Raw genomic sequence first — 94,876 nt, 5'->3', positions numbered from 1 at the left:
AAAGCGAAACATGCCACAGAGCCAAAAAGGGAGGGGGGGCGCCGGGGGCTGGGAGGAGAATCTTGTTCGCTTTGGCCACGCCCGCGGGGGGGGGGGGGGGGGGGGGGGGGGACCCCCCCCCCCCCCCCCCCCCCCTCCGCAGGCCGATCTCCCGACAGCGAGGGAGACTGGACCGAGGAGGACGGAAGGACCGCTTCGGTGACGGGTCTGCTGTGGGAGTACGACGGCTACGACCCCGCGGAGGAACGCCTGCGGGAGTCCCTGTGCACGCTCGGCAACGGCTACTTCGCCACCCGCGGGGCGCTGCCCGAGTGCGTCGCGGACGCGGTGCACTACCCCGGCACCTACGCGGCCGGCTGCTACAACCGGCTCACCTCGGAGGTCGCCGGGCGCCGCGTCCAGAACGAGGACATCGTCAATCTGCCCAACTGGCTGCCGCTGCGCTTCCGCCCCGCCGGGAGCGACTGGCTCACCCCGGACACCGCCCCGGTCGCCGAACACCAGCTGGTCCTGCACCTGGACCCGGGGGTACTGGAGCGCCGTACCCGCTACCGGCTGGGCGCCGACGGCACGCTCCTCGTCCGGCAGCTGCGCCTCGTCCACATGGCCGACCCGCACCTCGCCGCCCTGCGCACCGACCTCACCGTGGAGGGCCGCACCACCGAGCTGGACGTCGAGGCCGCGCTCGACGGAGGCGTCACCAACTCCGGCGTGGCCCGCTACCGGGACCTCGACGGCCGCCACCTCACCCACGTCGAGACGGGCAGTGCGGCAGCACCCGGCACGATGTGGCTGCGCTGCCACACCCGTACCTCGGACGCCGCCGTCGGGCTCGCCTCGCGGCTGGTGGCCGACGTGCCGGTGTCGGACGCCCATGAGACTCGGCGGGCCGTGCAGCGCCTGTGGCTGTCCCTGGAGCCCGGACGCACGGTCACCGTCGACAAGACCGTCGCCCTGCACACCTCCCACGACCCCGCCATCAGCGACCCGCTGTGCGCGGCCCTCGACCGGGTCGCCGACGCGCCCGGCTTCGACGAACTGCTCACCTCGCACCTCACGGCCTGGGAGCAGTTGTGGCGGCGGTCCGAACTGGACGTGCCGGGGGATCCCGGCCGCATCCTGCGTCTGCACCTCTTCCACGTGCTGCAGACCCTGTCCCCGCACACGGCCGACCTCGACGTCGGCGTGCCCGCACGCGGACTGCACGGCGAGGCGTACCGGGGGCACGTCTTCTGGGACGAGCTGTTCGTCCTGCCCTACCTCAACCTCCATCTGCCCGAGGTCTCCCGCGCCCTGCTGCGCTACCGCCACCGCCGCCTGGACGCGGCCCGGCACGCGGCCCGCGAGGCCGGCCTGCGCGGTGCGCTGTACCCGTGGCAGAGCGGCAGCGACGGCCGCGAGGAGACCCAGGAGCTGCACCTCAACCCCCGCTCCGGGCGCTGGCTGCCCGACCACACCCGGCTGCAGCGGCACGTCGGCTCGGCCGTGGCGTACAACGTGCTGCAGTACTGCGAGGCCAGCGGGGACATGGACTTCCTGCACACCGACGGCGCCGAGACACTCCTCGAGATCGCCCGCTTCTGGGCCGACTCGGCCGGCTACGACGAACACCTCGGCCGGCACCGCATCCGAGGCGTGATCGGCCCCGACGAGTACCACGACGCCTACCCCGGCGCACCCGGGCCCGGTCTGGACGACAACGCCTACACCAACGTCACCGCCGCCTGGGTCCTCACCCGTACCCTGGACCTGCTGCGCACCCTGCCCGAGCCGCGCCGCCGCGAACTCGTCGAGCGCACCGGCCTGGAGGAGGACGAACTCGCCCGCTGGGAGGAGGTCTCCCGCACCCTCCACGTGCCCTTCCACGACGGTGTGATCAGCCAGTTCGAGGGGTACGGCGACCTCGCCGAACTGGACTGGCACGGCTACCGCGAGCGGTACGGCGACATCCGGCGCCTGGACCGGATCCTGGAGGCGGAGGGCGACACCGTCAACCGCTACAAGGCGTCCAAGCAGGCCGACGTCCTGATGCTCGGCTACCTGTTCTCACCGGACGAACTCCGCTCCCTCTTCTCCTGGTTGGGCCACCGCCTCGACGAGGACACCTGGACCGCGACGGTCGACCACTACCTGCACCGCACCACGCACGGCTCCACCCTCAGCGGCCTGGTCCACGGCTGGATCCTGGCCCGCGCCCGCCGCGCCGACGCCTGGTCCTTCGTCCAGGAGACGCTGCGCGGGGACATCGCCGACGTCCAGGGCGGCACCACCGGCGAGGGCATCCACCTCGGTGCCATGGCCGGGACCCTCGACCTCGTCCAGCGCTGTCTCACCGGCCTGGAGACCCGCGACAACGAACTCCGGCTCGACCCCGTCCCGCTCCCGGAACTCTCCTCCTACGGCTTCTCGTTGCGCTACCAGGGCCACTGGGGCGTGCGGCTGCGGCTGCGCTCCGGCCAGCTGGAGGCCGCCATGCCGACGGCCTCGGGGCCCACGCCCATCGACATCAGGCTGCCGGACCGCGTGGTGCGCGTCGGTCCGGGGGAGAGGGTGCGCATGCGGCTGCCGGACTGACACTCTGGGCATTCGCAGGGAAGCGGAGACGAGGGGATGCGGGAGATGCTGCGCGCACTCGCGGTGGACGACGAGGAACCCGCCCTGGAGGAGCTGCTGTACCTGCTGGGCGGCGACCCGCGGATCGGCACCGTCCTGCCTGCCTCGGACGCCACCGATGCCCTGCGGCTGCTCGAACGCGCCAGGGAGGCGGGGCCGGACGGCGCCGAGGCCGTCGACGTCGTCTTCCTCGACATCAACATGCCCGGCCTCAGCGGTCTCGACCTGGCGGACCTGCTCGGCGGCTTCGCCGCACCACCGCCGATCGTCTTCGTCACCGCCCACGAGGACTTCGCGCTCAGGGCGTTCGACCTCAAGGCCGTGGACTATCTCCTCAAGCCCCTGCGCAAGGAGCGCTTCGCGGAGGCAGTACGGCGCGTCGTCGAGCTGACCCGCGCGGTGCAGGGCCCGGCCGGCGCGTTCGGCGACCAGGTGCCCGTGGAGCTGGGCGGGGTGACCCGCTTCGTCCCCATCGCCGACATCACCTACGTCGAGGCGCAGGGCGACTACGCGCGCCTGCACACCGCGCACGGCAGCCACCTGGTGCGGATCCCGCTGTCCGCGCTGGAGGAACAGTGGCGCTCCCGCGGCTTCGTCCGCATCCACCGCAGTCGCCTGGTCGCCCTCGGCCGCATCGAGGAACTGCGCCTGGACGGCGGAAACCTGACCGTCCGCGTCGGTGACCGGATCCTCGCCGTGAGCCGCCGCAACGCGCGGGAACTGCGGGACCTGCTGGCGCGGCAGGCCCAGGGCGCGGTGGGCGGGCCGCGGTGACCGCGGCCCGCCGTGGCGGGCGTGCGCGAACCTCGTCCGGCGTCTACCTCACCGATGGCGCGCTGCGTACACTCACCGCAACAAGGTGATCACCGCGGCGTCGGGAGTGCGTCATGGGTGCGGAGTCCGTCCCGCGCAGGGAAGTGGTCACCGGACGGCCCGGCACCGACCGCGCTGCCCTGCCCCGGCCCCGCACCGCGGCCGCCCAACCCGAAGAAGGCCTGGCAGTAGGGTCGTTGATGCGCCGTCAGCTGCGGGCTGCGCTGACCGTCACCCTCCTGCTCGCGGCCTCGCTGGGCCTGCTGCCCGTACTGCTGCGGATGCTCCCGCTCGCCGACAACCGGCCGGGTGTCTGGCTCGTCCTGGGCGTGGCGCCGTATCCCGCCCTGCTGTGCGCCGGCGCCTGGTACGTCCGCCGTGCCGAGCGCAACGAGGGTGACGTGACCGCCCGTTGAACCAGACGTATTCGATCGCCGGCGTGACGGCCGTGGTCCTGGCCACGGTGCTCGTCGGTGCGCTGGGGCTGCGGATCTCCCGGACCACCTCGGACTTCTACGTCGCCTCGCGCAGCGTCCCGCCGCGGCTCAACGCGTTCGCCGTCAGCGGTGAGTACCTCTCCGCCGCCTCCTTCCTGGGCGTCGCCGGACTGGTCCTCGCCCAGGGCGTCGACATGCTGTGGTTCCCGATCGGCTACACCGCCGGTTTCCTGGTCCTGCTGGCCTTCGTCGCCGCCCCGCTGCGCCGCTCCGGCGCCTACACCCTGCCGGACTTCGCCGAGGCACGGCTGGAGTCCCGGGCCGTCCGGCGGATCGCGAGCGTGCTCGTCGTCGGTGTCGGCTGGCTCTATCTGCTGCCGCAGCTGCGCGGCGCCGGACTGACCCTACGGCTGCTCACCGGCGCGCCCGGCTGGTTCGGCGGCCTGGTCGTCGCCGCCGTGGTCACCGTGGCGGTGGCTGCCGGAGGCATGCGCAGCATCACCTTCGTCCAGGCGTTCCAGTACTGGCTGAAACTCACCGCCCTCCTGGTGCCCGCCGTGTTCCTGCTGCTCGCCTGGCGCGCGGACCACACGCCGGCCCCGTCCTGGGACGAACGGCCCGTCTTCCGGCACTCCACCCCGGTGCGCGTCGACAGCCCGCTGACCCTCACCGTCCACGAGCCGGTACGGATCACCGCGAGCGGAACTGTCGACGGACGGCACCTGGACGGCGGCCCGCTCACCCTCGACGCCGGCACCCACCGGATCGGCACCGACACCACCCTGCGCTTCCCGTCCGGGGCCCGCGTGCCCCTGCCCGACGCGGGCGTCGCCCGGACGGCCCCGTCGAGCTGGGCGAACCCCCTCTCGGCCGGCCGTGAACAGCACGGCCTGTACGCCACCTACGGGCTGATCCTCGCCACTTTCCTCGGCACCATGGGCCTGCCGCACGTCGTCGTGCGGTTCTACACCAACCCCGACGGCCGCGCCGCCCGCCGCACCACCGTCGTCGTGCTCGGTCTGCTCGGCGCCTTCTACCTGCTGATCCCGCTCTACGGCGTGCTCGGCCGCCTCTACGCGCCCGATCTGCTGCTCACCGGTGACACCGACGCGGCCGTCCTCGTGCTGCCGCAGAGGCTGATCGGCGGAGTGGGCGGCGACCTGCTCGGCGCCCTCGTCGCGGGCGGTGCCTGCGCGGCGTTCCTGTCCACCGTCTCCGGACTCACCATGTCCGTCGCCGGCGTCCTCGCCCAGGACGTGCTGCCGACCCTCGGCATCCGGCACTTCCGGCTGGCGACACTGCCGGCGATCGCCGTACCGACCGCCGCCAACACCGTCGTCAGCGACCTGCCCGTGGCCGACGCGGTCGGCCTGGCCTTCGCCGTGTCCGCCTCCTCGTTCTGCCCGCTGCTCCTCCTCGGCATCTGGTGGCGCGGCCTCACACCGCCCGGCGCCGTCGCCGGACTGCTCCTCGGCGGCGGCTCGGCGCTCACCGCGGTGACGGTGACGATCGCGGGCGGCGCCCGCTCGGGCTGGCAGCACACCCTGCTGGCCTGGCCCGCCGTCTGGTCGGTGCCGGTGGGGTTCGCGGCGATGGTGCTGATCTCGCTGGCCACCCGCGACCGCGTCCCCGCCGGCGCCGCCGCCACGATGGCCCGGCTCCATCTGCCCGAGACAGTCACCGGCCGGCCCGCCCTGCTCGGCACCCGGGTGCGCCCGTGAGCGCACTCGGCACCGTCGCCCTGGCCCTCGCCGCGCTAGCCCTGTTCGTGCTGGGCGCCGCCCTCGGCCATGCCGGCGCCCGCCGGCAGCAGGAGAACCCGGCGGGTCCCGGCACCCCCGTCGAACGGGCCACCTTCCACACCCTGCACACCGCCTCGCTCGCCGCACCGCCCCTGCGCGCCGGCCTGACCCCGGACACCGCCCGCAAGGCGGCCCGGCGGCTGCGCCCGCTGCTCGGCACGGTCGCCCTGGCCCTCACCGACGAGGAGTCCGTGCTGGCCTGGGACGGCGTCGGCGACCACCACCGGGGCGAGGCCGAGGCGCACCTCGCCCACGCCCTGCGCACCGGCCGTACCCAGACCTTCGCGCTGTCCTGCGACGACGACACCTGCCCCGTCCGCCGGGGAGTCGTGGCACCGCTCACCGTCGACGGCCGGAACCCCGGCACGCTCGGCGCGTTCGGCGACCAGGAGTCCGCGGCGATCGTCCGGGCCGCCGAGGAAGTGGCCCGCTGGGTCTCCGTCCAGCTCGAACTCGTCGACCTGGACCGGGCCCGCTCCGGCGTGATCGAGGCGGAGATCCGGGCCCTGCGCGCCCAGATCTCCCCGCACTTCATCTACAACTCCCTCGCGAGCATCGCCTCGTTCGTCCGTACCGACCCGGAGAGGGCACGCGAACTCCTCCTGGAGTTCGCCGACTTCACCCGCTACTCCTTCCGCCGGGGCGGCGACTTCACCACCCTCGCGGAGGAGCTGCGCTCCATCGAGCAGTACCTCGAACTCGCCCGCGCCCGCTTCGGCAGACGCCTGGAGGTGACCCTTCGGATCGCCCCCGAGGTGCTGCCGGTCACCCTGCCCTTCCTCTGCCTGCAACCCCTCGTCGAGAACGCGCTCAAACACGGTCTGGAGGAGTCCGTCGAACGCAGCCGCATCACGATCACCGCGGAGGACGAGGGAACCGAGGCCCGGGTCGTCATCGAGGACAACGGCGTCGGCATGGAGCCGCAGCGCCTGCGCGAGATCCTGCGCGGCAGGGGCGGACCGTCCGCCGGCATCGGCCTGAGCAACGTGGACATGCGACTGCGACAGGTGTACGGCGACGCGCACGGCCTGGTCATCGAGACCGGCGTCGGGGCCGGCACGAAGATCACCGTACGCGTCCCGAAGTTCCGGTCCGGCGTCCGCCCGGCCCACCCGTCGGCGTGAGCGCGACGAGCCGTCCTGTCCCCATGAACGCGACAAAACAGCCGGCGACATGACCTCGACGACCTGGGGGAGAAAGAGCGCATGGACGCGAACACCGAGCCCGCCCACCCCGCCGCCGACCGTGCCGCGGCCCTGCTGCGCGAGCTGGGGGCGGAAGGCATGGCCCACCCCGGCGGCACCCTCCTCGCGCACCTGAGGCGTGTCCAGGACCGGCTCGCCCTGTGGCAGGCCCGCCCCGCCCTCCAGCTCGCCGGGCTCTGCCACGCGTTCTACGGCACCGACGGCTTTCCCACCGGACTGCTCCCCGTGGACCGCCGTACGGACCTCGCGGCGGTGATCGGCACCGAGGCCGAGGAGATCGTCTACGTGTATGCCTCCTGCGACCGGAAAGCCACCTACCCGGACCTCGCCAGGCCCGGCGCGCCCTTCCGCGACCGCTTCACCGGCCTCTCCCGGGTTCCGGAGCCGCAGCTGCGCCGGGACTTCGCCGAACTGTCGGCCGCGAACGAACTCGACCTCGCCCGCATCGACCCCGCCTTCCGCGAGCAGTGGGGCCCCGGCCTCCTCGCCCTCTTCACCCGGCTCCAGGACCTGCTCAGTGCCGACGCCTGGCGCGACTGCCGTACGGTCCTGGCCGCGCCCGCGATGTGACCCCTGCTTGCCTGTGCCGGGTGCGCGACGCAGTCTGTTCCTATGGGCGCTCAGGACGGCCCGACACTCATCACGTCCGTGCAGCGTGCCTTCCGGCTGCTGGAGGCGGTGAGCGCGCACGAGAACGGCGCGCCGGCGAAACAGCTGGCACGTGAGACCGGGCTGCCCCTGGCCACCGCCTACCACCTGCTGCGCACCCTGGTCCACGACGGATACCTGCGCAAACTCGACGACGGTGTCTTCGTCCTGGGGGAGAAGCTGACGTCGCTGCACTCGGCGGGCAACACACAGGCGATGCTCAGCCGTGTCCGGCCGACGCTCGCCGCGCTGCGGGACGAGCTGGCCGGGGCCGCCTACCTCACGTTCTACGAGGACGGCGAGATCAGGGTCGCCGAGATCGTCGACGGCCCCCGCGCGCCCAGGGCGGAGCTGTGGGTGGGCTTCGAGGACGCCGCACACGCCACCGCGCTGGGCAAGTCCGTGCTGCGGGAACTGGACGAGGACGGCCGCCAGGAGTACCTGTCCCGGCACCACCTGCCCGATCTCACGCCGCGGACCGTCACCAGCCGTCCGGAACTGCTGCGCAGGCTCGACACCTCCCCCCTGGCACCGGCCGTCACGGACCTCGAGGAGTACGCACTCGGCACGGTCTGCGTCGCCGTGCCCGTCTACTCCGGGGACGTACTCGGCTCGCTCGGCGTCTCCCTGCCGGTGGAGCGGCACGCGCAGCTCCAGGAAATCCGGTCCCGGCTGCTCCTGATCGCGAGCCGCGTGACCAGGACTCTCTCGCTCACTATCTGAAAATCCACACCTTGTGGCAGCCCGCGCTCAACCCGTTTCCTGGACTGACCGGACATTCCGGGCTAACTACCCCGTAAAGACGAGGACTGCGGACGAGACATGAGCCAGGTGCGACACCACTGGCCGATGAGGCTGTCGAGCGAGCGAGCGAGTGCCTGGGCGGACGCCCACCGGCGTGCCACCGGGCCGGTCGCCGCCGTGCTGCCGGTGCTGATCGTCGCCGTCATCGTGGTCGCCGACCTCGCCGGCGGGGCGGGAATGATCTGCCTGCCGCTGCTGGTCGCCGGACCCGCGTTGGCCGCCACCACCAACGGGCCGCGCGGCGTGCTCTGCGTCGGTCTCCTGGCCCTGGTGCTGGGTGCGGTGCTGGGCAGCAAGGGCGGGGTTCCCGTGCGCGAACTGGCGGCCGTCCTGTCCGCCCTGCTGGCCGTCACCGCGGCAAGCGCCCTGGCCAGTGCGCTGCGCGGCCGCCGCGAACGCGTCCTCGCGGCCGTCCGTACGGTCGCGGAGGCCGCCCAGCACGCCCTCCTGCAGCCCGTCCCGGAGACGGTCGGCCCGTTCCGGACGGCCGTCCGCTACAGCGCCGCCGCGGCCGAGGCCCGGATAGGCGGAGATCTCTACGCCCTGGTGGACACCCCGCACGGGGTCAGGCTGATCGTCGGCGACGTGCGCGGCAAGGGGCTGCCCGCGGTGGGGACCGCCGCACTGGTGCTGGGCGTCTTCCGTGAGGCCGCCCACGACGAGCCCGACCTGCTGGCCGTCGTCGACCGGATCGAACGGAGCCTGGCGCGCAATCTCGGCCCCGACGACTTCGTCACCGCCGTGGTCGCCGGCTACCCGGGGACGGGGCAGCTGGAGGTCGTGAACTGCGGACACGCGCCCCCGCTGATGATCTCCGCGTCCGGAGGGGTCGAGGCGGTGGAGGCCAGTGATCCCGCCCCGCCGCTCGGGCTGCGCGCCCTGTCGGGTCAGGCCCCGCGCCTCCAGGTCCTGCCCTTCGCCGACGGAGACCAGCTGCTGCTGTACACCGACGGGGTGACCGAGGCCCGGGATCATGCTCGCGAGTTCTACCCGCTGGCCGAAGGCGTGGCCCGGCATGCGTGCGACGAGCCGGCGCGGACGCTGACCGCGCTCCATGACGAACTGCTGGCCCACGTGGGCGGGCGGCTGCACGACGACGCCGCGCTGCTGCTGCTGCGCAAGGAGACCGTGGCCGAACCCGTCCCCGTGCGGTGCCGGCCGGAGGCCGGGCTTCAGGTCGCGACGAGGTCGGCCCAGCGGGTGACCCCGCCGGCGTGGACGCGTATGCCATGACGCGTCGCGAGGGCGTGCACGATCGTCTCGCCCCGGCCGTGCTCGTCCGGGTCGATCCCGGCGCGGGCCCGGCCGCCCAGCAGTGCCGGACCGGTGTCGGTGACCTCGATGCGCAGGGTGCGGCGCTCCTCGGACCGAATCCACGAGAGCCGCATCCTGGCCGGGGGCAGGGCGTGCACGATCGCGTTCGTGACCAGCTCGCACATCAGCAGCAGAGCATCGTCGACGATCTCCGGGGGCACGTCCCAGTCACCGAGGACGGCGCGCACGCGGCGGCGTACGGCCGGGACGGCGCCGGTGACGGCAGGCAGCGGACACACGTGTTCGCACGCCTCACGCAGCAGCGTGTTGAGCTGAGCCGCCATGTTCACTCCTCGGGTGATCCTGCCGGTCGTGCGCCGTTCCGTGGTCGCTTTTCCGGGCTTTGAAGCACGTTATGGAGACAAACCGAGCGGGTCAATGAACGGTGGTCGGCATTACCGAACGCTCCACGTCCCACCCGAAGCCGGGGCGCTCAATCCGCCCGTGAAGCGAGGCGTCCGTGGCGGTAATACGCTCGCTTCATGGCCGGCCCAGTCCAGTCGATCGAACGGGCGGCGGCGATCCTGCGGCTGCTCGCCGCCGGGCCCCGCCGGCTCGGGCTGGGCGAGGTGGCTGCCTCGCTCGGCCTGGCGAAGGGCACCGCCCACGGCATCCTGCGCACACTCCAGCACGTGGACTTCGTGGAACAGGACGCGGCGACCGGGAAGTACCAGCTCGGGGCCGCCCTGCTGCACCTGGGCACCAGCTACCTGGACGTCAACGAGCTGCGGTCGCGCTCCCTCAACTGGGCCGACGCCCTCGCCGCCCGCAGCGGGGAATCGGTACGCCTCGGAACCCCGCTGGAGGGCCGGGTCCTCGTGGTCCACCACGTCTTCCGGCCGGACGACACCTTCCAGACCCTGGACGTGGGCTCACTGCTGCCCCTGCACGCCTCCTCGCTCGGCAAGGTACTGCTGGCCTACGGGGCGGCGTCCCTGGAGCCGGGACAGGAACTGCAGCTGGAGTCGTACACCCGGCACACCCTGGTCACTCCCGAGCAGCTGACCCGGGCGCTCGCCGAGGTCCGGGAGCTCGGCTGGGCCGCCGAGATCCAGGAGATGAGCATGGGCGAGGCGGGGCTCGCCGCGCCGATCCGGGGCCACGGCGGCCTCGTCGTCGGCGCCATCGGGCTGTCCGGGCCCGTCGAGCGGATCTGCGACAGCCATGGCCACCCCCGCCCGAGTCAGATCACCCTGATCCGCGAGGCCTCGCGGGCGATCTCCAGAGACCTGGGGGCCACTCGCTGGTAGAGCCGACCCGCCGCTCCCCGACCCGTCGGAAGGCAGACCCGATCATGGCTGAACGGTACGTAATGTCCGTCGATCAGGGGACCAACTCCACCCGGTGCATTCTGTTCGACCACCGTGGACGGCTGGTGTCGGTCGCGCAGAGGGAGCACCAGCAGCACTTCCCGCGGCCCGGCTGGGTCGAGCACGACGCCGTCGAGATCTGGCACAACCTGCAGCGCGTCGTGCCCGAGGCCCTGTCCGGCGCCGGCCTCGACGCGGGACAGGTCGCCGCCATCGGCCTGGCCAACCAGCGGGAGACCACCGTGCTCTGGGACCGGCGCACCGGAACCCCGCTGGGCCGGGCGCTCGTCTGGCAGGACACCCGCACGGCGCCGCTCGTCGAGGCCCTGGGACAACAGCCCGGAGAGGAATTCTTCCTGGAGCGGTGCGGTCTGCCGCCCTCCACCTACTTCTCGGCGCTGCGGATCCGCTGGCTGTTCGACCACGTCAAGGGCCTGGAACAGCGCGCGAAGGACGGCGAGGTGCTGTTCGGGACGATCGAGAGCTGGCTGATCTGGAACCTCACCGGCGGCGCCGACGGCGGTCTGCACATCACCGACCCCACCAACGCCAGCCGCACGATGCTGATGAACATCCGCAGCCTCGCCTGGGACGAGGAGCTCCTGGCCTTCTTCGGCGTGCCCCATTCGATGCTGCCCGAGATCAGGTCCTCCGCCGAGACGTACGGCGACGCCCGCTCCCTGCTCCCCGGCGTCTCGATCACGGCCGCCCTCGGCGACCAGCAGGCCGCCCTCTTCGGCCAGACCTGCTTCTCCCCGGGCGAGGCGAAGTGCACCTACGGAACGGGCAGCTTCCTGCTGCTCAACACCGGCAACGACCTCGTGCGGTCCCACAACGGACTCCTCAGCACCGTCGCCTACAAGGTCGGGGACTCGCCGCCCGTCTACGCCCTGGAGGGTTCGATAGCCGTCACCGGGGCACTGGTCCAGTGGTTCCGCGACCGCCTGGGCCTGATCAGCAGCGCCCCGGAGATCGAGACCCTCGCGCGCTCGGTCGAGGACAACGGCGGCTGCTACATCGTCCCCGCCTTCTCGGGTCTGTTCGCACCCCACTGGCGCAGCGACGCGCGCGGGGTCATCGTCGGCCTCACCTCGTACATCACCAAGGGACACCTGGCCCGAGCCGTCCTGGAGGCCACCGGATGGCAGACGCGAGAGGTCGTCGACGCCATGAACGCCGACTCCTCGATCGCCCTCAAGCAGCTCAAGGTCGACGGCGGCATGACGGCCGACAATCTGCTCATGCAGTTCGTGGCCGACGTGCTCGACGTCCCCGTGGTGCGGCCCATGGTCGCCGAGACCGTCTCCCTCGGCGCCGCCTACGCGGCCGGTCTCGCCGCCGGCTACTGGTCTGACCTGGAGGTACTGCGCCGCAACTGGCACCGGGCCGGCCAGTGGCTGCCCGACATGGACCCCGAGGTGCGGCAGTGGGAGTACGAGAACTGGCAGCGGGCCGTGGAGCGGTCCCTGGGGTGGGTGAGACCGCCGCGGTCGCCCTGAGCGGACCGCTCCGTCAGGTCTTCGGCCCGGTCCCGGCGGCCAGGGCTGCCGATTCGGTGAGTGCCGGGGCGAACGCGGTGACCGCCGACCTGTCCAGGCGCGCGACCACCCCGCTCAGCTCCGACCAGCATGCCCGCCACCACCGACAGTCCTGCCACGGTGCCGGTCTTGATCGCCGGGATGGACAATAGGCGTACGGAACAAGGTTCTTGAGAGCGCAGGACGGGGGCATGATGCTGGAGGAACTGATTCTGGCCGGAGGCACGACGGTGGTCGGAGCCATGGCCACCGACTCCTGGACGGTCGCGCGGGGCGGGATCGCCAAGCTGTTCGGTCACCGCGGGGAGGACCGGCAGGCGGCCATCGAGGCGCAGTTGGACAACAACGCGGCCCTGGTCGTCCGGGCGGACGACGCCGAGCGGGTGCGGCAGAGCCTGCTGCCCGTGTGGCAGCTGGAGTTGGAGTCGCTGCTCGGCGAACACCCGGACGCCGCCGGCGAACTGCGGGAGCTGATCGACGAGATCCGCCGGCAGCTGCCCGAGAGGCAGCGCGCATGGGTGCAGAACAACGTCGCGAAGGACGGCGGTCAGGTCTTCGCGGTGCAGGGCGGCAACGTCATCGTGCACCAGGCTCCTCCTGGCCGGGGAGGCGACGGCGGAGAAGCCAGGTGACCGATGCTGTCCCGGGGCCCCGGCAGGTGGTCCGTGTCGAGGGCGGGTTCGGGTACGGCGTCATCGGCGCCGATCTGCACGTCTTCCCCGACCGGGGCCCGGTCTACCTGCTCTCCGAGCACAGGCCGGCCGGCGCCTCCGCGGACCAGGACACTGCCTGGCTCACCGCCCAGCCCAGCCGCCTGCTCAACGCCCGTTTCCAGGCGGTCGACTTCACCGGACGGGACCGGGAGCGGGCCGAGCTGGCCGCGTGGCGCGACGGCGACGGCCCGCGCGCCGCGGCCCTCTGGCTGCACGGCCCCGGCGGCCAGGGCAAGACCCGGCTCGCGGCCCGGTTCGCCGCCGACAGCGCCGCGGTGGGCTGGAAAGTCGTCACGGCCACCCACGGTTCCGGCGCCGTCCAGCCGCACCTGGGCAGCCAGGACCTGCGCCTCGACGGCGCCGCCGGGCTGCTGCTGGTCGTGGACTACGCCGACCGCTGGCCGCTCTCCCATCTGACCTTGCTGTTCAGCAACAAGCTGCTCGACCGGCAGCTGCCGGCCCGGGTGCTGCTGCTCGCCCGGTCGGTCAGCCCCTGGCCGGCCGTGCGCGCCGCGCTGGACGACACCGGGACGGAGACCGGCGACCGCGCGCTGCGGCCGCTGGACGACCGGGCCGCTGGACTCGGCGAGCGGCAGACCATGTTCACCGTCGCCCGGGACTGCTTCGCCGCCCGCTACGGTCTCACCGACCCGTCCGTCATCCCCGTGCCCGACTACCTGGACCGGCCGGAGTTCGGTCTGGTCCTCGCCCTGCACATGGCCGCCCTGGTGGCCGTCGACGCTCACACGCGGGGCAGCAGACCCCCGCGGGACATGGCCGGCCTGTCCGCCTACCTGCTCGACCGGGAACACCGGCACTGGACCCGGCTCCACGAACTCCGGCTGGAGGGACTCGACTTCGAGACCCCGCCCAGCGCCATGAGCCAGGTGGTCTTCACCGCGGCGCTCACCGGCGCCGCCGCGCACGCGGACGGCACCGCGCTGCTTGGTGGTCTCGGTCTGGAGCGCCCCGGGCGGCTGCTCGCCGACCACACCACCTGTTACCCGCCGCAGGAGCCCGGTGCCGTCCTGGAGCCGCTCTACCCCGACCGGCTCGCCGAGGACTTCCTCGCCCTGACCCTGCCCGGGCACCAGGTGACCGGCCGTCCCACCGCTCCCTGGGCGGCGGACTTCGCCGGCGCGCTCGTCGCCCGCGACCCGGACGGATCGCCACCCGCGCACCTCGCCCGTGCCCTGACCTTCCTGGCCTCGGCGGCCGCACCGCACCGCTGGCCGCACGCCGTCCGGCACCTGGAAACCCTGCTGCGCGCGGACCCGGCCCTGGCGGTCGACGCCGGCGGTGCCGCCCTGACCGCGCTCGCCGCCCTCGACCTCGCCCCCGCCGTACTGGAAGCCGTCGACGCGCATCTGCCCGGCCGGGGTCAGCCCGACCTCGACGCCGGCATCGCCGCCTTCACCCGGCGCCTCACCGACCACCGGCTCGCCGCCACCGACGACCCCGCCGAACACGCCAGGCTGTACCAGAACCTCGGCTTCCGTATGCTGCGCGCGGGACACCGGGACGACGCCGTGACCGTCACCGAGCAGGCGGTCGGCATCCTCCGGCGGCTGGCCGCCGCCGACAGCGGCGCGCACGAGCCGGCTCTGGCCACCGCCCTGGCCGAGCTGAGCGAGCGCGCCTTCGCGGCGGACCGTGCGGAGGTGAGCCGCCGGGCCGCCGAGGAGGCCGTCGGCATCTTCCGGCGGCTGACCGCCCTCGACGCCGCGCACGAACCCGGCCTCGCCGTCTCCCTGTCCCGTCTGGGGCAGGGCATGTCGGAGGCACGCAAGCCCGAGGAGGGCCTCGCGGCGACCGAGCGGGCCATGGGAATCTTCCAGCGGCTGGCGGCCACCGACCCCGCGACGTACGAGCCGGGTCTCGCCGTCACGCTGGCGCACGCGGCCATCTTCTCCTGGCGGTTGCGGCGCTGGCCGGACGCCCTGACCGCCGCCGAGCGCGCGGTGACCATCGTCCGGCGGCTGGTGGCCGCCCGACCCGCGGCACACGTGTCCGACCTCACCCGTTCGGTCGCGGTCGACGAGTCCGACCTGGCGGCGGCGGTGGCCAACCTGGGCTTCTTCCTGTGGGGCGCGCGCCGCCGGGACGAGGCGGTGACCGCCGTACGGGAGGCGGTCGCGATCAGCCGGCGGCTGGCCGTGGCCAATCCCACCGCTCACGAGCCCGTACTGGCCAGGGTCCTGTCCACCCTCGGCACCTACCTCTCGCTCAGCGGGCACGGGAAGGAGGCCCTGGCCGTCAGCGAGGAGGCCATGGACCTCTGCCTGCGGCTCACGGCGGAACGTCCCGCCGAGTTCGAGAAGCTGCTGCGCAAGGTGTCCGAGGAGCACGAGGCGGTCGCGAAGCGGCTGAGCGGCGAGGCAGACAGGACCTGGACGCTGGAGGAGCACTACGTGACCCTCCTCAACCAGGACGAGGTCTGGCAGGACGCGCAGGACCGCCGCCACCGTCTCGACGACATGGACCCCGGTCACTGCGGGAACGTGCTGCGCTTCCTGCTCCGCCGGGCCGACGTCGTCTTCGAGACGCTGGCCGACGGGCTCCTCGTCTCCGCCGAGTCCCTCGGCCGCTGGGACGGCGAGGACGCCGCGGCGTGGCTCGCCCGGCAGCCGCTCGCGGTCGCGCTGCGCCGCCGCTCGGAGGGCGAGCCGGCCCGGGCGGAGACCTGCCACTGCGGATACGCGATCCAGCCCGGCTGGAATCATGATCATTGCTATCCCGGCATCATCGTCGACTGAAGCCGAAGCCGAAGCCGAAGCCGGCCGGGCACAAAGGGGGACTCGTGGGGGACACGGCCGAGCTCGGCCAGACGGTGGCGGAGGTCGTGCGCGAGCGCTGGGGCGTCAAGCTGGACGCCGACGGCAGCATCGCCCGCTTCACCGAACCGGGGTGGAGCTACGAGGAGGAGGTGCCGCGCCCCTGCCCCGAGTGCGACGGCAGGATGTACGCACTGCGCAGGCCGTACGAGTCGGGCGGGCGCGTCTACCGCTACGTGGCCGTGGTCTGCCCGGTCTGCCCCGCGGCCTACACCCTCGCCGACCTCGGGGTGAAGACGTACGACAAGCTCGTCCCCCGGCCCGGCGCGCAGCCGAAGTCCACGGAGGCGAAGAAGCCGACGGCCCCACGGCTGCGGGTGTCGCGGCCGACGACGGCGGCGCGGGTGTCGTCCCTGCTCCTCGGGCCGTGTCCCACGGAGCCCGGCGTCACCATCACCCCCATACACGCCTCCACCCGCCCCGCGTGGCCCGCCGACCTGCCCGTGCCGACGGAGAGCGAGGAGCGCCGGCTGCTGTGGTGCAAGGCGACCGACCCGGCCTGGCGGCCGCCCGAGGGCGCGGTGGCGGCGGCCGACGACGTCCGGGTCATCCTCCCCGACGGCCCCGCCTTCGCCGGCCTGCGCGACCACCTCGCCGACCGGGGCGTACCGTTCCGTGTCGTCCGGCACTGGACGGAGCACGAACAGGTCGGCACGGTTTCCGACTTCGGCTCCGCGACCGGGCTGACGGCCCACCCCGCCCGTACGTTCCCCACGGGCTCCGCGATGCCGCCCTCGCCCGTCGCCGGGCCGGGCGCCCATGCGGCCCGGGACGCGTTCGAGGCCCAGTGGGACGCCCTGGAGGACGGTCCGGACGCCGACGGCATCCCGTACGTGCCGGTGACCGACCTCGTCCCCGAGGACTGGGCCCGGCTGCTGCCGCACCCCACCTTCAACCCGGCCCAGGCCGACGCCGTCCCCGCGGTGATGGAGGGCGACGACCATCTGATCGTCGTCGCCCCGACCGGCGCGGGCAAGACGCCCATCGGCATGGTCGCCGCACTGCGGGCCCACGCCGATGGCCGCAAGGCCGCCTGGCTGGTGCCCCAGCGGTCGCTGACCGACGAACTCGACCGCGAACTGGACATCTGGCGGCGGCACGGGCTCACGGTCGTCCGGCTCACGGGGGAGTACGCCGTCGACGCCGACCTCATCCGCGAGGCCGACGTCTGGGTCGCCACCACCGAGAAGTTCGAGGCGATCTGCCGCAACGGCTCGCTGGGCGGCGCCCTCGCCGAGGTCGGCTGTCTGGTCGTCGACGAGATCCACCTGCTCGGTGATCCGGCGCGCGGCGCCGTGCTGGAGGCGGTGCTCACCCGGGTGCGCGAGGACAGCGCCCGGACGCGCATCGTCGGACTGTCGGCGACCGTGGCCAACGCCGACGAGGTCGCCGACTGGCTGGGCGCCCGGCTGATCCGCACCGCCTGGCGGCCCACCCGGCTGACCTGGCAGATCCCCCTGCTCCCGGCGCCGAGGGACGGCGAACGGACCACGCGTGCCGCCGTGGCCCGCACCGCCGCGGCCGTGCGGCTGGCCCGCACCGTCACCGACGAGGGCGGCAGCGTGCTCGTCTTCTGCAGCAGCAAGCGGGGCGTGCGCGCGACTGCCCTCGCCCTCGCCGCGGACCGGGGCGTGCCGACCCACGGCGTCGACGCGGACGACTCGGAACTCGTCGAGCGGTTGTGCGGCAAGGCCGGTGTGGGACTCCACTACCGCGACTGGCCGTTCAAGCGCGAGGCCGAGCGGGCGTTCCGGGCCCGCGAGACCGATGTCCTCGTGGCGACCTCCACCGTGGCCGCCGGGGTGAACCTCCCCGCCCGTGCCGTGATCGTGCGTGACGTCCGGCTCGGCCAGGACCGCATCGAGGTGTCCATGGTGCAGCAGATGTTCGGCCGTGCCGGGCGGGTCGGCGCGGGGGAACGGGAGGGCTGGGCCTTCCTGCTGGCGGACAAGACGGAGCGCCCGGAGTGGCAGGCCCGGCTGACCGCCGGATACACCGTGCGCTCGCGGATCGGCGACCGGCTGCCCAACCACCTGCTCGCCGAGGTGGTGCAGGGCCGGGTGGAGTCGCTGGAGGAGGCCGAGGACTGGTGGACCGGGACGTTCGCCTTCCATCAGGGGCACGACAGCGTGGAACCGCTCCACGACGCCGCGCTCTACCTGACCGAGGCCGGCCTCCTGCGCTCCGGCCGAGGGCCGCAGGGCCAGGAGTTCCTGCAGGCGACCGAACTGGGCATGCTGACCAGCCGGTTCATGGTCGATGCCGAGTCGGCGTACGAACTGGCCCAAGGGGTGGGCCGGCTGCCCGTACCGGCGGACCCGGACCAGGCCGAGCAGCTGCTGACCAGGCTGCTGACCGTGCAGCTCCCCGAACTGGCGGACGCGGCCTTCAGCGACCGGGCGCGCACGACCCTGCGGCGGGTCCTGCGCCACCAGGGCCGGGTGGAGCAGCTGGAGCAGGACCAGAGGCAGCCGGACCAGGACGAGGGGCTGCTCGCCGGGGAACTGGCCTACGCGGTACTGCTGCTGGCGGCCTTCAGCCCGCAGGCGTTCGCCACCCGCGGCGGTTATGTGCTCGGCATCCCGGCCGACAGCCTGACCGGCATCCTGGACGAGGCCCAGCGCTATCTGGCCTGGCTGGGCGCCCAGGGCGAGCTGGGCACCGTCCATCCCTGGGCGGCCGTCGTGGCCGGGGACCTGGCCGAGCGCATCCGCTGGCGCACGCTGGGGCCGGGCCGCGGGGCCGGGCGGCTGCTGTGGATGTGCGGGCGCATGGCCACACCCCAGCTCGCCCCCCGCCTGCTCCCGCGGATGTGGCGGGCGGCGCGCGAGCGCGGGGTCGGCGCCCCGGACTGGACGGGCACCACCCCGCCGCGCGACTGCGCGCTCCCGCCGGGGCGCTACGAGGCGCTGCTGAAGCAGCGGACCACCGGCACCGTCCTCACGCAGAACTCCGGCTCCGTGCAGGTGACGGCCCCGCAGGGCGCGGTGGTCTGCCTCTGGAACGGCGCGACGACGGTCCGCTACGCGTCGGACGGCACCCCGGCCCGGCTGGACCATCCGCGCGCCGCCCCCGACGATCCTTCGGCGGGCCCGCGCGGCGCGGCGGTCTTCACCCGTGGCGACCACCTGGCCGCCGGCTGGCTCGCGGCTTACAACGCGACCGGGGACGCATGATGAAGAGGCCGGCTCATGGGACCGAGCAGGTAGGCACGGGGGAGCTCACTGATCGGTTCGCCACGCCGGGCGAACGTGCGACCGGCCTCCATGCGCCGGCAGGTCCTGGCCGCCGAGAGCGGTCACCAGGCTCGCCACCGTCACGGTGTTGAAGACGAACGCGATGACCGCGTTGGGCGCCACGGTGCGTCGCATCTCCTGCGAGAGCACGTTCACGTCCGTCGTGCCGAACGTCGTCATGACCGACAGGGCGAAGTGGACGTAGTCGGCCCAGGCCGCCGAGTGGTCGCCGGGGAAGTCCAGCGCCCGTTCGTCCTCCACGAGGTTGTCGGCCTGGAAGGTGACGGCGAAGGACGCGACCACGCAGACCCAGGCGACCACGACGAGACCGAGGGCCACCGCCACCCGGGGAACCACGAGAAACACCGAGCCGAGGTGTCCGGGAAGCCACACCACCGCCACCACCAGCGCGGCGGCCGCGATGAAGATCGACACCCCTGGTCCGGGCGCGGTCCCGAACACGTACCGCTGCGCCCACGTGCCACGCGATTCGCGGCGGGCCCACGTACGCACCCGCTCGTCCGGGACGGACGAGAAGGCGACCAGGGTCAGGAGGAGATAGGGGAGGAGATAGGCGAACAGCACCAGCACGCCCAGGTCCGCCGCCGTGCGTGCGTCGAGGACGAGGAGGGCCGCTGTCGTGCAGACCGCGATGAGGGCGCTCGCTGTCGTGCGACGGCGTTCGGAGAGCCAGCGCTGCACGGACGAGCTCCTCTGGATACGACGGTGGCGGACGTGCTCCGGTGCCGATCGCATCGAAGGTACGGCATCCGGTGGTTTTGGCACGGGCGACTCGGTGTGCGGCAACCCGGCTGCTGCCGGATGGTGGGGGGATGCGGACGTCCCAGGTGATGAGCGAGGCCGACTTCCGGTCGCTGTACCGTCGGCTGAGGGACACGGCACCGGGCGGCGACGCGGACCGGGGCGCCCTGGAGACGATCACCGGGGCGCAGGTGCTGGCGGCCGCCCGCGAGGTGCGGTCCGGACGTACGGTGTCGCTCGCGGCCCCCGTGAACAAGCGTGTCGCACCGGACGACGCCGAACCGGCCCAGCACCGGCTCATCGCCCCGGAAGGCGGCCGCCCCAGCGCGAGCGGTCTGGACTTCGCCCGCGACCGTTTCGCCATGAACATCCACGGCGACGGGAACAGCCACCTCGACGCGCTGTGCCACGTCATCTACGACGGCACGCTGCACGGCGGCCTGCCGGCGGCGGAGGTGCTCTCACCGGACGGCGCCGGCGCCCTGTCCGTCGATCTGGTCCGCGACGGCATCGTCGGCCGTGGAGTTCTCCTCGACATCCCCCGGCTGCACGGCGTGCCCTGGCTCGAACCCGGGGCGCACGTGACCGCCGACGACCTTGCCGCCGCCGAGGCCGAGCAGGGGCTTCGAGTGGGCCGGGGCGACATTCTTCTCGTACGGGTCGGGCACCGCCTGCGGCGCGAGGAACTCGGCCCCTGGGACGTGTCCGACGCCCGTGCCGGGTTCCATCCTGCGGCCATGGAGTTCCTGGCGGAGCGCGAGGTGTCCGTGCTCGGGAGCGACGGCAACAACGACACCGGCCCCAGCCCTGTGCAGGGGGTCGGGTACCCGGTGCATGTGCTCGCCGTCCACGCGATGGGACTGCACCTGCTCGACTACCTGCGGCTCGAGGACCTCGCGCCGGTCTGCGCCCAGGAGGGCCGCTGGTCCTTCCTCTGCGTGATCGCCCCGCTCCGGCTGCCCTCGGCCACCGGATCCCCGGTCAATCCGCTCGCGATCCTGTGACGGGCGGCCCGGCCCGCAGAGCCGCCGCGCCCCGGTTCACCCGGACGGCCCAACTCGCCGGGTAGATCACCCGGAGATACGTTGGTGTGCGGGGCGGGATGGCGGCTGGGGTGGATTTCCCGCTCACCCCGGGCAGGACCGGACGAGGCTCCGAGGGCGGTGGCCTGCATGACCGAAGCGCAGCACTACGACGTCATCGTGATCGGCACCGGCGCGGGTGGCGGCACCATCGCCCACCGGCTGGCGGGCACGGGGAAACGGATCCTCCTGCTCGAACGCGGCGGCTATCTGCCCCGCGAGCGCGACAACTGGGACTCGACCGCGGTCTTCGTCAAGGGCAAGTACCGCGCCCCGGAGTTCTGGTTCGACAAGAGCGGCAACAAGTTTCCGCCCGAGGTCAACTACTACGTGGGCGGCAACACCAAGTTCTACGGCGCCGCCCTCTTCCGGCTGCGCCCGGAGGACTTCGGCGAGATCCGCCACCACGACGGCCTCTCGCCCGCCTGGCCGCTGCGCTACGAGGACTTCGAGCCCTACTACTCGCAGGCCGAACACCTCTACCTCGTGCACGGCCGGCACGGCGAGGACCCCACCGAGGGTCCCACCAGCGCCCAGTACGCCTACCCGCCGGTCCAGCACGAGCCGCGCATCGAGCAGCTCAGCCACGACCTGGAGAAGCAGGGGCTGCACCCCTTCCACCTCCCGATCGGCGTGAACCTCACCCAGGACGACCGGGGCCGGGCCGTCCACACCAGCGCCTGCATCCGCTGCGACCGCGTCGACGGCTTCCCCTGCCTGGTCGGCGCGAAGTCCGACGCCCAGGTCATCTGCGTCGATCCCGTCCTGGAACAGGGCAACGTCGAGATGGTCACCCACGCGGACGTACGGCGCCTGGAGACGGACGCGACGGGCCGCAGTGTCACCAAGGTCGTCGCCACCGTGGGGGACGGAGACCCCGCCACCGTGGAGTTCAGCGCCGACATCGTGGTCGTGGCCTGCGGCGCCGTCAACTCCGCCGTCCTGTTGCTGCGTTCGGCCGACGACCGGCATCCGCAGGGCCTGGCCAACAGCTCGGACGTGGTGGGCCGGCACTACATGCGGCACAACAACCTCGCCCTCATGGCCGTGTCCAGGGAACCGAACGACACCAAGTTCCAGAAGACTCTGGCGCTGCACGACTGGTACCTGGGATCCGACGACTGGGACTACCCCCTGGGCGGGATCCAGATGCTCGGCAAGTCCGACTCCGAGCAGATCCACGGCGAAGCGCCCCGCTGGGCCGGGGCGGTCTCCCCGGACATGCCGTTCGAGGTGCTGGCCCACCACGCGGTCGACTTCTGGCTGTGCGGGGAGGACCTGCCGACCGCCGAGAACCGGGTCACCCTGGACCGGGACGACGGGATCCACCTCGCCCTCGACGAGAAGAACAACATCGCCGGGCTGGAGCGCCTGCGGCACAAACTGCAGAGCATGCTCAGCCACTTGGGCATGCACGAACACCATCTCCTGTCGCACAGCATCTACCTGCACAAGGGGATGCCCATCGGCGCCACGGCGCACCAGGCCGGCACGGTCCGCTTCGGCACCGACCCCGCGACCTCGGCCCTGGACGTCAACTGCAAGGCCCACGACCTCGACAACCTCTACGTCGTCGACACGAGCTTCTTCCCGAGCATCGGAGCGGTCAATCCCTCGCTGACCGCCATGGCCAACGCCCTGCGGGTCGGCGACCACATCGCGGAGCGGCTGCAATGACCTCCCCCCGAAGGAGACCTCCATGGATCGCTACCCGCCCATCGCCGAGCACGGGCTCATCGGGGACCTGCAGACCGCGGCTCTGGTGTCGTCGCACGGCGTGATCGACTGGTTCGCGGCGCCGCGCTTCGACTCGCCCAGCGTCTTCGCCGCCCTGCTCGACCACGACGGCGGCGGCTACTTCCTGCTCGCCCCGGAGCACCCCGAGGGGACCTGGAAACAGCTCTACTACCCGGACACCGCCGTCCTGGTGACCCGTTTCATGTCTCCCGACGGAGTCGGCGAGATCGTCGACTACATGCCGGTCCAGCCGGGTTCGAGAGCGACGGACCGGCACCAGCTGGTGCGAGTCGCCCGCGCGGTGCGCGGCACCGTACGGTTCGAGCTCGTCTGCCGGCCGCGGTTCGACTACGGGCGGGCGGACCACCGACTCGACCTCACGCCCGAACGGGCGACGTTCCACGCCCCGGGCGCGACCGCCCACCTGCAGAGCGACATCCCGCTCGAACAGGACGGGAAGGACGTCCGCGGCGCGCGCACGCTCAACGCCGGAGAGGCGGCCGCCGTGGTGTTCACCATGGGCCCGCCCGGCGGAGAGGCGCCGCCACCACCCACCACCGAAGGGATCACCGAGGGCATCTTCGAGAACATCAACTTCTGGCAGCTGTGGGTGCGCACCTCGCGCTACCGCGGCCGCTGGACGGACACGGTGTACCGCTCCGCCATCACGCTCAAGCTCCTGACCTACGCCCCCACGGGCGCTCCGGTCGCCGCCGCCACCATGGGGCTGCCCGAGCAGGTCGGGGGTGAGCGCAACTGGGACTACCGGTACACCTGGGTACGGGACGGGTCCCTGTCGATCCGGGCCCTGCTCGACCTCGGCTTCGTGGACGAGGCGACCCAGTTCATCCACTGGCTCGGCGACCGCCTACGCGCCCACGAGGGATCGGACGGCGAGCCCCTGCAGATCATGTACCGGGTCGACGGTGACCCTCATCTGACGGAGGAGATCCTGGAGCACTTCGAGGGGTACCGCGGCTCCTACCCGGTCCGGGCCGGCAATGCCGCCTCCGACCAGCTGCAGCTCGACATCTACGGCGAGGCCCTGTACGGCCTGGCCGAGGGCCGCGAGGTCGGCGAGCACGCGGGCTACCACGGGTGGAAGGGCCTGGCGGCCACCCTCGACTGGCTCGCCGACTCCTGGGACCGGCCCGACGAGGGGATCTGGGAGACCCGGGGCGGACGCAAGGACTTCACCTACAGCCGGGTGATGTGCTGGACCGCCTTCGACCGTGGTCTGAAGCTGGCGGCCGAGTTCAGCAGGCCGGCCGACACCGCGCGCTGGACCCGCGCCCGGGACGAGATCCTGGAGCAGGTCATGGAACGCGGCTGGAACGAGAAGGAGCAGGCCCTCGTCCAGTACTACGGAGGCGACGTCCTGGACGCGTCCCTCCTGCTCGCTCCCCGGGTCGGATTCATCTCCCCCCGAAGCCCCGGCTGGCTCAGCACACTGGACGCCATGGACCGGGTCCTCGTCTCCGACAGCCTGGTCTACCGCTACGACCCCCAGGCGTCTCCCGACGGACTGCGTGGCAGTGAAGGGACGTTCAGTCTGTGCACGTTCCTGTACGTCGACGCCCTCGTCCGCGCGGGGCGGCTCGCCGAGGCCCGCTACGCCTTCGAGAAGATGCAGACCTACGCGAACCACGTCGGCCTGTTCGCCGAGGAGATAGGCCCGAGCGGAGAACAACTCGGCAATTTCCCGCAGGCGTTCACCCATCTGTCCCTGATCATGGCCGCAACGACGCTCAACGACGCGCTCGACCGGCTCTGGCGCACCCCCGACTGACCCCGGCCCGTGCCTGCCCCTTCGCGGGGCGGGTGAGCCCATGGCGCGGTGGGGTACCCGTGGCCGACGAGTCCGCCTCCGATCGGGCGAAGATCCTCAGTCGGTCAGCCCAACGCGGGCTCACCCGCGCTGCGCCCCCTCGTCCACGGTGTTTGTGTGGCGGCTGAACCTCCGGGCCACGGCCCGGCTGCCCGGGCCACGGAGTGGAGGAGCCAGACATCGTGAGTGCCGCCGAGGGTGCACCGCAGAACGTGATCCCCGCACATCTGCTCAAGGGACAGAAGGCGCTTGTCACCGGCGCCAACTCCGGGATCGGCCGGGCCACGGCCGTCGCCCTGGGCCGGGCCGGCGCCGACGTGGTCGTGAACTACGTGGCCGGGCGTGAGGACGCCGAGCAGGTGGTCGAGGAGATCAAGGCCCTCGGGGTGAAGGCGGCGGCCTACGAGGCGGACGTGTCCGACGAGGCCCAGGTCGTGGCGATGATGGACCGGATGGTCCAGGAGTTCGGCACGATCGACATCCTGGTCGCCAACGCCGGACTGCAACGCGACGCCCCGTTCACCGAGATGACCGTCGCCCAGTGGCAGAAGGTCCTGGACGTCAACCTCACCGGGCAGTTCCTGTGCGCGCGCGAGGCGACGAAGGAGTTCCTGCGGCGCGGTGTCGTGCCCGAGGTCTCGCGTGCCGCCGGGAAGATCATCTGCATGAGTTCGGTGCACCAGATCATTCCGTGGGCGGGGCACGTCAACTACGCCTCCTCCAAGGGCGGCGTCCAGATGATGATGCAGACCCTCGCCCAGGAACTCGCCCCGAAGAAGATCAGGGTGAACGCGGTCGCCCCCGGGGCCATCAAGACCCCCATCAACCGCAGCGCCTGGGAGACCCCGGAGGCCCAGCAGGACCTCCTGCGGCTGATCCCCTACGACCGTGTCGGTGATCCCGAGGACATCGCCTACGCGGTTGTCGGCATCGCCTCCGACCTCATGGACTACGTCGTGGGCGCCACTCTCTACGTGGACGGCGGGATGACCCTCTTCCCCGGCTTCGCCACCGGCGGCTGACCGCTCTCGTACCGGGCTCCCAGGGACACACGCATGCACACGACTCTCACCTGGCTGGCGGACGCGCCGCCGCAGATGCTCCCGGCCAGACTGATGATGGCCTTCACCCTCGTCACCCACATCATCCTGGTGCCGCTGGGAGTGGCACTGCCGCTGATCACACTGATCATGCACGGTTACGGTCTGCGCCGCGACGACGCGACCGCCCTGCTGCTGGCACGGCGGTGGTCGGCCGTCATGGCGGTCCAGTTCGCGATCGGCGTTGTCACGGGCACCGTGCTGTCGTTCGAGTTCGGGCTGCTGTGGCCGGGCATGATGGGCCGGTGGGGTGACGTCTTCGGCCTCGGTTTCGGGGTGGAGGGGTGGGGCTTCTTCCTGGAGGCAGTCCTCATCGCCATCTATCTCTACGGCTGGCGCAGACTTCCCTCGCGCACCCACTTCCTGCTCGCGCTGCCGTTGCCCTTCGCGGCCCTGCTGGGCGCCTTCGGGATTCTGGCTGCCAACTCGTGGATGAACACACCGCGCGGCTTCACCCTCGACGCCGCGGGAAACCCTGTGGACGTGGACGTCCGCAAGGCGATCTTCACACCCATCTTCGGTCCGGAATACTGGCACTTCGTGGTGGCGATGTTCGTCACGGCGGGCTACGTCACTGCGGGCGTCTACGCCATGGGCTGGCTGCGCGGCCGGCGTGACAGGTACCACCGGCTCGGCTTCACGGTCCCCTTCACGCTCGCCGCGGTGCTGACACCGGTGCAGTTCATGCTCGGCGACTCCATCGCCCGCCAGGTGTTCCACAAGCAGCCGGTGAAGTTCGCCGCGATGGAGATCGTCTGGAAGACCGACACCCATGTGCCGGAGTACCTCTACGGCCGACTGCACTCCGACGGCACGGTCTCCGGCGGTATCAAGATCCCCCAGCTCGACTCCATCCTCGCCGGCTTCCGCCCGGACACGAAGGTGACCGGACTGACCTCCGTGCCGGCCGACGACCGCCCGACCGCAGCCCAGGCCACCATCACGCACTTCGCGTTCGACACCATGGTCTTCATCGGCTCGCTGCTGATCCTGCTCGCCCTCTGGTACGGCGTCCTGTGGCTGTGGCGCCGCCGACTGCCCACATCCCCGTGGTTCTACCGCGGGGCGGCGTGCGCGGGCGTGGCCTCCGTCATCGCCGTCGAGTGCGGCTGGATCACCACCGAGGTGGGCCGCCAGCCCTGGATCGTCTACCAGTACATGCGGGTCGCCGAGGCGGTGACCGCGACCCGCTCCACCAGCCTGTGGATCACGTTCGGCGTGGTCATCGTGGTGTACGTCTTCGTCTTCGGATCACTCCTCGCCGTACTGCTCAAGATGCGCGCACGCTGGCGGCTCGCCGACGAGAAGGGCGGACCGCCGTCACCGAGGGAGACGCCGGAAACGGACACACCGTACGGGCCGCGCTCCACCGGGAGCCGGCTGTGATCGCCGGTGTCATCGCCGTCGTCCTGCTGGTGGTGATCGCCGCCTACGCCTGCGGTGGCGGCACCGACTACGGCGCCGGATTCTGGGACCTGACCGCAGGCGGAGCGGAGCGCGGCAAGCGCCCACGATGGCTGATCGACCACGCGATGGAGCCCGTGTGGGAGGTCAACAACGTCTGGCTGATCTTCGTGCTGGTCATCATGTGGACGGGTTTCCCCGTCTTCTTCCAGCAGGTGTTCACCACGATGTGGCTGCCGCTGACGCTTGCCGCCCTGGGAATCGTGCTGCGCGGCGCCGGCTTTGCCCTGCGCAAGCCCGTCCGGCGACTGGTCGGCCGCCGGCTGTACGGAGCGGTCTTCGCCGTTGCCTCGCTGCTGACGCCGTTCTTCTTCGGTGCCGCGATCGGGGGAGTGGCCTCGGGGCGGGTTTCCGCCACGACCACGGCGTCCACGGACGCCTGGGCCAATCCGACGTCTTTGCTGTTCGGCCTGCTCGCCATCGCGGCCACGGCGATGCTGGGCGCAGTCTTCCTCGCGGGGGACGCCCGGCGCTTCGGTGCGCCCGACCTGGACCGGTACTTCCGCAGGCGTGCCCTGGGCGCCCTCGCCGCCGTGGCCGTGCTCGCCGTCATCACATTGATCGTCACCCATGGCGATGCCGCCCACGTGTGGCACGGGCTCACCCACGGCGTAGGACTCGTCTTCGTGATCGTGGCAGTGGTGGCCACCCTCGCGACCGCGTGGCTGCTCACCCGCCCGTCCGCGGAGTGGTCCCGGGTCGCGGCGGTCGGGGTGGTGGCGTCGGCCGTCATCGCCTGGGGCATGGCCCAGCGCCCCTATCTGATCCCGACCTCACTCACCGTCGCCGAGGGCGCGGGCGCGCACACCACACTGCGCTGGCTCGGGCTCGTCACCCTCGTCGCCGTGGTGCTGGTCTTTCCCGCGGTCGCCCTGCTGTACTGGCTGGACACCCACGGTGAGCTGGAGGGGCTCACCGACGCCGAGTTGCAGCGCGGCGGAGCGGGTGACGAGGGGTGACCTCGGGGAGCGTTCTCCCCTGGCGATCGGTGCGACAGGCCCGTACCGCTAGTGCTGCGGCCGCGCGGCGGCACGGCGAGCAGCGCGGCGCCACAGGTGCCGCTGCGCGCGAAGGGTGATGACGCCGACCACCACCAGAACGACCACGTTGAGCAGGAGCTGGAAGAGCGAGCCCCGCGCCTCGTGCCACTCGGAGAAGGCGAGCGAGACGGCCACGTCCGAGGCGGCGGGAATCGTGGTCACGGATATGAAGACACCGAGCAGCGCGTTGGTGCGGGCCTCCGTGAGCGAGACGACTCCGACCACGCCGGCGAGGACGGCGACGACGACCGAGAAGACGTCCGGTGTGTCGATGAGGTGGGAGACGGGTCGCAGGCCCAGGTCGAAGGCCGTGGACTGCAGGTCGGCAGCGCGCGCCAGCAGGGCGAAGACCAGCGTGATCGCGATGGCCAGCAGGAAACCGGTCGTCAGCGCGCGGGTCCCCTCCCAGACCCTGCGACGGCTACGGCGGTCGAACCCGAGCGCGATGCTGGTGATCGCGTTGTACTCGGGACCTACCACCATCGCCGCCACGATGAGGATCTGCGAGTTGGTCATGATGCCCACCGAGCCGATGAGCCCGGCGATGACCAGAAACAGGTAGAAGGACGGCGGGTAGGTCCCACCGGCCCGGATGTGGGCCTCGACCGCGGCCCACAGCGGCGCGTGGACGAGCGCGCTCGGCTGGTCGTCCTCGATCTGCTGCGCACGGTGCGAGAACATCAGGTCCACGTCGTCGACGGCGATCGCGCCCGCACGGTCGATCCCCAGCTTGCGCAAGCTGTCCAGCACGCCGTTCGCGGCACCCTTCACCACGTCGCACTCCAGCACGTCACCGTCCGGAACGTGGGCCGACTTCACGACCACCAGGTTGAGGACGCGGTCGTTCGGGGCCAGCAGGTCGACGGCCCGCTGGGTGAGCGTGGGCGGCATGATCATGCGGAAGTGGATCAAGTCCATCCGAACCTCCTGTGGGGCGCGGACTACCGGTGCGGGCCGGCCACCGCGCGCAGCGCCTCGGCCAGCACCTGCTCCCGGTCGCCGGCCGCGTCGATGGTGACGCCCGGCTCGTCGGCCTCCAGCGGATCCAGAATCTCGTACTGGGAATCGAGCAGCTGCGGAGGCATGAAGTGCCCCTTGCGACGCGCGATCCGCTCCGCGGCCACGTCACGGTTCAGAGCGAGATGGATGAAACACAGGTCCGCCCCGGTGCGCCGGAACCGGTCCCGGTACGTGCGTCTGAGCGCGGAACACGTGGCGACACCTCCGTGTCCAGCTGTCGCGGTCGCGCGGATCCACTCCGTGAGAGCCGCCAGCCAAGGCTCGCGATCGGCGTCGTCGAGAGGATGTCCGGACGCCATCTTGGCGCGGTTGGCCGCGGAATGGAGGCTGTCGCCTTCCAGGAAGGGCACACCCAGCCGCTGCGCCAGCCGGGGTCCCACGGCGGACTTGCCGGAGGACGACACGCCCATCACGATCACCACGCGTGAACCGCCGACCGCGCTGGTCAACGAGCCTCCCTGAGGTCACGGTGGAACACTGGTGCACATCCACTATCACCCGTCGTTCCACGACGTGCTGCACGAGCCCATCCGCTGTCCCCCCGACCGCAGCCGGCCCTCGCGCCAGGAGCCCGCCCGATGACCTCCGCCACGACCTCGGACAGGAAGCGGCTCCTGCTGCCGTTCACGCCGGCCGACCTCGGCGGTCTTCCTCCGGGATGGCCTGCGCTCATCTGGGACGGCACCGGCCGGGCGCCCGGTGGACCGGCACTGGAGGCCGTCGAGCTCTTCGTCATCCCGTACACCTTCACCGGCGCGGCGCTGCCCCTGCTGCCTGAGCTGCCGTCCCTGCGCGTGTTGCAGTCCCTGAACGCGGGCGTCGACGACGTGTTGCCCCACCTGCCCGCCGGCGTCACGCTCTGCAACGCCAGAGACGTCCACTCGACCAGCACGGCCGAACACGCGGTGGCACTGACGCTCGCCGCACTGCGGGGCATCCCCGACTTCGTCCACGCCCAGGACGCGCAGCGCTGGACACCCGGCTTCCGGCCCGCACTGGCCGACCGGACGGTCCTGCTGCTCGGCTACGGCTCCATCGCCGCCGCCGTCGAGGCTCGCCTGACGGCGTTCGAGTGCCACGTGCTGCGCGTGGCCCGCACCGCACGACAGCTGCCCGGGGGGCCGGTGCATTCCATGGACGAGCTGCCGTCCCTGCTCCCGCGGGCCGACGTGGTGGTGCTGACCGTGCCGCTCACGGATGCGACCCGGGGGCTGGTCGGCGCACGCTTCCTGGCGCGGATGAGGGACGGAGCCCTGCTGGTCAACATCGCCCGTGGCCCGGTGGTGGACACCACCGCACTGGTCGGCGCGCTGCGCAGCGGGCGGCTGAGCGCGGCACTCGACGTCACGGACCCCGAGCCGCTGCCGCCGGGTCATCCCCTGTGGACGACTCCGCACACCCTCATCAGCCCCCATGCGGCCGCCACCACCTCGGCGTTCCGCCCCCGGGCACTGGCGCTGGTGCGCGCCCAGCTGGCCCGGTACACGGCCGGAGAACCCCTGGCCAACGTGGTGGCCACGCCCGACTTCAGGAAGTCGCGCCGAGAAACTCGATGAGCGCCGCGTTCACCTCGTCCGGGCGCTCCTGCTGAGTCCAGTGGCCGCAGCCCGCCAGCTTCAGGGGCGCGCGCCGCAGGTTGGGCATCAGGGCGGGCAGGCGCTCGATGAGTTCGGGTGTGCCGGGGAAGGCGGGGACGACGTCCCGGTCGCCGTAGACGTACAGGGCGGGCGGGGTGACGACGGCGCCGTGCCACGCAGCGGTCAGTTCCCAGTTGCGGTCGAGGTTGCGGTACCAGTTGAGCGCCCCGGTGAAGCCCTGGGAGAAGCTCTCGGTGAGCGCGTCGAGGTCGTCCTCGGTGAACCACTCGGGCAGTTCCTCGGGGTCGGTCATGGTCGCGAGCCAGCCGCGCTCGAGGTCCACCAGAGGCTGCCGGCCCTCGCCGGCGCCGGGAGCGTCGCCGGAAGCCCAGTAGAAGATCCTCCGCAGAGCGGTGCGGGTGTCCTTCGCGAGCTCGGCGTCGGCGACGCCGGGCCGGTTGAAATAGTTCCAGTAGAAGCGGCCGCCGAACAGCTGGTCCATGGCGGCCAGCGGAGGCTGGGGCCCGCGGAAGGGCGGCGGCACGCTCAGGCCGGCCACCCCGCGCACCATGTCGGGCCGCAGCAGCGCGGTGTGCCAGGCGACCGGCGCGCCCCAGTCGTGCCCGACGACGTACGCCTCCTCCTCACCCAGGGCCTGGATCAGTCCGACGACATCGCCGACCAGGTGGAGGATGGTGTAGGCCTCCACATCGTGGGGGTGGTCGCTGAGTCCGTATCCGCGCTGGTCTGGGGCGACGACTCGGAACCCCGCGGCGGCCAGGGGGCCGAACTGGTGGTGCCAGGAGTGCCATGACTCGGGGAATCCGTGCAGCAGCACGACCAAGGGGCCGTCGCCCTGCTCGGCGATGTGCAGCCGAACGCCGTTCACGTCAACCATGCGATGCTCAACCATGTACCCGAGCGTAGGCGCCGTGATCATGGGGCGGCGGTACCGGAACCGGGCCTGTCGCGGGCCTGCCCGGTTCGCCCACCCGGGCTCCACAGGGCGCGCCGCCTCGGCCTGTTCCCTCACGCGCCCCAGAGCGTGACGTACACCGGGGGCCGGAACCGGGAGGGCGGGACGCCCGCGCCGGGCGCGCGCATGATGCGGGTCGCCGCGGGCGTGTGCAGGAAGTGCAGGAACGCGTCGGTGGCCGGCGAACGCTGCTCCGGCCGCAGGACGGTGGCGTGCCACGTGGCGTCCGACGGCGTGGCCGGGGTCTCCAGGATGCGCAGCTCGTCCCGGAGGATGCGGGGCGACACCAGATGCGCCAGGGCGGGTGCCACCCCCGCGCCCTCGGCGGCGGCCGCCCAGGTCGCGGCCTGGTTGGGGAACACCCACACATGTCCCTCGGCCACCTGGAGCCGGCGCAGCAGCCGCCCGGAGTCCGCGTCCGGATCGGTCCCGGAGGAGTCGACCAGCCACGACCACTGCGGCGGCGGACCGGGCGGCCGCGGCGACCTGGCTCCGGTCACCACGACCAGCTGGGTGCGGAACAGCGGCTCGCTGACCAGCTCACCCCCGCGGGCGGCGCCGAGATACGGCCCCAGCGCGACGTCGGCCAGCCGGTTCTCCACCAGTACGCGTATCTCGTTGCCGCAGGCCACCCCGAACGACGTCTCGGTCCTGCGCCCCGAGCGGCAGGCGAAGGCCTCCACGAGCGACGGGAGCACGAACTCGGCCAGCGTGCTCGTGGCGACGACCCGCAGTTCGTCGGGCGCACCCCGGGCCGCCCGCACCGCGGCCTCGGCATCAGCGCTCAGCGCGACCATCCGCGACGCGACCGGCAGCAGCCGCGCCCCGGCGGGTGTCAGACGCATCCCACCGCCGCCGGTGCGCCGGATGAGCGGATCGCCGTAGTGCGTCCGCAGCGCGGCGAGTGCCTGCGACACGGCGGACTCGCTCACGGCCAGAGCCCGCGCCGCGGCGCCCACCGAACCGAGCCGGGCAACCAGCACGAAGCTGCTGAGCTGCGTGACGGTCACCATCCGATTTTCCCGCGTCCGGCCGGATAAGTGAATGCTTATCCACCCATTGCATGACCGGTACGGAAGAGCGCAGCATCACTGCAGCAACGGGCACAGCGATCCAGGAGGGCCCGATGCAAGTACCGGCTGCATTCCAGTACGAGAAGGCCACCAGCCTCGAGCAGGCCGTCGAACTGCTCGCACGGTACGGCCCCGAGGCCCGGGTCGTGGCGGGCGGACACAGCCTGCTGCCGATGATGAAGCTGCGGCTGGCCCAGCCCGAAGCCCTGATCGACATCAACGGCCTGGCCGAGCTGGCGCTCATCCGGGTGGACGGGCACGACCTGGCGGTCGGAGCCATGGTCCGCCACGCGGAGCTGCTCGCCTCACCGGTCGTCGGCGAGCACTTCCCCATCCTGCGGGACGCGGAACGGGTCATCGCCGATCCGCTGGTCCGCAACCGCGGCACCGTGGGCGGCTCGCTGTGCCAGGCCGACCCGTCGGAGGACCTGTCCGCGGCGTTCTCGGCACTGCGGGCGACCCTCGTCGCCCAGGGGCCCGGCGGCAGACGCACCATCGCGATCAGGGAGTTCTTCCTCGGTCCGTACGAGACCGCGCTGCACGAGGCAGAGCTGCTGGTGGAGATCCGGGTGCCCATCCGCTCGCACGCCAGCGCCTACCGCAAGGTCGAGCGCCGGGTCGGCGACTGGGCGGTCGTCGCCGCCGGGGCGGTGCTGGAGATCTCCGGCGGGGCCGTCACCGAGGCCGGGATCGGCCTGACCGCGGTGGGGGCCCCACGGTTCGTGGCCGAACAGGCCGAGGACTTCCTGCGCGGCGGACGGCCGGACGACGAGGCCTTCGCCGAGGCGGGCCGGATCGCCGCGCAGGAGTGCAGGCCGACGGCGGACCAGCGCGGCCCGGTCGACTACAAGCGGCATCTGGCCGGGGAGCTCACCACGCGCGCGCTGCGCGCCGCCGCCGCACGTGCCCAGGGGCAGGAGGCGTGACATGCGGATCACCGTGACCGTGAACGGCGAACAGCACACGAGGGACGTGGAGCCCAGGCTGCTGCTCGTGCACTTCCTGCGCGACGAACTCGGACTCACCGGCACCCACTGGGGCTGCGACACCTCCAACTGCGGAGTGTGCACCGTCTGGCTGGACGGGACGCCTGTCAAGTCCTGCACCGTGCTCGCGGTGATGGCCGACGGCCATGAGGTGCGCACCGTCGAGGGCCTGGCGCACGGGGCCGAACTCGACCCGGTGCAACAGGGGTTCATCGCCTGCCACGGGCTGCAGTGCGGCTTCTGCACGCCGGGGATGATGATGACCGCCCGCTGGCTGCTCGACCACGACGCCGATCCGTCCGAGGAGGACATCCGCGAGGCCATCTCCGGACAGGTGTGCCGCTGCACCGGTTACGAGAACATCGTGCGCTCCGTCCGCTGGGCCGCCGAGCACGGCGGCGGGCGGAAGACCGCCGACGCGGGCACCGAGCCGGCACCCGGCCGTGAAGAGCCGGCGCCGGGCCGCGAGGAGGTGCGGGCATGACGACCACCGAGGAACGGCCGGTCGGTTTCGGACGGATGCCCCGCAAGGAGGACGCGCGGTTCGTCCGTGGCCACGGGACCTACGTCGACGACGTACGGCTGCCCGGCATGCTGCACGGCGCCATACTGCGCAGCCCGCTGGCGCACGCCCGGATCGTGTCGATCGACACCAGCGCCGCCGAGTCGCACCCGAAGGTCAGGGCCGTGATCACCGGGGAGACCCTGGCTGGTCTCGGGCTGGCCTGGATGCCCACGATCTCGTACGACACCCAGGCGGTGCTCGCGACCGACAAGGTGCGCTTCCAGGGCCAGGAGGTCGCCTTCGTCGTCGCCGAGGACCGCTACGCCGCGCGGGACGCTCTCGAGCTGATCGACGTGGAGTACGAGCCGCTGCCGCCGGTCGTCGACGCCCTGCGGGCGATGGAGCCGGACGCACCGGTGATCCGCGACGACAAGGAGGGACAGCGGGACAACCACATCTTCGACTGGTCGGCGGGTGACAAGGAGCGCACCGACGAGGTGTTCGCGGGCGCCGAGGTCGTGGTGGCGCAGGACATGCTGTATCCGAGGGTGCACCCGGCGCCGCTGGAGACCTGCGGCACCGTCGCGGACATGGACGCCATCACCGGGAAGCTGACGGTCTGGTCCACCACGCAGGCGCCGCACGCCCACCGCACGCTGTACGCGATGGTGGCCGGTATCCCGGAGCACAAGATACGCATCATCTCCCCGGACATCGGAGGCGGATTCGGCAACAAGGTCGGCATCTACCCGGGTTACGTGTGCGCGGTCGTCGGTTCGATCGTCACCGGCAAGCCCGTCAAGTGGGTGGAGGACCGCTCGGAGAACCTGATGAGCACGTCCTTCGCCCGCGACTACCACATGCACGGGGAGATCGCGGCGACGAAGGACGGGAAGATCCTTGGCCTGCGCGTCCGGGTGATCGCCGACCACGGCGCGTTCAACGCCACCGCGCAGCCGACGCAGTTCCCGGCCGGCTTCTTCGGGGTGTTCACCGGCTCGTACGACCTGGCCGCCGCGCACTGCACCGTGACCGGTGTCTACACCGACAAGGCGCCCGGCGGTGTCGCCTACGCCTGCTCGTTCCGCGTCACCGAGGCCGTGTACCTGGTCGAGCGCATGGTCGATGTGCTCGCCGCCGAACTCGACATGGACCCGGGCGAGTTGCGGATGCGCAACCTGCTGCGGCCCGGGCAGTTCCCGTACCGGACGCAGACGGGGTGGGAGTACGACTCCGGCGACTACCCGCGCGCCCTGCGGCTGGCGATGGACATCGCGCACTACGAGGACCTGCGCCGGGAACAGGCCGAGAAGCGCGAGCGCGGTGAGCTGATGGGCATCGGAGTCAGCTTCTTCACCGAGGCCGTCGGCGCGGGCCCGCGCAGGCAGATGGATATTTTGGGCCTTGGCATGGCCGACGGTGCCGAGCTGCGGGTCCACCCGACCGGCAAGGCCGTCCTGCGGATCTCCGTGCAGACCCAGGGGCAGGGCCACGAGACGACGTTCGCGCAGATCGTCGCCGAGGAACTGGGCATCCCGCCCGAGGACGTCGAGGTGGTGCACGGCGACACCGACCAGACCCCGTTCGGGCTCGGCACCTACGGATCCCGCTCGACGCCGGTGTCCGGAGCGGCGGCCGCGATGGTCGCCCGCAAGGTGCGCGAACGCGCGAAGATCGTCGCCTCCGCGATGCTCGAAGTGAGCCCGGACGACCTGGAATGGGAGAAGGGCCGCTGGTACGTCACGGGCGACCCCGACCAGGGACGGACCATGGCCGAGATCGCACTCGCCGCGCACTCCACCCTGGAACTGCCCGAGGGCGTCGAGGGCCACCTGGACGCCAGCTGCGTCTACAACCCGCCGAACCTCACCTTCCCCTTCGGCGCGTACATCTGCGTCGCCGACGTGGACGCGAACACCGGCCAGGTGAAGGTCCGCCGGTTCGTCGCCGTGGACGACTGCGGCAACCGGATCAACCCCATGATCGTCGAGGGCCAGGTGCACGGCGGACTCGCCGACGGCCTCGGCATGGCGCTGATGCAGGTGATCGCCTTCGACGAGGACGGCAACTGTCTCGGCGGGTCGTTCATGGACTACCTGCTGCCCACCTCGGTCGAATGCCCCTCGTGGGAGCTCGGCGAGACCGTCACACCCTCCCCGCACCACCCCATCGGAGCCAAGGGCGTCGGCGAGTCCGCCACGGTGGGCTCGCCCGCCGCGGTGGTCAACGCCGTGGTCGACGCGCTGAAGCCGCTCGGCGTACGCCATGTCGACATGCCACTGACGCCCGCCGCGGTGTGGCGGGCCGCGCAGGGCCGGCCGCTGCGCACCGACCTGGCGATCACCTGAGGCGCCCGCGATGACCAACCCCGAACTGCTGACCCGGGCGGACGCGCTCCGGCACGGCCGGACCCCGTTCGTGCTGGCCACCGTCGTCCACGCGGAACGGCCCACGAGCGCCAAGCCCGGGGACAGCGCGCTGGTGCTGCCCGACGGCACCGTCGAGGGCTTCGTGGGCGGCAGCTGCGCCGAGACGACGGTGCAACTGCAGGGGCTGCGGGTGCTGCAGACCGGCGAGTCGCTGCTGCTGAGGATCACGCCCGGCGTGGACACCGGCACCGAAGGCGCGCAGGAGCCTGTCGAAGGCCTGGTCACGGTGGCCAATCCCTGTCTGTCGGGCGGAACGCTCGACATCTTCCTGGAGGCCAACCTCCCCCCGGCGCTGGCGTACGTCTACGGACACGCCCCCATCGCCCGCGCCCTGCTCGACGTCGGTCGTGTGCTCGGCCTCGACGCCCGGCCGGCCGCGCCCGGGGAGCCGCTGCCGCCCGACCTGGACGTCGTCGTCATCGCCACGCACGGCCGCGACGAGGAGACCGTGCTGACCGGGGCCGCACGCGCCGGGGTCCCGTACATCGGGCTGGTGGCCAGTCCGAAGCGCGGCGCGGCGGTGCTCGCCGGGCTGGACGTCACCGACGGACAACGCGCGCACGTCCACACCCCGGCCGGTCTGGACATCGGCGCACGGACCCCGGCGGAGATCGCGCTGTCGGTGTACGCCGAGATCATCGCCCTGCGGCCGCAGACGGCCCGGGCGACGCGCCCCGGAACCGGCACCGCCGCGCCGCGGGGCGTGGCCCGGGGCGTGGATCCCGTGTGCGGCATGACCGTGGCGATCAAGCCCGACACCCTCTCGCTGGACCGGGCCGACGGCAGGGTGTACTTCTGCGGGCCCGGGTGCCGGCACGCCTTCGCCGACGACCCCTCCCGTTACGCGCATGCCTGACCTCGGCCCCCTCGTACCCGATGTCCCCGCCCTGCGCTCGGGTCTCGACGCGGTCGGCTACCTGGCCGACGACGCCCTGGCCACGGCGCTGCTGCTGGCCGTGCGCATGCGGCAGCCGATCCTGCTGGAGGGCGAGCCGGGCGTCGGCAAGACCGAGGCGGCCCGCGCGCTCGCCGCCGTGCTGGACACCCCGCTGATCCGGCTGCAGTGCTACGAGGGACTGTCCTCGGCCGAGGCCCTCTACGAGTGGAACTACCCACGGCAGTTGCTGGCCATCCGGCTGGCCGAGTCCCGTGGGGAGTCCCTGCGGGACGCCGATCTGTTCACCGAGGACTACCTGCTGCCACGGCCGCTGCTCGCCGCGATCTGCCACCCGGGACCGCGGCCGGCGGTGCTCCTCATCGACGAGGTGGACCGCGCCGACGACGAGTTCGAGGCGTTCCTGCTGGAACTGCTCGCCGACGCCGCGGTCACCATCCCCGAACTGGGCACGCGGACGGCCGCGGTACCCCCGGTGGCCGTTCTGACCTCCAACCGCACCCGGGATCTGCACGACGCGCTCAAACGCCGCTGCCTCTACCACTGGATCGACTACCCGGACACCGCGCGGGTCGCCGCGATCATCCGCAGACGGGTGCCGGAGTCGGCCGAGTGGCTGGCCCCGCGCGTGGCGCACGCAGTGGCGCGCCTGCGGGACCGGCAGGAGCTGACCAAGCCGCCCGGTATCGCCGAGGCGATCGACTGGGCCGGCGCACTGCAGACGCTGGGCCTGTCCGTCCTCGACACCGACGCCGCCGACCGCACCCTCGGGGCGGTGCTGAAGTACGCCGAGGACCTCGATGCCGTGCGCCGGGCGGGACTGGCGGAACTGATCGACGCGGAGGCGGGCACCGATGCCTGATCTGCCGGCACTGGCCGCCTCGTTCACCGCCGCCCTGCGCGACGCGGGGATCGAGGTGGGCCCCGACCGCACCCGCGGCTTCGCCCGGGCGCTCACCCTGCTGGCGCCGTCGACCACACGCGAACTGCGGCACTGCGCGCTCGCCACCCTGGTGTCCGACCCCGGAGAGATCGAGCCGTTCGACACGGTCTTCCGGGAGGTCTTCGGCGGCCCGGCGGACCGTGCGGTACAGCGCGGACAGCCCGGTGACCCGGACCGCTCCCTCCCGCGTACCCTTCCCGGCCGCGTCCCCGGAGCCCGCGAGGCCACCGCGGACGGACCCGGCCGGGGGGCCGGCGCACAGCAGCGGGACGCTCCGGTCCCCCTCGCCGGCAGTCCGCTCGACCGTCTCGCGAGCCGCGACTTCGCGGACCTGTCCGCCGAGGAACTGGCGCGGCTCTCCGAGGCGATGCGCACCCTGGTGCTCCGCACCCCGACCCGGCCGTCCCGCCGGCACCGCACCGCACACCACGGCCGGCGCATCGACGTGCGCCGCACCCTCTCCGAAAGCCGTAGCACCGGCGGATACCCGCTGCGGCTACGCCGCTTCGTGCCCCGCACCCGCCCCCGCGACCTCGTCGTGCTCTGCGACATCTCCGGCTCGATGGAGCCCTATGCCCGCGCGATGCTGCAACTGCTCTACTGCGCCGCCCGCGCCGCCCACGCCGAGGTCTTCACCTTCGCCACCCGCCTCACCCGCCTCACCCCCGTCCTCCGGCGGGCCGGGCCGGACGACGCCCTGGCACGGGCCGGACGGGCGGCCCCGGACTGGTCCGGGGGCACCCGGATAGCGCAGTGCCTGGCGGAGTTCAACGAGCGGTTCGGACGTCGCGGCATGGCGCACGGCGCCGTGGTCGCCATCGTCTCCGACGGCTGGGACACCGGCCCGCCCGCCGACCTCGCCACCCACATGGCGCGGCTGTCCCGGGTCGCCTACCGCGTCGTCTGGGTCAACCCGCGCACGGCGAGCCCTCGTTACCGTCCGCTCGTGGCCGGCATGGCCGCGGCACTGCCCTACTGCGACGCCGTCGTCAGCGCCCACAACCTCGCGGCCCTGGACGACTTCACCGCCGCGCTGTGCGCCCCGCGCCGCCGCCGGTGACGACCGCTGCGCACAGCCCTGGACCCCGCCGTGTCAGCCGCCCGCGCCGGGCCGGCCGTCCGGCTCCTGGAGGTGGACGTACGGTTGCAGTGCCGCCGCGTCCAGTGGCCCGTGGGCGGGTGTGGGAGCAGCGGCCGGGAACTGCGGCGGGAGCGGTTCGAGGCGTTCCGCCTGTGCCAGTCCGGGTTCGCCGGTGAAGCCGAGCTGTGCCCAGACGAGGCCCGCCAGGTCCGGCAGCAGCGGCCGGCCGAGCAGCGCCACGCCGACGAGCCACTCCGCGTCGGCGTCGACCGGAGTGCGCGCCCAGTCGTCGAACGCCCCCACGGCGGCCGTCAGATCGGGTGAGTAAGGGGTGAGCAGCGCGTACTGGTCGGCCGCGGCCTTGAGCGCCAGGTCCGCCCGCCGCACCGGACCGGACTGCCGGCGCAGCCGGTCGAGGGCCGGGCGCAGCACCTTGGCCTGCCAGTCGCGCAGGGCGTTGACGTGCCCGGTCAGCGCCTGGGTCGACGTCTCGGCGGGGCCGTGGTCGAGCGGCGCGTGGAGCAGGGCGTGGCGCAGCTCGTCGGAGGTCACGGACGTGCCCCCCAGCAGCTCGGAGAGCCAGATGCCGTGCCGCTTGCTGGTGGAGCACTTGCGTCCCTCGAAGTGCAGCATGCCGTTGACGACCGTGGCGTCGAACGGGCTCAGCGTGCCCTGCGAGCCCTGTGCCAGCACGTCGGGGACGAGCAGCCCAGGGGTGGAGTTGTCACTGCCGAACAGGCCGACCGTCGTGACGCCGCTGCCCGGGGCGAACGGGTTCACGGCGGCACCGGTCAGTGTCCGGTGCACCTCACCGCAGTAGACGCTGTAGAGGAAGTAGCCGTTGCTGATGACCTTCCCCGCAGGCAGAGTCCCGCTCCGGATGCCCCAGTCGCCCTGACCGGTCAGCCGGACACGGCCGCCGTGCTTGTCCAGGGCGCGCAGCAGCGGAGCGAGGAACACGGGCCGCAGTCCGGCCGCCCGGTGCCGTTCGGCGACGGCCTGTGGATCTGCGGCCGTCGCGAACCAGTTCTCCTCCGTGCGCCACTCGACCGGGCTGTCCGTGAGCCGGGACCGCGCCCGCAGGATCTGCTCGGGGACGAAGTACTCGCCGCAGTAGGTGCAGGTGCTGCCCCCGCACGGGCGTTCGCAGTGCGGGCAGTCGCCCGCGATCCACGGGCCGACGAGCGGCCGGCCCGTGTCCTGCGCGTAGGGGATCCGCTCCCTCTCCGGGCGGGCGGCGCCGGTCGTCCGCAGCCGGGTCAGGACGTCCTCGTGCAGCCGCCGGTAGGCGTCGCGGTGTTCGGGGCCCGCCGGATCGATCCACACGTCCAGGCCGATGGACAGGCGGGCGAGGTCGCGCGCGATGCCCGCGTGGTGGTCGCGGTAGGTCTCCTCCGGGGAGCGGCCCTCGCTGTGGGCGGCTGCCACCACCCAGTCCTCGTAGGCGTCGCTGCCGGTGATGACCGCGACCTCGTGGCCCTGGGCACGCAGCGCCCGGGCGATGACGTCGGCCCGGAGGTAGGTGCCGCCGCCGTGGCCGATGTGCAGCCGGCCGTTGGGCGTCGGCTGCATGGGAACGAGCAGGACCTTGTGATGGATGTGCATGGGAGCGGGGTCACCCCTTGGCGAGGACGGTCACGAGCAGGTCGGTCAGGTCGGGCAGGGCGGCGATCCCGGGTCCGGTCCACGAGCGCGGCTCGCCGCACTCCACCAGGACGGCGGTCATGCCCGCGGCGGCGGCACCGGCGAGCTCCCCGTCGGTGCCGTCACCGACGAAGACGCAGGCCGACGGCGGAACACCGAGCCGGTCGGCGGCTGTGCGGAACAGCTCCGGATCCGGTTTCATGAGGCCGGCCTCGGCGGAGAGCAGCAGCTCGTCGAAGAGGTCGGCGAAGGCCGACTCGCGCACCATCTCCCGCACGTCGGAGGTGCAGTTGGAGACCAGGGCCGTGCGCAGGCCCAACTGCCTCGCCACCGTCACGGCCTGGACGGCGCCCGGCAGCGGGGTGGCGAAGGCCTCGCCGTGCAGCCGGCGGCGGGTGGCCGCCGCCCGGGCCGCCTGGGCGGGCGACCAGGTGCCCGCCAGATGGTCGCGCAGCCAGTCCAGGTAGTCGGCGAACGGCCTGGTCTCACGCACCTCCCTGGTGCGTTTCCACGCGTCCGCGAGATCCTCGGGCCGCTGCCCGAGCTCCACGGCGGTGGCCTCGAACGTGCGCCGTTTCAGCTCGTCCGGCAGCGGCACCAAGGTCTTCCACAGGTCGAACAGCACGGCGTGCGGCCCGCCCGGCCAGGACAGTACGACCGGCTTCTGCCAGCGGGAGTTGTCGAGCATCACGTCCGCGAGCGTCCGCGGCACGTGCTCGACCAGGTAGGCCCGCTGGGCCGGCAGGTACTTGTCGTGGTACTTCCGCATCACCTCTTCGCCCTGGGCGGGCAGATCACGCGACCGGGCCCGTTCCAGCACCGTGTCCTCGTCCACGTGCAGGTGCACGAAGAGGTCGACATGGGGCCTGGTCTCCGCGCGGTACAGGAAGACGCCCTCCAGGATCACCACACTGCCGGGATCGATGTCGTAGCGGATCGTGGTCCACTCGTCCGTGGGCAGGTCGAGACGCGCCACGGTGCGGTGCAGCCGCCCCTCGGCCCGCAGGGGGGCCAGGACCTCGGCGGCCAGCCGGGTGAAGTCGATGCTGCGCTCGTAGTACTGGCGCGGCTCCGGCAGGGCGGGGTCGTAGCGCTCGGCCCGGGGGCGGTGGAAGTCGTCGACGTGCACGACCGCGGCGGGCACGCCCCCGGCCTGCAGTGCCACCCGCAGCCGTTCGGCCATCCGTGACTTGCCCGCGGTGTCGACTCCGGTGACGCCGACCACGTACGGGCGTGCCGGGACGCCGCTTCGCCGCTCGGCGATCAACGCGGCCAGCGCGTCCGGAACCGGTCCGCCGCTCATGCGCCCACCTCCGCCACCGGTGCCGCCAGTTGGTCCAGGCGGCTCGCCAGCCGCTCGTACAGGTCGCTCGCGTAGGCGGTGTCGTCCCTGCGGTCGAGCGGGGTGGGTTCCACCCGCAGTACGGACAGCAGAGGGTGCGCGGTCCCGCTCAGCAGCAGTGCTCCGTCGTCGTCGGCGAGCAGCCGGGCGGGGGAGTCGCCGGGGCGCGCCTGCACGCCGTCCACGTGGATGTCCGGCGCCCGGCCGTGGTAACCGAGCGCCTGGACGATCAGTGCGGCCCCGTCGAAGACGTCGGCCGCGTCGGCGAGTACGGGCGCGTCCACGAGAGCGGCGCCGGGCACCTCGCCCGCCCAGAGGGCGCAGTACAGGGCGCGTGACTGGTGACGCAGCCCCGAGTCCCGGTAGACGATGCCGGTGGCCGGGCACACGTCGGCGACGGGATCGAACGGGCGCTCCCGGCCGGGCACCTGCCCCAGCCGGGCGAGGTCCGCGCTGTCGTACATGAGCCGGGCCGGACCGCGCCTGACGACCCGGAGGGCGGGCAGCGGCGCGCCGGGGTGCTCGGCGCGCAGTTCCGCCCGCACGTCGAGCAGGGTCTGCAGGGCGGACATCGCGCTGTGCGAGCAGCCGGCGACGACGACCGGGCGGCCGGCGGCCGCGCGGAGCCTGTCCTTGATGTCCTGGCGTCGGCCGACGGAGATCACGGTTCCCGACGCCAGCACCTTCGACCGCCAGCGGGCCAGTTCCGGATGCGGCCGTTCGGTGCGCCCGGTGGCGAGCACCACGTGCCGTGCCGACTCCGTGCTGCCGTCGGAGAGTTGCAGCACCACCCGCCGCTGCCGGCTGTCGGCGTGCACCGCGACGACCGCGCTGCCCAGGCGCACCCCCTCCGGTCCGAGGGCGTCCGCGAGCGTGCCTCCGAGTGCGGTGAGGGCGGTGGCCAGCCGCTCCATGGCCACCGGCTGCTCGGCGCGGACGACGTCGGCCAGCGCGGGGGAGCGGGCCAGGGACGCGAACGGGCCGCTCGGGTCCAGGTGCTTGAAGAAGCGGGAGCCGATGGAGGTGGTGGTGATCCCGTACCGGGCGAAGCCGCCGGGGCCCACGGTGGTGCCGCGCTCGTAGACGCGGATCCGCCGGCGCAGCAGGCCGGGGGCGGAGGAGAGGAACGTGGTGGTGCGGAAGCCGCCTCCGACGAACGCGATGTCGCTGTCCGCGGCGGGCTGTCGCGGCGTCGGACTCGCCGGCCGGTCGGACATCAGATTCCCTCCGCCAGCAGCAGTTCGGTGAACCGGTCGCAGATGACGTCGGCCTCCTCGAGGGTGAGGATCAGGGGCGGGCGGACCTTCAGCACGTTGCCGTGTCCGTAGCGCGAGGTCCGCAGGACCAGGCCGTGGTCCAGGGCACGTTCGGCCAGCCGGTTGGTGAGTTCGGCGCTGGGGCGTCCGGACTCGTCGACGATCTCGACGCCGATCATCAGACCGACCCCCCGCACGTCCGCGATGTGCGGGTGCGTGCGGCGCAGGTCTTCCAGACGGCCGAGGATGTGCGCGCCGGTGGCACGCACGTTGGCGAGGAAGTCCGGGTCGTCGATGACGTCCAGGGTGGCGAGGGCCGCGGCGGCGGCCAGCAGGTTGGCCCCGTAGGTGAAGGAGTGGTCGTTGGTGGGCAGGCCCGCCAGCTCGTCACTGGTGAGGATGGCCGCGACCTGGGTGCCGGAACCGCCGAGTCCCTTGGCCACGGTGATGGCGTCGGGGTCCACGCTGAAGTGCTCGGCGGCGAACATGCGTCCCGTGCGGCCGATGCCGGTCTGCACCTCGTCGAAGATCAGCTTGATGTCGTGGGCGTCGCACAGGTCGCGCAGCGCGGCGAAGTACCCGTCCGGCGGCACGATGTTGCCGCCGTTGCCCGAGATGGGCTCCACGAGCACCGCCGCGACGCTGCCGCTGCTGGCGTACTCCAGGAAGTCGTTGATGCGGTCCACGCACATCAGGCCGCAACTGCGCGGATCCTGGCCGTAGAAGCAGCGCATGCAGTACGGGTCCGGCACCTGGAGTCCGCCGTGGTACAGCTGGGCCAGCGGCTGCTTGCGGAAGGCGTTGCCGGACAGGCTGGCCATCATCACCGTCTGGCCGACGTGGCTGCGGAAGAGGGTGATCACATCCCGGCGTCCGGTCGCACGTTGCGCCATCTTCACCGCGCCCTCGTTCGCGGCCGAACCCCCGTCCACCTTCAGATGGGCCTTGCTGATGGTCTTGGGGGCCAGCTTCACCAGACGGTGGGCCAGAGCGTTGATGGGTGCCGTCTGGAACCCGGACGTGACATGGATGAGCTGGTCGGCCTGTTCCTTGATGGCCCGGACCACCGCGGGGTGGCGGTAGCCGAGACTGAGGTTGAAGGTCGCGGACGCGCAGTCGATGTAGCCGCGGCCTTCGGAGTCGTACAGGTGGATGCCCTCGCCGGCCACCATCCGGGTGTCGGAGACCGGATAGTAGACGGCGCTGGTGTCGTCGACCTGCTGCTCGGGCACGAGGTCCGGGGCTACGAGATGAGGGGGCAGGGGCATACGAAGGCTCTCCAGGCTCATTGACGCTCCTTCGACGGGGAAGGGGGAGGCGGGCGGCGCGCGGGCCGCGCGACGGCAAGGGGGGAGACCGGCGCTGCGGTTCAGTTCCGCCGGGCGGGGGTCACAGCCCGGACCTCGGCGTACAGGCCTTGCGCCGCCAGCAGGCGGGCCAGTTCCCGGGCCTCGGCGCGGGTACCGGACAGAAGACAGGACCAGCCCTCCACCTCGGCCTCCACATAGGCGGAGATCACCTCGCGCACCGTCAGTCCGGGCAGGGCGTCGGCGATCAGGGACATGCCGTGGTCCACGGAGTGCGGATCACCGGGCAGCAGACAGGCACCGAAGCCGCCGGCCGCCGGACGGGGGCGCCAGGCAGCGCGCCAGCCCTCCTTCTGCGCGGTCCCCCAGAAGGCCCGCGCCTCCGCGAGCAGCACGGAACGCGGCAGGGCGGCGAGCCGGCCGCTGATCCCCTCCGTGACGCCGTCGTCGCGGTGCCGTGTGAACGGCTGCCCGGTCGGCAGACTGACCAGGTACTTCTCGACGTTGGGGCCGATCTCCTGGGGCTCGGTCGGGGTGTGCACGCAGTTGGCGAACGCCGAGGTACCGAACCGCGCCCGCACCTCGCCGCGCAGGTGCGCGCAACGGCGCACCACGTCCGGCCCGCGCACCACGATGACCTCGCACGGTCCGCTGGTCAGGTACAGCCTCAGCAACTCCGCGGTGATCGGGTACTTGGGCCCGGCGAACTTGGGCCAGGTGTCCATGACGTCCTCGTCCTCCAGACAGACCTCGTAGCGCAGCTCGACGGTCAGCCGTGAGGCCTCGAGGAGTTCGTCGACGTACTCGCGCACCTGGGGGCAGCGGTAGCCGTCCGGCTTGACGACCAGGACGCTCAGCTCCCCCGGCGCCGCCGGGTGGGACATGGGATGACCTTTCTGTTCGAACGGTTCGACGCTCATGCGGCGAACTCGTAGCCGTCGTGCCGGCGGACCAGCTGCGCCGAGACACGGAACGCGGTCAGCGCGGCGGCCAGCCACAGCGCGCCCGCGAGCGCGGCCCAGGCCGCCGGCCGTGCGACGGCGGCCGGGCCGGCACCGTCGGCGAGCGCGCGCACCGCCGCCACGCCGTGCGTGGCCGGCAGCGCACCGGCCAGCAGACGCACGCCGAGCGGCCAGAAACCGGTCGGCACCTGGACCCCGCTGATCGCCATGGTGACGAGGAAGGCGGTGTTGAACACGATGTTGCGGACGGCCGGCGCGGCGAGCACGAAAGCGCCGAGGAACAGCCCGAAGCAGTACGTGCTGAACGCGGTCAGCAGCACCAGCGCCACCAGTACCGGAAGCTGCGCCGCCGCGAACTGCACGCCGAACAGCGGATCCAGCAGCACCAGCGCGACGAGCGAGGTCGCACAGCCGCTCACCGGCCACTGCAGGCTGCGGCCGAGGAAGACCCACCCCATCTCGCTGGGCGCGGCGGCCAGCAGTGCCAGCGTGCCGTGCCCGCGCTCCCAGCTGGTCGACACCACCACCGTCATGGCCTCGATGACGCAGGTCATCACCGAGTTGCCGAGGACGAGATAGCGGGTCTGCCCGGGCGAGTGCAGATAGGAGCCGAGCAGAGCGAAGAAGGTGACCTGGCACAGCATCCGGCCCAGCCAGCCGAACGTCCAGCTGTACCAGGTGTAGGTCGCGCGGAAGTCGGCGAAGGCATTGGCCGCGGCCGCGCGGACCACCCGGCCGATGCCGGTCACACGGGAGGTGGTGATGTCCATGCGGCCTCACATCCGGGCCAGGGTGCCGGTGACCCGGACCCTGCGCAGAATTCGGTCTATCAGCAGTGTTCCGGCGGCGTAGCCGGCCAGCCCCAGCAGCAGCACGGCCAGCAGGCCGCCCGTGGTGTCCCGAGCCGGACCGGGACTCACGGCGTCCCGCAGGACGTCCGCGCTCCAGGTCAGGAACACGGCCTTGCTGGCCGGGCGCAGCCAGTCCGGGAGGTAGCTCACGGGCACCAGGACCCCGCCGAGCAGGAAGAAGGGAAAGCTCAGTGTGTTCTGCAGGATCCGGGCGGAGGGGGCCAGCACGAACAGGGCCGACACACAGCTCGCGGTGCCCGCCATGGCGGCCGCGGTGAGCAGGACGCCGACCACGAAGAGCAGCGGGTGGGCGATCGTCACCACCAGGCCGAAGCCGGCCCAGGCGACGAGCCAGGCCTCGGCCAGGCTCAGCGTGCTCAGCACCGTCACGGCGGCGATCCGGGCCGTGACCACCGCCGAGTAGCGCGCCGGTGTGGCCACCACGGCCTCCAGCGTGCCCCGCTCGCGCTCATGGCCGATCAGTTCTCCACCCGCCATCAGCGCCATCGACCACAGCGACATCAGCACCGGTGCCAGCACGGCGAATCCGGCCAGGTCGCGCCGGTCGGCGTGTTCGGTGATGGCGAGGAAGACACAGGTGTACAGCGGCGCCGTCACGAAGACGTGGAGGGTGTCCGGTGTCCGCAGGGTCATCAGCACCTGCAGGCGGAACACCTGCCAGAACAGGGCGGGAGTCACCGGCCCACCCGCATTCCGCGGTCCCGCACCAGGTGCCGGTAGACCTCGGCCAGGCCGGGGCTGACGGTGGCCAGCGAGGTGACGCCGGCCGCGACCAGCCTGCGCAGCACCTCGGAGGTGGTCTCGGCGGCCGAGATCTCCACGGTGATGCGCCCGTCGGGCGTCCGGTCGACCGAGGAGACGCCGGTGAGCTGCTTCAGCTCCTCGGCGACGGAGGCGGGCACCCCGGCCGCCGTCACGCACTCGTAGGCGGACATCTGCCGGGCCAGTACCTCCGGCCGGTCGGTCACCAGCACCTGACCGCGGTCGATCAGTGTGACCTGGTCGCAGACGGCTTCGGCCTCCGCCATGTCGTGCGTGGTGATGAGCACGGTACGGCCCTCCGCGCGCAGTTCGTGCACCAGCGTGCGGAAGTCGAAGGCGGCCAGCGGGTCCATACCGGTGGTGGGTTCGTCGAGGATGAGGACCCGGGGGTCGCTGACCAGTCCGCGGGCGAGGTGGAGGCGCTGCTTCATGCCCCGGGAGAACCCGTCGACACGGTCTCCCGCCCGCTCGCTCAGGCCCACCCGTTCCAGCAGTCCGTCGACCCGGCGGGCGAGTTCACGGCCGTGCAGGCCGTAGAGCGCTCCCCACAGGGTGAGGTTCTGGCGGGGGGTGATGCGGCCGTACAGACCCCGGTCGCCGCCGAAGACGATGCCGATCAGCGGCTTGACGGCCCGCGGCGCCGCGGCCACGTCGTGCCCGCACACCCGGGCCGTTCCGCCGCTGGGCAGCAGGACGGTGGTGAGGATCTTGCACAGGGTCGTCTTCCCGGCGCCGTTCGGCCCGAGCAGGCCGTGCACCTCGCCGGTGCGGACCGTCAGGTCGATGCCGCGCAGCGCGGAGACCGTCGCGCCGGACCGGCGTCGGGAGCCGAACTCGCGGGTGAGCGCGGTCACTTCGATCGCGGGTACGTCCGGGCTCGTCACGCGCCGGCCTCCTCGCCCGTCGCCGCGGCGAGGGCCGCGGCATGCACGTCCGGATCCACGACTTCGTCCGCCACCAGCAGGAAGTCACCGACCGGGGTGCGGGCCAGGGACAGCGCGGACCGGTGTTCGAGGAGGCACCGCTGCCCGGGGTGTGCCGTACGGGTCAGGGGCATGCCCCAGACCGGCTGCCCCGCTTCAAGCCGGGCCGCCACCGTTCGCTGCGGTTGCTGTACCGGCCGGGCCGCGGCGGCCCGGCGAGCGGACTCCTCGGCCGCGCCGGCGGCCAGGGCCTGCCGAAGCTCCCCGGCTGCCGGGTGTACGACGGTGGCGCTCAGCAGATCGACCAGTTCCAGCAGCTCGGGCGCCAGCCGGTGGCCGGCCGCCGCCGCTGCCATCGCCGCCGGCGCACCGCTGTCGAGCAGCATCAGCAGGTCGACCACGTCCTTGGCGTGGAACTCCCGCTGGAAGCGCTCTTCCGCCACCGACAGCAGGTCGGCGAGAGACTGCTCGGCGGGCAGGTCCGGACGGACGGGCACGGTGGCGAAGTCGCCGGAGAACGCGGCTGTGCACAGCTCCACCCGGATCTCCTCCTCCAGCAACGCGTCGGGGGAGGGCCACAGCACGGCGAGCATGACGTGCAGTCGTCCGTCGGCGGTGAACAGCGACAACTCCGCCGGCTCGCCGCCCAGCGAGCACAGGATGGCCGCGGCCCGCCACAGCTGCTCCTCGTCCGATGCGACGAGGTCGAGGTCACCGACCGGGCGCCGGACGCCGGGCGGGTAATGGGCGGCGAGGGAGGGCCCCTTGACGGTACGCACCCCGGTGCAGCCGTCCAGCGCCGTACGCAGCTCGGCGTAGCGGGCCGCACGGGAGGCCGCCCTGGCCAGCAGATCCCTGCTGCCGCTGCCGGCCTCGACGCCTTCCGCGACGGCCAGCGAGACGACCAACTGGGAGAGCGTGCCCGAGGTCTGCTGGGCGCGGCGCACCAGACGGTACGCGCCCTCGTGCTCCGGGACCTGCAGCAGCCTGTGCAGCAGTGCGAGGTCGAGTCGTGTGACGGTCATGCCTGCCCCGCTCCCTTCAGTGTCGCGGCCAGTTCCTCGGTACGGGCCCTCCAGTAGCGGTGGTCAACCGTCCAGCCCTGTGCACAAAGGCTTTCGACGACCCGGTCGCCGTCGCCGTCGCGGCCGTGCACCACGTGCCCGACCAACGGCGTCCGTGCCGTCCGGGCGAGATGCGCGACAGCGGCGACCAGGGCCGCGCGGCCCGCGGAGGCGTCCGCGTCGGGTTCGACGAGTACGTCCACCAGTTCCATGTGCGACCGTGCCGAGATCTCGTCCCAGGCCCGGCCGATGACGGTCGCGTGCCCCACGGGCACACCGTGCTCCCACACCAGCAGGGAGTGCCGGGACGGAGTGTCGAGCAGGGCGTCGGCCTCGGCGGCCGCGGCCCCGGGATCAGCCGGCCGGCCCTGCTCGCGCGCGGCGTGCAGGATGGCACGTACCAGCCAGTCCGCGAGCAGCGGCCGGTGTTCCTCCTCGGCCGGCGTGACACGGGGGCCGGCCGGGTCGACCGGGACGTCGGCGTCCGCCGGCAGCCGTACGTAGGTGAGCTCCCGGTGCCACGGTCGCGGCAGCCGGACCTGCGCACCGGCGCGTACGACGACGACCGAGGTGCCGGGGTGGCCGGCGAGCAGGGCCCGCCACAGGGAGGGTGCGGTTGTGGAGTCCGACAGCAGCCCGGGGTCCGCGTACTCCACCAGCAGGCGCCGGGCGTCCGACAGGGGATCGGTGGAGTCGCCCGCCACAACGGGCAGGCCGGACACGGTGCGCAGCAGACCGGCCTCGCGCGCGGCCTCCAGATAGCTTTCGACGGCGTACATCATGCGGCCACCGACCGGACGGTCAGCAGGAGATCCCGCCGGACGTCGGCGGCGGCCCGCCGGACGTCCTCGGCGCTCACCCGGCGCAGCTCGGTGATCTCCTCCTCGAGGCTCCAGGGACGTCCGGCCGAGACGCTGCGCTCGGCGATCAGCTTGGCGTACTCCAGGGGTGTCTCCGACTCGAGGACGAGGCTCATCTCCGCCTGCCGCAACGCGGCGTCGAAGTCGTCGGGTGACGGGCCCTGTTCGGCGACGGCGGCCAGCAACTCGTCCACGACGACCTGTACCCGGCCGGCGGCGGACGCCTCCGCGCCGATCAGCAGCCGCCAGGCACCGGCCTCCCGGTAACCGCGGTCCCACGCGTGGAACGAGTAGGACAGCCCGTGCTCGCTGCGCAGGGTGCGGTACAGCAGGGACGAGGGACTGGAGCCGAGAAGGTGGGCGAGGACACCATGGGCGGCGCGCCCCGGGACTCCGGCCCTGGGGGAGCGTGCGCCGAAGCAGAGCCAGGCGAAGTCGTGGGTGGCGGGATCGGGCAGCGGGTCGCCGGCGCCAACGGGCTCCAGGGGGACGTGCGGCGCCTGGGCCACCGGCCGGCCGGTCGCTCCGGCGGCCCGGGTCAGCACCTGCGGGACGCTCGGTCCCACGACGACCAGGACACCCGGTGCCCGGACGAACCGTTCGCGGTGGACGGTCTCCAGGTCGCTCGTGGTCACCCTGCCCAGCTGGTCCGGCTCGCCGCCGACCGGGCGGCCCAGCGGATGTCCGGGAAAGAGCTGGGCGAGCACCGCGTCCTGGACGGCGTCCGAGGGGTCGGCGGCCGCTGCCGCCAATTCCTGCAGTACCACGGTTCGTTCGCTGTCCAGGGTGCTGTCGCCGAACTCCGGTTCGCGCACGGCGCGCAGGAGAGCGGCGGCGACGTCCTCGGCGTCGTCGGCGTGCACCTGCGCGTAGTACAGCATCACTTCGAGGCCCGTCTGGGCGTTGGCCTGACCGCCGCGGCGCTCCACGTACTCGCTGAACGACAGGTGCGTCCCGCCGGTGTCGAGAGGGCAGGACATCACCAGGTGTTCCAGGAGGTGGGCGATCCCGCCGCGGTCCTCCGGGTCGTCGCGGGAGCCGTGGGCCAGCGCCCAGCAGATGCTGGTGGTTTTCAGCCGTTCGTCGACCACGGTCAGCAGGGGGACGGACGCGGTTGCCGGCCCCGGAGGAAGGGTGGTGAGGTCGTAGTCAGTCAAGGGCCACTCTCTCGGGGCCGTACGCGGCGGCGGGCCGACGCGCTGTGCGGATGAACCAGGGGGGAGGGGCGGCGGCGCACCGGCGGCTGCCGGGGAGACGGAACTCCCCGGCAGCCGCGCATCATGCGGGGCCTCAGGCCTTGGCGGCCTTGACCTTCACCTTGTCCAGACGGGGACGCATGCCGACGGCGTGGTTGCGAGTCATGTCACTCTCCTTCGATTTCTCGGTTCTCTACGTGGCCGGAAGGCCCGACCGATGAGAACGCTAGGCAGCACGTGTCAACAGGCCGTCGACAGCCGGTCGGTGACCGACTTCGATCAATCGTTGATCAGTTGTTGACGTGACCGTGCCACCCTGTGCGCTGACAGGTACACGCGGCGCCGCCGCACGGAGTGAGAGACACGCGACATGATGCGCACGAAGAAGAGGAAGCCGACCCGGTGGCAGTACGCCGCCGCCCTCGGGCTCGTCGGCCTTCTGACCGGCATGATCGGCACCGCCGCGAGCGCGGGGGCCGACGCCGGGGCCCGTACCGGCCACCACGTCGCCGCCTGGAACAGCACGGGCTCCAGCTGCAGCACCTGCACGGTCAAGAGCTGAGGCGTCCGCAAGGGTGTGAGTGAGGGGCCGGCCCCTCACTCACGGCCGGCCGGCCCGTCGCCCGGAGCCGGCCGGCCCTCACCCGCGGGGCCGCCCGGATGTCACGGATTCCCCCAGCGCCGCGAGCGCGTCGGCGGTCTGCCGCGCCTCGGGCAGCCCCAGCCGGGTGAACGTCTCGTGGGCCCCCTCCAGTTGTGACCGGCCCCGGCCGACGTCACCACGGTCGGTCAGCAGTCGGCCGAGCACCAGCCGGGCCGCGGCCAGATCGCGGTCCCCGCCGGCGTCCTGCAACATCGTGACCGCCTCCTCCGCGTGCCGGAGGGCGCCGTCCAGGTCACCCATGCGGCTCAGCGAGTCCGCGAGCCGATAGCCCGCGTACGCGGCGCGATCCCGGATGCCCGCGTCACGGCACACGGCAAGGCACTCCCCGAAACGCCCGGCTGCCGCCTCCCACCGGTGCTGAGCGTGCTGGGCCAGCCCGAGCACATAGAGCGCGTAGGCGGTCATGCCGGCGTCGTCACCCCGGGACCGCAGATCCCTCAGCACCTCCTCGCACGGGGCGACCGCGGCGGCGGCCTGTCCGCTGCGGATCCGGGTGAGCGCTGCGTTCAGAGTGGTCGCCACCTTGCCGGAACGGTGGCCGAGTTCCTCGGCCAGTTCCAGTGACGCCTCTAAGTGGGCGAGCGCGTCCTCGTGACGGCCGAGGAACTGTGCCGCCAGCCCGAGGTCGTTGAGGGCCTGGCGCAGGATGACCTTGTCACCCGTGTCACGGCAGGCCGCCACCGCCTCGGCGGCGAGCCGCTCGGCCCGGGCCGGATCGCCGACCCGCAGCGCGAGGGCGCCGCTGAGCCACCGGGCCCGGCCCAGTGCCCGCCGGTCGCCGTGCGCGGCGGCGGCCTCCGCCAGGGCCTGCGCCCCCGTCTCCAGTCGGCACAAGGGCACTTCCTGGCCGAAGGCGCTGAGCGCGATGAGCAGATCAGCCGCCATGCGCAGCGCGGCCGGATCGTGCACCGTGTGCGCCAGAGCCGTCAGCATTCCGTCGGCCTCCTCGGCCACCCAGGCGCGGGCCGCGGGCGCGTCGGCGAAGCGCAGGCCGGGTGAACGCACCGGCCCGAGGTAGTCACTCACCGGGTCGCCGGGAACGACGTGGCGGAACGCGGAGCAGGCACTGGCCAGCAGGAAGTCGAGCAGGCGACGGACCGCCGCCGCGGCCGGCTCCGAGTCCGGCGGCGCGGGCAGAGCACGGGCGAAGGCCCCCAGCAGCTCGTGATAGCGGTAACGGCCGGGCGCGGGCGACACCACCATGGACCCGTCCACCAGGGACTCCACGACCTCCTCGGCGCTGTCCTGGTCCAGATCGAGTACCGCTGCCACGGCAGGCAGCCCGATGTCGGGCTCCGTCACCGGCGCCAGAAGCCGGAAGGCACGGGCCTGAGCGGCGGACAATTGCCGGTACCCCAGTTCGAAGGCCGCGTCGATGGCGACATCACCGAGACGCAGATGGGCAATGCGACCGCGTTCGTCGGCGAGCTTGCGGACCAGGGACGCGATGGACCAGGCCGGACGCGCCGCCAGCCGCGCCGCGACGATCCGCGTGGCCAGCGGCAGATGACCGCATGCGGCGACCAGTGCCCCGGCGGCGTCCGGCTCGGCGGCGAGACGTGCGGCGCCGACCGCCGCCTCCAGCAGGTCCAGCGCCTCCTGCCGGGTGAGCACGTCCACACTGATGTGGGCTGTGGCGTCCAGCCCGGACAGCCGGGGCAGGCTGGTGGCGATCACCGCGCAGCCGGCGTTGCCGGGCATCAGAGGACGCAACTGCATCTCGTCACGCGCGTTGTCCAGGACGACCAGGATCCGCCGGCGGTCGAGCAGGGACCTGAACAGCCGCCCCCGGTCCTCGACCTCCTCGGGCAGCTCGTCGGCCGGTGCACCGAGCGCGGTGAGGAAACTGCCCAGGACGACGAATGGATCTGCCGGAGAGGCACTGCTGCCGCGCAGATCCGCGTAGAGCTGGCCGTCCGGGTAGTGGTCCCGGACGCGGTGCGCCACGTGCAGGGCGAGGGTCGTCTTGCCCACCCCGCTCATACCGGTGACAGCCACCGTGGTCAACGCGCGTTGATCCCCGGCGGTGAGCAGCTCGCACATCTGCCGGGTGAGCGCCTCGCGGCCGACGAAGGACGGCACGTCGGCGGGCAGTTGGGCCGGCACGGGCAGAAAGGCCGTGCGCGGTCCGTCCGCCGCCGGCCGCGACGCCGGCGTCGGCTCCGGCCCGGTGTCGCGCTCCTGAGGCCGGCCGGACGTGGCGTGCGGAGCGGAACCGGCCTCGGCACGCGGCCGGGTTCCGGTCGCCTCCCCGGGAACGTCGTCGACGGCGGGTACGCCGTTGAGGATCCGTGCGTACTCCACGGCCAGCTCGCGTCCCGGGTCGACGCCGAGTTCCTCGGCGAGGCGGCGGCGCACCCGGTCGTACACGGCGAGCGCCTCCGACTGCCGCCCGGTGGCGCACAGGGCGCGCATCAGCAGCGCGTAGGGCCGTTCGCGCAGCGGATGTTCGGCGGTGAGCTCGGCCAGTTGGGGGAGCGAGAACTGGAAGCGGTGGAGCTGGATGGCAAGCGCGAGGCGCTCCTCCTGCAGTGAGACCTTGAGTTCCTCCAGCCGATCGCGCCTGCGCTCGGCGAAGGGGCCGGGGATGCCCGCCAACGAGGTGCCCGTCCACAGGGCGAGGGCGCGGCCGGCGGCTTCCTCGGCCTCCTTGGTGCGGCCCTCGTTCTTGAGCCGGGCGCTCTGCCGGGCCAGCGACTCTGCCTGCCATGCGTCGACCGCGCCGCCCGCCACGGCGAGCCGGTAGCCGTCGCCCACGGACGTCAGAATCTCCGGAACCGAGGGGTCCGCCTCCAGCACCCGGCGCAGCCGCCACACATAGGTACGGATCGTCGTCGCCGCGGACTTGGGGAGGTCGTTCTCCCACAGAGCGTCGGCGAGTTCGTCGAAGGACGCACAGTGCCCCGCACGCAGCAGCAGGACCGAGAGCACGGCAGCCTGCTGGGGAGGACCGACGGGTATCGGGCTCTCACCGCGATGGGCCCGGACCGTCCCCAGTACCTGGAACGTCAGTTCCTCGGCCACCCATGCGCTCAATGCTCTGTCTCCTCGACTGGAACGGGTGGTCACTGCTCCGACACGTGCAATTCACCGGCACGGCCACGCACGCTGCACACCACCGTCACTTCGTCTCCAAAGATGATCACTCTTCGTCCCAGGTTGCGATCGGTGACACATGGTTATGTAAAGACAGGAGAGTTCACAACGCGGCTCGACCAACAGCACCCGGAGATCGAGGGACTGAGGGCGACGAGCCGCCACCGACGATGGGATGATGATCGCGACATAAGGCGACGGCGGTCCGAGGAAGCCGGTGTGAATCCGGCGCGGTCCCGCCACTGTGACCGGTGAGCGAGTTCCGGCATGCCACCCCCGTGGGCGGGCAGGCGGGGCGAGCGGCGACCCGGGAGCCAGGAGACTCACGCGGTCGCCTCCTCGAGCAACTCCGGGGCGGATCTCCCCGGGAGGGGAGTGGCCACCGTGCCCGAAACGCCGTGGGAAAAGACATCGGCCGAGGCCGTGGAAGCGGGCCGGCCGGCGCCGTGCCGGGTCGTCGTGTGCCGGGACTGCTGCTGCGGCACTCCCAAGGTGACCGGAGTGGATCACGCGGCACAGACCGCGCGACTGCGGGCGGAGGTGCCGGTGCGCATCTCCGACTGCCTGGACGTGTGCGATCAGGCCAACGTCATCGTCGTACAGCCGTCCGCCGCGGGCCGGGCCGCCGGTGCGCGGCCGGTCTGGCTGGGGCTCGTCAACGACCCGGACGCGACCGAGGACATCGTCGCCTGGGTACACGCCGGCGGCCCGGGGGTGGCTCCGCGTCCGGACATCCTCGACCTGTACGCCTTCACCCCGCCGCGGCGCCCGTGAACCCGAGGCCGGGCGCGGGGCCGGGGCGCGCGTGGCGCCCAGGCCCCGGGGAACGTCCGGTCACGTCATGACTCGGACAGCTCCCCGCGGACCGTGCGGGCGGCGGCGACCAGGTTCTCCAGGGAGGACCGGGTCTCGGGCCAGCCGCGGGTCTTCAGACCGCAGTCGGGGTTGACCCAGAGCCGTTCGACGGGGATGGCCTGCAGGCCGGTGCGCAGCAGCTCGGCGGCCTCCTCGGGGCTCGGGACGCGGGGGGAGTGGATGTCGTAGACGCCGGGTCCGGCTTCGCGGGGGTAGCCGTGGGCGGCGAGTTCGCGGGCGACCTGCATGTGTGAGCGGGCGGCTTCCAGGCTGATGACGTCGGCGTCCAGGTCGTCGATGGCCCTGACGATGTCACCGAACTCCGCGTAGCACATGTGCGTGTGGATCTGGGTGTCGGGCCGCACACCGCTGGTGCCGAGGCGGAACGCCGCGGTCGCCCAGGCAAGGTAGGAGGGCCGGTCGGCGGCGCGCAGCGGCAGCGTCTCCCGCAGTGCGGGTTCGTCGACCTGGATCACCGAAGTCCCGGCCGCCTCCAGATCACCGACCTCGTCGCGCAGGGCGAGGGCGACCTGCCGGGCGGTGTCGGCGAGGGGCTGGTCGTCGCGGACGAAGGACCAGGCGAGCATGGTGACCGGGCCCGTGAGCATGCCCTTGACCGGTCGTGAGGTGAGGGACTGGGCGTACGCCGTCCAGCGCACGGTCATCGGCTCGGGGCGGGAGACGTCGCCGGCGAGGATCGGCGGGCGGACGTAGCGGGTGCCGTAGGACTGGACCCAGCCGTGCCGGGTGGCCAGGTATCCGGTGAGCCGTTCGGCGAAGTACTGGACCATGTCGTTGCGTTCGGCCTCGCCGTGCACGAGGACGTCCAGCCCGGTCTTCTCCTGGAAGGAGATGACCTCCTGGATCTCGGCCTGGATGCGCTCCTCGTAGCCCGCCGTGTCGATGCGGCCCGCACGCAGGTCGGCGCGCGCGGCCCGCAGATCGTCGGTCTGCGGAAAGGACCCGATGGTCGTGGTCGGGAGAAGGGGCAGGCGCAGGTGGGCGCGCTGGGCGGCGGTGCGCTCGGCGTAGGCCTGCGACCGGCGGGCGTCGGCCTCGGTGACCGCGGCGGCGCGGGCCCGCACGGCCGGGTCGTGGGTGCTGGGCGAGCCGGCACGAGACGCGAGGTCGGCCCGGTTGGCGGCCAGTTCGGCGGCGATCGTGCCGGTGCCGTGGGCGAGACCCCTGGCGAGCGTGGCGACCTCGCGCGTCTTCTGCTCGGCGAAGGCGAGCCAGCGCAGGATCTGCGGCTCGACGTCCCGCTCCACGGCGGCGTCGAGCGGGACGTGCAGCAGGGAGCAGGACGCGGCCACGTCGACCCGGCCGGCCAGCCCGAGCAGGGTGCCCAGGGTGGACAGCGACTTCTCCAGGTCGTTGACCCAGATGTTACGGCCGTCGACGACCCCCGCGACCAGGCGCCTGCCGGGCAGGCCGCCCGCCGCGGCGAGGGCGTCGAGGTTGGCGGCGGCGGCCGCGGTGAAGTCCAGGGCCAGGCCCTCCACCGGAGCCCTGGTCAGCAGCGGCAGGGCTTCGCCGAGCCGGTCGAAGTAGGAGGCGACCAGCAGCCTGGGCCGGTCGGTGAGCGTGCCGAGGGCGCGGTAGGCGCGGCCGACGGCGTCGAGTTCGGCCGGGGTGCGGTCCTGGACCAGGGCGGGCTCGTCCAGCTGGACCCACTCCGCGCCCGCGGCACGCAGATCGGCGAGGACCTCGGCGTACACCGGCAGCAGGCGGTCCAGCAGGGTGAGCGGCTCGAAGCCCGCGGGTACGCCCGGTGCGGGCTTGGCCAGCAGGAGGTAGGTGACCGGACCGACCAGCACGGGCCGGGCGGTGAGGCCCAGGGCCAGGGCTTCCGCCAGCTCGGCGACCTGCTTGGCCGCATCGGCGGCGAACACCGTGTCCGGGCCGAGTTCGGGGACCAGGTAGTGGTAGTTGGTGTCGAACCACTTGGTCATCTCCAGCGGCGCGACGTCCTGCGTGCCGCGGGCCATGGCGAAGTAGCCGTCGAGCGGGTCGGCCGCGACCGCCTCCCGGTGGCGTGCGGGGATCGCGCCGACCATGACGGTGGTGTCCAGGACGTGGTCGTAGTACGAGAAGTCGCCGGTGGGCACCTCGTCGATGCCGGCCCCGGCGAGCTGCTGCCAGTTCGTACGGCGCAGGTCGGCGGCGGTGGAGCGGAGGGCGTCGGCGGTGACGCGGCCCTTCCAGTAGCCCTCGATCGCCTTCTTCAGTTCCCGGTTCCGTCCCTGGCGGGGGTAGCCGTACACGGTGGCCCGTGCTGCGGCGGCTGCGGGCTTGGTGGTCATGGAGATCTCCTTCGCGAGATGAATCCCTGAGATCCCGGCGACGGGACGAGAGCGCGAAGGGGTGACGGAACCGGACGGGTACGGCCTCGCGCGGTGGGCGCGGTCGTCCGCCTGGTATGTACGCCGACCCGCCCTCGAGGTCACCGGGATGTCCACGCACGAGTGCTTCGGGCGCGGGCAGTTGGCAGGTCTTCGGACTCGCGGGCACGTCTCGTCGTACGAAGTCGTACGAGACACCTACTGGCCGTCGCTTCCCAGGCCCTCCTCGGGCCCAGTGCGTATGACGGCGGTCGTTCCCGCTCACCGCTGCGGGGCAGTCCCGGATTCCCACCGGGTTCCCTCTTGCGACGCATCCCGCCTGGCGGACGGGGCGAACCAGCTGCGTCGGCCAGCCTACGGGGTCGTCGTGCGATACGGGAGCGGGACGTCCGTCATCCGGACGATGAGGCGTGACACGTCGGGCCGGGCGTCCCCGCTCATGCGCCGGCCCCCGTGCGGCGCACGAGGTGGCGGGTGTAGGCGTCCGGAGTGAAGAACAGTGGCAACTCGCCGAGCAGCGCCGTCCGTTCGAAGAGGGCGCGGACCTCTTCGACGGGGCCCAGGGATACTCGGAGCCGAGCGCCACGATCTCGTCGTCGAGCAGCCGCAGGACCGTCTCCCGGTCGATCACCCGGTGGCGCAGCCACTGCCAGATCTGCACGCGGGCGATCTCGGCGGTGGCCGCGTCCGCCATGAGGCCGTACAGGGCGACGGCTCCTCGGCCGCGCAGCCAGGCGGCGAAGTAGCGCACGGCGACGGCGACATCGGTGCGGATGCGCTCGTCGGTCGGAGGGCCGCTGATGCGGCGCACCGTCAGCAGGTCGGCCGCCCGCACGTGCACGTCGTCCCGTGTCCGGTCGATCTGGTGGGGCCGATCGCCGAGAACACCGTCGAACACCTCGCGGCAGACGGGCACGAGTCCGGGGTGGGCGACCCAGGAGCCGTCGAAACCGTCCGCGGCCTCGCGCTCCTTGTCCAGCCGGACCTCGGCGAGTGCGGCCCGGTGGGCGGTCGGGTCCTTGTCCGGCACCTGTGCGGCCATGCCGCCGATGGCGTGGGCACCGCGCCGGTGGCAGGTGCGCACGAGCAGCTCGGTGCAGGCGCGCAGGAAGGGGGCGGTCATCGTGACCTCGGCGCGATCGGGCAGGAGGAAGTCGGTGCGGTGGCCGAATGTCTTGATCAGGCTGAACAGGTAGTCCCAGCGGCCCGCGTTGAGACCGGAGCTGTGCTCGCGCAGCTCGTGGAGGATCTCCTCCATCTCGAACGCGGCAGTGATCGTTTCGATCAGGACCGTGGCGCGGATCGTGCCGCGGGGGATGCCGAGCAGGTCCTGGGCGGTGACGAAGATGTCGTTCCACAGCCGGGCTTCGTAACGGTTCTCCAGCTTGGGGAGGTAGAAGTACGGGCCGTACCCGGCGTCGATCTGCCGCTGGGCGCAGTGGAAGAAGTACAGGCCGAAGTCGACCAGCGCCGCGGGCACGGGACGGCCGTCGTACTCCAGGTGCTCCTCGTCGAGGTGCCAGCCGCGCGGCCGGACCACGATGGTGGCGAGCTGGTCGCCGAGCCGGTACTCCTTGCCTTCGGGTGCGGTGAAGTCGATGCGGCGCTCGATGGCGTCGAGCAGGTTGAGCTGGCCGCCGATCACGTTGTTCCAGGTGGGAGCGGTGGCATCCGCGAAGTCAGCCATCCAGGCACTGGCCCCGGAGTTGAGGGCGTCGACCGTCGTCCGGCGGTCCGGTGGGCCGGTGATCTCGACGCGGCGGTCGGTGAGACCGGGGGCGGGCGGTGCGACGCGCCAGGCCGGGTCGGCGCGGACGGCTGAGGTGACCATCGGGAAGTCGAGCGGGGAGCCGGATGCCAGCCGCAGGAGCTGCCGGCGGCGTTCCCTCATCAGGTCCGTCCGGCGGGTGCCGAAGGCTGCGGCCAGGCGGCCCACGAAGTCCAGGGCGGCGGGCGTGAGGATCTCGTCGTGGCGGTCCCCGAGGGGCGCGAGAACGCGGACGTGGTGGGTCAGGGCGCTGGTGGACATCGCTTCTCCTGCTGGCTGGCTGGCTGGCTGGCGGGTGCGGGGAGCGGGGCCGGACGGGGACGGCCGTACGGACCCCCGCTCGCCCGAGGGCGGACCGGGCAGGTCCCGAAGGGCCGGCCTAGTGGAACTGCTCCTCCTCGGTGGAGCCGGTCAGGGCGGTCGTGGAGGAGGCGGGGTTGACGGCGGTTGAGACCAGGTCGAAGTAGCCGGTGCCCACCTCGCGCTGGTGCCTGACGGCGGTGAAGCCGTGGGCCTGCGCGGCGAACTCCCGTTCCTGCAGGTCGACATAGGCGGTCATGCCGTGCTCCGCATAGCCGCGTGCGAGGTCGAACATGCCGTGGTTGAGGGAGTGGAAGCCGGCCAGCGTGATGAACTGGAACCGGTAGCCCATCGCACCCAGCTCGCGCTGGAACTTGGCGATCCGGTCGTCGTCGAGCGCCGCCTTCCAGTTGAAGGAGGGGGAGCAGTTGTAGGCGAGCATCTGGTCGGGGTAGCGCGCGCGGATCGCCTCGGCGAACTCCCGCGCCTGGGCGAGGTCCGGGGTGCCGGTCTCGACCCAGATCAGGTCGGCGTACGGGGCGTAGGCCAGACCGCGGGCGATCACCGGTGCCATGCCGCCCCGCACCCGGTAGAAGCCCTCGGCCGTGCGCTCCCCGGTGACGAACTCGGCGTCGCGCTCGTCGACGTCGCTGGTCAGCAGGTTGGCCGCGAGGGCGTCGGTGCGGGCGACGACGACGGTCGGCACGTCGGCGATGTCGGCCGCGAGGCGGGCCGCGTTCAGGGTCCGGATGTGCTGCGAGGTCGGCACCAGCACCTTGCCGCCGAGGTGGCCGCACTTCTTCTCCGAGGCGAGCTGGTCCTCGTAGTGGATGCCGGCCGCGCCCGCCGCGATCATCGCCTTGGTCAGCTCGAAGGCGTTGAGCGGACCGCCGAACCCGGCCTCCGCGTCCGCGACGATCGGGGCGAGCCAGTCGGTGGTGTCGCCGGCGTCCTCGGCGGTGGCGATCTGGTCGGCACGCAGCAGCGCGTTGTTGATGCGCCGGACCACCTGGGGGACGGAGTTGACCGGGTAGAGGCTCTGGTCGGGGTAGGTGTGGCCGGCCTGGTTGGCGTCGGCGGCGACCTGCCAGCCGGACAGGTAGATGGCCTGCAGACCCGCCTTGACCTGCTGGACCGCCTGGCCGCCGGTGAGGGCGCCGAGGGCGTGGATGTAGTTTTGCTCGTGCAGCTGCCGCCACAGTCGCTCGGCTCCGCGCCGGGCCAGGGTGTGCTCCTCGCGGACGCTGCCGGACAGCCTGACGACGTCCTCGGCGCTGTAGGTGCGCTCGATGCCCCGCCACCTCGGGTCGGTGGCCCAGCGCCGCGCGAGTTCCTCGGCCGCCTGCGTCCTCGCCTCTGCCATGGTCACGTCTCCTCGATCTGTGGCGTCTGCCAAGCCCGTGCGCTCCAAGCAAGGGATGGCACCGCGTGTCGTGTCATTGAGATGCGGCCCGCCGTCACCTCACAGGGCGAAAGCGAGCAACGCTGCCGGTGCGGAACGCGCCCACTGTCGGGATCTCCGATGTCAGGGCCGTGAATCGGGCCCCGAACGGGGGCGGTTCCTGCCGGGTCCGGCGGGCCGCACTGAAACTCTGGCACTGGCACTGAGTGCCAACAACCGTGGATGTCTGCCAACTTCTGCGAATCTTCGCGCTGCCTTTTGCCAACTTTGCGAAGGGTGCTGTGAGTTCTCGTTGGCCTACACTCGCGGGCACCCGGACACGGAGGAGCCCACGGTGAGCAAGACCTACGCGGGAGCGCGCCTGCGGCGGCTGCGTGAAGAGCGGCGGCTGAGCCAGGCGGAACTCGCCCGCGTCCTGGGCATCTCCCCGAGCTACCTCAACCAGATGGAGCACGACTCCCGCCCGCTCACCGTGCCCGTGCTGCTCCGGCTGACCGAGACGTTCGGCGTCGACCCCGGCTTCTTCTCCGAACGCGACACGACCCGCCTCGTGGCCGACCTGCGCGAGGCGCTGACACGGGAGATCGCCACCGCCCGGATCTCCCCGTCAGACCTGGCCGAACTGGCCTCGCGTCTGCCCGAGGTCGCGCACGTCCTTCTCGAACTGGGCCGCCGCAACCAGCTCCTGACCGAGCGCCTCACCGGAACAACCGGCGGTCGCGACACGGCAGATGAGACGCCCCGCTCACCCCACGAGGAGATCCGGGACTTTTTCTACCGCCGCCAGAACTACCTCCACGACACCGATGTCGCGGCCGAGCGGCTGTCCGAGGAGATCGGCATCCGGCCGGGCGAGGTCGTCCAGGCTCTGACGAACCGCCTGGCCAAGGCCCACGGCATCCGCCTCTCGGCCGACACCGGCGACCATCTGCACCGCTACGACGAGGCAACCCGGACTCTCGGCCTGTCCAGCCGTCTGCGACCTGGTCAGCGAGCGTTCCGCATGGCGACTCACCTCGCCCTGCTCGAGTACGGCGCAGAACTGGACCGTCAGGCCGCCGAGGACTTCGAGCCCGGTTCGCCGGCCCACCGCCTGGCCCGCATCGGCATCGCCAACTACTTCGCAGCGGCCCTCGTCCTGCCGTACCGCGCCTTCCACGCCGCCGCCGAAGAGGTGCGCTACGACATCGAACGCCTCACCGACCGCTACGGCCTCGGCCACGAGACCGTCTGCCACCGGCTGAGCACCCTGCAGCGCCCCCGCCTGCGCGGCGTGCCCTTCTCCTTCGTCCGCGTGGACCGCGCCGGCAACATGTCCAAACGCCAGTCGGCCACCGGCTTCCACTTCTCCCGAGCCGGCGGCACCTGCCCGCTCTGGAACGTCTACGAGGCGTTCGCGGCCCCCGGGCGCATCCACGTCCAGATCGCGGAAATGCCCGACGGACAGCGCTACTTGTGGACCGCGCGAGCCGTCACCCGGAACCGCGGCGGCTGGGGCGAACCCGGCAAGACCTTCGCCATCGGCCTCGGCTGCGAGATCCGCCACGCCCACCGCCTCGTCTACTCCGACGGCCTCGACCTGGCCAACGCCGCTGCCGCCACACCCATCGGCATGGGCTGCCGCGTCTGCGAACGCCTCGACTGCCCCCAGCGCGCCGCGCCGCCGCTCGGCCACCCGCTGCGGATCGACCAGAACACCAGCACCTTCGTCCCGTACCCCGTGTCCGACGGCACGGCGTGACGGCGACGAAGAGGTGGTAGAGATGCGTCGAGACGGTTCGGGAGACAGCAGGAGCCTCTCCCCGATCTGCTTGTTGGTCAGGCCTGTGGCGGCCAGGCGAGCGATCTCCCACTGCTGCGGAGTCAGAGCGGGGCCGTGCACACGGTGGCCTCCACCTGATCGAGGATGGCCCACAGCGCGTGCCCGGCGAGCGGCGCAAGAACCAACGAAGCCGGGTAACGGGCCCGCCCCGTGCCGGTGCCCGGTCGCCGTACAGCTGACGGGCGACGGGGATCATCCCGGTCGGCCGGAGACGGCCTTGGCCCAGCCCCGGGTGACGGTCTCCTTCGCCTTCTCCAGTTGCGCGTCCGTCGGGAACTGCGGCGTTCCCTCGACCGTCGGCAGTCGTTCGGCGGCGGCCTTGTCGAGGGTGCCGTCCTGCCTCATGGCGTCCATGAGGACCGGGCGGGCATAGGCGCGCAGCCGGAGGTTCTGGCCCTCCGGGCTGAAGAGGTACTCGTGCCACAGGCGGGCGGCCGCCGGGTGCGGGGCGTTCTTGTTGATCGCCAGCGCGAAGTACTGGGCGAAGCTGCCGTCGAAGGGGATCGCGACCTGCCAGTTCACGCCCTTGTCACGGAGCGCGTCGGCGTAGTGGAGGTTGATGTAGTCCCAATTGATGCTGATGGGCGTCCGGCCGCTCGCGACCGTCGCCGAGTCGGAATCGACAGGGGTGAAGTTGCCGCGATCCTTGAGTTCGGCGAAGAAGTCGAGACCCGGCTGGACGTCGTCGAACGACCCGTTGTTCGCCAGCGCGGCCGCGTAGACACTGGCGAAGGCGGTGGCCGAGCGGGGCGGGGCGCCTTCCAGTGCGACCTTGCCCCGGTAACCGGGCTTCAGCAGATCGGCGAAGGTCTGCGGACAGGGGTGGACCCGGTTGGCGTCGCAGCCGATGGAGATGTAGCCCCCGTAGTTGTCGGCCCAGCGTGCCTTCGCGTCCTTCTGGTTGCCGGGAATCAGATCGAAATCGGCCACCTTGTACGGCGCGAGAAGATTCTGCGCCGCTGCCTTCCGTGCGAACGTATCGCCCACGTCGATCACGTCGGGTGCCGTCGGCCGGTTCCCCCGCTTGCGCAGGGCGTCGATCTCGTCCTCGCTGTGGCCCAGCGGATTCTCGACCGTGACCTTGATCCCGTACTTCTTCTCGAAGCCGTCGATCAGGCCGCCGTAGTTGGCCCAGTCGTGCGGCAGTGCGATCGCTCTGAGCGTGCCCTCCTGCTTCGCCGCGGCGATCAGTGCGCGCATGCCGCCCATACTCGCGGCGGACGTGGCCGTCGCCGGCTTCGCGAGGCCGGCGGTCGGTGTGTCCTCGCAAGCGCTCAGGCCCAGTGCCACGAGAGCGAAACTGCCGAGGAACGCCGCTGCTCGGGCACACGGTGTAGTCACGGCGACTCCCGGACGTGTGGAATGAGGTGGTCGCCTCGGCCGGCTGCCGGCAGCGCCACTGGGTCCGGAGCGGCGGGCCTCCCGCCGCGCCTCCCGGTCTCCTCGGCTCCTCGGCGCCGACGAAGTGGCCATCGAGGCCAGGGTACCCGGCCGCCTCGATGGCGCACTGCCGCCAGGAAAGCCCGCGATCACCGTCCCCGGCTCACTTCACAGCGCGGTGTCGTCCCATTGGTCGAGCAGGAGTTCGCCGAGTCCTTCCGCCTCCGGCGTGGCGTCGTGATGCAGGGACTGTTCGGCCCAGATGACCTTGCCGGTGGTCGTGTAGCGGGTCCCCCAGCGTTCGGCGACGCGGGCGACCAGGAAGAGTCCGCGGCCGCCTTCGTCGGTGACCTTCGCCCGGCGCAGCCGCGGCGAGGTGCTGCTGCCGTCGGCGACCTCGAAGATCAGGCTGCCCGCGTCGGGGCTGCTGACCGGCTTCGTGCGCAGCAGCCGCACGGAGATCGGCTCGGCTCCGTAGCGGATGGCGTTGGTGATCAACTCGCTGAGGATGAGTTCGGCGGTGAATCCGACCTGCTCCAGCCCCCACTCCGCCAGCCGGCGGGCACAGGCGGTGCGCACGGGGGCCACCGCCGCCGGGTCGCGGGGCACCTCCCACTCGGCGACCTGATCCGGCCCGAGCCGGCGTGTGCGGGCCACCAGCAGCGCGATGTCGTCCCGGGGCCGGTCGGACAGCATGGCCTCCATCACCGCCGCGCAGGTGTCCTCCGGCGTGCGACCGGATCCTGTCAGAGCGTCGCGCAGGGCTGCCAGTCCGGCGTCCAGGTCCCGGGTGCGGTCCTCGATCAGCCCGTCGGTGTAGAGCACCAGCCGCGCATCCTCGGGCACGGTGAACTCGGCGGTCTCGACAGGAAAGCCGGCCCCGAGGCCCAGCGGCGGGGAGATGGGCAGCTCAGGGAAGTCGACGGTCCCGTCGGGCCGGACCACCGCGGGTCCCGGGTGGCCGGCGGTGGCGATGGCCAGATGCCCGGACGTGGGGTCGTAGACGGCGTACTGGCAGGTCGCCCCTGTGATCAGCCCCTGGCCGTCCTCCGTTGCGTCGGCCTCCTCGGCGTCGATCTGCGCCACCAGCTCGTCCAGCCGGCCCAGCAGCTCCTCCACGGGCAGGTCCAGGCTGGCGAAGTTGTGCACGGCGGTGCGCAGCCGGCCCATCGTCGCCGCGGCGTGCAGACCGTGCCCGACGACATCGCCCACGACCAGCGCCACCCGGGTACCGGACAGCGGGATGACATCGAACCAGTCCCCGCTCACGCCGGCCTGGGCCGGCAGATAGCGGTAGGCCACGTCGAGCGCGCCCTGCTCGGGAAGCGCGCGGGGCAGCAGGCTGTGCTGCAGGGTGACGGCCATGGCGTGTTCGCGGGTGTACCGGCGGGCGTTGTCGATGCACACCGCTGCCCGGGCGGCCATCTCCTCGGCGAAGGACACGTCCTCGTCCTCGAACGACGGCGAGCCCTGCGCGCGCCAGAAGTCCACCACGCCCAGCACCACGCCGCGGGCGCGCAGGGGTACCACGAGCACGGAGTGGATGCCGTGATCGAGGACCTGCCGGGCACGTCCCGGCTGCTGGGCCCGCCAGTCGTCGGAGACGCTCAGGTCCCCGACCAGGACCGGGCGGCCCTCGGTCATCGCCGTGGAGACGGGATGGGCGGGAACGAGCCGGTTCAGCTCGCGGACCGGGCGCAGGAGATGGCCCGCGTCGAGACCGGCGACGGCGCTGCGGCGCAGTTCGGTGATCTCGGCGGCTGCACCGGAGGTCTCCTCTCCGTGCAGGACCGGGTCCAGCAGATCGACGGTGACGATGTCCGCGAACCGGGTCGCCCCCACCTCGGCCAGTTCCTCGGCCGTGCGTTTCACATCGAGTGTGGTGCCGATCCGCATTCCGGCGTCGTAGAGCGACTGCAGTCGTTCGCGCGCCACCTCCGCCCGGCCGGACAGGGCCCGCAGCTCGGTGGTGTCCCGGAGCGTGACCACGCTGCCGACCGGTCCGTGGGGTGCGGTGAGCCGCTTGCTGACCGCGAGCAGCCGGTCGGCCGCCAGGTACACCTCGTCGGTGGCGGGGCGGTCGGAGGCCAGCAACCCGGCGAGGTCCTCGTCCAGACCCAGATCGGTGATGTGCCGCCGCTCCGTGTCCGCCGGCAGGTCCAGCAGCCGCCGTGCCTCGTCGTTGGCCAGCAGCAGCCGGCCGTCACCGCCGACGATCAGCACTCCTTCCCGCACCGAGTGCAGCACCGCGTCGTGGTGCTCGTACATCCGGGTCATCTCGGTCGGCCCCAGGCCGTGGGTCTGCCGCCGCAACCGCCGGCTCACCAGGCCCGACCCGCCTGCGGCGACCACCAGGGCCGTGGCGGCGCCGACGAGGAGGAACGGCAGCTGCCGGTTCACCCTGTGCTGCACCGTCTCGACCGTGACGGGCACGGAGACGATCGCGATGACCGAGCCGTCGGGACCCCTGACGGGCACCGCCGAGATCACCGAGAGCCCCAGTGATCCCTTGAACGTACTCGTGAACGGCTTTCCGGTCGCCGCCGCCGCGTAGGGCCCGATGACGCGCCTGCCGATCTGACGCGGGTCGCTGTGGGCAAGGGTGATCCCGTTCAGCCCGTACACGATGACGGCGTCGACGCCTGCGGCCTTCCGGGCCGCCTGGACGTGCGGCTGCAGCGCGGCGGTCGGGTCCGCGCTGTCCAGTGCCGCCACGATGCCCGGGGAGTGCGCGAACGTCTGTGCCGCGGTGAGCGTCCGGTGGCGGGCGTCCGCCATCACGTCGCGTTGAGCCTGCACCAAGAGCGCCACCAGGGCGGCGGCGACGAGCAGCATCACAACCGCCAGCTGGAGCAGGAAGACCTGGCCCGCGACGCTGCGCACACTCAGCAGTGAGCCCGACCGCCACGCCTCGCGCGGCCGACGGGGCCGATGGGGGCGAGCCCTCATGGACGCATCAGGCACATCCTGCCCGGGTTGCCCTGAAACTCCGCTCATATCACCTTTCTATCGTTTCTGGATGGCCGACCGCGCAGCGACCGGGACGGGCCGGTCCGCTCGGAGGCGGCGAGGAGCGCAGCGGCGGGCAGTCCGCGGACGGCGCACTGTGCGCGCAGAGCGCCGCAGAAATACTGGTCCAACCAGTTGACCAGTGGCCCGGTCGCATTCACCCTGATCGCCATGACTGATGGACTCATCCGGCGTGAGGCGGTCTCCGACCAGCTCTTCGCCGTGCTGCGTGACAGGATCCTCGGCGGTGAACTGCCGGCCGGTTCCGCGCTCACCGCCGAACGGGGTTTGGCAGCCGAGTTCGGGGTGAACAGACATGCCGTCCGGGAGGCCGTCAAGCGGCTCCAGCAGGCACGGCTGCTCGAGGTCAGCCACGGCGGCCGCACGCTCGTCCTGGACTGGCGGCAGACCGCCGGCCTCGACCTCGCCATGGGCATCGCGGCGGCCGACGCCGGGCCCTCGGTGGAGGACCTCACCCGCGACGCCCTGGAGATGCGGGCGTGCATCGGCGCCGACGCGGCCCGCCTGTGCACGATCAGGTGCTCCGAGGACACCGCCGGGAAGATCGTCGAGGCCGCGGGCCGGTACGCGCGCACCGGGCCCGACCTGACCGAGCTGGCCGACGCGGACGTCGCCTGGTGGCGGCTGATCGTGGAGGGTTCCGGGAACGTCGCCTACCTGCTGGCCTTCAACAGCCTGGTGGACGGCACGCTCCCGGTCGCCGACGTACCGGACGACCTGCGGACCGCGGAACTCCTCGACGTCGAGGCACACCAGCGGCTGGCCGCGCACATCGCGGCACGCGAGGCCGGGGCGGCCGAACGGCTGGCGCGCGAGCTGCTGTCCCGCAGCGTGCCCGCGACGCCGCGGAAGGCGGTGCGCTGACATGATCCCCGCCGTTGTCTTCGCGATACCCGCGTTCGTCCTGCTGGTCGTCGTCGAGGCACTTTCCTACCGCTTCCTCCCGGACGACGACGAGCGCGGCTACGAGCTGCGCGACACCGCCACCAGCATGTCCATGGGGGCCGGCAGCCAGGTCGTCGCGATGCCCTGGAAGGCGGTGACGATCGTGCTGTACTCGGCTGTCTTCGCCGTCGCCCCGTGGCATCTGCCGCCGTCCTCCGCGTGGACGTGGGTGCTGCTGTTCTTCGGCGACGACCTGGCGTACTACGCCTTCCACCGCGCCCACCACCGGGTGCGGATGCTGTGGGCGAGCCATGTGGTCCACCACTCCAGTCTCCGCTTCAACCTCTCGACCGCCCTGCGCCAGAGCTGGACGCCGATGACGGGCCTGCCCTTCTGGCTGCCGCTGGCACTGCTCGGCATCCCGCCCTGGATGATCCTGCTCCAGCAGGCCTTCAGCCTCGTCTACCAGTTCTTCCTGCACACCGAGCGGGTGGACAAGCTGTGGCGGCCCGTGGAGTGGTTCTTCAACACGCCCTCCCACCACCGCGTCCACCACGGTTCGAACAGCGCCTACCTGGACCGCAACTACGGCGGCATCCTCATCGTCTGGGACCGGTTCTTCGGCACGTTCGAACCGGAGGGCGAGCGGGTGGTGTACGGCCTGACGACGAACATCGGCACCTACAACCCGGTGCGGGTGGCCTTCCACGAGTTCGCGGCCGTCTGGCGCGACGTCCGTGCGGCGCGACGCTGGCGCGACCGTGCCGGGTATCTGGTCGGGCCGCCCGGCTGGGCACCCGGGGCGGATGCGTGACATGCCGCCGCTGATCGTCGCCTTCGCCGCGCTGGCCGCTCTCGACATCGCCGCAGTCGCGGCGGGCCTGCCTCCCCTGGAGTGGGTCGCCAAACCGCTGCTGGCACCCGTGCTCGCCGTACACCTGTGGCGTACGACCGGCACGCGGCACGCTCCGGTCCTGGCCGGCCTCGGGTTCGCCGCCGCCGGGGACGTGGCGCTGATGCTGCCGGGCCGGGTGGCCTTCGCCGTCGGGATCGCCTTCTTCCTGGGCGCGCAGCTGTGCTGGACGGCCGCGTTCCTGCGCGCGGGCGCCCTGCGGTATCTGCGTCCCCGCCGCCGGCTGTGCGCGGTCCACCTCGCCGTGTGGGCCGCCGCGGCCGCCGCTCTCGCTCCTGCCCTCGGGCCGGTACTGGGCACCGCGGTGGCCGTCTACGCATCGGCCCTGGTCACCATGGCACTGACCGCGCGGGTGCTGGGGCGCAGGGCGGCCTGGGGCGGGCTGGTGTTCCTCGGCTCGGACCTGCTCGTCGGACTGGGAGCCGCGGGGGCCGACTTCCCCGGACGTGCGGTGCTCGTCATGGTGACGTACACGGTCGCCCTGGCCCTGATCGCCACCGCCTTCACCACCGCGGAAGCACGACAGGCGGACGGGTGCAGCGGGATGCTGTCGATGACCACCGGGACTGCTGAGCCGTAGTCAGGCGTCCCTCGCCTGTGGGGCGCCGAGTGTGTAGGTGGTTCCGACGCTGGTCTGCACCCATGCGTCCGGGAGGGCCGCGGCGAGGGAGTGCTGCGCGCGCCAGCCGGTGCAGTGACCGGGGACGATCAGCTCGGGTGCGAGTTCGGTGAGCGCGGCCACCGTCGGGCCGATGACCGGCTCGAAGGCGGGGCCGCTCAGGTGGAAGCCGCCGATGAGGGCCAGCAGTCTGCTGACGCCGGTCAGCCTCATGGCGTGCCGGACGATGTTGACCACTCCGGCGTGGCCGCAACCGGTGACGACGACAAGGCCCCGGCCGCGCACGTTGACGACGAGTGCCTGGTCGTCGATGACGGCGGGGTCGTGTCGCCAGCCGCTGCCGTCCCAGGCTTGGTGTGCCTGCGGCATGCCGTGCTCGAACTCGGTGACGCGGTCCACCTCGCCGGTGATCAGGATGCCGCCGGCCAGCAGCGACGGCTGCCGCCGCTCGATCACCTCGAACCCTTCGCGTTCCAGGGCACCCCGTGACAGCGTGGGCATCTCCAGAACCTGGCCGGCGGGCAGTTGCAGGCGGCGGCGGGTCCAGACCGCGGGGTGGACGGTCAGCGGCAGGCCGGAGCGCCCGCGCAGCCGGGCCAGGCCGTCGAAGCCGCCCGTGTGGTCGAAGTGTCCGTGGCTGAGTACGACGCCCCACAGGCCACCGACATCGATGCCAAGGCGCTCGGCGTTCACCGCCAGCCCGTCCGGCGACGCGCCGGTGTCGAACAGCAGCGTGCTGCTCGCGTTCCCGCTGTGGACGGTGACCAGGGCGGAGAAGCCGTGCTCGGCACGCAGCCCGGCCAGGGCCTCGCCGCCGGCGAACTGCCGTGCGGCGGTCCGCCCGGCGCCCATCGACGCCCGGGTGACGCCTTCGGCAGAGGCCAGCAGGGCGTCGAAGGAGTTGTCGACCATCGTCGTGACCCTGACCTCGTCGACCTCGGGCAGCGCCACCGGGTCGACAGCCGGTCCCTGCGCGACGCGAGGCGCCGACCGCGCCGCCTCGGCCGCCGAGTGCCCGTGATCGTCACACATGCTGGAAAGCGCCTCCCCGCCGATGCGACCGGCCACGGAAACAGATCCCGGTACGAGCCGCAGGCCCACGGCGGTCGCGTCGGCCGCAGGCGGCTGGCGGTGTCATGCTTCCACTCGCGCGGGCGGGACGACGACGTCGATGAGCCCGGTGGCCACGTCGTACACGAGCCCTGAGACGAAGGCTCCGGCCGGAAGCTGCTGCTTGAGGATTCCGACGTCGACGCGGACGGCGGCGACCGGGTCGGTGACCGCCTTGGCGTCCAGGCCGTCGGCCGGAACCTCGAAGTAGTCGGCCAGCGACTCGGGGAACGCGGCCAGGTCCGTGATCCCGCAGTCGGTGTGGTGCAGGACCGCATAGTGGACGTCGCCCGGGCGAGGGCCGCCCGTGCGGGCCTGCACGACCTTCGAGAGCATTCCCAGCGTCCGGAGCGTCGCGGGCGTGACCCGCCCTCCGACGTTGCGGATCACCGCAGCCTCGCCGAGCTCGAGCCCGAGCACGTCGGACGGGTCGACACGAGGGTCGACGCATCCGATGACCGTCAGACTGCCACTGGGCATGAGCTTGAGGCCGGCGAACGATCCGCCGTCGGCGAACCCGGCGTTCCGCCTGGCCAGCTCGTTCGTGTCGATCACTGTGCCGGTAACCCATCCTGCTCTGAGCCTGGCCCCCTGGTGGCGCCGACCTGTGGTTGCCGCCGGTCCTGCAGTTGCCGCCATCCTGTCCCGCCGCCGCCTCCCGTGCCACTCGGCCTTGTGTCCGCCCGGAAGGCGTCGCAGTCAACGGGCGTGGTCGCGGTGGTCGTGACCCGGGGAGCGTTGTGCCAGGGCTTGGGCGCGTGTGACGACCTCGTCCGTGGACACGGCGCGGATGCCGGCGAGTACGTCCTCCAGGGCGCCCAGCCACAGTCGGTAGTAGGGGTATGGCCCGCCGTGCTCCCGTGAGGCTGTCCAGTCGGTGATCCGGGCGATCAGCGCGGTCTGGAATTCCGGCCAGCTGAAGAGGCCCGCCTCGTACAGGGTGACGGCCATGCCGAAGGCACGGCTCTCCCACGGCTCGGCGAACACCAGCTCACCGTTGGAGCGGGGAGGTGCTGCCGGGCCCTCGATGTCCAGCGGCATGCTCATGGTGCCGCCACCTCGGCTACGCCGACCATCGCGTCCCTGGTGATCAGTGGCACGAGTTCCTCTTCCGTGAGGTGCTCGGTGCCGGGTGGACGCTCGGGCAGCACGAGCCAGCGCACCTCGCTGGTGGAGTCCCGGACGATGATCTCCACGTCGTCGTCGAGCGTGAGTCCCATCTCGGCCAGCACCGTGCGCGGCTCCCTGACCACGCGCGCGCGGTAGGCGGGGTCCTTGTACCAGCTCGGCGGCAGGCCGAGGACCGGCCAGGGGTAGCAGGAGCACAGCGTGCACACCACGACGTTGTGGGTGGTCGGGGTGTTCTCGACCACGACGATGTGCTCGCCCTGCTGTCCCGAGAAGCCGAGTTCCTTGATGGCGGCGGTGCCGTCCTCGAGCAGACGCCGGCGGTAGTCGGGGTCCGTCCATGCCCTGGCGACGACCTTGGCACCGTTGAGTGGGCCCACGCTCGTCTCGTAGCGGGTGATGATCGCGTCCATGACCTTCGGGTCGATCAGGCCGCGCTCGGTGAGCAGTTGTTCGAGCGCCTCGGTGCGCAGCGCCACGGAAGGGCTCTCGGCAGAGCCGCCGGTGGTGGTCATGCGGTGGTCTCCAGATAGCTCTCGTACATGTCCACGGTGACGGTGAAGGGTTCGGCGTCGGCGCCCCACAGTTCGCGTGAGTCGAACCGCACGGAGTAGACGTGTTGGGGGTTCTCGCCCATGAAGTGCGCATTGGTGTCCGGCAGCACATGGGCGGGCTGGATGATCTCGACGACTCCGCTGTGGCCCCGGACGTAGCGCGGCAGCCGAGTGTGCCCGGGCACGGACATGCTCCTGGCGCGTACACGCTCGCCCACGTGGAAGGCCGGTGAGGTCTCCACGGAGCGCAGCGAGCCCTCGGCGGTGGGTGTGTACCGGGGCACGGAAGGTTCGGGGACCGGTGGCTCGTCCACGTGTTCGCCGTTCAGGTTGCGGGCGCGGGCCTCGACCGCACCGGGCGCCAGGACGGAGTGTTCGGTGAGCATCAGTTCACCGCCGTTGAGCCATCGCCCGTAGTAACCGTCGTCGAGGTAGGCTGCGCGGTCCAGGCGCTCCAACGCATGCCGGAAGGCGTCCGTGTTGACGCCGCCGAAGGCGACGCGGCTGGAGAGAATCGCCAGCGCGAACGCCTTGCGCTGCCAGTCCTCCGCGAAGACGAGCTCCTCGCGGTCCGGTGGATGAACGCGTCCCCAGCCCCGGGTGCCTCCCATGTCGGCAATTCCATCCATGGCACGGCCTCTCATTTGCCGCAGAAGCGGACACGCGATTCCATCGTATTTGCCCGATGTCCTGGCGTCACGCCGTACGCCGTACTGCAATGCGGTGTCGAAGCCTGCGACGTGACCGTGCCGGACGCGCCGATCCAGGCCGAGGGGAACATCGCCACGGCAGGGGGCTGCTCCTCAGGAGACCTGCATGAACGAACTACTCGCCGAGGTGATCGAAGCCCACGGCGGCAACACGCGCTGGCGCCGGCTGACCCGGACGCGAGCCACCCTTGTCAGCGGCGGTCGGCTGTTCGCGATGAAAGGCCTGCCGCAGGATCCCGCGCCGCGCGAGATGACCGTGCTCCTCCACGAGGAGCACGCCTCGGTCAGCCCCTTCGGCGCCCCCGACCAGAAGTCCGACTTCACGCCAGGACGTGTGAGCATCGACAGGATCGACGGGCGAGTGGTGGCCGAACGCGATGACCCACGGTCGTCCTTCAGCGGCCACACTTCGGAGACTCCCTGGGACCCCCTGGACCGCGCCTACTTCAACGGCTACGCCCTGTGGACCTACCTCACCACGCCGTTCCTGCTGGCGATGCCCGGCTTCACGGTCACCGAGATCGAGCCGTGGCGGGAAGGGGGCGAACCGTGGCGGGGACTGCGCGCCACGTTCCCGCCCGAGATCGCCGGCCACAGCACCCACCAGGACTTCTACTTCGGCCCCGACCGGCTGCTGCGCCGACACGACTATCACGTCGATGTGGCAGGCGGGTTCGCCGCCGCGCAGTACGTCCACGACTACGTGGTGGCGGACGGCATCGTGCTGCCGACGAAGCGCCGGGCCTACCGCCGCGACGCCGATGGCTGTCCCATCCTTGATCAGGTCATGGTCTCGATCGACCTCAGCGACATCCACTTCAGCTGACGACACCTGGCCGACGCAGCCCGGGCGGGCCGGCCCGGCTCCGAGGGGTCTTCTCCTCGCGCCGGGCAGGGTGGTCAGCGGGCCGGGACCGGGAAGAGCATGCAGCTGCTGGTGGCGTGGGCCAGGAGCCGGTCGCCGGAGTCGCGGAGCTCCGCCTGGGCGAGCGCGGTGCGGCGGCCGCTGTTGAGGACGGTGCCGACGGCGCGGACCTTGCCGGTCTCGACGGTGATCGGGCGCAGGAACTTCAAGGTCAGGTCGATCGAGGTGTATCCCATGCCCTGCGGCAGCACGGACTGCACCGCGCAGCCGGCCGCCGAGTCGAGGAGCGTGGCGTAGACGCCGCCGTGGACGCTGCCGATCGGGTTGTAGTGCTCCTCGCCCGGCTCCAGTACGAAGACCGCCCGGCCGTGCTCGGCCTCTTCCAGAGCGAAGCCCAGGGCGGCGGCGATCGGCGGGGCGGGCAGGCGCCCGGCCAGGATCTCGCGGAGGAAGCCGAGACCGCTGTGGTGAGGGACGGCGCCTGCCGAGATGGCAGGGTCTTCCCAGCCGAACACGCGTGATCTGTGTATTGCCGTACCCGGTACTGCCGTTCCCGCCGGGTCGGTCGTGTCGGCACACGGGGACTTCTTCGATGTTGCGGACATGCGGCAGCTCCTCGGGGGCGTGTGTCGTCGGTGTGGCGTGCCGGCCGGCGACGGCGGGGGCGGCCCGCTTCTGCGGTGGAACCGTCCTGCCGGATGCTCCGGCCGCCGCTGGGGTCAGGGGCTGTCCGGGCCGACGCGGATGAGGCCCGGGCCGGCGTCGACGAACGAGTCCCCGATCGGAACGTCATGGCCCTCGTCGCAGCGGAGCACCGCGTGCACCGGGGCGCCGCAGTTCTCGTGGCGTACGACCACAGGAGGCCCTTGCTCGTCGGCGGCCCAGGTGTCGCCCCACTGTCGCAGCGCCACGATGACGGCCCGGAAGTCGCGCCCCTTCTGGGTCAGTTGATAGGCGTACCGGGTCCGCTGGCCGGGCTCCTGGTACGGGACGCGCTCCAGGAGACCCGCGGCGGTCAGTTCTTTCAGGCGCGCCGCGGCGGCGGGTTCGCCGATGCCCACACGCCTGGCGAAGTCGTCGAACCGGCGTGTGCCGAAGAACGCCTCGCGCATGATCAGCAGCGCCGTCCTGTTGCCGACGATCTCCAGAGTCCTGGCGACGGAGCAGTTGGCCATGGACCAGGCGTCCCGGTCCTCCAGCAGATCCTTCATCTCTCCACCCTCCACCTGGCTTGCCTCATGCGAAGTCAGCCTATACCGTCATAGCTGACTTCTTCAATCGTAAGTCAGCTGGGGTGGGCACATCCCCACGGAGGAATCATGGACATCAGTACCGCAACCGTCCTGGTCACCGGGGCCAATCGCGGACTCGGCCGGGCACTGGCCCAGGAGCTGCTCGCGCGTGGCGCCACGGTGTACGGGGCGGCCCGCCGGCCGGACCGGATAGATCTGCCCGGAGTGAAAGCGATACGGCTCGACGTCACCGACCCCGCATCCGTCGCCGCGGCTGCCGAGGAAGCCCGTGACATCACGGTGCTGATCAACAACGCGGGCAGTTCCACGGGCGCCGATCTGCTGACCGGCAACTGGGATGCCGTCCGCCTGGAGCTGGAGACCCACTACCTGGGCACCCTCGGCATGATCCGGGCCTTCGCTCCCGTGATCGAGGCCCAGGGCGGAGGCGCCGTCCTCAACATCCTGTCCGCGCTGTCGTGGATCAGTTTTCCCGCCGTCGGCGCCTACGCCGCCGCCAAGGCCGCGGAGTGGAGCCTGACCAACGCGGTTCGCCAGCAGCTCGCACCCCGGGGCATCACCGTCTCCGGACTCCACGTCGGCTACATGGACACCGACATGGCCCGCCATGTCGACGGGCCCAAGACCGACCCGGCGGACGTCGCCCGCGCGGCCGTCGACGGCATTGCCTGCGGGGCTGCCGAGCTCGTCGTCGACGACCGCAGCCGTCAGGTGCAGGCCGACCTCTCCGGTGGCGTCGCCGCCCTTTACCCGCAGCTCGGCTGAGACGAGGACACCGTGACTTCCACTTCTTCTCCCGCCCCGGGCCGGCTCAGGCCGACCGACCGGCAAACCGGTGTCCGGCCCTCGTCGAACCAGCCCTCCCGGCTCGCCGCCGCCGTCACGCTCATCGCGATGTGCCTGGGAGCCATGACGACCTTTCTGCTGGTCACCGCTTCGGTGTCGGCGCTGTCGGCCATCCAGGACGACCTGCACGTCTCCCCGACCGGCCTGGTCTGGATTCCGTCCGCCTACACCCTGCTCGTGGCCAGTCTGGTGCTGTCGGCGGGCACCATCGGCAACCTCTACGGCCGCAAGCGCGCCTTCGTCACCGGCGCCGCGATCATGATCACTGGGTCGCTCATCGTCTACGCGGCGGGTTCGGTGGGAGGCGTCATCGCCGGCCAGCTCGTTTCCGGCGTCGGCGGTGCTCTCATCCTGCCCAACAGCCTGGCCGTCCTCGGGGCCACGTTCCCCGACCCCCACCGGCGCACCGAGGTCGTCACCGTCTGGGCGGCCTCGTCCGGCATCGGGCTCGCCGTCGGCCCTCTGATCGCGGGCTCCCTGCTGGACCACTTCCACTGGAACACGGTCTTCCTGTCGACCGCCGTCCTCGCCGTGGTCACCATGGCCGCCGCCGCCTTCGTCGCCGAATCGCGTGGCCCCGAGGGCAAGCTCGACATCCCCGGACAGGTCCTGGCCGCCCTGGGCATCGCCGCCCTCGTCTACGCCCTCATCGAAGGCGGACACGACGGCTACACCAGCCCCCGCATTCTCACCGCCTGGATCATCGCGGCCGCGGCCCTGACCGGATTCGTCCTCGTCGAGCGCGCCGGCCGTGCACCCATGCTGGACATCAGCCTGTTCCGGTCGGCGTCCTTCAGCGCCGTCATGTTCGTCGCCGCCGTCTCCCTGTTCGGCTTCACCGGCCTGGCCATCCTGTCGGTGCTCTTCTACGAGCGCGTCCAGCATCTGTCCGCCCTGGACGTGGGATGGCGGCTGCTGGCCTTCTTCGGCTTCTACGTCATCGTCAGTTACGCGACCGGACGCGTGATCCGGCGCACCGGCTTCAAGCTCCCGCTGACCCTCGGCTTCCTCGTCGGAGCCGTCGCCGCGGCCGGACTCACCACGCTGGATCCGACCACCCCCTATGCGAGGGTGTGGTGGTTGTACGCGCTCTTCGGCGCCGCCAGCGGAATGGTGGCCGCGCCGAGCACCGCCGCCGCCCTGGTCAGCGTCTCCCATGAACGCGCCGGCATGGCCTCCGGAGCCGTCAACGCCTTCCGGCAGATCGGATCCGTCACCGGGTCCTCCCTCCTCGGCGCACTTCTCGCCGGCCGGCTCCAGTCCCAGCTGCGGGACCGGCTCGACGCCCACCACGTTCCCCGAGCAGCCTGGCCCGCCGTCGAACACGCCGTCTCCACCGGCAGCAGCGGCCACCGGGCGGCCCCGCCGAACGTGACCGCCGCGGTCGGCGACGCCTTCACCTCCGGCGTCCACGCCGGCATGACCGTCATCGCCGCCGTGTTCCTGTGCGCGGCCCTCGCCTCGGCCCTTCTCGTACACAACCGACCGCACCACACCACCGCCACGACGAACTGACGGGCAGCTTCTCGGCTTCGCGCCGCTGCCGACGGTGCCGGGGCGGTCAGGCGGCAGTGGCGGGGCGCGGCTCGCCGTGGAAGACCTGGCGGGCGTGCCAGTCGCGGTGAGCGGCCGCGACAGGGCGTGTGCCGGGCTGCGGGCCGACGAGCGGACGGCCCGCGAGCGTTGTGACTTGCTCGCGGGCCGCGGGGCTGTGGCCGACGAAGCGCTGTGAGACCAGGATGCGGTGATCGTCACCCACGCCGAGGACGCCCTTGTCGAAGAGCTTGTGGTGCAGCGAGCACAGACACAGCCCGTTGTCGACCTCGTCGGGACCGCCGAACGCCCACCAGCGCACGTGGGCGGCCTCCAGCCCGACCGGCACCGCGCCGATCCTGCCGTCGTAACCGCAGAAGGCGCACCGGTACTCGTAGGCGGTCAGCACCAGCTCCCGCATCCGCCGGTCCCGTTGCCTGCGTGCCGCCGAGAGCTGCTCGGTCTGCGCCGGCTCCGGTTCCAGGCCGACGGCTTCGCACAGTTCGCCGTGGAGGGAGGGTGGGAAGTGCAGGTCGAGCAGCAATCGCACGATCCTGCCGAGGAGTTGCGGCTCGCCTCGCAGCGCCGCTCTCAAGTCCGGCGCCAGCCGCCCGGTGGCACCCGCCTCCCGCAGCTCCCGCACTCCGCTTCCCGGGCTGCCGGGCCCCCGATCGGTGCGCACTTCCCATACGCCGTCGCTGACCAGGTGGTGGAAGGGGTAAGCGGGCGTCGTCCTGTTCGCGGGGCCGTACTCGGCCAGCAGCCGCTGGAGGTCCTGCTCCACCGCGCTGTAGCGCAGGGTGCCCTCCGCGTCCTGCTGGAACCGGCCGAGGGCGTACAGGAGCAGCAGCGGTTTGTGCGGAGCGCGCGTCCCGCTCCTGGTCCACTGCCTCAGTCGCGCGGTCCGCTCCAGCCAGTCCATGGCGGCTGATCGTAGACGGGTCGTCGAGACTCGTGCCGTCGTTGTCGGCCGTGAGCAGGTGGCATCGCCGTGCACCGTCGCACCCCGCACGCCGGCACCGGCGATGGGGCTTGGCCGAAAAGGCGCCGCCGGACCGCACCGGGACGGCATGTCCGGCGGGCCGCCGGGAGGGCGATGGCCCGAGGACGGGCCACCCACGCCGAAGCCCTGCGCGGCATCGACAGCCTCTGCCTCGTCACGCCCGTCATGCGGGTCGCGTATGCCGACCAGGTCGCGGCCTTCCTCGACCTCGCCGAAGCCGCCGGCGTACGCCACGTCACCTACCTGAGCACCTACGGCGCCGACGACGCCCCGGCGCAGATCGACATCAAGGACGTCGAAGCCGACCTCGCCGCCCGATCGACCCTCACCCACTCCGTCGTACGCCCCGCCTGGGTGATGCAGAACTTCACCGACACCCACCTGCCCGTCGTCAACGGGGCGATCACGGTCCCCACCGGCAGCGGCACCGAGGCCTTGGTCGACGCGGCCGACATCGCCGCCGTCGCCGGAATCGTGCCCGCCGACTACGCAGTGATGCTCCGATGGCTGACCGGCACCATCGTCAACGGCCAACGCTCCACGCCCAACGACGACATCGAGAAGGTCACCGGCCGGCAGGCGACCACCTTCCGCGAATTCGCGCAGCGCAACGCCCAAGTGGACAGACTCCGGCGGCAGTCGGAGTCTGCCCGCACACTTCGTCTCCGCCGTCGGTCAGGAAGGAGTGACACCATGGCGCACATGTTGAACTACAACCTCGCCGTACCCGATATGGATGACGCCGGTGTCCTGTCCGCGCTGGTGGCTGAGGGCGACGAGCTCGACGTCCTGGTCAGGGCAGTGGAGGACTGGTCCATACCGACACCGGCACCGGGCTGGACGGTCGCCCACCAGATAGCCCACCTCGCGTGGGCGGACGCGAACGCACTCAGCGCCTTACGCACTCCGGACGCGTTCGGCGCCGAGCTCGGGCGGGCGGAAGCCGAAGGCAGCGGGTACGCAGACAAGGCCGCCGCCGCGGGAGCGGCCAAACCGCGGTCGGTACTCCTGGACGAGTGGCGTGCCGGTCGAGCGGAACTGGCGGCGGCACTGCGCGACACGCCATGGGATCACGCATTCCCCTGGTACATGTCGAATGTGACCCCGGCCCTGATGGCGCCCCTTCGTCTGATGGAAACCTGGGCACACGGGCAGGACGTCTTCGATGCTGTGGGCGTGGCACACCGCCCGACGGATCGACTGCAGCATGTGGCGTCGCTGGGGGTGTTGGGACGGGCGCTGTCCTTCGCCGCCGTCGGACTGCCTGAGCCGGCGGACTCCTTCCGTGTCGAGCTGACAGCACCTGACGGCAGGACCTGGGTGTGGGGCCCCGAGGCTGCCGCGCAACGGGTACACGGCGGCGCCATCGACTTCTGCCTGTGTGTCACCCGGCGTCGTCCCTGGTCCGAGACCAACATGACGGCGACCGGCGAGGACGCTCAGAAGTGGCTGGAGGTGGCGCGCGTCTTCCTCTGAAGGCGTGTCGGGGTGCCTGGGTCATGCGAGACGCGTGACGGTCGCGATCTGCCCTCCAGACACGGCGACGGTCCCGGAATGATCACGTGGTGTGTGCCAGTGCGGCAACTCCGAGGCCGGCAGCGGCCGTTCAGCAGTTCTTCGCCCGTTTCGATGACGGCGACCTCCCGGGCATCCTGGAGCTCATCGCTGACCAGGCGGACTGGAACGTCGCCGGTGCCGACATCGCTGATCAGCAACTGGGTCAGCATCAGGCCGGACGGTGTCCGCGAGTCTTCGCCCTCGGGGTCGACAGGGCACTCGCGCTGTTGCCCTGACCACTGCACAGGGTGGGCTCGCTCTGTGCCGCTCGATCTTCGACCGGCTGCCGGCGGAGAGAGGCAGGCAGACGGTTCTGCTGATCGACGGCGATATCGGCATCGGTGGTGATCCTGGCAGCCTGCCGCACCGCTGTCGCGGGTCCAGCGCCCCGACCGGGCGGCTCGTCATCGAGGCCGATGCCCATGACGTCGCAGAACGGCGCATCGCCCGTCTGGAGGACCTTCAGGACCGTCGTGGACCCGTTCGGACCAGAGCACCGGGGGTGCAAATTACTTAGGGTATGAGAGTGGATTTCGTTGTTGGTCCACATGGGCGAGTGTTCGGTGGCGAAAGATCAGACGGCCGAGTTGCCTGGCGCACTCGGAGCAGGGCAGGCCGCGGACTTGCCGTACCAGCAGTCCGCCCTGAATGCTGCCCGCGCCGTGGCTCAGGGTGCCGCCCTGCTGGCCGCTGTGCTGGGGGCGGCAGGCTTCTCCGGCTGGACCTTCGGTATCGACGTCCTCAGGCGCGTGCCCGGTGGCGATGCTGCCATGAACGCGAACACTGCCGTGGCTCTGCTGGCACTGGGTGTCTCCCTGTTTCTGGTGGCTCGCAGCCGCGTCACCCCGTGGGTGACCGCCGTGGAGCGCGCGGCCGGGGCGCTGGCTGTGGTCATCGGTGGACTCACCGCCGTGGAGTACGTGACCGGGGCGGCCCTGGGCATCGATGAACTCCTCTTCAAGGACGACACCGTCCGGATGGCGGCAGAGGTACCCGGCCGGATGGCACCGAATACAGCTGCCGCACTGATGGTCGGGGGCATTGCAGCCCTGTGCGCGAGCGCGTCCCGTCTGCCCGCCTGGACGAGCCAGGTCCCGGGACTGACAGTCCTTACCTTGGGAATGCTGCGGCTGTACGGGTTTGCGTACGCCGTGCCCGAACTTGAGCGGTTCGGCGCGTACAAGGGGATGGCCCTGTACACCGGAGTGGCTTTGGTGCTGCTGGGCATCGCCGCCTTCCTCGCCCGGCCGGACAGTGGTCCTGCCGGACTGCTGATGAATGCGGGCACCACGGGCGCGCTGGGGCGCCGGCTGTTCGCGACCGTCCTGGTGGTACCGCCGATGCTGGGTTGGCTCGTCCTGGCCGGTGAGGATGTGGGACTGTTCGGAACACGGCTGGGTACCGCGCTGCTGGTGTGTGGGCTCGTGGCCGTGTTCACCACGGTCATCTTCGCGACGTTGGTCGTGGGCCGTCGTGTCGAGTTGGCACATGCACGTGCCGAATGGCAGGTGCGGCAGAACGAACTGCTGCAGGCGTTGATGGACCACACGCCCGCGGTGGTGTTCATCAAAGATCTGGACGGTCGCTTCCTGGCGGTCAACACGACCTTCGAGGAGAGCCTGGGCCTGTCTCGCGAACGGGTACTGGGCCGCCGCGACCGGGATGTCATGCCGCCCGACCTCGCGCGTCAGGCGCGCGCCGCCGACCTCGCCATGCTGGCCGAGGGCGCTCCCACACAGCAGGAGGAACTGATTGCCCTGCCCGGGGGGTCGCGGGATTTCCTCACCAGCCTGTTCCCGCTCAAGACCGCTTCCGGCACTCCCTACGCCGTATGCGGTGTGATCACGGACATCACCGACCGAGTCGCGGCCCAGCGCGAAGTACGGCGGGCCAACCGGCGCTTCCTCGCGCTGCTGGAATCGGCTCCCGACGCCCTGCTGATCACGGACGGCCGAGGCGTCATCGTCATGGCCAATGCGCAGGTGCAGAAGTTGTTCGGACGTTCGCCGGCCGACCTCGTGGGTACCCCGGTCGTCGACCTGGCGCCCGTCCTGCGGCGTCGTAGGCACAGCGCACTGCTGCGTGCCTACCTGCGGCAGGTGGATCCGAAGCCGATCGTCCTGGACCACGGCCTCTACGGGCTGCGCAGCGACGGCGCGGAGTTCCCCGTGGAAGTGAGCGTGAGCAGTCTCCGGGCGGAAGAGGAGACACGGGTGTTCCTGACCGTGCGGGACATCACCGAACGCAGACACGCCGAGGCCGAACGCGCCGAGCGCTTCGAGGAGCACCGACGTATCGCCTACACCCTGCAGCACAGCCTCATGGGCGAGCCGTCCTCCCTGCCGTACCTGCCCGCCGCCCACCGGTACCTGGCGTCCGTCCAGGACCCTGGAGTGGGCGGCGACTGGTTCGACATCATTCCGCTGGACGGGCACCGCACCGGCATCGTCGTGGGTGACGTGATGGGTCGCGGCCTGGAGGCGGCGGCCGTCATGGGCCAGATGCGCGCAGCCTCGCACGCGCTGGCCCGCACGGGCGTATCGCCGAGCCGGCTGATGACCGGGCTGGACGCGTTCGTGGCCGACCTGGCGGACCAGCTCGTCACCTGCGTCTACCTGGTGGTGGACCAGAGCAACCACGAGGTCACCCTCTGCTCGGCGGGTCACCTTCCGGTCATTGCCCTGCCCCCCGACGGGCCCGCCCGAATGCTCCGAGCGCCGGTCGGGGTACCGCTGGGCGTCAACGATCCGTGCGACGCAGGGGTGCCGTTCCGGCAGGCGACAAGACCGGTGCCACCGGGCACCACGCTGGCCCTCTATACCGACGGACTGGTCGAAAGGCCCGGTACCGACATCGAGACCCAGATCGCGATCCTCGCCCGCACGCTCGATTTGGCACTGAAAGGAGTACGCGCAGATCAGGAGGGCCTCGACCAGACTGCAGACCTGCTGATCAAGACCCTCCTGCCGGACGCGGCCACGCATGACGACGACGTGACACTGCTCTTGATCGGGCTGCCCATGGCCGAGGAAGAGCACTTCCGTGCCTGATCGCCGTGGTGGCGGTCTTCTTCGGCCTCGGAGTGACGGAGTGCCCGTGCCGGAACCGACGAGGGCGGCACCGGCCGCCGTCGGCGGCCGGAATCTGTACATTTGTGTAGTAGAGGTCACGGCTGCCAGACGTGCGGTTGTAGGCCCGTGCTCATGAACCTCGCAGGCGAGGCAGTATGTCCGACTTGAGTGCGCCGATCGTGGCCACGTTCCTCGTGTACGTGGCCGTCATGATCGGGACAGGTGTCTGGGCCTACCGCCGTACGCACACCTTCGAGGACTTCGCCCTTGGGGGCCGCAGGCTCCCCGCGTTCGTCGCCGCCCTGTCCGCAGGGGCCAGCGACATGTCCGGCTGGCTGTTCCTCGCCTTCCCCGGAGCGGTGTACGCGACCGGTGTCGGTGGCAGCTGGATCGCCGTCGGTCTGGTGCTCGGCACGTACCTCAACTGGTTGTTCGTCGCGCCGAGGCTGCGCACCTACACCGAGCGCGCAGGGAACGCGGTGAGCCTGTCGGCCTACCTGGAGGAGCGGTTCGAGGACCGCACAGGGATGCTCCGGATGGTCTCGGCGGCGGTGACTCTTGTGTTCTTCACCGTTTACGTCGCCAGCGGGCTGGTGGCCGGCGGGCTGCTGTTCGGGCACATCTTCGGCGCCGGGTTCAGGCTCGGGGTGGCCCTGACTGCCCTGGTGATCGTCGTCTACTCATGCCTGGGCGGCTTTCTGGCCGTGAGCCTGACGCACGTCATGCAGGCCACGCTGATGTTCCTCGCCCTGCTCGTGCTCCCGATCGTCGGTATCGCGACGCTCGGCGGGTTCGCAGCGCTTCGTGACTCCCTCAACAGCAAGACGCCCAGCTTGTTGGACATGGGAGCCAAGGTCGACTTCGTGAACGGACGGTGGTCGGGAGGCGGCGGGTCGCTCGGCGCCGTCGCGATCATCTCGTTGCTCTCCTGGGGGCTGGGCTACTTCGGGCAGCCGCACATCCTGGCCCGCTTCATGGGCATCCGCAGCACCGGTGCCGTCCCCGCGGCCCGTCGTATCGAGACGGGGTGGGTCGTCATCGTGCTGGCCGGCGCCACGTTCGTCGGCCTGCTGGGCATCGCGCAGGCCGGCACACCGCTCCACGACCCGCAGACGGTGTACATCGCTCTGAGCCGGACACTGTTCAGTCCGTGGGGCGCCGGCGTCATGCTGATCGCGGTGCTCGCCGCGATCATCTCGACCGCGGACAGCCAACTCCTCGTGTCGTCCGTCGCCCTCACGGAGGACTTCTACCGCGCCTTCCTCAACCGGCGCGCCTCGGACCGGGCCCTGGTGTGGGTGGGGCGCGCCGCTGTCGTCGCCGTGACGCTGGTAGCCTCCCTGATCGCGCTCAGGGGCGGCGGACTGCTGGGCATCGTGGGCTACGCCTGGGCGGGCTTCGGCGCCGCCTTCGGCCCGGTCGTCCTGCTCTCGCTCTACTGGCCCCGCATGACCTGGGCAGGGGCCATGGCCGGGATTGTGTCCGGCGCAACCACGGTGCTCCTGTGGCGCGTGGTCAAACCGCTGCACGGCCCCTTCTGGTCGGGCATCTACGAGATGATTCCGGGCGTCCTGGTCGCCACGCTTGCGGCACTGATCTTCGGCAGGTTCGTCGGCCGGCCTCCGAAACGGGCCTTCTGGCGGATGCCGGGCGGCGGGGTGAGCCAGCTGATGCTCACCCCCTTCCTCAGCCACGCGCCGGTCGGCATCGCCGTCCTCGACACGGATCTGCGATACGTCTGGGTGAACGGGCCGCTGGACCGCCAGATCTCGCTGAAGCGGCGGCTGGGGCGGCGGATGGCGGAGGTGTTGCCGCAAGCCGAGGCCGACGCCTTCGAGGAAAAGATGCGCGAGGTTCTTCGGACCGGCGCGCCGGTGATGGACTACGAGTACCGCGGCGCCGGCTACACGGTGCACGACCGAAGCCGCGCGATCTCCGCCTCCTTCTTCGCGATGAAGGACCGCCACGACCGGAATGTCGGCGTCTGGTACATGATCATCGATGTCACTGAGCGGTGGCGGGCGCAGGAACGCCTGGCCCTGCTCAATGACGCCGCTGCGCGCATCGGCAGCACCCTGGACGTGACGCGGACCGCGCAGGAACTGGCCGACGACGCGGTGCCGGCCGTCGCGGACTTCGTAGCCGTCGACCTGCTGGACTCGGTCACGAGGGGCGAGGAGCCGGCACCCGGGCCGGTTGGTATGTCACCCGTCATCCGCCGTGCGGCCCAGCGGTCGGTCCGTGAGGGATGCCCCGAGGCGTCCCTTGCCGTGGGGGAAACAGTCCGACGTGCGCCCGCGTCGCCCGTGACCCGCTGTCTGCTGGAGAGCAGGACCCTGGTCGAACGGGTCCTGTCCCGCACCAGCAGTCCGTGGGTGACCGTGGACGAGATACTGGGCGCCTCGTTCCTGGAGTACGGCTACCGCTCGGTGATGGTGGTCCCCGTGCGGGCGCGCGGCGTCACCCTGGGGGTGGCGACGTTCGCCCGGTCACGGCGGCTGGGCCCGTTCGAGGACGACGACGTCCGCCTCGCCGAGGAACTCGTCTCCCGTGCGGCGGTGTGCATCGACAACGCACGCCGATTCACCCGTGAGCGCACGGCGGCCCGTTCCATGCAGCGGTACCTGCTGCCGCAGGACCTGACGGGAGGGTCCGCTCTCGCGGTGGCCTCGTGGTACTTGCCGGCGGATGCCCCCAGTGGTGTGGGCGGCGACTGGTTCGACGTGATCCCGCTCTCCGGAGCACGTGTCGCCCTGGTCGTCGGGGACGTGGCCGGGCACGGCATCAACGCGGCGGCGACCATGGGGCGCCTGCGCGTCGCGGTGCGCACGCTCGCCAACCTCGACCTGTCTCCGGACGAACTGCTGGCCCATCTGGACGACCTGGTCATCGGCCTCATGGGGGCGCACGACATTGATACTCCGTCGGCGGCCGAGGGCGAGGCGACGGGCACCGCATTCCTGGGCGCCACCTGCCTGTACGCCGTCTACGACCCGGTCAGCAGGCGGTGCACCATGGCCCGGGCCGGTCACCTCCCCCCGATGATCGTCGCTCCCGACGGCGCCGCCGACATTCTGGACCTGCCCGCCGGACCGCCACTCGGCCTCGGCTACCTCCCGTTCGAGTCCATCGAGACCGAGCTGGAGGACGGCAGCCTCATCGCCCTCTACACAGACGGCCTCATCGAGTCCGTCGACCGGGACATCGACGTCGGGCTCTCCCGGCTGGGCGATGCCCTCGCGGCGCCCCTGCCGACCCTGGCGGAGACCGGCCAGCGAGTCGTCGACAGTCTGTTGACGGGCCCGCCTGCCGACGACGCGGCCCTGCTCCTCGCCCGAACCCGTGTCCTGGCCCCGGACCGCGTCGCCTCCTGGGACCTGCCCAGCGATCCGGCTGCCGTCGCGCACGCGCGCGACCTTGCGGCTCAGAAGCTGACGGAGTGGGGCATCCTCGAGCTGACGTTCACCACGGAACTCATCGTCAGTGAACTGGTGACCAACGCGATCCGCCATGCGACCGGACCGCTCTGTCTGCGCCTCATCCGGGACCGCGGCCTGATTTGTGAGGTCTCCGACGCCAGCAGCACCTCGCCCCGCCTGCGTCACGCGCGGACCACCGACGAGGGGGGACGGGGCCTGCTGATCGTTGCCCGGATCTCCCGCCGGTGGGGCACTCGTTACACGAAGACCGGCAAGATCATCTGGACGGAGCAGGTCATTGCGGCTGACATGATCGGCTAGCCCGGCGGGCGGACCAGCCCTCGCCGAGCAACGTGGATCTGATGGCTCCGGCAGGCGGGGCAGCGGGGCGACTGCCTGCCGTCAAGGTGGTGGACGGGGGGCGATCCTGTCATGCTCGCCCACGATCATGTCGATGTCGATGTCGATGTCGTGCGTGCTGGCCCAGCCATGTCTGCGGTGTTTTCCCCGCCGACCTTGGCGTGGTACCGCCCACAATCGTCCATGAGTGCCGCCTCAGGGACCGGTAGTTGTGCCGCTGCAGCCAGGGCAGGGCATCCAGCGCCTCGGCCGCGTCGAGGAGACGTATCTACCTACCGGCATTTGATGCCCGGGAGCACCACGAAGCAGCACTGCCGGCTACGGCTCGGGCTGGCCGCACCGGTTGTCGCCGGGCAGTCCCGCGACGACAACCGGGCCGGCGGGTCGGACCGGCCTCGTAGGGCCGTGCGGCTCATTGCCGAACCGTCGTGTCCTGTGAGACGCAATTCGCGCCTCCGGCCCGCCACCAGCCGGGTGCCACATCCCTCGGTGTTCCAACCCGCGGACGACGATTCACCTGCCGTCGATTTCGAAATCGTTCACCAGCCGAGCGCATCGTCGTCGGCCCGCGTATCCCAGCTCGGCGCGACCGGGCGAGCGTCGAGAATGCCGGGGGCGGTAACCGGGTGGCGACAGTCGGGCGGGGTCGGTACGACGGTCAGGGCGTGAGAGCGAGCACGCCCAGGGCGTAGCCGTGTTCGTCGATCACGGGGGACACGTCCAGTGTCCGGATCCGCATGGCGGCCTCCGCCTCACCGAGTGTCGATGTGGACGAGGTGAACGGCCCGCGGTCGAGTGGGATGTCCCGCAGCCGTGTCCTGTCGCTATACCATGAGCCGCCGCGGTGTGCGGCGAGCTGGGCCCGGGTGACCAGTCCCGCGCATCGACCGTCCTCGTCCCGGAGGAGCAGGTGCGGGACACGCGCACCGATGAGCACGGACAGGGCCACGTCGACCGCCATGTGGTCGTCGACCTGCGGCCCGGGAGTATGCATGGCGTCGCGGGCGGTCAGACCGGTGCCGTCGGCGCTGTCGAGCTGCTCTGTTCGGGGCGGAAACGTCGTCAAGGGCTTCTCCTCTTCGTTGGGGCGGGCAGGACGGGCGACGGCTCGTCCCGACCGCAGGGAGCGCTTCCCCAGGCTTGGGCTATGGGTTGTTCCTCGGTACAGGCCGACGGCCCCGGGCGGCGGCCCGGCTCCTGTGATGCCGGCCGATGGATCCCTTGCCCTCGGGTCGTCCTTCGACCGGTGCGGCGAGGACGACGGGAACGCCGGAGGGGGTCCGGGCGCCGGTGATGCGCTGAAGCTCGGCCTCGCCCGGGCGGATCCGGGCGGTGCGCGGAGCGATGCCGGCGTCGGCCATCAGACGGTCCACTGTGCGCCGCTGATGCGGCAGCACGAGGGTGACGACGGTGCCGGACTCGCCGGCCCGTGCGGTACGGCCGCCGCGGTGGAGGTAGTCCTTGTGGTCGCCGGGGGGGTCGACGTTCACGACGAGGTCGAGGCCCGTGACGTGGATGCCGCGGGCGGCGACGTTGGTCGCCACCAGGACCGTGACGTGGCCGTCCTTGAACTGGGCGAGCGTCCGGTTGCGCTGCGACTGGGACTTGCCGCCGTGCAGGGCCGAGGCTCGTACCCCGACGGACAGCAGGTGCTTGGTGAGCCGGTCCACCGAGTGCTTGGTGTCCAGGAACATGAGCACGCGTCCGTCGCGGGCGGCGATCTGGGTCGCGGTGTCGTCCTTGTCGGCGTCGCGTACGTGCAGCAGGTGGTGCTCCATGGTGGTGACGGCTCCCGCGGACGGGTCGACCGAGTGCACCACGGGGTCGTGCAGGTAGCGGCGTACCAGAAGGTCGATGTTGCGGTCCAGCGTGGCCGAGAACAGCAACCGCTGGCCGCTCGCGGGAACTTGGTCGAGCAGCGCGGTCACCTGCGGCATGAATCCCATGTCGGCCATCTGGTCGGCCTCGTCCAGCACGGTGACGGCGACCCGGTCCAGCCGGCAGGCCCCCCGCTCCATGAGGTCCTTGAGGCGGCCGGGCGTCGCTACGACGACCTCGGCGCCGGCGCGCAGCGCACTCGCCTGGCGGCCTATCGACATGCCGCCCACCACGGTGGCGAGCCGCAGCCGCAGGGCGCGGGCGTAGGGGGTGAGCGCGTCGGTGACCTGCTGGGCCAGTTCTCGGGTGGGGACGAGTACGAGGGCCAGCGGCTGCCGGGGCTCGGCCCGCTGCCCGTCCAGACGGGCCAGTACCGGCAGGCCGAAGGCGAGCGTCTTGCCCGAGCCCGTCCGACCCCGGCCCAGGACGTCCCGGCCGGCCAGTGCGTTCGGCAGTGTGGCCGCCTGGATCGGGAAGGGCACGGTCACGCCCTCGGCGCCGAGCGCGGTCAACAGCCTTGCGGGCGCGTCCAGTTCGGTGAACGTCTCGACCGCCGGCAGCGGCTCGGTGAGGGTGACCGGCAGGGCGAACTCCTGTCGGCGCGGGGCGGAGCGTGCGCCCTGGCCAGTCTTTCGTCCGGTACCCGGACGGGGACCTGGGCGGCCCGTCCCCTGCGTACGAAAGTGGCTTCCGGAAGCGATTCCGGGGTGACGGGGGGTGCGGTTCATGGCAGAACCTTCCTCGATGCGGCGGATCGAGGAATTCCGTCCAGCGGGAATGGCCGCACGAGGATTCACAAGAGTGAGCCGAACAAAAAAGAAGAGCCGGGACTGCCTCGTGGTGCTGGAGCGGGGACAATCGGCGGTCCGGGAAATCCGGAAAACGGGAAAATGACCGGGGCCCGCACCCCAAGAGCACGGGCCCCAGCCACATGATGCGCGAGCCGGTGGCTCGCGACGGTTCGTGTCAGCCTCAGACGTCAGGCGGGAACGATGTTCTCGGCCTGCGGGCCCTTCTGGCCCTGCGTGACGTCGAAGCTGACCTTCTGGCCTTCCTGAAGCTCGCGGAAGCCACCGTTGCTGATGATGTTCGAGTAGTGGGCGAACACGTCAGCGCCGCCACCATCCTGCTCGATGAAGCCGAAGCCCTTTTCCGCGTTGAACCACTTCACGGTGCCAGATGCCATATTGAATCTCCCTTGAGGGGCAGTGCCGGTCTCCGCACTTTACGGAGCCGAGTCGCCGATGATCACCCCTCCGGAAAGATCCGGAAAGCTATGCAAAGAAAAAATCTCTGGTAACCAAAACTGCAACTGCTCTCACGTTAACACAGGCCGGATGGAGACGGTGACGCGTTTTCCCGGAGCGTCCTGTGATTATCCTCCCGCGCCGGGGTGTATTTCTGTAGTGGCGGGACTAGGTATCTGCGCCGTGCTCGTCCAGCTTCCGGCGTATTTCCCGGTTCAGACGCAGGGCGTCGTCGAGCTGGTCCTCGAGTGAGACGATGCGGCACGCGGCCTCGATGGGGGTGTCCTGGTCGACAAGCTCACGGGCGCGGCGGCGATGCGCAACTGGCGGCGGGCGTAACGGCGGTGGTCGCCTTCCGAACGCAGAGGAGCGATCAGCCCGACTTCGCCGACGGCCCGGAGGAAGGCGGGAGTGGTGCCGAGAACGTCCGCGGCCCGCCCCATGGTGTAGGCGGGAGTCGTCATCGTCGAGGTTGCCGGCGACGGAGGCGTTCTCGGCGGGCACAGCACCTTCGTTTCGGGGACGCGGCGAGGGATCCGGGCGTGCCTGGCACTGGTCTCCGAAGGATCCGGCACCATCCGCGTCGTGCCACAACCCCAACTCCGGCAGGCACGGAGATGTGGGTTCGCCGTGACAGATTTCCCCGCTGCCCGCGCGCCGCGCTCAGGACGCGGAGCTGCCCGGTTCCGCCGCCAGACCGGCGGCGGACAGGATGCTGCAGTCGGTGAAGGTCGCTTCACTCAGGTCCGCGATGAGGAGGAGCCGTCCAAGTCGGGCCGCGCGGGCCTCGGCCAGGGCGCGGGCCAGCGGCGTCACCGTCTGCCTGTCCAGTTCGCCGCGTGCGCGGACGATGCGGCATTCCTCGAAGAGTGCGGACGCTCCACCTTGCGTGGTCAACGGCTTGCGGAGGAATGGGAGGCCAGGTGGGATGGCAGTGTCGGTCATGGGCGCGCCCCAAGGCCGGCGTGCCTCATTCCGCCTCTCCTGTCGTTCCCCCGAGGCGACCGGTCTCGGCGAGGGCCAGTATGCGCGCGGCGGTCAGTGGGTTCTCGGGGTCGGCCGCGGCGGCCAGCAGCCGGGCGGCTGTACCGGCCGGCTCATCCGGCGGGACGACCAGGAGCACCCAGCGTCCCACGGAGCCGCAGTCCAGGGAGATGGCGTGCGGCTCGCATCCGGGGCCGGCCGGCTCCACGGCGATCACCCGGCCGGGCGCCATGACGGTGCGCGGGGTGTCGGGCCATTCGGCGGGGTCCACGGTGACCCGTACCGTCGTGTCCGGGTCCGGCTCCAACGAGCCGACGAGCGAGGGAAGCTCGATCTCCAGCGCGTCACAGCGCGGCCACCAGGCCCCGTCCAACGGGCCGTGGCTGACATCCGAGGTGAGGGCCAAGCGAGGCATGGGCATGTGGTACGTGTGCGCGTCGGCCGAGGACATGCTGTCGGCCGGTGTTCCGCCGGGTTCCATCGTGCGGTCCGTTCCGGGCGTCGCCGGGCGACTGCCCGATTCGTCACTCGCCGGGAACGGCACCGCCGACCGCGCTGCGCGAAAAGCTCTCGGTACGGTCAGGTTACCTCTGGACGAGGAGAAGAGGGCGGGTCAGTCGTCGGGCAGGCCCAGTTCGGCGCGCAGCGCCGACCCGTTGACCTCACGGCGGTTGTGCTCGACGGCCCCGTACAGGGATCGCAGGACCCGCTTCCGGTTGTTCTTGCGTTCGCGGAGTTTCGTCATGACTGTCGTTCTCCGGTTCGACGGCCGCGCGGGGACGGAGGTGATGACGGATCCTCGGGCCGCGGGGATCCGGGTCACACGTGCTGTGGAGCCGGATCTCTCCTTCGCCGCCCCACAGGAGCAGGGCGGGGCCTGGACGAGTGGTTTCCGGGAGCGGCGCAGGAACGCCTGCCCGAGCAGCCGACCCCTCCGCACGAAGGCACCCCCCGGTGCGAAATACTCTCCCGATGAGTTCACGCACTTCCCCGATCAGCCGGCCGATCACGATACGGAGGGCCGTAGCGCGGGATGCCAAACGGCTCACGCGGCTCGTGCGTGGCTCAGGCGCCTATGAGGGGAAGTACGCATCCGCAGTCGCGGGCTACCGGGTCGGTCCTGATTACATCGAGGCCCACCGCGTCTTCGTAGCCGTCGGCGCCGACGAGCCTGGAGGCCGGGTCCTCGGGTTCTACTCGCTCGTCCTCGCTCCACCGGAGCTCGACCTGCTGTTCGTCGCCGACGAAGCGCAAGGACGAGGTATTGGACGACTGCTCGTCGCGCACATGCAGTCCGAGGCCCGTGCCGCCGGGCTCGACCGTGTCATGGTCGTGTCGCACCTTCCCGCCGAGGACTTCTACCACCGCGTCGGCGCCGTACGGATCGGGACTGCCCTCGCGAACCCGCCCGCCGTCCTGTGGGACCGTCCCGAATTCGAGTTTCGCATTCCTTCGGAATGACGCGGTGTGCCGGTTCGCAGGGCACCGGCCACGCCTGCATGGCGCGCTCCGTGTGGGCCGTCGTCTCTGCGCCGGCGAGGGGATCGCCTGCGCCGACGGCCTCTCCCTCACCCGAGGCCGACGATCTGGAGGAGGCGTGCGACGGAGGCACTGGGCGCTTGCCAGTCGTAGCCGCCCCCGGCGCTTCGCGCGGTTTGGTGGGTGGTGAGGAGAGTGTTGACACCGCTGGAGTCCATGATCGTGACGCCGTCGAGGTCCAGCACCGTCCGGTACGAGGCGGCGCCGCGAGCAGCTGCGCATCGAGCTGAGGGGCACTGCCCCGGTCGATTTCGCCGCAGACCTCGCCACGCTGAGGCCCCTCGAAGCAAGCGCGGGTGATCGACAATCGGTTGCCTTCTGGCGGCCCGTCGATGCCTTCCACGCTCTCCTCAACAACCGTCACCGACGTCGGCATCCTTGCCCTCCCGGACGGAAAGCCGCCTGCGCGTGGTGCTGGCAGTGCACCACGATGGAGATGACGATCGCCTTGGCCGATGACGGAGCCGGCATCGCCGAAGCCCGCCACCGAGCGCCGCTTTCCTCACCCGCGGCCACCCGGCTGGGGTCTCTGAGCGGATCGTGGGCATGACCCAGCTGGTGATCAGCGAGCTGGTCACCAATCAAGTACGTGCCCGGCCCCGTCCTTGTGCAGCTGTGCTTGGTCGGCGGGGAGGTGATGGGTACGGTCTGGGACACTGATCCCGTGCTGCCGGCAGCCTGGCGAGCAGACCCGCAACGGGTGGGTCGGCACGGTCTGGAGATCGTGAGGCCATCGCACAGGAACTCACCGTCGACCGGTAGGTGGTCGGCAAACGCATCACGGCCCGGA

At 71.7% G+C, this 94,876-nt stretch carries 76 protein-coding genes, 3 pseudogenes and 2 riboswitches; of the genes and pseudogenes, 39 read left to right on the top strand and 40 right to left on the bottom strand.

Going from position 1 to position 94,876, the window contains the following annotated elements:
* Positions 1 to 198 precede the first annotated feature (198 nt).
* From AC07DS_RS03065 to AC07DS_RS03030, 8 genes are all read left to right on the top strand, one after another.
* Positions 199 to 2,574: a glycoside hydrolase family 65 protein gene (locus tag AC07DS_RS03065; protein ID WP_479142107.1), complete on the top strand. Its 2,376-nt coding sequence runs from the start codon at positions 199 to 201 to the stop codon at positions 2,572 to 2,574.
* A gap of 45 nt (positions 2,575 to 2,619) precedes the next feature.
* A complete protein-coding gene (locus tag AC07DS_RS03060) occupies positions 2,620 to 3,387 on the top strand; it encodes a LytR/AlgR family response regulator transcription factor (RefSeq protein ID WP_479142105.1) in 768 nt (255 codons plus the stop codon).
* Between the two features lie 113 nt (positions 3,388 to 3,500).
* Positions 3,501 to 3,842, top strand: coding sequence for a hypothetical protein (locus AC07DS_RS03055; protein WP_479142103.1), 342 nt, complete (start codon positions 3,501 to 3,503; stop codon positions 3,840 to 3,842).
* Positions 3,839 to 5,584 carry a sodium/solute symporter gene (locus AC07DS_RS03050; protein ID WP_479142101.1) on the top strand — a complete coding sequence of 582 codons (1,746 nt, stop codon included), beginning with the start codon at positions 3,839 to 3,841 and terminating at the stop codon, positions 5,582 to 5,584. Before AC07DS_RS03055 ends, AC07DS_RS03050 begins: the two co-directional genes overlap by 4 nt.
* A complete protein-coding gene (locus tag AC07DS_RS03045; RefSeq protein WP_479142099.1) occupies positions 5,581 to 6,789 on the top strand; it encodes a sensor histidine kinase in 1,209 nt (402 codons plus the stop codon). The genes AC07DS_RS03050 and AC07DS_RS03045 overlap by 4 nt, the downstream gene beginning before the upstream one ends.
* A gap of 81 nt (positions 6,790 to 6,870) precedes the next feature.
* Entirely contained in the window at positions 6,871 to 7,440 is a 570-nt protein-coding gene (locus tag AC07DS_RS03040) for a DUF6817 domain-containing protein (RefSeq protein ID WP_479142097.1), read from the top strand.
* 42 nt (positions 7,441 to 7,482) lie between these two features.
* On the top strand, positions 7,483 to 8,241 hold the full coding sequence (locus AC07DS_RS03035) for an IclR family transcriptional regulator (protein WP_479142095.1): 759 nt from the start codon (positions 7,483 to 7,485) through the stop codon (positions 8,239 to 8,241).
* A 99-nt stretch (positions 8,242 to 8,340) separates the two neighbouring features.
* Complete coding sequence (locus tag AC07DS_RS03030) at positions 8,341 to 9,555, top strand: PP2C family protein-serine/threonine phosphatase (RefSeq protein ID WP_479142093.1); 1,215 nt, start codon at positions 8,341 to 8,343, stop codon at positions 9,553 to 9,555.
* On the opposite strand, the gene AC07DS_RS03025 is transcribed toward AC07DS_RS03030, so the two are convergent.
* Positions 9,495 to 9,920, bottom strand: a complete 426-nt coding sequence (locus AC07DS_RS03025; RefSeq protein ID WP_479142091.1) for an ATP-binding protein — start codon at positions 9,918 to 9,920, stop codon at positions 9,495 to 9,497. The genes AC07DS_RS03030 and AC07DS_RS03025 overlap by 61 nt on opposite strands.
* 198 nt (positions 9,921 to 10,118) lie before the next feature.
* Between AC07DS_RS03025 and AC07DS_RS03020 the strand changes: the two genes are divergently transcribed.
* The 5 genes from AC07DS_RS03020 to AC07DS_RS03000 all read left to right on the top strand — a co-directional run bounded on the left by AC07DS_RS03020 (position 10,119) and on the right by AC07DS_RS03000 (position 19,207).
* Positions 10,119 to 10,886, top strand: a complete 768-nt coding sequence (locus AC07DS_RS03020) for an IclR family transcriptional regulator (protein ID WP_145877297.1) — start codon at positions 10,119 to 10,121, stop codon at positions 10,884 to 10,886.
* A gap of 44 nt (positions 10,887 to 10,930) precedes the next feature.
* Positions 10,931 to 12,445, top strand: a complete 1,515-nt coding sequence (gene glpK, locus AC07DS_RS03015) for a glycerol kinase GlpK (protein ID WP_479142089.1) — start codon at positions 10,931 to 10,933, stop codon at positions 12,443 to 12,445.
* A gap of 230 nt (positions 12,446 to 12,675) precedes the next feature.
* Entirely contained in the window at positions 12,676 to 13,116 is a 441-nt protein-coding gene (locus AC07DS_RS03010) for a hypothetical protein (RefSeq protein ID WP_479142087.1), read from the top strand.
* The gene (locus AC07DS_RS03005; protein WP_479142085.1) at positions 13,113 to 15,953 is read left to right on the top strand and encodes a tetratricopeptide repeat protein; all 2,841 of its coding nucleotides are present in this window, start codon (positions 13,113 to 13,115) and stop codon (positions 15,951 to 15,953) included. Before AC07DS_RS03010 ends, AC07DS_RS03005 begins: the two co-directional genes overlap by 4 nt.
* Positions 15,954 to 15,997: 44 nt before the next feature.
* Entirely contained in the window at positions 15,998 to 19,207 is a 3,210-nt protein-coding gene (locus tag AC07DS_RS03000) for a DEAD/DEAH box helicase (protein WP_479142084.1), read from the top strand.
* Positions 19,208 to 19,252: 45 nt separating this feature from the next.
* On the opposite strand, the gene AC07DS_RS02995 is transcribed toward AC07DS_RS03000, so the two are convergent.
* Complete coding sequence (locus AC07DS_RS02995) at positions 19,253 to 20,023, bottom strand: DUF1345 domain-containing protein (RefSeq protein WP_479142082.1); 771 nt, start codon at positions 20,021 to 20,023, stop codon at positions 19,253 to 19,255.
* Positions 20,024 to 20,100: 77 nt separating this feature from the next.
* On the opposite strand from AC07DS_RS02995, the gene AC07DS_RS02990 reads away from it, so the two are divergent.
* From AC07DS_RS02990 to AC07DS_RS02965, 6 genes are all read left to right on the top strand, one after another.
* Complete coding sequence (locus AC07DS_RS02990; RefSeq protein ID WP_479142080.1) at positions 20,101 to 21,033, top strand: cyclase family protein; 933 nt, start codon at positions 20,101 to 20,103, stop codon at positions 21,031 to 21,033.
* Between the two features lie 168 nt (positions 21,034 to 21,201).
* Positions 21,202 to 22,788: a GMC oxidoreductase gene (locus AC07DS_RS02985; protein ID WP_479142078.1), complete on the top strand. Its 1,587-nt coding sequence runs from the start codon at positions 21,202 to 21,204 to the stop codon at positions 22,786 to 22,788.
* A gap of 22 nt (positions 22,789 to 22,810) precedes the next feature.
* On the top strand, positions 22,811 to 24,637 hold the full coding sequence (locus tag AC07DS_RS02980; protein WP_479142077.1) for a glycoside hydrolase family 15 protein: 1,827 nt from the start codon (positions 22,811 to 22,813) through the stop codon (positions 24,635 to 24,637).
* Positions 24,638 to 24,858: 221 nt separating this feature from the next.
* A complete protein-coding gene (locus AC07DS_RS02975; RefSeq protein ID WP_479142075.1) occupies positions 24,859 to 25,698 on the top strand; it encodes an SDR family oxidoreductase in 840 nt (279 codons plus the stop codon).
* Between the two features lie 33 nt (positions 25,699 to 25,731).
* Entirely contained in the window at positions 25,732 to 27,162 is a 1,431-nt protein-coding gene (locus tag AC07DS_RS02970; protein WP_479142074.1) for a cytochrome ubiquinol oxidase subunit I, read from the top strand.
* On the top strand, positions 27,159 to 28,199 hold the full coding sequence (locus AC07DS_RS02965) for a cytochrome d ubiquinol oxidase subunit II (RefSeq protein ID WP_479142073.1): 1,041 nt from the start codon (positions 27,159 to 27,161) through the stop codon (positions 28,197 to 28,199). The genes AC07DS_RS02970 and AC07DS_RS02965 overlap by 4 nt, the downstream gene beginning before the upstream one ends.
* Positions 28,200 to 28,247: 48 nt before the next feature.
* On the opposite strand, the gene AC07DS_RS02960 is transcribed toward AC07DS_RS02965, so the two are convergent.
* A complete protein-coding gene (locus AC07DS_RS02960) occupies positions 28,248 to 29,198 on the bottom strand; it encodes a DUF389 domain-containing protein (protein WP_479142071.1) in 951 nt (316 codons plus the stop codon).
* A gap of 23 nt (positions 29,199 to 29,221) precedes the next feature.
* The gene (locus AC07DS_RS02955; protein WP_479142070.1) at positions 29,222 to 29,749 is read right to left on the bottom strand and encodes a gluconokinase; all 528 of its coding nucleotides are present in this window, start codon (positions 29,747 to 29,749) and stop codon (positions 29,222 to 29,224) included.
* Positions 29,750 to 29,878: 129 nt separating this feature from the next.
* Here AC07DS_RS02955 and AC07DS_RS02950 point away from each other — a divergent pair, with 129 nt between their 5' ends.
* Entirely contained in the window at positions 29,879 to 30,856 is a 978-nt protein-coding gene (locus AC07DS_RS02950) for a 2-hydroxyacid dehydrogenase (RefSeq protein WP_479142068.1), read from the top strand.
* On the opposite strand, the gene AC07DS_RS02945 is transcribed toward AC07DS_RS02950, so the two are convergent.
* Positions 30,828 to 31,790 (bottom strand): alpha/beta fold hydrolase, encoded by a 963-nt coding sequence (locus AC07DS_RS02945; protein WP_479142066.1) that lies wholly within the window; start codon positions 31,788 to 31,790, stop codon positions 30,828 to 30,830. The two genes, AC07DS_RS02950 and AC07DS_RS02945, sit on opposite strands and share 29 nt — an antisense overlap.
* 116 nt (positions 31,791 to 31,906) lie before the next feature.
* Positions 31,907 to 32,866 carry a LysR family transcriptional regulator gene (locus AC07DS_RS02940; protein WP_479142064.1) on the bottom strand — a complete coding sequence of 320 codons (960 nt, stop codon included), beginning with the start codon at positions 32,864 to 32,866 and terminating at the stop codon, positions 31,907 to 31,909.
* A gap of 113 nt (positions 32,867 to 32,979) precedes the next feature.
* Here AC07DS_RS02940 and AC07DS_RS02935 point away from each other — a divergent pair, with 113 nt between their 5' ends.
* From AC07DS_RS02935 to AC07DS_RS02910, 6 genes are read left to right on the top strand one after another with little or no spacing between them, the layout of a single operon-like run.
* On the top strand, positions 32,980 to 33,852 hold the full coding sequence (locus tag AC07DS_RS02935) for an FAD binding domain-containing protein (protein ID WP_479142062.1): 873 nt from the start codon (positions 32,980 to 32,982) through the stop codon (positions 33,850 to 33,852).
* A gap of 1 nt (position 33,853) precedes the next feature.
* Positions 33,854 to 34,396: a (2Fe-2S)-binding protein gene (locus AC07DS_RS02930; protein WP_479142060.1), complete on the top strand. Its 543-nt coding sequence runs from the start codon at positions 33,854 to 33,856 to the stop codon at positions 34,394 to 34,396.
* Positions 34,393 to 36,765, top strand: coding sequence for an aerobic carbon-monoxide dehydrogenase large subunit (locus AC07DS_RS02925; RefSeq protein ID WP_479142058.1), 2,373 nt, complete (start codon positions 34,393 to 34,395; stop codon positions 36,763 to 36,765). Before AC07DS_RS02930 ends, AC07DS_RS02925 begins: the two co-directional genes overlap by 4 nt.
* A gap of 10 nt (positions 36,766 to 36,775) precedes the next feature.
* The gene (locus AC07DS_RS02920) at positions 36,776 to 37,702 is read left to right on the top strand and encodes an XdhC family protein (RefSeq protein ID WP_479142056.1); all 927 of its coding nucleotides are present in this window, start codon (positions 36,776 to 36,778) and stop codon (positions 37,700 to 37,702) included.
* On the top strand, positions 37,695 to 38,603 hold the full coding sequence (locus tag AC07DS_RS02915) for an AAA family ATPase (RefSeq protein WP_479142054.1): 909 nt from the start codon (positions 37,695 to 37,697) through the stop codon (positions 38,601 to 38,603). Before AC07DS_RS02920 ends, AC07DS_RS02915 begins: the two co-directional genes overlap by 8 nt.
* Complete coding sequence (locus tag AC07DS_RS02910; RefSeq protein WP_479142052.1) at positions 38,596 to 39,744, top strand: vWA domain-containing protein; 1,149 nt, start codon at positions 38,596 to 38,598, stop codon at positions 39,742 to 39,744. Before AC07DS_RS02915 ends, AC07DS_RS02910 begins: the two co-directional genes overlap by 8 nt.
* A 33-nt stretch (positions 39,745 to 39,777) precedes the next feature.
* Here the strand turns inward: AC07DS_RS02910 and AC07DS_RS02905 are convergent, their stop codons facing one another.
* From AC07DS_RS02905 to AC07DS_RS02855, 11 genes are all read right to left on the bottom strand, one after another.
* Entirely contained in the window at positions 39,778 to 41,370 is a 1,593-nt protein-coding gene (locus AC07DS_RS02905) for a class I tRNA ligase family protein (protein ID WP_479142050.1), read from the bottom strand.
* Between the two features lie 10 nt (positions 41,371 to 41,380).
* Positions 41,381 to 42,712 (bottom strand): HAD-IA family hydrolase, encoded by a 1,332-nt coding sequence (locus tag AC07DS_RS02900; RefSeq protein ID WP_479142049.1) that lies wholly within the window; start codon positions 42,710 to 42,712, stop codon positions 41,381 to 41,383.
* A complete protein-coding gene (locus AC07DS_RS02895) occupies positions 42,709 to 43,968 on the bottom strand; it encodes a hypothetical protein (protein WP_479142047.1) in 1,260 nt (419 codons plus the stop codon). Before AC07DS_RS02895 ends, AC07DS_RS02900 begins: the two co-directional genes overlap by 4 nt.
* On the bottom strand, positions 43,968 to 45,296 hold the full coding sequence (locus AC07DS_RS02890; RefSeq protein WP_479142045.1) for an aspartate aminotransferase family protein: 1,329 nt from the start codon (positions 45,294 to 45,296) through the stop codon (positions 43,968 to 43,970). The genes AC07DS_RS02895 and AC07DS_RS02890 overlap by 1 nt, the downstream gene beginning before the upstream one ends.
* 80 nt (positions 45,297 to 45,376) lie before the next feature.
* Complete coding sequence (locus tag AC07DS_RS02885; RefSeq protein ID WP_479142043.1) at positions 45,377 to 46,198, bottom strand: nucleoside-diphosphate kinase; 822 nt, start codon at positions 46,196 to 46,198, stop codon at positions 45,377 to 45,379.
* A gap of 32 nt (positions 46,199 to 46,230) precedes the next feature.
* On the bottom strand, positions 46,231 to 47,046 hold the full coding sequence (locus tag AC07DS_RS02880; protein WP_479142042.1) for a hypothetical protein: 816 nt from the start codon (positions 47,044 to 47,046) through the stop codon (positions 46,231 to 46,233).
* Between the two features lie 6 nt (positions 47,047 to 47,052).
* Entirely contained in the window at positions 47,053 to 47,826 is a 774-nt protein-coding gene (locus tag AC07DS_RS02875; RefSeq protein WP_145877258.1) for an ABC transporter permease, read from the bottom strand.
* Positions 47,823 to 48,794 carry an ABC transporter ATP-binding protein gene (locus tag AC07DS_RS02870; protein WP_479142040.1) on the bottom strand — a complete coding sequence of 324 codons (972 nt, stop codon included), beginning with the start codon at positions 48,792 to 48,794 and terminating at the stop codon, positions 47,823 to 47,825. Before AC07DS_RS02870 ends, AC07DS_RS02875 begins: the two co-directional genes overlap by 4 nt.
* Positions 48,791 to 49,858 (bottom strand): hypothetical protein, encoded by a 1,068-nt coding sequence (locus AC07DS_RS02865; protein ID WP_479142038.1) that lies wholly within the window; start codon positions 49,856 to 49,858, stop codon positions 48,791 to 48,793. The genes AC07DS_RS02870 and AC07DS_RS02865 overlap by 4 nt, the downstream gene beginning before the upstream one ends.
* Complete coding sequence (locus AC07DS_RS02860; protein ID WP_479142036.1) at positions 49,855 to 50,679, bottom strand: hypothetical protein; 825 nt, start codon at positions 50,677 to 50,679, stop codon at positions 49,855 to 49,857. Before AC07DS_RS02860 ends, AC07DS_RS02865 begins: the two co-directional genes overlap by 4 nt.
* Entirely contained in the window at positions 50,676 to 51,914 is a 1,239-nt protein-coding gene (locus AC07DS_RS02855) for a M16 family metallopeptidase (protein ID WP_479142034.1), read from the bottom strand. Before AC07DS_RS02855 ends, AC07DS_RS02860 begins: the two co-directional genes overlap by 4 nt.
* A gap of 409 nt (positions 51,915 to 52,323) precedes the next feature.
* On the opposite strand from AC07DS_RS02855, the gene AC07DS_RS02850 reads away from it, so the two are divergent.
* The gene (locus AC07DS_RS02850) at positions 52,324 to 52,515 is read left to right on the top strand and encodes a hypothetical protein (protein ID WP_479142032.1); all 192 of its coding nucleotides are present in this window, start codon (positions 52,324 to 52,326) and stop codon (positions 52,513 to 52,515) included.
* 78 nt (positions 52,516 to 52,593) lie between these two features.
* Here AC07DS_RS02850 and AC07DS_RS02845 read toward each other — a convergent pair whose 3' ends face one another.
* Entirely contained in the window at positions 52,594 to 55,653 is a 3,060-nt protein-coding gene (locus tag AC07DS_RS02845) for an AfsR/SARP family transcriptional regulator (protein WP_479142030.1), read from the bottom strand.
* A 268-nt stretch (positions 55,654 to 55,921) separates the two neighbouring features.
* Positions 55,922 to 56,037, top strand: a riboswitch (cobalamin riboswitch).
* A gap of 99 nt (positions 56,038 to 56,136) precedes the next feature.
* Here AC07DS_RS02845 and AC07DS_RS02840 point away from each other — a divergent pair.
* Positions 56,137 to 56,487, top strand: a complete 351-nt coding sequence (locus tag AC07DS_RS02840; RefSeq protein ID WP_479142154.1) for a (2Fe-2S) ferredoxin domain-containing protein — start codon at positions 56,137 to 56,139, stop codon at positions 56,485 to 56,487.
* Between the two features lie 65 nt (positions 56,488 to 56,552).
* Here AC07DS_RS02840 and metE read toward each other — a convergent pair whose 3' ends face one another.
* From metE to aceA, 3 genes and pseudogenes are all read right to left on the bottom strand, one after another.
* Complete coding sequence (gene metE / locus AC07DS_RS02835) at positions 56,553 to 58,871, bottom strand: 5-methyltetrahydropteroyltriglutamate--homocysteine S-methyltransferase (protein ID WP_479142029.1); 2,319 nt, start codon at positions 58,869 to 58,871, stop codon at positions 56,553 to 56,555.
* 178 nt (positions 58,872 to 59,049) lie between these two features.
* Positions 59,050 to 59,253: riboswitch (cobalamin riboswitch) on the bottom strand.
* 94 nt (positions 59,254 to 59,347) lie between these two features.
* Positions 59,348 to 60,939: pseudogene (gene aceB, locus AC07DS_RS02830) on the bottom strand (malate synthase A).
* A gap of 118 nt (positions 60,940 to 61,057) precedes the next feature.
* Positions 61,058 to 62,341 (bottom strand): isocitrate lyase, encoded by a 1,284-nt coding sequence (gene aceA / locus AC07DS_RS02825; protein ID WP_479142028.1) that lies wholly within the window; start codon positions 62,339 to 62,341, stop codon positions 61,058 to 61,060.
* Between the two features lie 373 nt (positions 62,342 to 62,714).
* On the opposite strand from aceA, the gene AC07DS_RS02820 reads away from it, so the two are divergent.
* Entirely contained in the window at positions 62,715 to 64,121 is a 1,407-nt protein-coding gene (locus tag AC07DS_RS02820; RefSeq protein WP_479142026.1) for a short-chain fatty acyl-CoA regulator family protein, read from the top strand.
* Positions 64,122 to 64,202: 81 nt separating this feature from the next.
* Here AC07DS_RS02820 and AC07DS_RS02815 read toward each other — a convergent pair.
* The 3 genes and pseudogenes from AC07DS_RS02815 to AC07DS_RS02805 form a co-directional block, all read right to left on the bottom strand.
* Positions 64,203 to 64,262, bottom strand: a pseudogene (locus AC07DS_RS02815) (hypothetical protein); the annotation flags it as partial.
* Between the two features lie 132 nt (positions 64,263 to 64,394).
* On the bottom strand, positions 64,395 to 65,402 hold the full coding sequence (locus tag AC07DS_RS02810) for an ABC transporter substrate-binding protein (protein WP_479142024.1): 1,008 nt from the start codon (positions 65,400 to 65,402) through the stop codon (positions 64,395 to 64,397).
* Positions 65,403 to 65,750: 348 nt separating this feature from the next.
* Complete coding sequence (locus AC07DS_RS02805; RefSeq protein ID WP_479142022.1) at positions 65,751 to 68,531, bottom strand: SpoIIE family protein phosphatase; 2,781 nt, start codon at positions 68,529 to 68,531, stop codon at positions 65,751 to 65,753.
* Positions 68,532 to 68,762: 231 nt separating this feature from the next.
* On the opposite strand from AC07DS_RS02805, the gene AC07DS_RS02800 reads away from it, so the two are divergent.
* From AC07DS_RS02800 to AC07DS_RS02790, 3 genes are read left to right on the top strand one after another with little or no spacing between them, the layout of a single operon-like run.
* On the top strand, positions 68,763 to 69,476 hold the full coding sequence (locus tag AC07DS_RS02800; RefSeq protein ID WP_479142020.1) for a FadR/GntR family transcriptional regulator: 714 nt from the start codon (positions 68,763 to 68,765) through the stop codon (positions 69,474 to 69,476).
* 1 nt (position 69,477) lies between these two features.
* Positions 69,478 to 70,311, top strand: coding sequence for a sterol desaturase family protein (locus tag AC07DS_RS02795; protein WP_479142018.1), 834 nt, complete (start codon positions 69,478 to 69,480; stop codon positions 70,309 to 70,311).
* Positions 70,304 to 70,990, top strand: a complete 687-nt coding sequence (locus tag AC07DS_RS02790) for a lysoplasmalogenase family protein (protein ID WP_479142017.1) — start codon at positions 70,304 to 70,306, stop codon at positions 70,988 to 70,990. The genes AC07DS_RS02795 and AC07DS_RS02790 overlap by 8 nt, the downstream gene beginning before the upstream one ends.
* Here AC07DS_RS02790 and AC07DS_RS02785 read toward each other — a convergent pair whose 3' ends face one another.
* The 5 genes from AC07DS_RS02785 to nthB all read right to left on the bottom strand — a co-directional run bounded on the left by AC07DS_RS02785 (position 70,991) and on the right by nthB (position 74,450).
* Positions 70,991 to 72,061 (bottom strand): MBL fold metallo-hydrolase, encoded by a 1,071-nt coding sequence (locus AC07DS_RS02785; protein WP_479142016.1) that lies wholly within the window; start codon positions 72,059 to 72,061, stop codon positions 70,991 to 70,993.
* 102 nt (positions 72,062 to 72,163) lie between these two features.
* On the bottom strand, positions 72,164 to 72,694 hold the full coding sequence (locus AC07DS_RS02780) for a carbonic anhydrase (protein WP_479142014.1): 531 nt from the start codon (positions 72,692 to 72,694) through the stop codon (positions 72,164 to 72,166).
* A 144-nt stretch (positions 72,695 to 72,838) separates the two neighbouring features.
* Entirely contained in the window at positions 72,839 to 73,186 is a 348-nt protein-coding gene (locus AC07DS_RS02775; RefSeq protein WP_479142012.1) for a nitrile hydratase accessory protein, read from the bottom strand.
* A complete protein-coding gene (gene nthA, locus AC07DS_RS02770) occupies positions 73,183 to 73,782 on the bottom strand; it encodes a nitrile hydratase subunit alpha (protein WP_479142011.1) in 600 nt (199 codons plus the stop codon). Before nthA ends, AC07DS_RS02775 begins: the two co-directional genes overlap by 4 nt.
* Positions 73,779 to 74,450, bottom strand: a complete 672-nt coding sequence (gene nthB, locus AC07DS_RS02765) for a nitrile hydratase subunit beta (protein WP_479142009.1) — start codon at positions 74,448 to 74,450, stop codon at positions 73,779 to 73,781. The genes nthA and nthB overlap by 4 nt, the downstream gene beginning before the upstream one ends.
* Before the next feature lie 187 nt (positions 74,451 to 74,637).
* On the opposite strand from nthB, the gene AC07DS_RS02760 reads away from it, so the two are divergent.
* Positions 74,638 to 75,357 carry a hypothetical protein gene (locus tag AC07DS_RS02760; protein ID WP_479142007.1) on the top strand — a complete coding sequence of 240 codons (720 nt, stop codon included), beginning with the start codon at positions 74,638 to 74,640 and terminating at the stop codon, positions 75,355 to 75,357.
* A 74-nt stretch (positions 75,358 to 75,431) separates the two neighbouring features.
* On the opposite strand, the gene AC07DS_RS02755 is transcribed toward AC07DS_RS02760, so the two are convergent.
* On the bottom strand, positions 75,432 to 75,926 hold the full coding sequence (locus AC07DS_RS02755) for a PaaI family thioesterase (RefSeq protein WP_479142152.1): 495 nt from the start codon (positions 75,924 to 75,926) through the stop codon (positions 75,432 to 75,434).
* Positions 75,927 to 76,115: 189 nt separating this feature from the next.
* A complete protein-coding gene (locus AC07DS_RS02750) occupies positions 76,116 to 76,607 on the bottom strand; it encodes a winged helix-turn-helix transcriptional regulator (protein WP_479142006.1) in 492 nt (163 codons plus the stop codon).
* A 108-nt stretch (positions 76,608 to 76,715) separates the two neighbouring features.
* On the opposite strand from AC07DS_RS02750, the gene AC07DS_RS02745 reads away from it, so the two are divergent.
* Both AC07DS_RS02745 and AC07DS_RS02740 read left to right on the top strand, forming a co-directional pair.
* Entirely contained in the window at positions 76,716 to 77,414 is a 699-nt protein-coding gene (locus AC07DS_RS02745) for an SDR family oxidoreductase (protein WP_479142004.1), read from the top strand.
* Positions 77,415 to 77,543: 129 nt separating this feature from the next.
* The gene (locus tag AC07DS_RS02740) at positions 77,544 to 79,010 is read left to right on the top strand and encodes an MFS transporter (RefSeq protein WP_479142150.1); all 1,467 of its coding nucleotides are present in this window, start codon (positions 77,544 to 77,546) and stop codon (positions 79,008 to 79,010) included.
* A gap of 46 nt (positions 79,011 to 79,056) precedes the next feature.
* Here AC07DS_RS02740 and AC07DS_RS02735 read toward each other — a convergent pair whose 3' ends face one another.
* Positions 79,057 to 79,950 carry a phosphorothioated DNA-binding restriction endonuclease gene (locus AC07DS_RS02735; RefSeq protein WP_479142002.1) on the bottom strand — a complete coding sequence of 298 codons (894 nt, stop codon included), beginning with the start codon at positions 79,948 to 79,950 and terminating at the stop codon, positions 79,057 to 79,059.
* A gap of 174 nt (positions 79,951 to 80,124) precedes the next feature.
* Between AC07DS_RS02735 and AC07DS_RS02730 the strand changes: the two genes are divergently transcribed.
* The 3 genes from AC07DS_RS02730 to putP all read left to right on the top strand — a co-directional run bounded on the left by AC07DS_RS02730 (position 80,125) and on the right by putP (position 88,399).
* On the top strand, positions 80,125 to 81,507 hold the full coding sequence (locus tag AC07DS_RS02730) for a TIGR03084 family metal-binding protein (RefSeq protein WP_479142001.1): 1,383 nt from the start codon (positions 80,125 to 80,127) through the stop codon (positions 81,505 to 81,507).
* A 743-nt stretch (positions 81,508 to 82,250) separates the two neighbouring features.
* Positions 82,251 to 84,638: a PP2C family protein-serine/threonine phosphatase gene (locus AC07DS_RS02725; RefSeq protein ID WP_479141999.1), complete on the top strand. Its 2,388-nt coding sequence runs from the start codon at positions 82,251 to 82,253 to the stop codon at positions 84,636 to 84,638.
* Positions 84,639 to 84,814: 176 nt separating this feature from the next.
* Positions 84,815 to 88,399 (top strand): sodium/proline symporter PutP, encoded by a 3,585-nt coding sequence (gene putP / locus AC07DS_RS02720; RefSeq protein ID WP_479141997.1) that lies wholly within the window; start codon positions 84,815 to 84,817, stop codon positions 88,397 to 88,399.
* Between the two features lie 697 nt (positions 88,400 to 89,096).
* Here the strand turns inward: putP and AC07DS_RS02715 are convergent.
* The 7 genes and pseudogenes from AC07DS_RS02715 to AC07DS_RS02685 all read right to left on the bottom strand — a co-directional run bounded on the left by AC07DS_RS02715 (position 89,097) and on the right by AC07DS_RS02685 (position 93,292).
* Entirely contained in the window at positions 89,097 to 89,432 is a 336-nt protein-coding gene (locus AC07DS_RS02715) for a CBS domain-containing protein (RefSeq protein WP_479142148.1), read from the bottom strand.
* 151 nt (positions 89,433 to 89,583) lie between these two features.
* Positions 89,584 to 91,044 (bottom strand): DEAD/DEAH box helicase, encoded by a 1,461-nt coding sequence (locus AC07DS_RS02710; RefSeq protein WP_479141996.1) that lies wholly within the window; start codon positions 91,042 to 91,044, stop codon positions 89,584 to 89,586.
* A gap of 251 nt (positions 91,045 to 91,295) precedes the next feature.
* Positions 91,296 to 91,502 carry a cold-shock protein gene (locus AC07DS_RS02705; RefSeq protein WP_067116135.1) on the bottom strand — a complete coding sequence of 69 codons (207 nt, stop codon included), beginning with the start codon at positions 91,500 to 91,502 and terminating at the stop codon, positions 91,296 to 91,298.
* 229 nt (positions 91,503 to 91,731) lie between these two features.
* Positions 91,732 to 92,067, bottom strand: a pseudogene (locus tag AC07DS_RS02700) (helix-turn-helix domain-containing protein).
* A gap of 159 nt (positions 92,068 to 92,226) precedes the next feature.
* Complete coding sequence (locus AC07DS_RS02695) at positions 92,227 to 92,508, bottom strand: hypothetical protein (protein WP_479141995.1); 282 nt, start codon at positions 92,506 to 92,508, stop codon at positions 92,227 to 92,229.
* Positions 92,509 to 92,533: 25 nt separating this feature from the next.
* Positions 92,534 to 92,962 (bottom strand): DUF5994 family protein, encoded by a 429-nt coding sequence (locus tag AC07DS_RS02690; protein WP_479141993.1) that lies wholly within the window; start codon positions 92,960 to 92,962, stop codon positions 92,534 to 92,536.
* 198 nt (positions 92,963 to 93,160) lie between these two features.
* A complete protein-coding gene (locus tag AC07DS_RS02685) occupies positions 93,161 to 93,292 on the bottom strand; it encodes a hypothetical protein (protein ID WP_479141991.1) in 132 nt (43 codons plus the stop codon).
* Positions 93,293 to 93,519: 227 nt separating this feature from the next.
* On the opposite strand from AC07DS_RS02685, the gene AC07DS_RS02680 reads away from it, so the two are divergent.
* Complete coding sequence (locus AC07DS_RS02680) at positions 93,520 to 94,008, top strand: GNAT family N-acetyltransferase (protein ID WP_479141989.1); 489 nt, start codon at positions 93,520 to 93,522, stop codon at positions 94,006 to 94,008.
* A 107-nt stretch (positions 94,009 to 94,115) separates the two neighbouring features.
* Here AC07DS_RS02680 and AC07DS_RS02675 read toward each other — a convergent pair whose 3' ends face one another.
* Positions 94,116 to 94,376: an STAS domain-containing protein gene (locus AC07DS_RS02675; RefSeq protein WP_479141987.1), complete on the bottom strand. Its 261-nt coding sequence runs from the start codon at positions 94,374 to 94,376 to the stop codon at positions 94,116 to 94,118.
* Positions 94,377 to 94,876: the final 500 nt, after the last annotated feature.

Source organism: Streptomyces sp. NPDC044064, from assembly GCF_056434245.1.
Note: the sequence above shows the minus strand (reverse complement) of the source record. Positions and strands in the feature narration are given on the sequence as shown.

What these genes read in the sequence shown, in the direction of transcription:
- AC07DS_RS03060 (WP_479142105.1), top strand. Translation starts at nt 2,620, where the DNA reads ATGCTGCGCGCACTCGCGGTGGACGACGAGGAACCCGCCCTGGAGGAG.
- AC07DS_RS03055 (WP_479142103.1), top strand. Translation starts at nt 3,501, where the DNA reads ATGGGTGCGGAGTCCGTCCCGCGCAGGGAAGTGGTCACCGGACGGCCC.
- AC07DS_RS03040 (WP_479142097.1), top strand. Translation starts at nt 6,871, where the DNA reads ATGGACGCGAACACCGAGCCCGCCCACCCCGCCGCCGACCGTGCCGCG.
- AC07DS_RS03035 (WP_479142095.1), top strand. Translation starts at nt 7,483, where the DNA reads ATGGGCGCTCAGGACGGCCCGACACTCATCACGTCCGTGCAGCGTGCC.
- AC07DS_RS03030 (WP_479142093.1), top strand. Translation starts at nt 8,341, where the DNA reads ATGAGCCAGGTGCGACACCACTGGCCGATGAGGCTGTCGAGCGAGCGA.
- AC07DS_RS03025 (WP_479142091.1), bottom strand. Translation starts at nt 9,920, where the DNA reads ATGGCGGCTCAGCTCAACACGCTGCTGCGTGAGGCGTGCGAACACGTG.
- AC07DS_RS03020 (WP_145877297.1), top strand. Translation starts at nt 10,119, where the DNA reads ATGGCCGGCCCAGTCCAGTCGATCGAACGGGCGGCGGCGATCCTGCGG.
- glpK (WP_479142089.1), top strand. Translation starts at nt 10,931, where the DNA reads ATGGCTGAACGGTACGTAATGTCCGTCGATCAGGGGACCAACTCCACC.
- AC07DS_RS03010 (WP_479142087.1), top strand. Translation starts at nt 12,676, where the DNA reads ATGATGCTGGAGGAACTGATTCTGGCCGGAGGCACGACGGTGGTCGGA.
- AC07DS_RS02995 (WP_479142082.1), bottom strand. Translation starts at nt 20,023, where the DNA reads ATGCGATCGGCACCGGAGCACGTCCGCCACCGTCGTATCCAGAGGAGC.
- AC07DS_RS02990 (WP_479142080.1), top strand. Translation starts at nt 20,101, where the DNA reads ATGCGGACGTCCCAGGTGATGAGCGAGGCCGACTTCCGGTCGCTGTAC.
- AC07DS_RS02985 (WP_479142078.1), top strand. Translation starts at nt 21,202, where the DNA reads ATGACCGAAGCGCAGCACTACGACGTCATCGTGATCGGCACCGGCGCG.
- AC07DS_RS02980 (WP_479142077.1), top strand. Translation starts at nt 22,811, where the DNA reads ATGGATCGCTACCCGCCCATCGCCGAGCACGGGCTCATCGGGGACCTG.
- AC07DS_RS02970 (WP_479142074.1), top strand. Translation starts at nt 25,732, where the DNA reads ATGCACACGACTCTCACCTGGCTGGCGGACGCGCCGCCGCAGATGCTC.
- AC07DS_RS02960 (WP_479142071.1), bottom strand. Translation starts at nt 29,198, where the DNA reads ATGGACTTGATCCACTTCCGCATGATCATGCCGCCCACGCTCACCCAG.
- AC07DS_RS02950 (WP_479142068.1), top strand. Translation starts at nt 29,879, where the DNA reads ATGACCTCCGCCACGACCTCGGACAGGAAGCGGCTCCTGCTGCCGTTC.
- AC07DS_RS02945 (WP_479142066.1), bottom strand. Translation starts at nt 31,790, where the DNA reads ATGGTTGAGCATCGCATGGTTGACGTGAACGGCGTTCGGCTGCACATC.
- AC07DS_RS02940 (WP_479142064.1), bottom strand. Translation starts at nt 32,866, where the DNA reads ATGGTGACCGTCACGCAGCTCAGCAGCTTCGTGCTGGTTGCCCGGCTC.
- AC07DS_RS02935 (WP_479142062.1), top strand. Translation starts at nt 32,980, where the DNA reads ATGCAAGTACCGGCTGCATTCCAGTACGAGAAGGCCACCAGCCTCGAG.
- AC07DS_RS02930 (WP_479142060.1), top strand. Translation starts at nt 33,854, where the DNA reads ATGCGGATCACCGTGACCGTGAACGGCGAACAGCACACGAGGGACGTG.
- AC07DS_RS02925 (WP_479142058.1), top strand. Translation starts at nt 34,393, where the DNA reads ATGACGACCACCGAGGAACGGCCGGTCGGTTTCGGACGGATGCCCCGC.
- AC07DS_RS02920 (WP_479142056.1), top strand. Translation starts at nt 36,776, where the DNA reads ATGACCAACCCCGAACTGCTGACCCGGGCGGACGCGCTCCGGCACGGC.
- AC07DS_RS02915 (WP_479142054.1), top strand. Translation starts at nt 37,695, where the DNA reads ATGCCTGACCTCGGCCCCCTCGTACCCGATGTCCCCGCCCTGCGCTCG.
- AC07DS_RS02910 (WP_479142052.1), top strand. Translation starts at nt 38,596, where the DNA reads ATGCCTGATCTGCCGGCACTGGCCGCCTCGTTCACCGCCGCCCTGCGC.
- AC07DS_RS02905 (WP_479142050.1), bottom strand. Translation starts at nt 41,370, where the DNA reads ATGCACATCCATCACAAGGTCCTGCTCGTTCCCATGCAGCCGACGCCC.
- AC07DS_RS02900 (WP_479142049.1), bottom strand. Translation starts at nt 42,712, where the DNA reads ATGAGCGGCGGACCGGTTCCGGACGCGCTGGCCGCGTTGATCGCCGAG.
- AC07DS_RS02895 (WP_479142047.1), bottom strand. Translation starts at nt 43,968, where the DNA reads ATGTCCGACCGGCCGGCGAGTCCGACGCCGCGACAGCCCGCCGCGGAC.
- AC07DS_RS02890 (WP_479142045.1), bottom strand. Translation starts at nt 45,296, where the DNA reads ATGAGCCTGGAGAGCCTTCGTATGCCCCTGCCCCCTCATCTCGTAGCC.
- AC07DS_RS02885 (WP_479142043.1), bottom strand. Translation starts at nt 46,198, where the DNA reads ATGTCCCACCCGGCGGCGCCGGGGGAGCTGAGCGTCCTGGTCGTCAAG.
- AC07DS_RS02880 (WP_479142042.1), bottom strand. Translation starts at nt 47,046, where the DNA reads ATGGACATCACCACCTCCCGTGTGACCGGCATCGGCCGGGTGGTCCGC.
- AC07DS_RS02865 (WP_479142038.1), bottom strand. Translation starts at nt 49,858, where the DNA reads ATGACCGTCACACGACTCGACCTCGCACTGCTGCACAGGCTGCTGCAG.
- AC07DS_RS02860 (WP_479142036.1), bottom strand. Translation starts at nt 50,679, where the DNA reads ATGATGTACGCCGTCGAAAGCTATCTGGAGGCCGCGCGCGAGGCCGGT.
- AC07DS_RS02850 (WP_479142032.1), top strand. Translation starts at nt 52,324, where the DNA reads ATGATGCGCACGAAGAAGAGGAAGCCGACCCGGTGGCAGTACGCCGCC.
- metE (WP_479142029.1), bottom strand. Translation starts at nt 58,871, where the DNA reads ATGACCACCAAGCCCGCAGCCGCCGCAGCACGGGCCACCGTGTACGGC.
- aceA (WP_479142028.1), bottom strand. Translation starts at nt 62,341, where the DNA reads ATGGCAGAGGCGAGGACGCAGGCGGCCGAGGAACTCGCGCGGCGCTGG.
- AC07DS_RS02810 (WP_479142024.1), bottom strand. Translation starts at nt 65,402, where the DNA reads ATGCGCGCACTGATCGCCGCGGCGAAGCAGGAGGGCACGCTCAGAGCG.
- AC07DS_RS02805 (WP_479142022.1), bottom strand. Translation starts at nt 68,531, where the DNA reads ATGAGGGCTCGCCCCCATCGGCCCCGTCGGCCGCGCGAGGCGTGGCGG.
- AC07DS_RS02800 (WP_479142020.1), top strand. Translation starts at nt 68,763, where the DNA reads ATGACTGATGGACTCATCCGGCGTGAGGCGGTCTCCGACCAGCTCTTC.
- AC07DS_RS02795 (WP_479142018.1), top strand. Translation starts at nt 69,478, where the DNA reads ATGATCCCCGCCGTTGTCTTCGCGATACCCGCGTTCGTCCTGCTGGTC.
- AC07DS_RS02790 (WP_479142017.1), top strand. Translation starts at nt 70,304, where the DNA reads ATGCGTGACATGCCGCCGCTGATCGTCGCCTTCGCCGCGCTGGCCGCT.
- AC07DS_RS02785 (WP_479142016.1), bottom strand. Translation starts at nt 72,061, where the DNA reads ATGTGTGACGATCACGGGCACTCGGCGGCCGAGGCGGCGCGGTCGGCG.
- AC07DS_RS02775 (WP_479142012.1), bottom strand. Translation starts at nt 73,186, where the DNA reads ATGAGCATGCCGCTGGACATCGAGGGCCCGGCAGCACCTCCCCGCTCC.
- nthA (WP_479142011.1), bottom strand. Translation starts at nt 73,782, where the DNA reads ATGACCACCACCGGCGGCTCTGCCGAGAGCCCTTCCGTGGCGCTGCGC.
- nthB (WP_479142009.1), bottom strand. Translation starts at nt 74,450, where the DNA reads ATGGATGGAATTGCCGACATGGGAGGCACCCGGGGCTGGGGACGCGTT.
- AC07DS_RS02760 (WP_479142007.1), top strand. Translation starts at nt 74,638, where the DNA reads ATGAACGAACTACTCGCCGAGGTGATCGAAGCCCACGGCGGCAACACG.
- AC07DS_RS02750 (WP_479142006.1), bottom strand. Translation starts at nt 76,607, where the DNA reads ATGAAGGATCTGCTGGAGGACCGGGACGCCTGGTCCATGGCCAACTGC.
- AC07DS_RS02745 (WP_479142004.1), top strand. Translation starts at nt 76,716, where the DNA reads ATGGACATCAGTACCGCAACCGTCCTGGTCACCGGGGCCAATCGCGGA.
- AC07DS_RS02740 (WP_479142150.1), top strand. Translation starts at nt 77,544, where the DNA reads ATGTGCCTGGGAGCCATGACGACCTTTCTGCTGGTCACCGCTTCGGTG.
- AC07DS_RS02735 (WP_479142002.1), bottom strand. Translation starts at nt 79,950, where the DNA reads ATGGACTGGCTGGAGCGGACCGCGCGACTGAGGCAGTGGACCAGGAGC.
- AC07DS_RS02730 (WP_479142001.1), top strand. Translation starts at nt 80,125, where the DNA reads ATGGCCCGAGGACGGGCCACCCACGCCGAAGCCCTGCGCGGCATCGAC.
- putP (WP_479141997.1), top strand. Translation starts at nt 84,815, where the DNA reads ATGTCCGACTTGAGTGCGCCGATCGTGGCCACGTTCCTCGTGTACGTG.
- AC07DS_RS02715 (WP_479142148.1), bottom strand. Translation starts at nt 89,432, where the DNA reads ATGCATACTCCCGGGCCGCAGGTCGACGACCACATGGCGGTCGACGTG.
- AC07DS_RS02710 (WP_479141996.1), bottom strand. Translation starts at nt 91,044, where the DNA reads ATGAACCGCACCCCCCGTCACCCCGGAATCGCTTCCGGAAGCCACTTT.
- AC07DS_RS02705 (WP_067116135.1), bottom strand. Translation starts at nt 91,502, where the DNA reads ATGGCATCTGGCACCGTGAAGTGGTTCAACGCGGAAAAGGGCTTCGGC.
- AC07DS_RS02695 (WP_479141995.1), bottom strand. Translation starts at nt 92,508, where the DNA reads ATGACCGACACTGCCATCCCACCTGGCCTCCCATTCCTCCGCAAGCCG.
- AC07DS_RS02690 (WP_479141993.1), bottom strand. Translation starts at nt 92,962, where the DNA reads ATGCCTCGCTTGGCCCTCACCTCGGATGTCAGCCACGGCCCGTTGGAC.
- AC07DS_RS02685 (WP_479141991.1), bottom strand. Translation starts at nt 93,292, where the DNA reads ATGACGAAACTCCGCGAACGCAAGAACAACCGGAAGCGGGTCCTGCGA.
- AC07DS_RS02680 (WP_479141989.1), top strand. Translation starts at nt 93,520, where the DNA reads ATGAGTTCACGCACTTCCCCGATCAGCCGGCCGATCACGATACGGAGG.